At 75.2% G+C, this 115,343-nt stretch carries 54 protein-coding genes; 29 read left to right on the top strand and 25 right to left on the bottom strand.

Annotated features, from left to right (window positions below):
* Positions 1-231: 231 nt before the first annotated feature.
* Positions 232-891: a rhomboid-like protein gene (locus tag ACFQ6N_RS11125; protein WP_380648483.1), complete on the bottom strand. Its 660-nt coding sequence runs from the start codon at positions 889-891 to the stop codon at positions 232-234.
* Between the two features lie 437 nt (positions 892-1,328).
* On the opposite strand from ACFQ6N_RS11125, the gene ACFQ6N_RS11120 reads away from it, so the two are divergent.
* Together ACFQ6N_RS11120 and ACFQ6N_RS11115 are read left to right on the top strand one after the other, a co-directional pair.
* A complete protein-coding gene (locus ACFQ6N_RS11120; protein WP_380648482.1) occupies positions 1,329-2,054 on the top strand; it encodes a rhomboid-like protein in 726 nt (241 codons plus the stop codon).
* Between the two features lie 214 nt (positions 2,055-2,268).
* Positions 2,269-4,986 carry a glycosyl hydrolase gene (locus tag ACFQ6N_RS11115; protein ID WP_380648481.1) on the top strand — a complete coding sequence of 906 codons (2,718 nt, stop codon included), beginning with the start codon at positions 2,269-2,271 and terminating at the stop codon, positions 4,984-4,986.
* Between the two features lie 182 nt (positions 4,987-5,168).
* Here the strand turns inward: ACFQ6N_RS11115 and ACFQ6N_RS11110 are convergent, their stop codons facing one another.
* The 8 genes from ACFQ6N_RS11110 to ACFQ6N_RS11075 form a co-directional block, all read right to left on the bottom strand.
* Entirely contained in the window at positions 5,169-5,549 is a 381-nt protein-coding gene (locus ACFQ6N_RS11110; protein ID WP_380648480.1) for a VOC family protein, read from the bottom strand.
* A 101-nt stretch (positions 5,550-5,650) separates the two neighbouring features.
* Entirely contained in the window at positions 5,651-6,811 is a 1,161-nt protein-coding gene (locus ACFQ6N_RS11105) for a methyltransferase (protein ID WP_380648479.1), read from the bottom strand.
* Between the two features lie 285 nt (positions 6,812-7,096).
* A complete protein-coding gene (locus ACFQ6N_RS11100; RefSeq protein ID WP_380648478.1) occupies positions 7,097-8,044 on the bottom strand; it encodes an STM4011 family radical SAM protein in 948 nt (315 codons plus the stop codon).
* Positions 8,045-8,055: 11 nt separating this feature from the next.
* Positions 8,056-9,390 (bottom strand): STM4012 family radical SAM protein, encoded by a 1,335-nt coding sequence (locus ACFQ6N_RS11095; RefSeq protein WP_380648477.1) that lies wholly within the window; start codon positions 9,388-9,390, stop codon positions 8,056-8,058.
* On the bottom strand, positions 9,387-10,229 hold the full coding sequence (locus ACFQ6N_RS11090; protein WP_380648545.1) for an STM4013/SEN3800 family hydrolase: 843 nt from the start codon (positions 10,227-10,229) through the stop codon (positions 9,387-9,389). Before ACFQ6N_RS11090 ends, ACFQ6N_RS11095 begins: the two co-directional genes overlap by 4 nt.
* Before the next feature lie 59 nt (positions 10,230-10,288).
* Positions 10,289-11,413: an STM4014 family protein gene (locus ACFQ6N_RS11085; RefSeq protein WP_380648475.1), complete on the bottom strand. Its 1,125-nt coding sequence runs from the start codon at positions 11,411-11,413 to the stop codon at positions 10,289-10,291.
* Between the two features lie 15 nt (positions 11,414-11,428).
* Complete coding sequence (locus ACFQ6N_RS11080; RefSeq protein WP_380648474.1) at positions 11,429-12,364, bottom strand: STM4015 family protein; 936 nt, start codon at positions 12,362-12,364, stop codon at positions 11,429-11,431.
* Positions 12,365-12,447: 83 nt separating this feature from the next.
* Positions 12,448-13,428 carry an STM4015 family protein gene (locus tag ACFQ6N_RS11075; protein WP_380648473.1) on the bottom strand — a complete coding sequence of 327 codons (981 nt, stop codon included), beginning with the start codon at positions 13,426-13,428 and terminating at the stop codon, positions 12,448-12,450.
* 202 nt (positions 13,429-13,630) lie between these two features.
* On the opposite strand from ACFQ6N_RS11075, the gene ACFQ6N_RS11070 reads away from it, so the two are divergent.
* Positions 13,631-13,957, top strand: a complete 327-nt coding sequence (locus tag ACFQ6N_RS11070) for a hypothetical protein (protein WP_380648472.1) — start codon at positions 13,631-13,633, stop codon at positions 13,955-13,957.
* 146 nt (positions 13,958-14,103) lie between these two features.
* Complete coding sequence (locus ACFQ6N_RS11065) at positions 14,104-15,207, top strand: DUF6745 domain-containing protein (protein WP_380648471.1); 1,104 nt, start codon at positions 14,104-14,106, stop codon at positions 15,205-15,207.
* A 75-nt stretch (positions 15,208-15,282) separates the two neighbouring features.
* On the opposite strand, the gene ACFQ6N_RS11060 is transcribed toward ACFQ6N_RS11065, so the two are convergent.
* Positions 15,283-16,077, bottom strand: coding sequence for a class I SAM-dependent methyltransferase (locus tag ACFQ6N_RS11060; RefSeq protein ID WP_380648470.1), 795 nt, complete (start codon positions 16,075-16,077; stop codon positions 15,283-15,285).
* A 117-nt stretch (positions 16,078-16,194) separates the two neighbouring features.
* Between ACFQ6N_RS11060 and ACFQ6N_RS11055 the strand changes: the two genes are divergently transcribed.
* Entirely contained in the window at positions 16,195-16,968 is a 774-nt protein-coding gene (locus tag ACFQ6N_RS11055; RefSeq protein WP_380648469.1) for a methyltransferase domain-containing protein, read from the top strand.
* A gap of 123 nt (positions 16,969-17,091) precedes the next feature.
* Here the strand turns inward: ACFQ6N_RS11055 and ACFQ6N_RS11050 are convergent, their stop codons facing one another.
* Together ACFQ6N_RS11050 and ACFQ6N_RS11045 are read right to left on the bottom strand one after the other, a co-directional pair.
* On the bottom strand, positions 17,092-18,693 hold the full coding sequence (locus ACFQ6N_RS11050; protein ID WP_380648468.1) for an ABC-F family ATP-binding cassette domain-containing protein: 1,602 nt from the start codon (positions 18,691-18,693) through the stop codon (positions 17,092-17,094).
* A gap of 165 nt (positions 18,694-18,858) precedes the next feature.
* Positions 18,859-20,193 carry an FAD-dependent monooxygenase gene (locus ACFQ6N_RS11045; RefSeq protein WP_380648467.1) on the bottom strand — a complete coding sequence of 445 codons (1,335 nt, stop codon included), beginning with the start codon at positions 20,191-20,193 and terminating at the stop codon, positions 18,859-18,861.
* A gap of 572 nt (positions 20,194-20,765) precedes the next feature.
* On the opposite strand from ACFQ6N_RS11045, the gene ACFQ6N_RS11040 reads away from it, so the two are divergent.
* The 3 genes from ACFQ6N_RS11040 (at position 20,766) to ACFQ6N_RS11030 (ending at position 25,188) form a co-directional block, all read left to right on the top strand.
* The gene (locus tag ACFQ6N_RS11040; RefSeq protein ID WP_380648465.1) at positions 20,766-21,929 is read left to right on the top strand and encodes a magnesium and cobalt transport protein CorA; all 1,164 of its coding nucleotides are present in this window, start codon (positions 20,766-20,768) and stop codon (positions 21,927-21,929) included.
* Between the two features lie 423 nt (positions 21,930-22,352).
* Positions 22,353-23,264 (top strand): SDR family NAD(P)-dependent oxidoreductase, encoded by a 912-nt coding sequence (locus ACFQ6N_RS11035; protein WP_380648464.1) that lies wholly within the window; start codon positions 22,353-22,355, stop codon positions 23,262-23,264.
* A 358-nt stretch (positions 23,265-23,622) separates the two neighbouring features.
* The gene (locus tag ACFQ6N_RS11030) at positions 23,623-25,188 is read left to right on the top strand and encodes a hypothetical protein (RefSeq protein WP_380648463.1); all 1,566 of its coding nucleotides are present in this window, start codon (positions 23,623-23,625) and stop codon (positions 25,186-25,188) included.
* 100 nt (positions 25,189-25,288) lie between these two features.
* Here ACFQ6N_RS11030 and ACFQ6N_RS11025 read toward each other — a convergent pair whose 3' ends face one another.
* Positions 25,289-25,651, bottom strand: a complete 363-nt coding sequence (locus tag ACFQ6N_RS11025; RefSeq protein WP_380648462.1) for a hypothetical protein — start codon at positions 25,649-25,651, stop codon at positions 25,289-25,291.
* Positions 25,652-25,720: 69 nt separating this feature from the next.
* Between ACFQ6N_RS11025 and ACFQ6N_RS11020 the strand changes: the two genes are divergently transcribed.
* The 4 genes from ACFQ6N_RS11020 to ACFQ6N_RS11005 all read left to right on the top strand — a co-directional run bounded on the left by ACFQ6N_RS11020 (position 25,721) and on the right by ACFQ6N_RS11005 (position 28,550).
* Positions 25,721-26,317 carry a helix-turn-helix domain-containing protein gene (locus tag ACFQ6N_RS11020; protein WP_380648461.1) on the top strand — a complete coding sequence of 199 codons (597 nt, stop codon included), beginning with the start codon at positions 25,721-25,723 and terminating at the stop codon, positions 26,315-26,317.
* 64 nt (positions 26,318-26,381) lie between these two features.
* On the top strand, positions 26,382-27,344 hold the full coding sequence (gene lepB / locus ACFQ6N_RS11015) for a signal peptidase I (RefSeq protein ID WP_380648460.1): 963 nt from the start codon (positions 26,382-26,384) through the stop codon (positions 27,342-27,344).
* 124 nt (positions 27,345-27,468) lie between these two features.
* Positions 27,469-27,795 carry a hypothetical protein gene (locus ACFQ6N_RS11010; RefSeq protein ID WP_380648459.1) on the top strand — a complete coding sequence of 109 codons (327 nt, stop codon included), beginning with the start codon at positions 27,469-27,471 and terminating at the stop codon, positions 27,793-27,795.
* Between the two features lie 95 nt (positions 27,796-27,890).
* A complete protein-coding gene (locus ACFQ6N_RS11005; protein ID WP_380648458.1) occupies positions 27,891-28,550 on the top strand; it encodes a zinc ribbon domain-containing protein in 660 nt (219 codons plus the stop codon).
* Positions 28,551-28,707: 157 nt separating this feature from the next.
* On the opposite strand, the gene ACFQ6N_RS11000 is transcribed toward ACFQ6N_RS11005, so the two are convergent.
* Positions 28,708-30,180: an LCP family protein gene (locus ACFQ6N_RS11000; RefSeq protein ID WP_380648457.1), complete on the bottom strand. Its 1,473-nt coding sequence runs from the start codon at positions 30,178-30,180 to the stop codon at positions 28,708-28,710.
* 464 nt (positions 30,181-30,644) lie between these two features.
* Here ACFQ6N_RS11000 and ACFQ6N_RS10995 point away from each other — a divergent pair, with 464 nt between their 5' ends.
* Both ACFQ6N_RS10995 and ACFQ6N_RS10990 read left to right on the top strand, forming a co-directional pair.
* Positions 30,645-31,031, top strand: a complete 387-nt coding sequence (locus ACFQ6N_RS10995; RefSeq protein ID WP_380648456.1) for a hypothetical protein — start codon at positions 30,645-30,647, stop codon at positions 31,029-31,031.
* Between the two features lie 124 nt (positions 31,032-31,155).
* Positions 31,156-32,358, top strand: a complete 1,203-nt coding sequence (locus tag ACFQ6N_RS10990) for a trans-sulfuration enzyme family protein (protein ID WP_380648455.1) — start codon at positions 31,156-31,158, stop codon at positions 32,356-32,358.
* A 107-nt stretch (positions 32,359-32,465) separates the two neighbouring features.
* On the opposite strand, the gene ACFQ6N_RS10985 is transcribed toward ACFQ6N_RS10990, so the two are convergent.
* Positions 32,466-34,211: a SpoIIE family protein phosphatase gene (locus ACFQ6N_RS10985; protein ID WP_380648453.1), complete on the bottom strand. Its 1,746-nt coding sequence runs from the start codon at positions 34,209-34,211 to the stop codon at positions 32,466-32,468.
* A 453-nt stretch (positions 34,212-34,664) separates the two neighbouring features.
* On the opposite strand from ACFQ6N_RS10985, the gene ACFQ6N_RS10980 reads away from it, so the two are divergent.
* Entirely contained in the window at positions 34,665-35,918 is a 1,254-nt protein-coding gene (locus ACFQ6N_RS10980) for an ROK family protein (RefSeq protein WP_380648452.1), read from the top strand.
* Positions 35,919-35,999: 81 nt separating this feature from the next.
* On the opposite strand, the gene ACFQ6N_RS10975 is transcribed toward ACFQ6N_RS10980, so the two are convergent.
* Together ACFQ6N_RS10975 and ACFQ6N_RS10970 are read right to left on the bottom strand one after the other, a co-directional pair.
* Positions 36,000-37,175 (bottom strand): S1 family peptidase, encoded by a 1,176-nt coding sequence (locus tag ACFQ6N_RS10975; protein ID WP_380648451.1) that lies wholly within the window; start codon positions 37,173-37,175, stop codon positions 36,000-36,002.
* A 383-nt stretch (positions 37,176-37,558) separates the two neighbouring features.
* Positions 37,559-38,218, bottom strand: coding sequence for a transcriptional regulator (locus ACFQ6N_RS10970; protein ID WP_380648450.1), 660 nt, complete (start codon positions 38,216-38,218; stop codon positions 37,559-37,561).
* A 370-nt stretch (positions 38,219-38,588) separates the two neighbouring features.
* Between ACFQ6N_RS10970 and ACFQ6N_RS10965 the strand changes: the two genes are divergently transcribed.
* The 9 genes from ACFQ6N_RS10965 to ACFQ6N_RS10925 all read left to right on the top strand — a co-directional run bounded on the left by ACFQ6N_RS10965 (position 38,589) and on the right by ACFQ6N_RS10925 (position 100,230).
* Entirely contained in the window at positions 38,589-53,078 is a 14,490-nt protein-coding gene (locus ACFQ6N_RS10965) for a type I polyketide synthase (RefSeq protein WP_380648544.1), read from the top strand.
* Between the two features lie 16 nt (positions 53,079-53,094).
* Positions 53,095-68,121, top strand: coding sequence for a type I polyketide synthase (locus tag ACFQ6N_RS10960; RefSeq protein WP_380648449.1), 15,027 nt, complete (start codon positions 53,095-53,097; stop codon positions 68,119-68,121).
* A 37-nt stretch (positions 68,122-68,158) separates the two neighbouring features.
* Positions 68,159-79,963 carry an SDR family NAD(P)-dependent oxidoreductase gene (locus ACFQ6N_RS10955; protein WP_380648448.1) on the top strand — a complete coding sequence of 3,935 codons (11,805 nt, stop codon included), beginning with the start codon at positions 68,159-68,161 and terminating at the stop codon, positions 79,961-79,963.
* 85 nt (positions 79,964-80,048) lie between these two features.
* Positions 80,049-90,284, top strand: coding sequence for a type I polyketide synthase (locus tag ACFQ6N_RS10950; RefSeq protein WP_380648446.1), 10,236 nt, complete (start codon positions 80,049-80,051; stop codon positions 90,282-90,284).
* A 31-nt stretch (positions 90,285-90,315) separates the two neighbouring features.
* Complete coding sequence (locus tag ACFQ6N_RS10945) at positions 90,316-96,738, top strand: type I polyketide synthase (protein WP_380648445.1); 6,423 nt, start codon at positions 90,316-90,318, stop codon at positions 96,736-96,738.
* A gap of 17 nt (positions 96,739-96,755) precedes the next feature.
* Positions 96,756-97,625 carry a 3-hydroxyacyl-CoA dehydrogenase family protein gene (locus ACFQ6N_RS10940; RefSeq protein WP_380648444.1) on the top strand — a complete coding sequence of 290 codons (870 nt, stop codon included), beginning with the start codon at positions 96,756-96,758 and terminating at the stop codon, positions 97,623-97,625.
* A gap of 79 nt (positions 97,626-97,704) precedes the next feature.
* Positions 97,705-97,986: an acyl carrier protein gene (locus tag ACFQ6N_RS10935; protein WP_380648443.1), complete on the top strand. Its 282-nt coding sequence runs from the start codon at positions 97,705-97,707 to the stop codon at positions 97,984-97,986.
* Positions 97,979-99,094 (top strand): acyl-CoA dehydrogenase family protein, encoded by a 1,116-nt coding sequence (locus ACFQ6N_RS10930; RefSeq protein WP_380648442.1) that lies wholly within the window; start codon positions 97,979-97,981, stop codon positions 99,092-99,094. The genes ACFQ6N_RS10935 and ACFQ6N_RS10930 overlap by 8 nt, the downstream gene beginning before the upstream one ends.
* Positions 99,095-99,129: 35 nt before the next feature.
* Entirely contained in the window at positions 99,130-100,230 is a 1,101-nt protein-coding gene (locus ACFQ6N_RS10925; RefSeq protein ID WP_380648441.1) for an HAD-IIIC family phosphatase, read from the top strand.
* Positions 100,231-100,274: 44 nt separating this feature from the next.
* Here ACFQ6N_RS10925 and ACFQ6N_RS10920 read toward each other — a convergent pair whose 3' ends face one another.
* Positions 100,275-100,937, bottom strand: coding sequence for a class I SAM-dependent methyltransferase (locus ACFQ6N_RS10920; protein ID WP_380648440.1), 663 nt, complete (start codon positions 100,935-100,937; stop codon positions 100,275-100,277).
* A gap of 132 nt (positions 100,938-101,069) precedes the next feature.
* Positions 101,070-102,953, bottom strand: a complete 1,884-nt coding sequence (locus ACFQ6N_RS10915; protein ID WP_380648439.1) for a BTAD domain-containing putative transcriptional regulator — start codon at positions 102,951-102,953, stop codon at positions 101,070-101,072.
* Positions 102,954-103,498: 545 nt separating this feature from the next.
* Between ACFQ6N_RS10915 and ACFQ6N_RS10910 the strand changes: the two genes are divergently transcribed.
* The gene (locus ACFQ6N_RS10910; RefSeq protein ID WP_380648438.1) at positions 103,499-104,260 is read left to right on the top strand and encodes a thioesterase II family protein; all 762 of its coding nucleotides are present in this window, start codon (positions 103,499-103,501) and stop codon (positions 104,258-104,260) included.
* A 161-nt stretch (positions 104,261-104,421) separates the two neighbouring features.
* Positions 104,422-104,643, top strand: a complete 222-nt coding sequence (locus ACFQ6N_RS10905; RefSeq protein ID WP_380648437.1) for a hypothetical protein — start codon at positions 104,422-104,424, stop codon at positions 104,641-104,643.
* Between the two features lie 200 nt (positions 104,644-104,843).
* Here the strand turns inward: ACFQ6N_RS10905 and ACFQ6N_RS10900 are convergent, their stop codons facing one another.
* From ACFQ6N_RS10900 to ACFQ6N_RS10875, 6 genes are all read right to left on the bottom strand, one after another.
* On the bottom strand, positions 104,844-105,272 hold the full coding sequence (locus ACFQ6N_RS10900; protein ID WP_380648436.1) for a VOC family protein: 429 nt from the start codon (positions 105,270-105,272) through the stop codon (positions 104,844-104,846).
* Between the two features lie 167 nt (positions 105,273-105,439).
* Positions 105,440-106,624: a macrolide family glycosyltransferase gene (locus ACFQ6N_RS10895; RefSeq protein WP_380648434.1), complete on the bottom strand. Its 1,185-nt coding sequence runs from the start codon at positions 106,622-106,624 to the stop codon at positions 105,440-105,442.
* A gap of 99 nt (positions 106,625-106,723) precedes the next feature.
* Positions 106,724-108,043 carry a hypothetical protein gene (locus ACFQ6N_RS10890; protein ID WP_380648433.1) on the bottom strand — a complete coding sequence of 440 codons (1,320 nt, stop codon included), beginning with the start codon at positions 108,041-108,043 and terminating at the stop codon, positions 106,724-106,726.
* A 713-nt stretch (positions 108,044-108,756) separates the two neighbouring features.
* On the bottom strand, positions 108,757-109,158 hold the full coding sequence (locus tag ACFQ6N_RS10885) for a hypothetical protein (protein ID WP_380648431.1): 402 nt from the start codon (positions 109,156-109,158) through the stop codon (positions 108,757-108,759).
* A 181-nt stretch (positions 109,159-109,339) separates the two neighbouring features.
* Positions 109,340-110,305: a ketopantoate reductase family protein gene (locus tag ACFQ6N_RS10880; RefSeq protein ID WP_380648430.1), complete on the bottom strand. Its 966-nt coding sequence runs from the start codon at positions 110,303-110,305 to the stop codon at positions 109,340-109,342.
* 35 nt (positions 110,306-110,340) lie between these two features.
* The gene (locus tag ACFQ6N_RS10875) at positions 110,341-111,207 is read right to left on the bottom strand and encodes a hypothetical protein (protein ID WP_380648429.1); all 867 of its coding nucleotides are present in this window, start codon (positions 111,205-111,207) and stop codon (positions 110,341-110,343) included.
* Between the two features lie 213 nt (positions 111,208-111,420).
* On the opposite strand from ACFQ6N_RS10875, the gene ACFQ6N_RS10870 reads away from it, so the two are divergent.
* The 3 genes from ACFQ6N_RS10870 (at position 111,421) to ACFQ6N_RS10860 (ending at position 115,059) form a co-directional block, all read left to right on the top strand.
* A complete protein-coding gene (locus ACFQ6N_RS10870) occupies positions 111,421-112,185 on the top strand; it encodes an ABC transporter ATP-binding protein (protein ID WP_380648543.1) in 765 nt (254 codons plus the stop codon).
* Positions 112,186-112,190: 5 nt separating this feature from the next.
* Positions 112,191-113,582, top strand: coding sequence for an FtsX-like permease family protein (locus ACFQ6N_RS10865; RefSeq protein WP_380648428.1), 1,392 nt, complete (start codon positions 112,191-112,193; stop codon positions 113,580-113,582).
* A 253-nt stretch (positions 113,583-113,835) separates the two neighbouring features.
* A complete protein-coding gene (locus tag ACFQ6N_RS10860; RefSeq protein WP_380648427.1) occupies positions 113,836-115,059 on the top strand; it encodes a sensor histidine kinase in 1,224 nt (407 codons plus the stop codon).
* The last annotated feature ends 284 nt before the right edge of the window (positions 115,060-115,343 follow it).

The raw sequence follows: 115,343 nt of genomic DNA, 5'->3' as shown, positions 1-115,343 counted from the left end.
TGCCCGAACTCTGGCATAGATTTGCAGAGTAATGCAAGGGCATGCGATCGCCCGGGCTGCGGAGAACGCTCGCCACGCCCGCTCCGGCCTCGGGTCGACCTGGTCAACGCGCTTCCCCCGTAGCCCTGTTGGGGTCGGCGGGCGGCGGGCGGCGGGCGGCGGGCGGCGGGCGGCGGGCGGCGGGCGGCGGGCGGCGGGCGGGTGCGGGTGCGGGGTGGGGCCCGGGTCGTCTCAGCGCGGTACGGGCGCGGCCCGGGTGCGCAGCCAGGCCGTCCGGGAGACGAGCACGCCCAGGCCGAGCGCGACCAGGTGCCCGGCGTCGGCCAGCTGCTGGTCCGCCGCCCAGGCGGTGGCCAGGGCCAGGGCGAGCGCCGGGAGGCCGTAGCGGCGCAGTGGGGCCGGGCCCAGGGCGAGCAGGCACGCGCCGGTGGCGACCAGACCGTAGCTGATGCCCACGTCCCTGGCCCGGGAGAGCGCGCCGGGGATGTGGGCGGTCAGCATCACCCACATGGCGCCCTCGGTGAGCAGAGTGGCTCCCACGTGTCCGAAGGCGAAGGCGGCGATGGCCCTGGCTGGGCCCCAGCGCCACTCGGCCAGGCCCAGCACGACGGCGACCGCCGCGATGCCCGCCCAGGCGGGCACCCCGTCGACCACCAGGCCGCTGGTGAAGATCGTCCACCACTTGCCCACTTCCATGTGGTGGACGTTGCTGCTGTTGTGCCGGACGAACCTGGCGCGCCCGGCGTGGCCCTGGCTCGCCAGCCAGGCGGCGGTCGCGGTCAGCAGCAGGACGTAGACCGTGGTGAGCCGCAGGCGGGCGGCCACTCTCGCTGCGGAGCGCCGGGGCGTGGCGGAGTCGGCCGGTGTCCTCGTGTCGAGGCGATCGCTCATCGAGCCTGGTGCCCTTGCTCTGCGGTTCCCGGTGCCGGCACGCCCGGTGCGTGGCCGACGAGGTCGTGGCCGGGAGGGTCGGATCGCCAGCGTACGTCAGCGGGTGGTGATCGTCGGGCGCCGTCATCGGCCGGTTGACGGAGCCCGCCGTCGGCGGCCGGGCCGTCGGGCTTCGCGGGGTGGGCTCCGGGGTGGCGGCGCGGGGTGACGTGGTGGCCGGTGGGGGCGGGTCACCCGTACGGGCCGCCACGGCGGCGGGTGGCTGCCGGGCGGGGGCAGGGTGGGGGAAGGGCGGAGGAGAGACGGGGGGAAGGGCGGGGGAGAGGCCGGTGAAGGACGGGTGAGATCGGCAAGGAGAGGGCGGCGAGCGGGCGGGGAGCAGCGGGGGAGGGCGGCAGGGCGACAAGGGGGTGACGAGTGGCGACAAGGAGGCGGCGATGGCCGGCAGCACCGTCCGGGGCTCCGAGGAGCACCGGCGGCCCTGGTGGGCGCGCACCGCCCGTGCGGTCCGGGCCTACGTCCGGCGCGCCCCGGGCACCTACATCTGGCTGGCGATCCTGCTGGTCACCACCCAGGTGATCCGGCACGTGGAGCCGGCGACCGCGGACCGCATCCTGGAGCGGCGCTCGACCAATCTGCACCATCTCCAGGTCTCACCGGTCCGCGTCCTGGTGACCAGCGCCCTGTGGATCGCGGGCGGCGGGTGGCTGTCCTACTTCCTCCTCTACAACCTCTTCCACGTGCCCGCCGAGCGCTGGCTCGGCACAATGCGCTGGCTCTCGGTGGCGCTGCTCGCGCACGTGGGCGCGACCTACCTCAGCGAGGGGGCGCTCGGGTGGGCGATCCACCGCGGGATCGCCTCCCCGAGTGCCGTCTACACCCTCGACTACGGCGTCAGCTACGCGCTCGCCGGTGTGGTCGCGGTGCTCACCTACCTGCTCGTGCGGCCCTGGCGGTACCTGTACGCGGCGGGTGTGCTGATCGTCTACGGCCTGGGCGTGCAGCAGAGCCGGGACTACACGAGCCTCGGCCACTTCAGTGCGGCGCTGATCGGCTTCGCCTGCTACCCGCTGACCCGCGACCGCCCGGGATCCTTCGACCCGGTCGCCTCCGCGCGGACGCTCCGGCAGCGGGTGCGCGGACACCGGGCGCGCGGGCGCTGACCGGCTGCTCGCCGGGGGCGGGCCACCGTCGCCGCCGTCCCACTCCGCCTGACGGTCATTCATATTCGGTGAATGCCAACTGTTCGAAACCGTAAGGCCATTACCGTCTTCTTACCGTACAGCCCTTCCCCCGGCAGGAGCGGCCCAGCAGGCTTCCCCTGTTTCCGCCGAGTCCGCGCGACCGCGCGACCGGCCGCAGGGGAGGACCGCGACCGTGCCCACCAGGCAACGACGACGGCTGCTGTTGAGCGCCGTCACGCTCACCGTGTTCGGATTGACCACCACCCAGGCGCTCGCCGCGCCGCCCGTGCCCCCGGAGCCGCAACCGTGGCAGGTCCGGCACCAGGCGGACATCGGGAAGCAGCACGCCCAGCGGGTCCGGAACGCCGCCGGTACGACGAGCGCCGCCCCGGGCCTCAGCCCGCGGGCCGAGACGGAGGGCGGGGACGGCGGTGGCGAGGCGGAGAACTCCGCCGAGGGCACCGCGCAGTACACCGAGGCCCGGACCGCGCCCGGCGTGATCGCGCCGGGCGCCTACGGCGCGGCCTGGGCCCAGTTGCAGTCCATGCCGCGCACCGGCGGCAGCTGGGACCACGTCACGGACAAGCCGTACGACTCGGACGACCCGCGCTACCGCGACGTCAACTCCAACTCCAGCGGCGGCGCGGGGCTGGTGACCGGCCGGATCACCGGCCTCGCGGCCGACAACGGCGGCTACGTCTACGCGGGCGGCGCCAACGGCGGGGTGTTCCGCTCGCGCACCGGCGGCGGGCACTGGGAACCGATCGCCGACAAGCTGCCCACGCTGTCCACCGGCACCCTGAACCTGGACGACGGCGGCCGGCTCTGGTACGCCACCGGGGAGTCCAACACCGGCGCGACCTCGTACGTCGGCACCGGCGTGTACGTGCTCGCCGACCCCCGGCACGGCGAGTTCCAGCCCGGCAGCCGGGTCGGCGGGGCCGAGCTGGAGTCGACCATCATCCACGCGCTGCGCTTCGGCGGCGGCAAGGTGTGGGCGGCCACCAGCCGGGGGGTGTGGAGCCACTCGACCACGACCCTGTCGGGCCCGTGGTCGCTGGAGTTCGCGCCCAACCCGGAGTACCTGCCCGGCGGTCCGAAGGCCGCGGACCCGGCCGCGCCGTACAAGAACATCGCCAACGACATCGCGATCGACCCCAAGGACCCGAGCAAGGTCGTCCTGGCGGTGGGCTGGCGCGGCGGCGACACCTACAACGGCTTCTACGGCAAGGCGGCGGACGGCACTTGGCAGCGGGTCGGCTCGCTCGGCGACCTGCCGTCCGACGCGGCGAACGTCGGCAACGTGACCTTCGCGCGGTCGGCGGACGGCTCGCGCTACTACGCGATCGACCAGTCCCCGGCCGTCATGGCGAGCGACCCGGACACCGGGCTCAAGGGTGTCTACGTCTCGAAGTCGGGCTCCCCGTCCGGCCCGTGGACGCTGATCGCGGACAAGGACAAGCTGAAGAACTCCGGCTCCGCGCTCCAGGACGCCGGCTACCAGCCCGGCATCCAGGCCTGGTACAACCAGTTCCTCCAGGTCGACCCGGCGAACCCGGACCACGTGTACGCGGGACTGGAGGAGGTCTTCGAGACCACCGACGGCGGCACCAGGTGGGCCACCGTCGGGCCCTACTGGAACAACCCGTTCCCGTGCTGGAGCATCGACCCGGCCAAGCAGACCGGTGACTGCTCGCAGACCACCCACGCCGACCAGCACGCCGTCGCCTTCGGCAGCTACCAGGGCAAGGCGAACGTCTACGTCGGCGACGACGGCGGTGTCTACCGGCGCCCGGCCGACGGGAAGCTGGACGCCTACGGCCACGCCAAGGACTGGACGCCGCTCAACGACGGCACCATGGACACCCTGCAGTACTACTCGGTCGGCGTCGGCAAGGACCCGGCGGACCGCTCCGGCCGGGGCGTGATCGTCAGCGGCGGCCTCCAGGACAACGGCCAGTCGATCCTGCGCGCCCACGACAAGGTGATGGGCTCCAACTTCGGCGGCGACGGTGCGGACACCCTCGTCGACCCGGCCGACGGCTGCAACATCGCCCAGGAGTACGTCTACCTCGACATGTGGGTCACCCAGAACTGCGCGGTCAACGACGGCAGCTGGACGAAGGACCCGAGCAAGGCCACCTCCTACGAGGTCGCCCCGCCGGACAAGGACCTCGGCGGTGCCGGCGCCCGCTTCATCGCGCCGATCACCAGCGACCCGAAGGACGGCAACACCTGGATCGCCGGCGGCCGGCACGTCTGGGTGCAGCACAAGGGCTACGCGATCCGCAGCGGCAGCGAGTGGACCTCGGCCTACGACCTCGGCGAGGGCCACGTCGCGACGGCCGTCGCCACCGTCGACGGCACGGTGTACGCCGGCTGGTGCGGCCCGTGCAACAACGTGGGCTTCAGCCGCGGCATCGCGGTGGGCAAGACGGACGGCACCGGCTGGCACCAGCTGAACCTGCCGGTCGACGGCGCCTTGCCGAACCGCTACATCTCCTCCTTCGCGGTGGACGAGAGCGACGCCCGGCACGTCCTCGTCGCCTTCAACGGCTTCTCACGGACCTGGACCGAGGGCCCCGGCGCGGGCATCGGCCACCTCTTCGAGACCCACGACGGCGGCGCCACCTGGAGCGACGTCTCGGGCAACCTGCCGGACGTCCCCGCCACCTCGGCCAAGATCCTGCCGAACGGCGGGCTGGCCCTCGGCACCGACCTCGCCGCGTTCTACCGTGCGCCGGGCACCACCGACTGGCGGATCCTCGGCCGCAACCTGCCCACCACCGCCGTGCAGCAGTTGAAGACCGGCCCGGACGGCAAGCTCTACGCCGCCACCTTCGGCCGCGGCATCTGGTCCTTCGACCTGCGCCGCCTCGGCCACGGCCGCTACGACGAGACGGACGGCTGACCGCTCGACCCGCTCGACCGCTTGACGGTCAGGGCCGCATGACCGGCCAGCCGGCCGGCCCGTCCCGGCCGGTGCGCGTTGCCTGTTTGCCGCTGCCCGGCCCGCTCCTCACGAGCGGGCCGGGCAGCGGCCTGGTTTCCGGGCGGGCCGGGCAGCCCGCGCGGTGGGCGCCCACCGGTCGGCTACTGGCCGACGCGCTGGGCCACACAGAGGATGTTGCCCTCGCTGTCCTTGAACCAGGCAGCGCGCATACCCTCTCCCTCGGCGACGCCGTCGACGGTCTTCAGACCGGGGAAGTCGTACTCCTCGAAGGCGATGCCGCGGTCGCGGAGACCGGCCATCTCACCGTCGAGGTCGGCGACCTTGAAGCTGGCGAGGGTGTGGGCGGCCTGTCCACCACTGGGTGTGCGGTAGACGGTGAACTGGGTGCCGCCGCAGTCGCAGGCGAACTCCTCCTCACCCTCATCGGTGAGCTTGAGGCCGAGGGTGTCGGTGTAGAAGGACTTGGCGCGGGCGAGATCGGTGGCGGGGATGACTGCTTGCAGCGGTGCGTCTCCAAGCATGGTGTTTCGCCTCCTCCCTGGTACCAGGCTAGGGAGCCGGGAGACCTGCCGCCCGGTGGGCGGGGACCCGCTTCGGGGTGTGTGCGCGGGGTCGCCAGGAGTCATGCGGGGGACAGCCTCCAGAGCGAGGTGACCTCCGCGGCGCGGGCGGCGTGGAGCAGGTCGACCGCGCCGGTGACAGTGGCCCTCGGGTGGCGGGGGACGGTGTCCAGCCGGCCGGTGACGTGCAGGCCGGCCCTGGCGACGGCGGCGAGCAGCTTGGCACGGGAGCGCAGGCCGAGGTGTTCGGCCAGGTCGGAGAGGACGAGCCAGCCCTCGCCGCCGGGCAGCAGACGGCGGGCCAGGCCGTCGAGGAACCCGTGGAGCATCCCGCTGTCCTGGTCGAAGACACCTCGGTCGAGGGCGGAAGCCGGCCGGCCAGGGAGCCACGGGGGATTGCAGACGACCAGGGCGGACCGGCCGTCGCCGGGCGGGTAGAGGCGGGTGCCCGCCGCCTCGATGCGGTCGGCGAGGCCGAGGCGGTGGGCGTTGTCGCGAGCGCAGACGAGCGCGCGCGGATCGGCGTCGGTGACGAGGACCCGGTGAAGGCCGCGCCGGGCGAGGACAGCGGCGAGCACCCCCGTACCGGTGCCCAGGTCCTCGGCGGTGGGGCTGTCCGAGGCGGCCGCCGGCAACGGCGCCCGGGCGACGAGATCGACGTACTCGTTGCGGACCGGCGAGAAGACCCCGTAGTGCGGGTGGATGCGGGCACCGAGTGCGGGGACCTCGACGCCCCTGGTCCGCCACTCATGGGCGCCGATCACGCCGAGGAGCTCGCGCAGGGACACGATTCTGTTGTCAAGGAGCGGTCCGTAGGCGGCCAGGCAGGCCGCTCGGACATCGGGTGCCCGGTCGAGCCGGACCCTGTGGTCCGAGGCCAGCGGCACCAGCAACATGCCGAGGACGCGCGCGAGGCGGGCGCGTTCCAGGCGATGCTGCCGGAAGGCCTCGGCCGGGGAGTCGGGTGCGGATCGGGATCGGGACCGGCGCCGCTCGGCGCGGCGGCGCATGGCCTGTAGGAGACGGAGCGCGCCGGGGTAGTCGCCCTGCCAGAGCAGGGCGGTGCCCTCGCAGGCGAGCCGGTAGGCGGCCTCGGCGCGCAGGGTGTCGTCGGCGGCGATCAGGCGACGCGGCGGGGGCGTGCCGTTCTCGCTGTGCCAGGTTGCGGGCAGCGTGGAGAAGGTGGGCGGGGGGACGATGCCGGGCCGGTGGGTTTCGTGCACCGGGACTCCTCGTGGTCGAACGTGCAAGGGGGCACGAAGGAGCACTTCGACGAGGAGGTGAGCAGCAGGTGCGCCGGGCGGTGCCGCGCCGGAGTGGCAGGGGCGGGCGTCAGGCCGGGTGCGGCTCACGCGTCGAAGCGCGAGCCGGGAGATCACCGAGCACGAGGCCCGGCACAGCTGCGGGTGGTATGCCGCTGATCATGGCGGGCCTCCTTCCTGAACACGTCGTCCGTGACCGGTTGTTCATACGCTTTCACGCGGTGTGGTCGGTTCGCAACCGATTTATCATCCGCCCTGTGGCCAACCGTCCGGCACGCGCTCCAGGACGCCCGCTCCGAACAGCTCGTACAGCGGCAGGGTCTCCAGGTGGACGTAGCCGATGTGGCAGTCGCAGACCGGCAACGGGCAGGGCCGAGGCCCGAGTCGGGCACGGTAGCTGCCGTCGTAGAGGTTGCCGAGGACGTCCCGGACGAAGTGGCAGCGGCGGACGGTGCCGTCGCCGTCCACCGACAGCACGGACTCACCGGTGCGGCAGGGCAGCCCGGCGCTCGGGTGGGCGTGCCGGCTGTAGCCGAAGTGCGGGTCGAGGCCGGCCCACCGGGCCGCCTCCTCGTCGGTGTAGTGGTGCCCCTCGGCGGCGTTGATCCACAGGTAGACGCCCTCGGCGAGTTCCGCGCGCAGCCGGCGGGCCTCGTCGAGGTGCTCGGGCAGACCGACCACGCCGACGCTGTAGCGGACGCCGAGCGCGTCCAACTCGCGGCACTTGGCGAGGAAGCGGTCGCGGGTCACCTGGCCGGGGTGGTACGTCACCCAGAGGGCGAGGGCGTCGAGGTCCGCCTCGGCAAGCCAGTCGGTGCGGCAGCTCAGATTGGTCTGGATCACGACCCGCCGGACGTGCGGGAGGCGGCTCAGCTCGACCAGGGCGCGGCGGTACCAGGAACGGACCAGGCCCTCGCCCCAGGGGGTGAACAGCAGCGACAGGGTGTCGCCGGTGCCCCCGTGCCCGGCCGCCCAGCCGGTGAAGCGCTCCAACGCGGCCCGGTCGGCGCGCAGTTGCTCCGGAGCGTCGCGGCGCTTGGCGAACGGGCAGTAGGGGCAGTCGTAGTCGCAGGAGGCCAGCGGTCCGCGGTAGAGCAGGGTGAGCTGCCGGGCGCCGTCCTCGGGGCCGGCCGCCGGGGACGGCGAAACGGCGGGGGAGGGGGAAGAACCGGGAGCGGGGGCGGTGGCGGGCATGCCGAGGAAGGTCATTTCGCCTCGTACGCCGCCATCCGGGCCCGGACCTCGGGCGAGAACAGCATCGGACCGGCCGCGTCCGAGTGCGCCAGACCCTCCGGGGAGAGCCGCAGGCGCTCGGGGTCGCCGACCGCGAGCCAGCCGCGCTCGGCGAAGTCGGCCAGCTCGGCCGGGAAGTGCTCGGCGGGGGAACCGCCGAACCGGGCACGGTAGTCGGCGAGCGGCATGCCCTCGGCCTGGAGCAGCGACTGCACCAGGTGGCGCCGGCGCGGCTCCCCGTCACCCATCCAGTGGCCCACCTCGGCGCGGTGGAAGTCCTCGGTCGCGACGTACGCGTCGATGATGCCGCGCACCTCGGTGGCGTTCACCGCGTAGTCGAAGGAGTAGTGCAGCCGCGAGGTGTAGGAACGGGCGCCGCAGCCCAGGCCGACCATCCCGTCGGTCTGGCAGGCGTACTCGCTCGACCCCGCCTGCGGGGAGGCCGCGCGGCGGAACATCCGCATCGACACCTGCTGGTAGCCGCAGGCCAGCAGGTGGTCGCGGCCGGCGCGGTAGAGCGCCAGCCGGCGGGCGTCCCAGGCGGCCTCGCCCTCCTGCTCGCCGCGCCGGGCCAGGCCGGTCAGCGGACGGACGTACAGCGGGTAGAGGTACAACTCCTCGGGCTGCCAGACGAGCGCGGTGTCCAGCGAACGGAGCCAGCTCGCCTCCGTCTGGCCGTCTATGCCGTAGATGAGGTCGATGTTGAGCACCGGGAACCCGGCGTCGCGGATCCGGCCGAGGGCCGCTTCCACCTCGGCCCGCTTCTGCGGCCGGACGGCGGAACGGGCCTCGGCGTCGTCGAAGGACTGCACGCCCAGGCTCAGCCGGGTGGTGCCCCGGGCGGCCAGCACCTCCAGCCGGTCGGCGGTCGCGGTGGCGGGCGAGGCCTCCACCGAGAGCGGCACCGCCCGCAGGTCGGCGCCCATCCGCTGCTCGGCGATGTCGCACAGCCGCTCCAGCTCACCGGCCGTCAGGTAGGTGGGCGTGCCGCCGCCGAACGCGGCCAGCGCGAACCGGGCGCCGTCCTCCAGCGCCTCGCGCACGGCCGAGGCCTGGCGCTCCAGGGCGTCCAGGTAGGCCGTGGTCAGGCCCTCGGGGCTGCCGATCCGGGTGAACAGGTTGCAGAAGCCGCAGCGGACCTCGCAGAAGGGGACGTGCAGATAGAGCGACAGCGCGTGCTGCGGCTCCCCGGCCCACAGCTCGCGCAGCGACGGGCGCTCGGCCAACGGTCGGTAGGCCGTCTTGTGCGGGTAGGCGTAGACGTACGACTGGTACGGCGACTCGGGGCGCGGGGGTGCGGTGGTCATGCGCGCTCCTCGGGGGCGGCGGGGGCGTCCGCCGCGCGGGCGGGGACGGTGAAGTGGGCGTACGGGACCGTCCAGACGACCTCGTGGCCGATCCGGTGGCCGGTGTGGCCGTCCTCGCCGTACGCCGTGCCGTGGTCGGAGCAGACGATCGCGAAGCAGGGCCGGCGGGCACTCATCGCGGCGAAGAGCCGGCCGATGTGGGCGTCCACGTACTCCAGGGCGGCCGCGTGGCTGTCCCGCGAGTCGCCGTGGTCACGCGTCGCGCCGGGCAGGTGGAACCAGTTCGGCTGGTGCAGCGCGGAGACGTTCAGGAAGAGGAACAGCGGCTGTCCGGCGGGCTGTTCGGCGGCGACCTGTTCGGCCCGGGCGACCTGCTCCTCGAAGGACGTCGGCGACGCCACGCCCATGCCGGGTGACCAGTGGCTCTCCTGGAAGAGGCCGGGGAGCACCGAGCCGAGCGGGCCCTGCTTGTTGAAGAAGCCGACACCGCCGACGCACACCGTGCGGTACCCGGCCGCGCCCAGGGCCGTCGGGAGGTCCGGGGCGTCGAAGACCCAGGTACGGGTGGCGGTGCTCTCCGAGCCGGCGAAGCGGGCCGCGAACAGGCGGGGGTGCGGGCCGTCGGGGGAGACCGGGGTCGGCAGGAAGCCGGCGAAGATCGCCTGGTGGGAGGCGTAGGTGAAGCTGCCGGGCGCGTGCCGGCGCTCCCACCGGCCCTCCGGGAGGAAGGCGGCGAGGTTCGGGATCCGGCCGGCGGCGGCCAACTCCTCGGCGACGTCGAAGCGGAGCGTGTCGAGGGTGACGAGCAGCAGGTCGTGGGTGCCCACGACCGCGTTCATGTCGGGTGCGGGTGCGGGTGCGGGTGCGGGTGCGGGTGCGGGTGCGGTGGTCGGGTGGGTCATCGAGCGGGTTCCGTGATCTGCTGGTCCGTCGCCCCGAGCGGCGAGCGGGAGGGTGCGGAGAGGACGGCGAGCTGGGCGCCGTAGGTGTCGAGGCCCTCGGCGGGGCCGCCCGGCAGGCCGGTGAGGTTGGGGAGCAGGTCGCCGAAGGCGTTCACCTCGCCGACCAGGGCGCGCCGCCAGCCCGTGGTCGGCAGTACGTCGACGCCGACCATGGGGGAGGCGGGGAAGCAGGCGGCGGCGCGCTCGGCCGTCTCCAACAGGGCCGGCCAGGCGGCGCCGGCGGCCTCCCGGGCCTGGTCGAGACTGCCCCGGGCACCGCCGAGGTGCAGGTTGGTCATGGGCCGGGCGCTGGTGCGCACCACGACATGGGTGGCCCGGCCCGCCACCACCACGACCCGCAGGTCCGCCGAACGGCCGGACTGCGAGGCCTTGGGGATCCACTGTTCGACGTGCAGCCCGTCCGGGGCCAGACGGTCGACGATCTCGGCGACCTCCCGTTCGCCGCGGTAGCGGCGCACGCGCAGCGAGTTGTGCAACTGCCCGTCGGCCAGCTCGACCGAGGTGGTGGCCTGCACCTGCCCGCGCGGCCCGAACTCCAGGGCCGTCACCCCGGAGGCGGAGGAGCCGTGCGCGGGCTTGACGAAGACCCGGTGCAGACCGGCCTCGGTCAGGCGCCCGCGCAACTGCTCCCAGCCGGTGACCTCCCCGCCCAGCGCCCGGGGCACCGGGACCCCGGCCGCGGCGAGCAGCGCGTGTGCCCGGCGCTTGTCGAACATCACGGCGATCTCCTCCGGATCGCCCAGGAGCCGGGCGCCCGGCCGTGTGGCCAGCCCGCGCAGCGCCGCCATCACCCCCGCGTACCAGGCGGCGGTGCCCTCGACCCTGGTCGGCGCGTAGCCGGGGCCGAGCGAGGGGCCGCGCAGCAACCGGTCGACCTCCGGCTCCTCGCCGGGCGACTCGACGCGCAGCAGACCGCCCTCGGGCAGCCGGTACCGGCCGCGCAGGACGTCCAGCCAGGGCAGGACGGCCGGTTCGGGGAGGCCGGCGGCCCGGGCGGCGTCGGCGAACAGTGTCACCCGCCGGTGGCCCGGATTGCCGAGGACGGTCAGCTGCGGCGTCATCGTCGTGTCACCCTCCTACTCGGCGACCGAGACGTAGCGGTCCTCGTCCTCGTCCGGGTCGTCGCCCTCGGGCTCGCTGAGGTCGACGGCGACGCCGGGCAGGGCCTGGCGCAGGCGCTGCTGCATCTCGTCACTGAGGAAGTGGTGGTGCAGGTCGAGGGAGCGCAGGTGGGTCAGCGGCTGGCCCTCCAGCAGGGCGGCGGCCCCCTCGTCGGTCAGCACTCCCATGGAGAGGTCGAGCGACTCCAGTCGGGCGACCACCGGCGCGTGCGCGAGCGAGGCGGCGATCTCGTCCTGGGCCTCGCTGTTGGCCAGCCCGAGGTGGCGCAGCTTCGGGAAGCGGGAGCCGTCCAGGAAGGGCGCGAGGTCCTCCGATGTCGTGTCGCCGCCGTACTCGTCCACGCCCAACCAGAGCTCCAGGCGCTCCAGTGCGGGCAGTTCGGAACCGGACACGGCCCGCACCACGGTGGCCGGCAGGCCGCCGGACTCGAACCGCAGGCTGGTCAGCCGGTCGTGCCGGACCGGCTCCAGGACGAGGCCCGTGCCGCCGCGCACGGTCAGCGTCCGCAGCCCGGGGAAGGCGGTCAGCAGCGGGGTGACATCGCCCATCTCCATCCAGGAGATCTCGCACTCGTCGTACGTCACCTCGCCCAGGAAGAGCGCCTCCAGGGCGGGCAGCCGCCCGGCCTCGGCCGCGATGGCCTCGACCGTGGCGCGCACCGGCCCGTAGCCGTCCTGCCACCAGGCGCCGATCACCACGGCGCGGACTCGGGCCGGGTCGACGGTCCGGAGGAACGACTGCCAGAGCCGGCCGAAGTCCTCCTTGGCGCCGTACTCGAGGGAGAGGCGCCAGGCGACGGACTCGGCGGCGGGCCGGGGCCCGGAGGCGTCGGGGGTGAACTCGTGGATCGGCAGCTCGTGGAAGCGCTCGATGTGGTGCGAGACGGCCATGTCGGATCCTGGTGGGTCGGTGGGTCGGTGGGTCGGTCGGTGGTGGGACGGTCGGTCGGTCGGGCGGCTGCGGTGGCCGACGGCTACTCGGCCACCGCGACGTACCGCCAGCGGTCGTCGGGCTTGCCGGGCTCGCTGAGGTCGACCTCGACGCCGGGCAGGGCCTGGCGCAGGCGCTGCTGCATCTCGTCGGTGAGGAAGTGGTGGTGCAGGTCGAGGGAGCGCAGGTGGGTCAGCGGCTGGCCCTCCAGCAGGGCGGTGGCGCCCTGGTCGGTCAGCACGCCCATGGCGAGGCTGAGCGACTCCAGCCGGGCGACCACCGGGGCGTGCGCCACGGCGGCGGCGATGTCGTCCTCGAACTCGCTGTTCTGCAGCCCGAGGTGGCGCAGGGCCGGGAATCGCGTGCCGTCCAGGAACGGCGCGAGGTCGGCCATCGTGCTGGTGCCGCCGTAGTTTTCCACCCCCAGCCAGAGCTCCAGCCGCTCCAGGGCCGGGAAGTCGCAGCCGGCCACCGAGCGCACCACCGAACCGGGCAGCCCGCCGGCCTCGAAGCGCAGGGCCTTCAGCGCCTCGTGCCGCAGCGGCTTCAGGGCCAGGCCGCCGCCCTTGTCGTCCCAGTCCTCCGAGGCGCCGCGCACCACCAGCTCGGTGAGCTGTGGGAACGCCGTCAGCAGCGGTGTGATGTCGCACTGCTGGATCCAGGAGATCTCGCACTGCTCGAAGGTGATGTCACCGACGAACAGGGCACGCAGGGCGGGCAGTCGCCCGGCGGCGGCGACGACCGCCTCCATCGGCTCGCGGAAGCTGTCCGGCTCGTCCGGCGCCCACTGGCCGATCACGACGGCCGTCACCCGCTCGGTGTCGACGGTGTCGAGGAACTGCTGCCAGCGCTCGGCGAACGTCGACTCGGAGTCGTAGTCGAGGTTGATCCGCCAGGCCGCGGCGGCCGCGTCGGGCAGCCCGAGCGCGGCGGGACCGTCCTGCCCGCCGGCCTCTTCCAGGGCCCCGACGAAGTCGAAGACGGGGAGACCGTGGAACTGCTCGATGTGGTCGTTGACAGTCATGCGCTACTCCTCCGGAGGTCTGGGCCGAACAACTGTCTACCAGTCGGGACTGACAATCCGGCGGCCGGGTCGCCGTCCGGGCGCGTTGTCAGACCCTTGCTCTATGTTCCGGTCATGGCTCCGGAGAGTGACCGCGGGAGACGCGGCGGAGCCGTGGGCCCGGGCGTCCGCCGGGGCCCGGCCGTACGGTGAGGGAGGACTGATGTACCGCCAGGGCGATGTGCTGATCGTGCCGGTCGAGGAGGACGCGGTGCCGGCGAGGGTGGCCGAGCTGTCCGTGCAGCCCCGGAACACCCGGGGCCGGATGGTGCTGGCACTCGGCGAGGTCACCGGCCACGCCCACGCCGTGGTCGGCCCCGGCGAACTGCGCCGGGAGTCCGGGCCGTTCGGCGCGGGGTGGCTGCACCTGCCGGAGGGCGGCCGGGTGGTCCACGAGGAGCACGCGGCGATACCGCTGCCCAAGGGCTGGTACCGGGTGGTGCGCCAGCGCGAGTACCTCCCCGGTGCCGTGCGGATGGTCGCGGACTGACGCGGCTTCGTCCGCCGCACGGCTCGGCGGGCGGCCGGGGAGCGGCGGCGGATGGCGTGGGGTGCGGGCAGGCCCCGTGGAACGGATCGGCAACGGAACGGGAACGGACGGTCGGGCGGGGAGCCCGGCCGGGAACGGAGCAGGCGATGGAAACGGTGACCCAGGACGACCCGACGGGTGCGGGGACGGCGGCCGGGCCCGCCGAGGTGACGGCCCGCTGGCGGGCGGCAGCGGCGGCCACCGGGCCGGGCGACCGGGCGGCGGCCGAGCGTGCCGTCCGGGCCGCCTACCGGGCGGCCGGGCTGCCCGGGCCCGCGGCGATCCGCTGGTTCGACTCACCGCTCGCCGCGACCGAGGCGGCGCTGGAATTGAGGGCCGCTGGTGCGGACAGCGTGCGCGAGGCGGTGCGGACCGGGCCGTGGGAGCAGGCGCGGCGCGGTGCCGTCGAGCAGGTCGGCCCGGCCGGCTGGTCCGCGCACTGGGCGCTGACCGGCGGTGAGCTCGGCCCCGTCACTGTCCCGCTCGCCGACCGGGTGCGCGATGCCGTGCTCGACCGGCTCGCCCCCGAGGCCGACCGGGAGGCGGACGTCGACGTGGCCGTCGCCGCGCGGGCCCGCCGCACCACCGTCCGACTCGCGCTGCTGGACGCCGTCCGGGGGCAGCACGACGCGCCCTGGTTCGCCGCGTTCGAGGCCGGGCCCGGAGCCGTCCCGGTCGCACCGCTCGCGGAACTGGCCCGGGAGGCCGGCTGGTGGTGGCCCTACCGGGACGTCGCCCTGCTCAGCGAGCGGCCGACCGAGCTGCACCGCGACGAGGCCGGCCGGCTCGACCGCGCGGACGGGCCCGCCCTGGAGTACGCCGACGGCTTCGCCCTGCACGCCTGGCGCGGCATGCCCGTCCCGCCGGAGTTCCTGGCGGGGCTGGCCGACGTGAGCGTCGAGCGGATCGGTGCCGAGGAGAACGCCGAACTGCGCCGCGTCCTGCTGGAGCACTACGGGTACGAGCGCTACCTGGCCGACTCCGGCGCCGAGCCCGTTCACCGCGACGAGACGGGCGTGCTCTGGCGGATCGTCCTGCCCGACGACGAACCGGTGGTGATGGTGGAGGTGGTCAACTCCACCGCCGAGCCGGACGGCACCTACCGCACCTACTGGCTGCGCGTCCCGCCGAGCACCCGTACCGCCCGGGCCGGGGTCGCCTGGACCTTCGGCATACCCGAGAGCGCCTACCGGCCGCAGCGCGAGACCTGACCGGGTCGCGGGCCCCGGCCGGGGGCGGTGCCGACGAGGGGGCCGGGCGGTGCCGGACCTCAAGGCCTCGGGGCCTCACGGTGCCGGGGCGCGGGGTGCCGGTGACCGGGCGATCAGGACGGGCTGGAAGAAGCCGGTGTCGGCGGGCGGCTCCCAGCCGGTCCCGGTGAAGCCCGCCTCCTCGGCGAAGGCGGTCAACTGCCCCTGGGTGAGCGCCCAGTAGGTGGACCGGCGAACGTCGACGCGCCACTGCCCGGCGTCGTCGGGCCGCAGCTGGAACAGCTCCAGGTCGTACCGCTCTCCGTCCTCATGCCAGTGCCAGAGCTGGAAGGCGACGGACCGCTGCCCCGCCGGTTCGGAGGTCTGCGGGGTGGTGGACGACGGCCGGGTGCGGCGCAGTTCGTCGTACGGGCGGGTGGTCAGCAGCAGAAGGCCGCCCGGGCGCAGGACGCGGTGCATCTCGCCGAGCGCGGCGAGGACGTCCTCGGCGGTGAGCAGATGGGGCAGCGCGTTGTCGGCGCAGACGACGACGTCGAAGCGGTCGTCAGGAAAAGGGAGCCGTCGCATGTCGGCGGCGGCGGTGGGGAGGTCGAGTCCACGCCGGGCGGCCTCGGTGGCGGCGCGGCCGGCGGCCACCGGGCTGATGTCCGTACCGGTGACGCGGTGGCCGTGTCCGGCGAGGCCGACCGCCTGGGTGCCGATGCCGCAGGCGCAGTCCAGGACCTCGGCGGCGCGGTCGCCGAGGCAGCGGCGGATCAGGGCGTCCAGGGCGGTGCCCTGACGGGCGACGGCGGCCTCCCAGTCGGCGTACAGGAGGTGGTAGTCGGCCGCGAAGCCGTCATAGAAACGGGCGATCGGGGAACTGGTCATGGCGCCATCCTCACAACGCGCGGCGGTGCGCAGTACCGGTTTTCGCTGGCTCCCGGGCCCGTACGGGCGGGGCGGAATCCGGTGGCCGGGTGGCGTCCCCGCCGGGATGATGCGGGCATGCGCACCTTCGAGGAACTGATCGCCGAGGCCGAGGCCGCCTCCGTGGACGGCTGGGACTTCTCCTGGCTGGACGGCCGGGCCACCGAGGAGCGCCCCTCCTGGGGCTACCAGCGGCTGCTCTCCGAGCGGCTGGGCGCGGCGACGGCGGCCCTGGACATCCAGACCGGCGGCGGTGAGGTGCTGGCCGGCGCCCTGCGGCCGGCCGAGCCGCACGGTCGGCGTCCGACCGTCCTCGCGGCCACCGAGTCCTGGCCGCCGAACCTGGCCCGCGCCACCCGGCTGCTGCACCCGCTGGGCGTGGTGGTCGTCGAAGACCGGGACGAGCCGCCGCTGCCCTTCGCCGACGAGGCCTTCGACCTGGTCAGTAGTCGGCACCCGGTACGGGCCTGGTGGACGGAGATCGCCCGGGTGCTGCGGCCCGGTGGCGGCTACTTCGCGCAGCACGTGGGTCCGGCGTCGGTCTTCGAGCTGGTCGAGTACTTCCTCGGGCCGCAGCCGGAGGCACGCGAGGGCCGCCGGCCCGAGGTCGAGAGCGAGGAGGCCCGGGAGGCCGGGTTGGAGGTGGTGGACCTGCGGTCCGAACGGCTGCGGACGGAGTTCCGCGACATCGGCGCGGTGGTGTACTTCCTGCGCAAGGTGGTGTGGATGGTCCCGGGGTTCACGGTCGCCGCCCACCGTGACCGGCTGCGCGAACTGGACGCGAGGATCCGCGCCGAGGGGCCGTTCGTCGCCCACTCGGCGCGGTTCCTGATCGAGGCACGGAAGCCGTGACGGCCGGGGCCGCGACGGTCTGAGCCCCGGCCGCCCCGACCACCCCGCCCCGCCCGTCGGGCTCCGACCCGGCCCCGGCCCCGACCCGGCCCCCGACCCGCCCCGCCGCGACGCGGCGGACGCCTATGCCTGGGTGACCAGGTCCAGGTAGGAGTCGTGCCAGAGGTCCTCGTCGCCGTCCGGCAGGAGCAGGACGCGGTCCGGCCGGAGGGCTTCGATGGCGCCCGGGTCGTGGGTGACCATCACGATCGCGCCCGGGTAGGCGCCGACCGCGCCGAGGACCTCGGTGCGGGAGGCCGGGTCCAGGTTGTTGGTGGGTTCGTCCAGGAGCAGGACGTTGGCGCCGGAGTGGACCAGGGCGGCCAGGGCCAGCCGGGTCTTCTCGCCGCCGGAGAGGACGTCGGCGGGCTTGTCGGCGTCGTCGCCGCGGAAGAGGAACGCGCCGAGCACGTGCCGGAGTTCGCCGTCGTCGAGGGCGGGTGCGGCGTGGGCGAGGTTGTCGCGCACGCTGCGGGCCGGGTCGAGGGTGTCGTGCTCCTGGGCGAAGTAGCCCAGCCGCAGTCCGGGGCCGGGGACGACCCGGCCGGAGTCCGGTGCCTCGTGCCCGGCCAGGATCCGCAGCAGGGTGGTCTTGCCGGCGCCGTTGAGGCCGAGCACGACGATTCGGCTGCCCCGGTCGACGGCCAGGTCGAGGCCGGTCAGGACCGGCCGGTCCCGGTAGGACTTGGCGAGGCTGATCGTACCGAGCGGGATCCGGCCGCAGGGGGCGGGTTCGGGCAGCCGGATCCGGGCGGTGCGTTCGGCCTGCCGTACGGGTTCGAGTCCGGCGAGCATCCGGTCGGCGCGGCGGGCCATGCTGCGGGCGGTGGTGGCGGTGGCGACGTTGGCCCGCATCCGGTCGGCTTGGGAGTGCAGTGCGGCGGCCTTGCGTTCGGCGTTGGCCCGCTCCCGGGTGCGACGGCGTTCGTCGGCGGCGCGCTGGGCGAGGTACGCCTGCCAGCCGGTGTTGTGGACGTCGATCGTGGCGCGCTGCGGGTCCAGGTGGAAGACCCGGTTGACGGTCTCCTCCAGCAGGTCGGGGTCGTGGCTGATCAGCACGAGTCCGCCCGGGTGGGTGGCGAGGAAGCCGCGCAGCCAGGCGACGGAGTCGGCGTCGAGGTGGTTGGTCGGCTCGTCGAGCAGCAGGGTGCCGTGGTCGGCGAACAGGATGCGGGCCAGTTCGACCCGGCGGCGCTGGCCGCCGGAGAGCGTGCCGACGGGGGACTCCATCACGCGGGCGGGCAGGCCGAGTCCGGCCGCGACCCGGGCGGCCTCGGCCTCGGCCGCGTAGCCGCCCCGGGACTGGAAGGCGGCGTCGGCACGGGTGTAGGCGTCCATCGCCCGGCGCTCCTCGGCCGGGGACCCGGCCAGGGCCATGGCCTGCTCGGCGGCGCGCAGTGCGCGGACGGCGGTGTCCAGGCCTCGGGCGGCGAGGATGCGGTCGGTGACGCTGACGGCCGGGTCGGCGGCGCGGGAGTCCTGCGCGAGGTAGCCGACGGCGCCGGTGCGGGTGACCGACCCGGCGGCGGGGGCCAGCAGGCCCGCGAGGGTGGCGAGCAGGGTGCTCTTGCCGGCGCCGTTGCGGCCGACGAGGCCGATCCGGTCACCGGGGGCGACGTGCAGGGTGACGTCGGACAGCAGCAGACGGGCGCCGACGCGCACGTCGACACCACGGGTGGTGATCATGGGGTAACGCTCCGAAACAACTGGCGGGCAGACGGGTGGCGTGGAAGCGGGTCTGCCGGCTAGGAGATTCGGGGCGTGGACATGCGGGCCAGGCTAACGGGCGGCCGGTCGGGACGCATCCGAATTGTTCCGGACGCGCCCGACCCCCGACCCCGGCGCGGAGGGTCAGCTCCGCAGGACGGCGCCGAGCACCGCCGGGCGGAACAGCAGCGTCGGCGGCTCCACCAGGGACATCACCTCGTGGAAGGCCGCGGTGACCAGCGGGTTGCGGGTGGCGCCGCTCAGCACCTTGTCCAGGAACCGGTGCTGGATCTTGAGCAGCGCCCCGGAGGGCGCGCCGGTGGTGGTGTCGAACCGGGCGTCCTCGGCGCAGGACATCACCCACGGGTTCTTGGACGACGTGGCGATGGCGCTTCGCGCGTCCCGGGCCGCGGCGTGGCCGATGCCGCCGTGCCGCAGCGCGGTCCGGCGCAGTGCCTGGGCGCAGAACAGCGCGACGGTGACCCCCTGGCCGTACACGGGGTTGAAGGTGCTCGCGGCGTCGCCGACCGCGACCAGGCCGTCCGGGCCGCCGCGTTCGTAGTGCCGCCGCACGCCCGGGCCGGGGAGGAAGCCGCGGACCTCGCCCGCGGGTTCGGCGGTGTGCAGCGCCTCGCGGAGCAGCGGGTCGCGCAGCTGCTCCAGGTGCCTGGTGAAGCCCTCCTCGCCGGGGTCGGGTTCGGCGCCGCGCATCCCGGCGAGGCTGACGATCCAGCGGTCGCCCTCGACCGGGAGCAGGACGCCCATCCTCGGCGCCTCCGGGGCCTTGGTCTGGAGGTAGACGGCCTGGCCGCCGAAGTCGACGCCGGCCGGGCGGTGGAAGAGCCGGGAGGAGTAGGCGACGCCCGCGTCCACCCGCTCCTCGGCGACCGGGCGGCAGCCCAGTTCCGTCAGCCACTTCGGCACCGAGGTCGAGCGGCCGGCCGCGTCGACCACCAGCTCGGCGGGGATCTCGCGGACCTCGCCGCGCTCCGGGCCGCGTTCGCGGACCTTCACCCCGGTCACCGCGCCCGCCGTCCCGAGCAGGCCGACCACGTCGGTCCCCTCCAGGAACTCGATCGAGGAGTCGGTGCGGACCCGGTCCAGGACGAGCTTGTCCAGCACCGGACGGGTGCAGGAGAGGAAGGACATCTGCGCCGGGTACTCGGCCATCCACCCGGCGGAGCTCAGCCACTTGACCTCCGAGGCGAGCACCCGGAGCGCGCCCGCGGCCAGCAGTTCCTGCTTGATCCCGGGCATCATCTCGTCCAGGGCCCGGTGCCCGGCCTCCAGGATCAGGTGCGCGTGCCGCCCCTGCGGCACTCCGGCCCGGAACGCCGCCTCCGCCGGGTAGTGGTCCCGCTCCACCACGACGATCCGCTCGGCGTGACCGCGCAGCGCCCACGCGGCCACCGTCCCGGCCAGTCCGCCGCCGATCACCACCGCCGTGCCCCGCCCGGGGCGCTTCTCCGAAGAACTCATGACACGTAGCGTAGTGGCGCGGTCAGTGCTCCGTCACGGCTTCGCCTGGAGGAACGTGCCTGCGCACGGCGCCTGTTGACGCCCGGTCGGGAGGTGTGGGAGGTGCGTGAGGTGCGGCCGGAACGGGTGGTGGCCGCGCACCGGACGTGACCGGCTCCGCCGGGCGGTCCGGGCCCGGAGCGGCAGACCGACCCGCGCGGCGGGCGACGGCACCGGCGGCAGGACCCAGCACCCGGATCCGGAGAACGGACCCGGTGGCAGGTCCGGGTCGTACGGGTACTACAATCGACCGGGTTGTGTCGGTCGCCTCTCGCGGTGCGCAGACGCGCGGAGCCGAGGAGGTGAGAGCCGTGGAGTGCAGTAGTACGGGTCGAAGTCGGCCCCGCCCCCGGTTGTCCCGCACCACTCCCGGCACCCGGCACTCCTCCTCCCGTACGGCTCCCGTGCGCCGCTGACCCGCCCGTTCCGGCGGGGCGCCGCCGGTCGCGCCGTGCGCGTGGCGGTCGGCCGGGTGTCTCCGGCCCGCCCCGTTCCGGTACGGCGGCCGGGCACCCACCGTGGAGGTCTCCGCCATGTCCGACTGGCGTGTGCGCGCCGTGCGCGCGAGCAAGCGTCCGTTCTCCCGTTCCGTGATCCGGCCCGCGGACACGCAGCCCGCGCCCGAGCACTCGATGGACCCGCGCCCCGACCAGCCCGTCGAGCCGGTGACGCTGGAACGTTCCGTCGTGGAGGCGGCGGTCTACCGGGACGGCCGTCGGACGGACGCGCCCTCCGACCTCGCCGACATCTACCGCACCCTGCCCGGCCGGCCCGGCACGATGGCCTGGATCGGCCTGTTCCGCCCCGCCGAGGCGCAGCTGCTGGAGGCCGCGGACCGGTTCAACCTGCACGAACTGGCCGTCGAGGACGCCATCGTCGCCCATCAGCGCCCGAAGCTGGAGCGCTACGGCGACACGCTGTTCGTGGTGCTGCGCGCCGCCCGCTACCTGGACGAGGCGGAGGAGGTCGACTTCGGGGAGATCCACCTCTTCGTCGGGCCCGACTTCGTGCTCACCGTCCGCCACTCCCAGGCCCCGGACCTGTCGGCGGTGCGCCGCCGGCTGGAGGCCGATCCGGAGCTGCTGGCACTCGGCCCGGAAGCGGTGCTGTACGCGGTGCTGGACGCCGTGGTGGACGGCTACGCGCCGGTGATCGCCGGGCTCCAGCACGACATCGACGAGATCGAGACCGAGGTGTTCGGCGGCGACCCGCAGGTCTCCCGGCGCATCTACGAGCTGTCCCGCGAGGTGATCGAGCTGCAGCGGGCCACCCGTCCGCTGCTGGAGATCATGCGGAGCCTGGAGGCGGGCTTCGGCAAGTACGGCACCGACGACGAGCTGCAGCGCTACCTGCGCGACGTCGCCGACCACGCCACCTACGCCGCCGAGCGGGTGGACGGCTTCCGGCAGATGCTGCAGAACATCCTGACGGTCAACGCGACGCTGGTCTCGCAGCGCCAGAACGAGGAGATGAAGCAGCTCGCCGAGGCGGGGCACGCCCAGAACGACGAGATCAAGAAGATCTCCTCCTGGGCCGCGATCCTCTTCGCGCCGACCCTGATCGGCACCGTGTACGGGATGAACTTCGATGACATGCCGGAGCTCAAGTGGGCCTTCGGCTACCCCTTCGCGATCGGGCTGATGGCGCTGGTGTGCACCGGGCTCTACCTGGTCTTCAAGCGCCGCAACTGGCTCTGACGGGGTCGGGGCCGCAGGGGGCCGGTCCGGCCGGGGCGCGGGGGAGAGGGACCCGGCCGGGGTGCGGGGAGAGGGCCCCGGACGGGCGGCGTCAGGGATTCGTCAGGGCGTCGGCGCGGTGCTTGCCGGGGGTGGCGGGCGCCGGTTTGATGGAGCACATGAACCGCCCGGTACGCCATCACGACCGCCCGCCGCATCCGCGGCCGCCGGTCCGCGCTGCCGTGGCCGTCATCGCCGTGCGCTGATCCGAGCCTCCCCGCCGGAGGGCACGGCACGTGCCGCGCCCCGTCCCGCCGCCACCGCGGCGCGGGCGGGGGCGGGCGCGTGAGGTCCGCATTCCCGTGACGCCGTCGCGTCACGTCTCCTGAGCCCGCACTCCGGCCCCGAGCAGGGCCGGTGGTGCCTCACACCCTGGGAACGGTCATGTCCGACTCCGCCCTGTCCACCCCCGTCTCCGCCCTCACCTCCGTCGCCGCCCCCGGCAGCGCCCCCTCGGCCGCCGCCGCCGCCGTCCCGTCCGGGCAGGTGCTGTCCGGCCGCACCGCGCTGGTGACCGGCGCCTCCTCCGGGATCGGCTGGGAGAGCGCCCGGCTGCTCGCCGGGCTCGGCGCCACCGTGCTGGTGCACGCCCGGACCGCGGCCGAGGCCGAGGCGGCCGTCGCCCGGCTGGTCGCCGCCGGTGCCCGGCGGGACCAACTGGTCGAGCTGGCCGCGGACTTCACGCACCTCACGGAGGTCGCGGTGCTGGCCGGTACGGTCGTCAAGCACTACCCGGCGCTGGATCTGCTGGTGAACAACGCCGCCGCGATGGCGCCCGAGCGCTGCACGCTGACCGATGACGGCAACGAGGTCTCGCTGCAGGTCAACTTCCTGGCCGCGCACCTGCTGGCGAAGCTGCTGCGGGCCCCGCTGGCGGCGGCCGGCGACGCCCGGATCGTCAACGTCTCCTCCTCGCTGCACCTGACCGCCTCGATGAACTGGTCGGACCCGCACCGGGTGAAGAGGTACTCGCGGGTCGCCGCGTACGCGCAGTCGCAGCTCGCCCTCACCATGGCGACCGCCGACATGGCCCCGGCCGGTTCCGGTGTGACCGCCGTGAGCCTCAACCCGGGCCAGTGCGCCACCGCGCTGCTGCCGCTGTACGGACGGACCGGCGCGCCGGCGGCGGAGGGCGCGGCGGCCGTGGTCCGGCTCTGCCTGCCGTCCGTCGCGGTGGCCAACGGTGCCTACTACGACGGTGGTTCGGTCGCGCGGACGGCGCCGGCCGCGCAGGAGGAGCGTTCGCTGAAGCGGCTGGCCAAGCTCGCCGACCAGTTGGTCGGCCAGGCGGCCTGAACCACCCGAACCGAAGGACCGGAGGAACCACGATGTCCAAGCGCGCCCGGAAGAAGAGGGCCCGGCGGAAGAAGAACGCCAACCGCGGCGGCCGGGCCGGTCAGGGCTGACCCGGGCCCCGGCCGTCCGTCGCCGGACGGCGGTGGCCGCCGGGTGCCGGGGCGGACGCTAAGGAAGCGTCAAGAACGGTGCCCGGCGACATCAAGGAGGCGTCAGGGCGGGCCCTGCGGCGGTCGGCGCGGCACTAGCGTCGCGCGGCGGAAGCGAGAGCGGAAAGAGTGAAACGGTTCTGCGTTCGGGGCGTCGGATATCTCCGGGACCCGGCAGGCCGTGCCACGGGGGAAAGGGACGTGCGGTCATGACGACCTCCACAGCACACGGGTCGACCACCACGAAGGAGGGCCACTCACCGGGCCGCTCACCGAGCCACTCACCGGGCCACTCGCCGGAGGCGGCGCGGCCCGCCCGGGCGGGCACCCCGGCGGGCACCCCGGCCCGCCTCCGCCGCCGGCTCCGGACGATCGGCAGCCGGGCCCACTGGACCACCCCGCGCCTGGTGCGCGGCCTCACCGCGCTGAGCCTGGCCACCCTGCTCGGCCTCGGCGCCACCGCCACCGCCGTACTCGCCGGGGCCCGCGACGGCACCGACACCATCGGCCACCGGGCCGCCCCGCAGGCCACCCGCGCCGCCGACCTCTACTTCGCGCTCAGCGACATGGACGCCCAGGCCGCCAACCTGCTGCTGGTCGGCGCCGACCCCGACTACACGGCACTGCGCAAGCAGACCCTGGACACCTACGAGCAGCGCCGCGCCCAGGCCGACGACGACCTCCAGCAGGCCGCCCAGGCGGCGGCCGACGACCCGGCCGGACAGCGGGCCGTCCAGCTGGTGCTCGGCAGGCTCGGCAGCTACGAGGCCCTGGTGGCCCGGGCGCAGCTGCTGGAGGAACAGGCCAAGTCCCCGGCGGGGGAGCCCTCGCCCGCCGCACTGGAGACCTACCGGCAGGCCACGGACCTGCTGCGTCAGCAGCTGCTCCCCGCCGCCGACCAGGTCACCGTCGCCGGGGACGCCACCGTCGAGCACGTCTACCGGCAGCAGCGCGACTCCCTGGGCAGCGGCTGGTGGTGGCTGCTCGGCGTCGGCCTGGCGGCCGTCGCCGCGCAGCTCGGGCTCCAGCGCGCCCTCGCCGTGCGCTACCGCCGGGTGGTCAACCCGGCCCTGGCCGCCGTCACCCTGCTGACCGGCACGGCGCTGGTGGTCGGCCTCGACCTGGCGGGCCGCGCGGAGGACCACCTGGTCACCGCCAAGAGCAACGCCTACGACTCGGTGATCGCGCTCAGCCGGGCCCGCGCCCTCGCGTACGACATGAACGCCGACGAGAGCCGCTACCTGATCGACCCGACCCGCGCCGCCGTGTACGAGCAGGCCTTCGTCGAGCAGACCCAGGCGATCGCCCGGATCGACGGCGCCACCCTGGCGGACTACAACGCCCGGCTGGCCGACGCCGCCGCCCGGCACCGCGCCGACCATGCCGTGGTCCCCTTCGGCGGCCACCTCGGCAGCGAGCTGCACAACATCACCTTCCCCGGCGAGCAGGACGCCGCCGAGCGGGTGCTGGACACCTTCCGGCAGTACCAGACGACCGACCGCAAGATCCGCGAGCTGCGCACCGAGGGGAAGCTCAAGGAGGCGGTCACGCTCAACACCGGGCTCTCCAAGGGGCAGTCCAACTTCGACTTCGAGCAGCTGGCCCGGGCGATCGGGGACACCGTCACGATCAACGCCACCGCGATGGACCGGGCGATCGCCGACACCGACGGCGACCTCGACGGCACCACGGCGGCCCTCGCGGCGGTGGTGCTGGCGGCGGCGCTCGGCCTCACGGCGGTCGGCGTGCGGCCCCGGCTGCGCGAGTACCGGTAGCGTCCTGCGGTCCTGCGGTCCTGCGGTCCTGCGGTCCTGCGGTCCTGCGGTCCTGCGTTCCTGCGTTCCTGCGTTCCTGCGGTGCCCGGGACCGGACGCGCTACCGGGCGGGGCGGGCGAGCAGTTCGTACTCGGCGTCCGGGTCCCGCTGGCGCCGGTACTCGACGTGCAGTCGGACGGCGGCGCCCGGTTCGGCCGCTCCGGCGAGCGGCTCCCGGCCGGCCGGGAGCAGGCGGGGCCCCGGCCACTGCTGGGCCAGGACGGCCAGCGGGCTGCCGTCGGCGTCGCGCACCACCCAGGTGGCGCGTCCGCCGCCGATCAGCGGCAGCCGGGGGCGGGGGAGTCCGAGGGCGGTGAGGGCGGCCGGGAGGTCGAGGCCGTCGGGGAGGTCGACCGTCGCGCCGTGCGGGGCGTCGGCGTCGTCACCGGCGGCGACGCTGTCCCGGGTGAGGAGGATGCGCATGACGCGAGGATAGGCCTCACCCGTGTGCCGGATTGACAATCACCCTTGCCGTACCGGCACATGGCAGGCATGGTCGACGAAGAGTTCGAGAACGTCCTCACCACGGTGGGTCCGCGACTGCGGGCCCTGCGCCGGGAGCGCGGCACCACGCTCGCCAAGCTGGCCGCGGCGACCGGCATCTCGCTCAGCACCCTGTCCCGGCTGGAGTCGGGGCAGCGCAAGCCGACCCTGGAGCTGCTGCTGCCGCTGGCCAGGGAGTACCGGGTGCCGCTGGACGAGCTGGTCGGCGCCCCGGCCACCGGCGACCCGCGGATCCACCCGCGCCCGGTGACCAGGAACGGCCAGACGATCGTCCCGCTCACCCGACACCTGGGCGGGATGCACGCGTTCAAGCACATCGTCCCGCCGGGCCGGAACGCCGGCCCGGAGCTGGAGCTGAAGGTGCACGAGGGCTACGAGTGGCTGTACGTGCTCTCCGGCCGGCTGCGGCTGGTGCTCGGGTCGCGGGACCTGGTGCTGACGGCCGGTGAGGCGGCCGAGTTCGACACCCGCACCCCGCACGCGTTCGGCAACGCGGGAACGCTGCCGGTGGAGTTCCTCAGCCTGTTCGGTCCGCAGGGCGAGCGCATGCACGTCCGGGCGCGCCCGGGAACCTCTGTTCGGTAGGTTCGTTCCTGACAGGGGGTCTTTCTTGCGGCTCCCGTCAGGCCGTCCGGGAGGGGCCGAGGAGATGAGTGTGCAGCAGAGCGCGGAATCCGGCGAGAGCGGCGGAGCCGGGGAGCGCGGCGCGGCCGGGCACGCCCGGTCGGGGACAGGGGAGCAGCCGGGCGCACGACCGGGTGAGGGGCCCGGCGAGGGGCCCGGTGCGGAGGAGAAGCGCCCGCGGAAGAAGCGCCCGTTCTGGCAGGAGCTGCCGATCCTGCTGGTGATCGCCCTGCTGCTCTCGCTCGGCATCAAGACCTTCTTCGTTCAGGCCTTCTCCATCCCCTCAGGGTCGATGGAGCAGACCCTGGCGATCGGCGACCGGGTGCTGGTCGACAAGCTCACCCCGTGGTTCGGCGCGAAGCCCGAGCGCGGGGAGGTGGTGGTCTTCCGCGATCCGGGCGGCTGGCTGGAGGGCACGCCGACGACCCCGGACAACGGGGTCATGGGGACCGTCCAGAAGGCGCTGAGCACCGTCGGCCTGATGCCCTCGGCGGACGAGAAGGACCTGATCAAGCGGGTGATCGCGGTCGGCGGGGACACCGTCCAGTGCGAGGCGGGCGGTCCGCTGAAGGTGAACGGCCAGGCGCTGGACGAGCCGTACCTGTTCCCCGGCGCGACGCCCTGTGACAACGACCCGGTGGGCACCGTCACCGTGCCCAAGGGCAAGCTCTGGGTGATGGGCGACCACCGCAACAACTCGCGGGACTCCCGCTGGCACCACAACGAGACCGGCGACGGCTTCGTGCCGGTGGACAACGTGGTCGGCCGGGCCTTCGTGGTGGCGTGGCCGCTGTCGAACTGGTCGACCCTGCCGGTGCCGGACACCTTCGACAAGGTGCCGGCCGGGGCGGCCGGTGCGGCCGGCACGTCGTTCGAGGCGCCCCCGGCGTCGGATGCGCTCGCGCTGGCCGGGGTCGTGCCGGTGGCGCTGTGGCTGCGGCGGCGGTCGGTGCGCAAGGACCGCGGAGCGCGGTCCGACCGGGCCTGACCCGGTCCGGCCCGGTCGGGCGGTCCGACCCGACCGACCCGGCCGGATCGGGTCGACGGATCGGGTCGGCCGGCTTCGACGGAACCCCTCCCGCTGTTCTCTACACGCCTGTAGAGTCCAGGAGGTGAGCTGCACCCCCGGCCGCGCGGCCGACCCGATCAGGGCCGCCGTCGCGGCCGAGGCCGGGTCGGGAGGCGGAGCCGTGATGGAGAGTCAGTGCGGGCCCCGGGGCGTCGCGGAACCGGCGGACCGCGAGGTCCGGTGGGTCCACCAGCCGGTCGAGGTGGACCTCGGCGACGGCACCTGGGCGCTCGGCCGGATCAGCGGCTGGTGGCAGGACGGGTCCGGCCGGTCCTGGTGCCGACTGCGGGTCACCCGCAGCGGGCAGCCCCCGAACTGGGAGCGGTACGACCCGGAGAGGGTGCTGCTGCTCCCCGTATCCGGTCTCTGAGCAGGCAGGTCGCAAATGTTTGGCGGAACCGTTCGGCGAGCCCTATCGTCCCTGGGAGCGACCGCCGACATGCCACTTCAGCGACCGGGGACGACGTGACTTCGGAGATCTACTTCAGCAACAACTACCGCGACCTGTGCGAGCAGTACGGCACCGGCGCGGGCTTCCAGTTCGAGTTCTCCTGCTACCGGTGCTCGGATACCTGGCGTTCGCCGTTCGAGGCGTTCCGAACCGGGCAGATGGCCGGCTGGATAGGCAAGGGCGTCAGCGCGGCCTGGAACCTGATCGGCGGCAACGCCAACACCATCAGCAACGCCGCCGACGGTCTGGCCGGCCAGACCTGGGGCACCTCGCGGGACGCTGCCTTCCAGCGCGCGATCACCACCGCCCAGACGAACTTCAACCGCTGCGGCCGGTGCACCCACTACGTGTGCGGCCGCTGCTTCGACCCGGCCCAGGGGCTGTGCTTCACCTGCGCCCCGGACACCGCGGCCGAGGCGCTGGCGGCGCAGCGGCGCGGCCTCAATGACATGGTCTCCGAGCGCGCCTACAAGTCGGGGCAGCAGTCCGGGGCCGAGTTCGACGTCAACACGCCGCGCCAGCTGGTCTGTCCGCAGTGCCACACCGAGACGCACGGCACGCCGTTCTGCCAGGGCTGCGGCTTCCGGCTGGCGACGCCCGTCCAGTGCGGCAGCTGCCAGAAGGACGTCCCGGACGGTTCCGCGTTCTGCCCGTCCTGCGGGACGAGGCGCTGACACCCCCCCCCGCACGCACGACGGCGGGGCGCTCCCGGGACGGCGGTCCGGGGGCGCCCCGCCGTCGTGCGTGCGGTGCGTGCGGTGCGTGTGCTGTGCGCCGTGTGCGGTGCCTCGCGTGCGGCTCGGGTGACCGGGTCGCACGCGAGGCCGTGCCTCAGCCGTACGAGACGTTGGCGCAGGGGTCGTCGTCCGCCGAGCGGGCGGTGCCGCTGACGCTGGACGGCAGCGGTGCCGGGGTGCCGGCCGCGCCGGGGGCGGAGCCGGCGGTCGCCGGGTTGGCGGCCGCGAAGTCGTGGCCGAGGACGACGCTGATGCCGCGGGCTCCGGGCTGGACGGTGGCGCCTGGGAACAGCTTGGCGACCGCCTCGGCGGAGCCGCGCTCGCCCGCGCCGTACTCGACGACGGTGCTGGTGCGGGCCTTCCCGGCCGCGTTGCCGACGGTGGTGACGGTGTAGCCGGCGCCCTTGACCGTCTCCGCGGCCTTGCTGCCGAGCCCGGTCTCGCCGGTGCTGTTGAGCACGGAGACCTTGACCTCGGCGGCCTTGGGGTCCGGGGCGGCGGTGGGGGTGGGCGTGGCTTCGGCCGCGGGGGTGGTGGGGGCGGCGGAGGGGTCGACCGGTGCGCTCGCGTCCTGGCCGTCGATGGTGCGGTCGGCCTTGAGCGCGGCCCAGAGCTGGTCCACGTCCGGGTGGACCAGGGCGACCCGCGGGCCCTCGTAGCGCCAGGGCGCGGTCAGGAACTTGACGTCGTGCAGGTTCACGTCCTTGAGGGACATGGTGAAGTCGAGCAGCTTGGCGGCCGAGCCGAGGTCGGGGTCGACGGTCAGCGACTTGGTGGCCGCGTCGGCGAGCGGCAGCAGGGTGGTCGGGTCCATGCCGCGGGACTTGACCTCCTTGATGAGGGAGGACAGGAAGGCCTGCTGGCGCTTGGTGCGGCCGATGTCGGAGCCGTCGCCGATGCCGTGGCGGACCCGGACGTAGTCGAGCGCGGCCTGGCCCTCGACCTTCTGCTTGCCCTTGGCGAACAGCAGCTTGCCCTTGTGGCCCAGGTTGGGGTTGAGGTCGCCCTCGTGGATGTCGTTCGGCAGGCAGACCTCGACGCCGCCGACGGCCTTGGTCATCGAGGCGAAGCCGTTGAAGTCCACCACGATGGTGTGGTCGACGCGCAGGTTCGTCAGCTTCTCGACGGCGTTCTGGGTGCAGGCCGGGTTGCCCTGTTCGGTGTCGCCCACGGAGAACGCGCTGTTGAACATCGCGTTGGTCTGCTCCTTGGTCCACTTGCCGTTGGGCAGTTTGCAGGACGGGACGGTGACCAGGGAGTCGCGGGGGATGGAGATGCCGACGGCGTGCTTGTGGTCGGCGTAGACGTGCAGCAGGATCGCGGTGTCCGAGCGGGCGCCGCCGTCCCCGCCGCCGCCGAGGTCGTTGTTGCCGTTGCCGCGGCTGTCCGAGCCGATCAGCAGGACGTTGACCGGGGTGCGGCCCTGGGAGTCCGGGGCCGCGGCCTCCGGGCGGTCCTTGCTGACGGCGTCCCGGTCGAAGGTGGTGAGGTTGCTGTTGAGGCGGTAGTAGAGGGCGCCGCCGCCGAGGACCACGAGCGCGGTGCAGCCGGCGGTCACCCAGAGCACCTTCTCCTTGGTGCTGCGTTTGGGCTTCTTCTTGGCCCGGCCCGCCGAACGGCCGCCCGGTATGCCCGTGGAGTCCTTTTCGGGGCTTTCCGCCTTTTCGGCCCCTTCGGACCTTTCGCCCCGGTCGGGAGCGGTTTTCCGTCCCGCCGCCCGACGTCCGCCTGCCCGGTGCGGCGAATTTCCGGGATCGGGGGAACCCTTGCGGCCAGACACGTCGTCATCCTCCACAGTTGCCACGGTGTGCCCGTCGAAGCGGTGGGTTCGCGTGGTCCGGGGCCGGAGCCGATCCGGGCGAGGCCCGTCGCTAAACTTTTACACCGCTGTAGAACTTCAGTGGAGCATACTAGGCGCAGATGAGAAAACCGGCTGGTCAGACCATGAGAATTGGTCGGCCCGGCCGGGTTCGTCCGCACCGCCTCCGCATCACCTCCGCATCACCCCGCACCCCCCGTACGAGGAGCACGATGACTCACCGGATCGCACGTTCGATAGCCGGCGCCCTGGTGGCACTGCTGGCCGCCGTCGGCCTCACCGCCGCGGCGTCGAGCGCGACGGCGGTGGCCGCACCACGAAGCGTCGCGGCCGTCGGGGCCACCGGGGCCACCGCGGCCGTCGGGGCCACCGGGCCGTCGGGGGCCTCCGCGGCCTCCGCGCCGCTCGCCTCGTCCGCCGGCTCGACGAGCGCCGAGGCCTCGCACCTCGCGGCCAAGGACGAGAAGAAGAAAAAGGGCTTCTTCGCCAAGCTCGGCAAGTTCCTGTTGGTCGTGGTCATCCTGATCATCCTCTTCTTCGTCCTGCTGATCATCGGGATCATCTACCTGGTGAAGCGGATCTTCAGCCGCCGCCGCTGACCGGGCGGGCCCGCCGCCGACCGGCCCCGCCCTGACGGCGCGGGCGCGGGCCCGGGCCGGGGCGGGCCACCCTGGCACGATTGGCCCTGGCCAGGGCGGCGCGGGCCGCCCGAGGATGGGCGGCATGAGCGACTTCCACGTGAACCCCGAGGCGCTGCGCCCCGAGAGCCGGACCGTCCACCCGCCACTCGCCGAGACCACCGGCAGCCGCCCGATGGGCGTCCCCCTGCACCAGGGCCACCTGTTCGCCTTCGAGACCGCCGACGCGCTGGTCCAGGCCCACGAAGGACCGGACGGCGCGTTCTTCTACAACCGCTACGGCAACCCGACCGTCCGCTCGCTGGAGGGCGCCGTCGCCGACCTCGAAGGCGGCACCGGCGCCCTGGCCACCGCCTCCGGCATGGGCGCGATCACCACCGTGCTGCTCGCCCTGCTGCGCACCGGCGACCACGTGGTCGCCCAACGGAGCCTGTACGGCGGCACCTTCGCCCTGCTGGCCGACCTCGCCGAGCGCCGGGGCGTCACGGTGACCCTGGTGGGCGGGGACGACCCGGCGGAGGTCGAGGCCGCCCTGCGGCCCGAGACCCGGGTGCTGTACCTGGAGACCGTCTCCAACCCGACCACCCGGGTCACCGACCTGCCCGGGCTGATCGGCGTGGCGAAGCGGGCGGGGGTGCCGAGCGTGGTCGACAACACCTTCGCCACCCCGCTGCTGTGCCGCCCGATCGAGCACGGCGCGGACATCGTGGTCCACTCCGCGACCAAGTACCTGGGCGGGCACTCGGACGTCCTCGCCGGGATCGCGGTCTTCGCCGACCCGGACCTGCACCGCAGGGTCTGGCAGCAGTCCCTCGAACTCGGCGCCACCGTCGACCCGTTCGCCGCCTGGCTGACCCTGCGCGGCATGCAGACCCTCGCCCTGCGGGTCCGCCGGCACTGCGACACCGCGCTCGACCTGGCGGGGCGCCTCAGCGGCCACCCCGCCGTCGCCGCCGTCCACTACCCGGGCCTGCCCGCCCACCCGGACCACGAGCTGGCCCGGCGGCTGCTGCCCGACGGCCACGGCGGTGTCCTCGCCTTCGACCTCGCCGGCGGCCGGGAGGCGGCCCGGGCCTTCACCGAGTCCGTACGGCTCGCTTCGCTCGCACCGTCGCTGGGCGGGGTGCACAGCCTGGTCCTGCATCCGGCGAGCACGTCCCACCGGCAGCTGTCGGACGAGGAGTTGGCGGCGGCGGGAGTCGGGGCCGGGCTGGTCCGGATGTCGGTGGGCATCGAGCACCCGGAGGACATCTGGGCGGACGTGGAGCAGGCGCTGGCGAAGGTGTGAGCCCGGCGGGTGGCGGCGGGGCGGACGGGTCCCGCCGCCGGTGCCGGTGCCGGTGCCGGTGCCGGTGCGAGGCCGGGGGCGCGGCGGCTCGCGCCGGGGCGGAGCCGTCAGCGCGGTCTGGCCCGGGCGGCGAGGAGGGCGATGTCGTCCTCGGCCGCGGGGGACGGCGGCGGGACGAGGGAGTGCAGGACGGCGTCCAGCAGGTCGTCGAGCTCGCCGGTGGCGGGCAGCCGCAGGGCGGCGAGGCGGGCGAGGGATTCGTCGATGTCCTCGCCGCGGCGTTCGACCAGGCCGTCGGTGTAGAGGAGCAGGGTCTGGCCGGGGACGAGCGGATGGGTGGCCTGCTCGTAGCCGCCGAGGCCGGTGCCCAGCGGCGGGCCGGTGGGCAGGCGCAGCAGCTCGGTGGGCCGGCCGGGGGCGACCAGGGCGGGCGGCAGGTGGCCGGCGCTGGAGAGGGTCCAGCGCCTGCGGCCCGGGTCGGCGAGGGCCAGCAGGCAGGTCGCGGGGCGGGCGGAGTCGTCGGCGGAGATGACGGTGTCGAGCTGGCGCAGGATCCGGTGCGGGGGCAGGTCCATGCCGGCGATGTCGCGCAGGGCCGAGCGGTAGTGGCTCATGTCGACGGCGGCCTCGACGCCGTGTCCCATCACGTCGCCCATCGCCAGCAGGGTGCGGCCGAACGGCAGCCGGACCGTCTCGTACCAGTCGCCGCCGACCACCGAGCTGCTGCCGGAGGGCAGGTAGCGGGAGGCGAGCGCGAGGTTCTGGTGCGGGTTGCCGGGTTCGCTGAGCAGGGCCCGCTGGAGCTCCAGGGCGATGCCCTGGGAGCGGCTGTAGCGGCGGGCGTTGTCGATGGCGGTGGCGGCCCGTGCGGCGAGGTCGCCGAGCAGGGCGGCCTCGTCGGCGGTGAACGGCGGGGTGGCGGCGGCTCGGCCGAGGGTGAGCACCCCGACCAGGCGGCCGCGGGCGGCGAGCGGCAGGACGAGCAGCGAGGCCGTCCCGGCGGGGCAGGCGTCCTCGGACCCGGGCTCGGTGAGTACGGCGATGCCGCCGGTGAGGCTGCGGACCGCGGCCGAGCCCTCCCGGTGGCGAATCGATTCCCCGGGCCGGGGGAGGTCGGCGAGGCCGGCGGTCAGCGCGGGGACGGCCCGGACGGCGGCGCGGTGCAGACGCTGGGACGTGCGGTGGCCGGCCCGGGCGGGTTCGGCCTCGGGTGGCAGGACGTCGACCGCGGCCAGGTCGGCCAGGCCGGGCACGGCGAAGGCGGCGAGCTCGGCGCAGGTGGTGCCGATGTCGAGGGTGGTGCCGATCCGTTCGGCGGCGGCGTCGAGCAGCGTGTGCCGGGCGCGGGCCTGTTCGAGCTCGCGCAGCTGCTCGCGGGCCGGGTCGGGGTCGTCCAGGACGACCACGATCACGCCGGTGGTCCGTCCGGCCCGCCGCAGCGGCCGGTAGCGCACCCGGAGGCCGGGCGGCACCGGGTGGCCCGCGCCGTCGGGACCGCCGGTGGCGTGCTCGCGGTCGTGTCCGTCGGCGAGCACGCGGCGCAGCGTGGCGGCGGCGCCGGCGAAGGCGGTGGCCTCGGCGGGGCGGCCGAGCACGTCGGCGCGGCGCAGGCCGGTGGCGGTGGTGAAGGCGGGGTTCAGGTACTGCCAGCGCAGCCGCTCGTCGAGCACGGCGACGCCGACCGGCGCGGCGGCGAGGACCGCGCGCAGCAGGTCGGGATCGTCGTCCTCCTGGTCACTGCCGGTGATCGCGCCGAGCTTCGCGGCGAGGGCCGCCGCCGTCGCCGCCAGGGACCGGGTGCCCGGTGTCGCGGACGGGGGGTCCTCTGCTCGGTTGCCGTGCCGGAAGTGCATACGCCCATGATCACGCGCCCGGGCGCGGCACGCCCACAACTGGAGGAAACCTTGACTGGGCGGAGACGGTGTTGTAGCGGACTGGTTGCCCGGAGTGGGTGGACGCCCGTTCGACCGGGGGTGCGGGGGCGTCCGGTCGGTGGGTCGGTCGGGGGGTGCGGGGACGGGCACCGGGTCGTCGGGTGCCGGGTCCGGGTGTCCTCTCGGGGAACGGGCGGTGTGCGGCCGGCGGGCGCCCGGTGGACGTCCGGTGGAGCGGGAGGGGTCCGGCGGGCGAACGCCGGATGATCACCGGTCATACTTGGGCGGCGGCGCCCGACACCGGACGCCGCGGGCAGTGCCGGGTCGGCGTCGGGCCCGTGCCGGACGAGCGCCGGACAGGTCCCGGGCAGCTCCCCGACGAGCGCCGGGCCCGGGCCAGAGACGACCGCGACCGCCAGACCGGAGGAACCGATGAGTCCCCACCAGCCGACCAGTCGCCAGGCGGCCGGGGCCCCCGCGGTGCCCTGGAACCGGCAGCGGCTGCGCAGCAACAACGAGTGGCTGCTGCTGGAGCTGCTGCGCACCGGTGGCGGATCCTCGCGTGCCCAGCTGGCCCGGGATACCGGCCTGTCCAAGCCGACCGTCTCGGCCGCGCTGGCCGCCCTGGAGCAGGCCGGGCTGGTCCGCGAGGCCGGGCGGCTCGCCCCCGAGCGCGGCCGTACCGCCGTGCTGTACGAGGTCGACCCGACGGCCGGGTACGTGCTCGGCGTGGACATCGGCCGGGCCCGGCTGCGGGTGGCCGTCGCGGACCTCGCCGGGACGGTCGTGGCCCGCCGGGACGTGGCCAACCGCGGCCGGTCGGCGAACGCCGTCGCGGACGCCGTGATCGCGGCCGCGCGGGAGGCGATCGCCGAGGCGGAGCTGGCCGGCGACGACATCGTGCACGCGGTCATCGGCACGCCGGGCGTGTGGGACGAGGAGCGGCGGGGGGTGCGGTACGCCTCCAGCCTGCCCGGCTGGGGCCGGCCGGGGCTGTTCGACCGGATAGGGGAGGGGCTGGGGACGGCGGTCTCGGTGGCCAACGACGCCAACCTGGCCGCGCTCGGCGAGTACACCCTGGGCGCCGGGCGGGGCAGTCGGATGTTCGCCTACCTGCTGGTCGGCACCGGCCTCGGGCTGGGCGTGGTGAAGGACGGCGAGCTGCTGCTCGGGGCGCACGGCGCGCTGGGCGAGATCGGCCTGGTGCCGCTGCCGGCCCGTGCGGGCGAGCCGACCGGGACCATCGAGGAGGTGGCCGCCGCGGACGCCGTGGTGCGCTCCGCCCGGGACCTCGGGCTGGACGGGGACGGCGGCGGGAGCCAGGCGGCGGAAAAGCCTTCAGCGGCGAAGCAGCTGACGGCGAAGCAGGTGTTCGAGCGGGCCCGGGCCGGGGAGGCCGCCGCGGTCCGGGCGGTGGAGCGGGAGGCCGAGCAGCTCGCGTACGCGGTGGCGGTGCTGTCCGCCGTGCTGGATCCGGACCTGGTGGTGCTCGGCGGCGGCATCGGCAGCAGTGCGGACCTGCTCCTGGCACCGCTGGAGCAGGCCCTGCACCGGCTCGCCCCGATGCGTCCGACGCTCGCGCCCAGCCTCCTGGGGGAGGAGGCGGTGCTCCTCGGGGCGGTCTCCACGGCGTTGGAGACCGCGCGTCCCGAGGTGTTCGAGCGCCGGACGGCGGGGCTGCGCTGACGGCTGCCGGCGCCTGCCGGTGGCCGGGGGGGGGTGGCCTTCAGCCGGTGACCGGGCTCGGCCTTCGGCCGGTCGCCGGGGTCAGCCGGTGGCCAGGGTCAGGCCGTAGGTGCCGAGGATCGGGTTGACCGGCTGGAAGTAGGTCTCCCCGCCCGAGGTGCAGTCGCCGGAGCCGCCCGAGGTCACGCCCTGGGCCTGGTTGCCGGAGATGAAGGACCCGCCGGAGTCGCCGGGTTCGGCGCACACGGTGGTGCGGGTGAGGCCGTAGACGCTGCCCTCCTGGTAGTTGACGGTGGCGTTCAGTTCCTGGACGGTGCCGCAGTGCCAGCCGGTGGTGGAGCCGGAGCGGCAGACCGAGCCGCCGACGGACTGCTCGGCGGAGCCGGACACCGTCACCGCGCCGCCCGCGTAGTCGTTCACCTGCGGCTGGGCGGACCAGCCCGGGCCGGCCGCCACCCAGGAGTAGTCGTTGCCGGGGAAGGTGGAGCCCTGGAAGGTGCCGATCGAACTGCCGTCGGCGGCGGTCGCGTTGGAGCCGGGCTGGCCGCAGTGGCCGGCGCTGACGAAGCCGGGCTGCCCGCCCTGGGTGACCGGGAAGCCGATCGAACAGCGGGCGGCGTTGTCGATGTAGTAGGCGTCCCCGCCGCGCAGGTCGGCGAGCGGGCGGGGTGCGGCGGTGGAGCGTTCGACCCGGACCAGCGTGCGGTCCACGCCGGACTGCCGCAGGAACGCGTCGGTCCGGGCGGCGTCGGCGGAGCGCACCACGACGGTGTTGGCCCGGACGTCCACGTACCAGAGCGGGGTGGCGTCGGGCGCGGCGGCGGAGGACGCCCGGTCGAGCGCGGACCTGGCGCCGTCCAGGGCGGCCAGGGAGTGGCGGACGACGGTGGCCCGGCCGCCGTGGGCGGTGACGGTCCGGGCGGCGGAGGCGTCGGTGGTGGCCACGACGAGGGTCGCGTCGGGGCCGTCGACCCAGGCGCCGGCCCAGCGGTCGCCGAGCGCCCGGGCGAGTGCCGTCCGGACTCCGGCGGCCCGGCCCTCGTGGGCGAGGCGGTCGGCGGCGGCCTGCGGGGAGAGCCCGAGGTCCCGCTGGAGCGCGTGGAGCAGTGCGGGCGGGGCGGCGGCCGGCCGGGCGGGGGCGGTGGCCAGGGCGGCGGCTATGGACGGGTCGTCGGTGGGCGCGCCGACGGCGGGGGCCGCGGTGAGGGCGCCGCTCGCCAGGGCGGCGGCCACCGCCAGGGCACGGATGCGGAGCATGGGGGATCTCCTCGATCGGTGTGGGGGTTGCCGGAACCGTAGGCGGACGACCGGGGTGATCGGAACATGTCATCTACCCCCGCGCTCCGGCGCTATATACCGGCCGAAAGCGGGGGGTGGGGCGGGGAAGGCGGCGACGCTCGGTCGTCGTCGGATCTCGATCTGCCAACGAGCGGGAAACCGTGCCGGCGGTGCCGGGTGCGAGATCCGGTCGAACTCCGGCAACCGCTACGGGGGCCGGGCAGTTCTGCCGCGACGCCGACCTCGGGAAGAGCACGCACGAGGCCGGCGGCCGGGTGACCTACCGCCGGATGGTCAGCGGCAAGCCGCACGGGCAGGCCTGACCGGGTCGAACGGACGGGCCTCTCGGGCTCGGGCCGGGCTCAGGGGTTGAGCACGCCCAGGGTGTCCCAGAACAGGTGCTCGTAGGACTGGAGCAGCAGCCCGTACTCGCGGGCGGCGGCCAGGGTCGGCTCGTCCAGCCGGTCCGGTCCGAGCGCGTCGGCGGCCTGCTGCTCCAGCTCGGGCGCGGGCTGGGCGAAGAAGTCGAAGAACGCGCAGGCCTCGTCCGAGAAGCCGTAGTGGCGGCGCAGCGCCTGCGCGACAGCGGCACAGTAGCCGCCCCAGGCGGCGAAGTTGGCGACCATGGCGGCGGCCGCGGCGGCGGGGCGGCCGTTCAGGGCGAGCCAGGCCAGGTAGCCGGGGTAGGCCTGGCAGCCGGGCAGCGGCGGCCGGGCCTCCAGCGCGGCCCGGTCGAGCCCGCAGGCGGCGGCGAGGGCGGGCAGGGTGCGCAGCGCGGCGCTCTCGCCCTCGGCCAGGGTGGCGAACCAGGCGCCGACCGGCCGGTCCGCGCAACGGGTGGCGAGCACCAGCAGGCTGCGCCGGTCGGAGCGGATGATCCGGTGCTGCTGGGCCGCGAGTTCGGCCAGGGCCGAGCGCGGGGCGGTGCCGACGGTGAGCGCGGTGACCAGCGCCGGTGCGGCGTCGCCGGGCGCCAACTCGGCGCGCAGCCGCTGGATCTGGTCGAGGATCGGGTGGGTCACCGGTGCCTCCGGGGTGCGGTTCGGTCCGGTGCCATTACTACCGCCTGGCGGCCCCCCGGCGGTGGCGACAGGCCGGGGTGCCGGGGGTGGCGCGGGCGGATCAGGTAGGCGGTGTTCGATCCGCCCCACGGGTGCGCGCGCGGGCCTCCCGCGGCTCCGCGACCCGCCCGCTCCCCGCGTCCACGTCGTGTCGCGGCCTGCGCTATCGAGCCGCTATGCGACTTGGGCAAGATCGGCGTCGCAGGTCCGGTGGCGGTACACGCCGGGCATGACGAAGGCGTCCCGGTCGGCGCGCGACCCGTGGGAGCGGGCCCCCGCCACGGTCCGGCGACTGGTGGTCCTGCTCGCCGTGAAGGAGTCCGAAGACACGATGGCGCACCCCGACGGTACGGAAGCACCGCTGCTGTGGACACTGGCAGGCAGCGGCAAGGAGTCGCTGGCGGCCGGCGCGCGCGGCCTGCACGCGTACCTGGCCGGTCGTGACGACTGGAGCCCCCAGGACATCGCGTTCACCCTCGCGCGCACCGCTTCCGAGGGGAGCCGGCGGGCGGCACTGGTGGCGGACGGCCGCGACGGGTTCCTGCGGCGGCTGGACGCGCTCGCCGACGGCAGGAGCATGCCCGGCCTGGTGGAGGGCGCCGCAGGGGCGGACCGCCGGGTCGCCTTCGTGTTTCCCGGACAGGGCGCGCAGTGGCCCCGGATGGCGGTGGACCTGCTGGACACCTCCACGGTGTTCCGCGACCGGATGGACGCGTGCGCGCAGGCCCTGGAACCGTTCGTCGACTGGTCGCCGATCGACGTGCTCCGCGACCCGGACGCGCCGGGCGCACCCGCCGGGGACCGGGCCGACGTGGTGCAGCCCCTGCTGTTCGCCGTGACGGTGTCGCTCGCCGCGCTGTGGCGCTCCCACGGTGTGGAACCGGCCGCCGTGCTCGGGCACAGCGTCGGCGAGGTCACCGCCGCCGCCGTCAGCGGCGCGCTGTCCCTGGACGACTGCGCGCGGGTGGTGGCCCTGTGGAGCCAGGCCCAGGCGACCCTGGCCGGGAAGGGGGACATGATCTCCGTCATGGCCCCGGCGGGCGAGGTCGAGCCGCGGCTGCGCCGCTGGGACGGCCGCCTCGTCGTCGCCGCGCACAACGGGCCGCGGTCCGTGATCGTCTCCGGTGACCGCGACGCCGCGGCCGAACTCCTCGCCGACCTGGCCTCGGACGCGGTGCACGCACGGCGGATCGCGGTGGGCCTGGCGGCCCATTCGCCGCACATCGACGCGATCATCCCCCGGATGCGCGCCGACCTCGCACCGATCCGGCCCCGCACACCGGATCTGCCCTACTACTCCGGGCTGACCGGGGGACGGCTGGACGTCCCGGTACTGGACGCCGACTACTGGTGCCGTAACCTGCGCAACCCGGTCAGGTTCCACCAGGCGACCGGGGCCCTGCTGCGGGACGGGCACGGCGTCCTGCTGGAGGTCAGCCCGCACACCGTGCTGACCTCCGCCCTCACGGACTGCGCGGAGGAACACGGCGCACGGGCCGCCGTCCTCGGGACGCTGCGCCGGGACCAGGGCGGTCCGGGCCGGTTCCTGACCTCGCTCGGTGACCTGTACGTGCGCGGTGTCACCCCGGACCGGGAAGCGCTGTTCGCCGGGCAGCACGCCCGGGTGCGGGAACTGCCGGCGGCCGCCCTGGCGGCGCTCGCGGAGCCCGGCCCGGCGGACCCGGCAGGGCCCGGCGGCGCGGGCGGCGACCGGGACGCCGGCACCGCGTTCCGCGCGGAGCTGGCCGCATCGGACCTACCGGAGCGGCGTGCCGCGCTGGCACGGCTGGTCGGCGAGGAGATCGCCGCGCTGACCGGGCGGTCCGATCCGGTCCCCGCCGACCTGGCCTTCCTCGACCTGGGATTCGACTCCGTCACCGCCGTGGAGCTGCGCAACCGGCTGAGCGCGGCGACGGCGCTGCGCATCCCGGCGACGGTCGTCTTCGACTGCCCGACCCCGGCGGCCCTGGTCGCGTACCTCTGCGCCGAGATCGGCGGCGACCGGCCCGACAGGGACATGGGCGCGGACGAGCCGGTGCGGCGGGCCGAGGACGACGACCCCGTGGTGATCGTCGGCATGGGCTGCCGCTACCCCGGCGGTGTCGGCAGCCCCGACGAACTCTGGGAGCTGGTGTCGGCAGGTGCCGACGCCGTCTCCGCGCTGCCCGACGACCGCGGTTGGGACACCGCCGGACGGTACGACCCCGTGCCGGGGACGCCGGGCCGGTACTACCAGCGGGAGGCGGGTTCGCTCGCCGGTGCGGCCGGGTTCGACGCGGAGTTCTTCGGCATCTCGCCGCGCGAGGCGGCCGCGATGGACCCGCAGCAGCGGCTGCTGCTGGAGACGACCTGGGAGGTGCTGGAGCGGGCCGGGATCGACCCGGCCACCCTGCGGCGGACCCCGACGGGCGTCTACGTCGGGGCGATGACCATGGACTACGGGCCCCCTCTCGAACAGGGCGCCGACGAGGGCGGCCACCTGCTGACCGGCAACACCGGAAGCGTCGCGTCCGGCCGACTGGCCTACACGCTCGGCCTGGAGGGCGCGGCGGTCACCGTGGACACCGCGTGCTCGTCCTCGCTGGTGGCCCTGCACCTCGCGGTGCGGGCGCTGCGGGCGGGCGAGTGCTCGCTGGCGCTGGCCGGCGGCGCGACCGTGATGTCCACCGTCGGCATGCTCGTGGAGTTCAGCCGACAGGGCGGTCTGGCCCCGGACGGCCGCTGCAAGGCCTTCGCGGCGGCCGCCGACGGTTTCGGCCTGGCCGAGGGCGTGGGGATGCTGCTGGTGGAGCGGCTGTCGGACGCCCGGCGCAACGGGCATCCGGTGCTGGCCGTCATCCGGGGTTCGGCCACGAACCAGGACGGTGCGAGCAATGGTCTGACGGCGCCGAACGGTCCGTCGCAGCAGCGGGTGATCCGGGCGGCGCTCGCGGACGCGGGCCTGACGGCGTCCGAGGTGGACGTGGTGGAGGCGCACGGCACGGGGACGCGACTGGGTGACCCGATCGAGGCGCAGGCCCTGCTGGCCACGTACGGACAGGACCGTCCGGCGGACCGTCCGGTGTGGATCGGCTCGCTGAAGTCCAACATCGGCCATTCCCAGGCCGCGGCGGGCGTGGGCGGCGTCATCAAGTCGGTGCTGGCGATGCGGCACGGCGTGATGCCGAAGACGCTGCACGTGGACGGGCCGACGCCCGAGGTGGACTGGTCCACAGGGGCCGGCCGGTTGCTGACGGAGGCCCGGGCGTGGGACGACACGGGCCGTCCGCGCCGGGCCGGCGTGTCCTCCTTCGGCATCAGCGGGACCAACGCCCACGTGATCCTGGAGGCCGCGCCGGCCGAGGAGACGGCCGGGGCGGTGGAGGGTGCCCGGCGTCCTCGGACGGTGGTGTGGCCGGTGTCGGCGCGCAGTGCGGAGGCCCTGCGGGCGCAGGCGGGGGCGTTGGCGGCACGGGTGGTGGCGGAGCCCGGGCTTGATCCGGCGGACGTGGGCTATTCGCTGGCGGTGGGGCGGGCGTCCTTCGAGCACCGTGCGGTGGTGGTGGGCGGGGACCGGAGCGAGCTGCTCGGTGGGCTGAAGGCGCTGGCGGAGGGGCGTTCGGCCCCGGGGTCGGTGGCCGGCGGCGGGTTGGTTTCCGGCCGTTCGGCGCTGGTGTTCCCGGGTCAGGGTTCGCAGTGGGTGGGGATGGCCGCGGAGTTGCTGGCCGAATCGGCGGTGTTCGCCGGGCGGATGGCGGAGTGCGAGCGTGCTCTGGCGCCTTACGTCGACTGGTCGTTGGCGGAGGCGCTGGGTTCGGAGGCCCTGCTGGCGCGCGTTGACGTGGTGCAGCCGGTGCTGTGGGCCGTGATGGTGTCGCTGGCGGAGGTGTGGGGCTCGTTCGGTGTCGTGCCGGACGCGGTGGTCGGCCACTCGCAGGGCGAGGTCGCGGCCGCCTGCGTGGCGGGCGGTCTGAGCCTGGAGGACGGGGCGCGGGTGGTCGCGCTGCGTTCCCGTGCGGTGGGTGCGTTGGCCGGTCGTGGCGGGATGGCGTCGGTGCCCCTGCCGGTGGAGGCGGTGCGGGAGCGGATCGCCTCGTGGGTGGGCCGGTTGTCGGTGGCGGCGGTGAACGGTCCGTCGTCGACGGTGGTGTCGGGTGACGCGGACGCGGTGGCGGCGCTGGTCGACGTGCTGGTGGGGGAGGGGGTGCGGGCGCGGCTGATCGAGGTCGACTACGCGTCGCACTCCGTGCACGTGGAGGAGGTCCGGGAGCAGCTGCTGGCGGATCTGGACGGGATCACTCCTCTTGCTGGTTCGGTGCCGTTCTTCTCGACGGTGACGGGCGGCTGGCTGGACACGAAGTCCCTGGACGCCGAGTACTGGTACCGCAATCTGCGGGAGACGGTGGAGTTCGGGAAGGCCACGGCGGCGTTGCTGGGGGAGGGCTTCCGGTTCTTCGTGGAGTCCAGTCCGCACCCGGTGCTGGGCGTGGCGGTGGGGGAGTCGGTGGAGGCCGCCGGTGTGGATGCCGCGGTGCTGGGGACCTTGCGTCGCGGGGAGGGCGGCCCGGCGCAGGTGCTGCTCGCGGTCGGCCGTGCCTGGGAGCGCGGGCTGGGAGTGGACTTCGCGGGCGCGTTCCCCGAGGGCCGGCGGGTGGACCTGCCGACGTATGCCTTCCAGCGGCGGCGCTACTGGCTGACGGCCCCGGCCGCCGTCCCGGCCGCCCCCGCCGAAGACCACTGGGACGACCTGGAACGTCAGGACCCCGCCCGGCTCGCCGAGACCCTCGGGGTCGACCGTGGAGCCCTGGACGAAGTCCTGCCCGCCCTGGCGACCTGGCGCTCCGTCAGGAGCCGTGAGCGGAGGGCGGAGTCCTGGCGCTACCACGTCGCCTGGGCACCCCTGTCGGTCGCGCCGGCGGACGGCCTCCCCGGTCGCTGGCTCGCCCTGCGTCCCGAGGGCGACGACGCGGCGGCCGTCCTGCGCACTCTCGGCGAGGCCGGAGCCGACCTCCTCCCGTGCGTCGTCGCCGATCCGGGCACGACCCGCGAACAGATGGCCGCTCTGCTCACGAAGACCGCCGGGGAGCAGCCGATCGCCGGCGTGCTGTCCCTGCTGTCCTGGGAGGAGCGCCCCCATCCCGAACACCCCGACCTGCCCGGTGGCCCGGCGCTGACCCTCGCCCTGGCCCAGGCGCTGGAGGACGCGGGAATCCACGCCCGGCTCTGGACGCTGACGAAGGGAACGGCGGTCCTGGGCGGTGCGGAACGGCCCGGACACGTGGGCCAGGCCGCGTCCGCTGCCCTGGGCCGGACGCTGGCGCTGGAGCACCCGCATCGCCGGGGCGGTCTGATCGACCTGCCCGAGGTGCTGGACGTACGGGCCGCGCGCCGCCTGTGCGCGGTGCTCGCGGGAGCCGTGGCCGACGAGGAACAGGTGGCCGTGCGCTCCACCGGGGTCCACGGACGCCGTCTGCGGCCCGCGTCGTCGGCGTTGCCGAAGGCCCGTACGGGGGCCACGGACGACGCGGCCGTCCGGGCGCGGACGCGACCGCGATGGCAGGGAACGGTCCTCGTCACCGGTGGCACCGGTGGCGTCGGCTCGCACACGGCGCGCTGGCTCGCGGGCCAGGGCGCGGAGCGGCTGCTGCTGGTCAGCCGGCGCGGTGCCGGCGCACCCGGTACGGACGCGCTGCGGGAGGAACTGACGGCGCTGGGCGCCGAAGTGGCCTTTGCTGCCTGCGACGTCGCCGACCCGGCCGCACTGGCGGCGCTGCTCGCCGACATCCCGGCGCGGTACCCGCTGTCCGCCGTCATCCACGCGGCGGGCGTCCTCGACGACGGTGTGCTCGACGCGCTGGACCCCGCGCGGCTCGCCGTGGTGCTGCGCGCCAAGCTGACCGCCGCACGGAACCTGCACGAGGCCACCGAGGGTCTCGACCTGTCGGCCTTCGTGGTGTTCTCGTCGGTGATGGGCGTCGTGGGCAACGCCGGGCAGGGCAACTACGCGGCCGCCAACGCGGCCGTCGACGCACTCGTCGCCGCCCGCCGGGCCGCCGGGCTGCCCGGCACCTCCGTGGCCTGGGGCGCCTGGGCCGGGCCGGGCATGCTGGCGGACGAGGTCGCCGCACGGCTGCGGGACTCCGGCATGCCGGTGATGGAGCCCGAAACGGCCGTCACCGCGATCGGCCGGGCACTCGCGGAGGACGACGAACTGGTCCTGGTCGCCGATGTCGACTGGCGGCGCTTCACCGCGGGCAGCGGCCCGTGGACCGCCGCCCTCCTCCACGGGATACCGGACCCGGCCGCCGCGAGGCCCGCCCAGGACACCACCGCACCGTCGGCGGCCCGGGAAGGCGGCGACTCCGCCGACACCCTGCGGCAGCGGATCGCCGAACTGCCGCGTCACGAGGACCGGGTCAGGACCCTCACCGAACTGGTACGCACCCACGCGGCGACCGTCCTGCGCCACCCCGACGTCGACACGGTCCAGCCCGGAAAGGCGTTCTCCGCGCTCGGCTTCGACTCGCTGACGGCGGTGGAGCTGCGCAACCGGCTCGCCGCCGTCACCGGACTGGCCCTGCCCGCCACCGTCCTGTTCGACCACCCCACACCGTCGGCACTGGCCGACCGGGTGCTCGCGGACCTGGACCTGCCGGACGCCGCGAGCGGCACCGCCGGGCCCGCCGGCTCCGTCGACGCCGGGGCGGGCCCGGCGGCGGCACCCGACGGCAACGAGCCGATCGCGATCGTCGGCATGGGCTGCCGCCTCCCCGGCGGGGTCGCGGGGCCGGAGGACTTCTGGCAGCTGCTCTCGAAGGGCACCGACGCCGTCGGCGACTGGCCGTCGAACCGGGGCTGGGACACCGAGGGGCTGTACGACCCCGACCCCGACCACGCCGGCACGACGTACAGCATGCAGGGCGGCTTCCTGCACGACGCCCCCGACTTCGACGCGGAGTTCTTCGGCATCTCGCCGCGCGAGGCCCTGGCCATGGACCCGCAGCAGCGGCTGCTCCTGGAGACCGCCTGGGAGGCGGTCGAGGGCTCCGGGCAGGACCCGACCGCGCTGAAGGACCGGCAGGTCGGCGTCTACATCGGTACCAACGGCCAGGACTACTCCGCGCTGCTGCAGGGCGCCGAGGGCGTGTCCGAGGGCCACCTGCTGACCGGGAACACGGCCAGCGTGCTGTCCGGGCGGCTGTCCTACGTCCTCGGCCTCCAGGGGCCCTCGCTCACCGTCGACACCGCGTGCTCCTCGTCGCTGGTGGCGCTCCACCTGGCCGTGCAGGCACTGCGGCGCGGCGACTGCGAGCAGGCCCTCGCGGGCGGCGTGACGGTGATGAGCACCCCGCGGCTCTTCGTGGAGTTCAGCCGTCAGCGCGGGCTCGCCGCCGACGGCCGGTGCAAGGCGTTCTCGGCGGAGGCGGACGGCACGGGCTGGGGCGAGGGCGCCGGAGTGCTGCTGCTGGAGCGCCACAGCGACGCCCTGCGCCACGGCCACCCCGTACTCGCGCTGGTCAGCGGCACCGCCGTGAACCAGGACGGCGCCAGCAACGGGCTCACCGCCCCCAACGGCCCGTCCCAGCAGCAGGTCATCCGCGCCGCGCTGGCCGACGCCGCGCTGCGCGCCGACCAGATCGACGCGATCGAGGCCCACGGCACCGGGACGAAGCTCGGCGACCCCATCGAAGCGCAGGCGCTCCAGGCCGTCCACGGGTCGGCGCGCCCGGCGGACCGGCCGCTGTGGCTCGGCTCCGTGAAGTCGAACATCGGGCACACCCAGGCGGCGGCCGGGGTGGCCGGAGTGATGAAGATGGTGCTGGCCATCCGCCACGGCGAACTGCCGGGGACCCTGCACGCCGGGACGCCGAACCCGCACGTCGACTGGTCCGACGGTGCCATCCGCCTGCTCACCGCGCACACCCCGTGGCCGGAGACCGGGCACCCGCGCCGGGCAGGCGTGTCGTCGTTCGGCATCAGCGGCACCAACGTGCACGCGATCATCGAGCAGGCACCGGCCGTCGCGGTCGCGCCCGCCCCGGAGCGGACCGACACCCCGGCCGAGCCCGCCCCGGACACCGCCACGACGGCCACCGCCGCCCCGGACACCGCGCGCCGGGCCGCCCCGCCCGTGCCGCTGCTGCTCTCGGCCGGCACACCGGAGGCCCTGCGGGCACAGGCCGGCCGGCTGGTGAGCCGGCTCGACGCCGACCCGGACGCCGAACTGGCGGACGTCGCCTACTCGCTCGCCACCGGACGGGCCCCGCTCGAACACCGGGCCGCCGTCCTGGGACGGGACCGGGCATCCGTCCGACGCTCGCTCACCGCACTCGCGCGCGGCACGGCAGCGGGCCGGCTGCTCACCGGAGGCGCCGTACGCTCCGGCCGGACCGCCTTCCTCTTCCCGGGGCAGGGCAGCCAGCGGGCCGGAGCCGGCGCGGAGCTCTACCGCGACGACCCGGTGTTCGCCGACGCCCTCGACGAGGTGCTGACCGGCCTGGACCCGCACCTCGACCTGCCCCTGCGCGACGTCCTGTTCGCCGAGCCCGGAACCCCCGGTGCGGCGCTGCTCGACCGCACCCGGTACACCCAGCCCGCGTTGTTCGCCCTGGAGACGGCGCTGTTCCGGCTCGTACGGCACTGGGGTGTGCGGCCCGACCTGCTGATGGGGCACTCCATCGGCGAACTCGCCGCCGCCCACGCGGCGGGCGTGCTGGACCTGTCCGATGCCTGCGCGCTGGTGGCGGCCCGGGGCCGGCTGATGGACGAACTGCCCGAGGGCGGGGCGATGGTGGCGGTGGAGGCCACCGAGGAGGAAGTGCGCCAGGCCCTGCTGGACGACCGCACCGGGCACCCCCTCCCGGAGGCGGAGACGGACGCGGAGGCGGGGACGGACGCGGACCGCGAGCCGGGCCGGGACGCGGTGGACATCGCCGCCGTCAACGGGCCCACCTCCGTGGTCCTGTCCGGTGACGCGGACGCGGTGCTGCGCCTGGCCGGGGCGTTCCGCTCCCGGGGACGGCGCACCCGCCGGCTGAGCGTGAGCCACGCGTTCCACTCCGCCCGGATGGACGGGATGCTCGACGCGTTCCGGGACGTGGCCGAGTCGCTGACCTACCACGCGCCCGGCATCGAGATCGTCTCCAACCTGACCGGGCGCACGGCCACGGCCGCGGAACTCCGGTCCCCCGAACACTGGGTGCGCCACGTCCGGGGCACCGTGCGCTTCCTGGAAGGGGCCCGCCGGCTGCGGGCCGAGGGCGCGACGACGTACCTCGAACTCGGACCGGGCGGCGTGCTGTCCGGCATGCTCCACGCCTGCCTTCCCGACGCCACCCCCACCCCCGGCAGTTCCGGCGGCCCCGGCGGCCCCGGGACGGTGCCGCTGCTGCGCGACGGCCGAGGCGAGCCGGACGCGGTCCGCACCGCACTCGCCTCGCTGCACCTGCGCGGCGTGGCGGTGGACTGGTCGGCGGGCTGGAGCGGCACCGACGTGCGGCGGGTCGACCTGCCCACCTACGCCTTCCAGCGCAGGCGCTTCTGGCCGGTGGCCGCGCCGGACCCGGCCCCCGCCGCCCGGCGCTCCCGCCGGGAGACCGAGGCACCCGCCGGCCCCCGCCGCTACCGCATCGCGTGGGAGCCGCTCACCGCGCCCGCCGAGCCCCGCCTCTCCGGCCGCTGGCTGCTCGTCACCCCGGACGGACCCGGTGCCGAGGAGACCGCACTCGCCTGCGAGCAGGCGCTCGCCGGACACGGCGCCGAGGTGGCCGTGATCCGGGTCGGGGCCGCCGCCGAACGCGCCGAACTGGCCTCGCTGCTACCGGAGTTCGGCTCACTGGAGGGCGTCCTGTCGCTGCTGGCCCTGGACCGGGGCCCCCGCCCGGGCCTGCCGACGCTCGACGCCTGCCTGACCGGGACCCTGCTGCTGCTCCAGGCCCTCGGAGACGCAGGCATCGACGCGCCCCTGTGGTGCGCCACCCGAGGCGCGGTGGCAGCCGACGGCACGGAGGAGGTCCGCCCCGAGCAGGCCCAGGTCTGGGGCCTGGGCCGGGTGGCCGCACTGGAGCACCCGCTGCGCTGGGGCGGCCTGGTCGACCTGCCGGACCTGCTGGACGGGCCCGCGCTGGACGGGCTGTGCGCGGTGCTGGCCGGACGGGACGGCGAGGACCAGGTGGCCGTACGGGCGCCGGCACCGCTGGGCCGTCGACTCGTCCCCGCGCCGGAGCCCGCGACACCCGCGCCCGCACCGTGGACGCCGCGCGGCACGGTCCTCGTCACCGGCGGCACCGGAGGCCTCGGCGCCCAGGTGGCGCGCTGGCTCGCCGAGCGCGGCGCGGAACACCTCGTCCTCCTCGGCCGGCGGGGCCCCGAGGCCCCCGGAGCCGACGCGCTGGTCGACGCCCTGGCGGCGCTCGGCGCCCGGAGCACCGTGCTGGCCTGCGACGTCGCCGACCGCGCCGCGCTGGAGCGGGTCCTGGGGCGGCTGAGCGACGAGGGCGACACCGTACGGGCCGTGGTGCACACCGCCGGACTCACCTCGGACACCGCGCTGATGGACTGCACGCCGGAAGAACTGGCCCGGCTGACGGCGGCCAAGACGCGCGGCGCGGCCCACCTCGACGCCCTGTTCGAGGACCGCCCGCTGGACGCCTTCGTGCTGTTCTCCTCGATCTCGGGCACCTGGGGCAGCGGCGGCCAGGGCGCCTACGCGGCAGCCAACGCCTACCTGGACGGCCTCGCCGCGGCGCGGCGCGGCCGGGGCCTGACGGCGACCTCGGTGGCCTGGGGCCCCTGGGCCGGCGCGGGCATGGCCGAGGGCGCGGTCGGCGACGGCCTGCGCCGCCTCGGGCTGGTGCCGATGGACCCGGCGGCGGCGCTCTCCGCGCTCGGCCTGGCGCTGACCCTGGACGAGGGCGAACCGGTCGTCGCCGAGCTGGACTGGAGCCGCTTCGCGCCGATCTTCGGCTCGGCCAGGGACAGCGCGCTGCTGCGCGGCCTGTCGGCCGCCCCGGAGCCCCTGGCGGCGGACGGCGACCCGGCGGACGCGGACGCCCCCGCAGGGTCCGGGCCGGGCACGGGCGGAGACCCGTCGTGGCCGCACCGGCTGCGCCGACTGTCCGAGCCCGAGGGCCGCAAACTGCTGACGGAACTGGTGCGGACCGAAGCGGCCGCCGTGCTGGGCCACGAGTCGGCCGCCGGCCTCACGGTCGACCGCCCGTTCCGCGAGCTGGGCTTCGACTCGCTCACCGCCGTCGAACTCCGCCACCGGCTGGTCGCGGCCACCGCCCTGCCGCTCGCGTTCACCACCGTCTTCGACCACCCGACGGCAGCCGCCCTCGCCGATTACCTCCTCGCCGAGCTGAGGGGCACCGGACCGGACGCCGACGGCACGACCGGCACGACCGGCAAGGCCGCGACGGACTCCGCGGCCGCCGCCGGCGGCGCGGCCGGGCCCGCGGCGGCCGACGAACCCCTGGCGATCGTCTCGATGGCCTGCCGGTTCCCGGGCGGTGTCCGCTCGCCCGAGGACCTGTGGCAGCTGGTGGCCGACGGCGTGGACGCGGTCGCCGCGCTGCCCGCCGACCGCGGCTGGCCGCTGGACACCCTCTACGATCCGGACCCCCTGCACCCGGGCACCTTCTACACCACCGGCGGCGGATTCCTGGACGGCGCGGCCGAGTTCGACGCGGAGTTCTTCGGCATCTCCCCGCGCGAAGCCCTGGCCATGGACCCGCAGCAGCGGCTGCTCCTGGAAACCAGCTGGGAGGCACTGGAGCGGGCCGGACTCGACCCCTCGTCGGTCCGCGGCAGCGAGGGCGGCGTCTACGTCGGCGTCGCCGCCCAGGGCTACGGCACCGGCCCGCAGAACCCGTCCGACGAGATCGAGGGGCACCTCCTCAGCGGCACGGTCACCAGCGTCGCCTCCGGCCGCGTCGCCTACACCCTCGGACTCGGCGGCCCCGCCGTGACCGTGGAGACGGCCTGCTCGTCCTCGTTGGTGGCACTGCACCTGGCCGGCCAGGCACTGCGCGCCGGCGACTGCTCGTTCGCCCTGGTCGGCGGCGCCGCGGTGATGGCGAGCCCGGACGTCTTCGTCGAGTTCAGCCGTCAGCAGGGCCTGTCGCCCGACGGCCGCTGCCGCTCCTACGCCGAAGGGGCGAACGGCACGGGCTGGGGCGAAGGGGTGGGCGTCCTGCTCGTGGAACGCCTCTCCGACGCGCGCCGCCTCGGACATCCGGTCCTCGCCCTCGTACGGGGCACCGCCGTGAACCAGGACGGTGCCAGCAACGGCCTCACCGCTCCGAGCGGCCCCGCGCAGCAGCGGGTGATCAGGACCGCGCTGGCCGCGGCCGGACTGTCCGGCGCCGATGTCGACCTGGTCGAGGGACACGGCACCGGCACCGTGCTCGGCGACCCCATCGAGGCGCAGGCCCTGCTGGCCACCTACGGCCAGGACCGGCCCGCCGACCGGCCGCTGTGGCTGGGATCGCTGAAGTCCAACATCGGGCACACCCAGGCCGCCGCCGGGGTCGCCGGGGTCATCAAGACGGTGCTCGCACTGCGCAACGGCGTGCTCCCCGGCACCCTGCACGCACAGGAGGCGTCCAGCCGGGTGGACTGGTCGGCCGGCGCGGTCCGGCTGCTCGCGGACGCCCGCCCCTGGGACGCCCCGGACGGGGACCGGCCGCGCCGGGCCGGCGTCTCCGCGTTCGGCATGAGCGGCACCAACGCCCACGCCGTCCTGGAGGAAGCACCCGCCGCCGACGCCGGCCCGCTGCCCGACGGAACGGGAGGCACGGGCGGCACGGGCGGAACGGGCGGCACGGACGCCGAACCCTCCGAGGACACCGGGACCACCGTTCCCTGGCTGCTCTCCGCCATGACGCCCGCGGCCCTGCGCCGACAGGCGCGCCGACTGGGCGAGCACCTGCGGGCCCGCCCCGACGGGGGCGCCGCCGCCCCGGCCCGCGCGCTCGCCGGCACCCGCCCCGCCCTGCCCTTCCGGGCGGCAGCCGTCGGCCGCGACCGCGACGCGCTCCTCGGCTGGCTGGACGCCCTCGCGGCGGGAGAACCCGCGCCCGACGCCGTGCGGGACCGGGCGCGCGGCGGCCGTACGGCCTTCGTCTTCCCCGGCCAGGGCTCGCAGTGGGCCGGCATGGCCGCGGCGGCGCTCGACGCCTCCGCGCCGTTCGCCGCCGCCATCGCCGACTGCGAACGGGCGCTCGCCCCGCACACCGACTGGTCCCTGACCGAGGTGCTGCGCGGCGCGCCCGGCGCACCGACGCTCGACCGCGTGGACGTCGTCCAGCCGGTGCTCTTCGCCGTGATGGTCGCGCTGGCCGCGCACTGGCGCGACACCGGCGTCACCCCGGACGCGGTCGTCGGACACAGCCAGGGCGAGATCGCCGCCGCCCACGTCGCCGGAGCGCTGTCGCTCGACGACGCGGCCCTCGTGGTGGCGCTGCGCAGCCGGGCGCTGCTGAGGCTGGCGGGACGCGGCGGCATGGTGTCGGTCGCCGCCTCCGCCGAGCGGACCACGAGCCTGCTGCCCGTCGGCGGAGGCGTGTGCGTGGCCGCGGTGAACGGCCCCGACGCCGTGGTCGTCGCCGGGGAGCCCGAGGAACTGGCTGCCCTGCTCGCGGCCTGCGACCGGGAAGGCGTACGGGCCAGGGCGATCCCGGTGGACTACGCGGCCCACTCGGCCCAGGTCGCCGAGATCGAGGACGAACTGCGCGAAGCCCTCACCGGGATACGCCCCCGCGCCTCGGCCGTCCCGCTCTACTCGACGGTGACCGGCGAACCCGTCGCCGGAGAATCGCTCGACGCCGCCTACTGGTACCGCAACCTGCGCGAGCCGGTCGACTTCGTCGGAGCGACCCGCGCCCTGCTCGACGCGGGCCACACCCTGCTCGTCGAGGTCAGCCCGCACCCGGTGCTGCTCGCCGGGATCGAGGCGGTGGCCGCGGAGGCCGGCCGGGAGGTGTCGGCGGTCGGCACGCTGCGACGCGGCGACGGCGGCCGGGACCGGCTGCTGGCCTCACTGACCGAGGCGTGGGCGGCCGGCGGCGGTCCGGTGGACTGGACGCCGTGGACGGGGGCCCCCGGGCCGGGCGGCCCGGCACCCGTCCCGCTGCCGACGTACCCCTTCCAGCGCGACCGGTACTGGCTGCCCACACCGGGCCGGACGGCCGCCGCGGCCACCATCGCGGCCACCGCCTCGGCCACCGCCTCGGCCACCATCGCGGTGCCGGCCGAGGACACTCCGGAGGCCGCGGGCGACGACGACGCCACCCCCGCCGTACGACTGGCCGCCCGGCTGGCCCAGCTGGACCGGCAGGCACGCCGCCAAGCGGTGCTCGACCTGGTCATCCGGCACGCGGCAGCCGTCCTCGGCCATCCCGGAACCGGTCCGGTGCGCCCGGAACGCGCCTTCTCCGAGATCGGCTTCGACTCGATGCTCGCGATGCGGTACAGGAACGCGCTGTGCGAGGCCACCGGGCTGGCCGTCCCGCCGACGGTCGTCTTCGACCACCCGACGCCGGAGGCGCTCGCCACCTACCTGGACGCGGAGCTGTCCGCCGCGCCCGAACCGCCCTCGCCACTGCTGGCCGAGCTGGACCGGCTGGCCGCGCTCCTCGCGGCCGTCCCGCCCGGAGCGGCCGACACCGACGGGGTCGGCCGACGACTGGACGAACTGCTGCGCGGCTGGGGCCGGCGCGCCGGCGCACCGGGCGGCGAGGCACCACCGCCAGGACCGGTGGACGACACCGCGACGGCGACGGAAACGGCGACAGCGGACGAGCTGTTCGCCCTGCTCGACAACGACTTCGGGAACGCCTGAAAGAGAGCTGGCACTGATGTCCGACGACAAGAAGCTGCTCGACTACCTCAGGCGCGCCACCGCGGAACTCGGTGACGCCCGGAGGCAGCTGCGCGAGGCCGAGCAGGCCCGCCACGAACCGATCGCCATCGTCTCCATGGCCTGCCGCTATCCCGGCGGCGCCGACACGCCGGAACTGCTGTGGGACCTGGTCTCCCGGGGTGCCGACGCGGTCTCCACCTGGCCGGTCAACCGCGGCTGGGACCTGGAGGGCCTCTACGACCCGGACCCGGAGCGGCCCGGCACCTCCTACACCCGGCACGGCGGCTTCCTCCACGACGCCGCCGAGTTCGACGCGGAGTTCTTCGGCATCTCGCCGCGCGAGGCCCTGGCCACGGACCCCCAGCAGCGGCTGGCACTGGAGACCGCCTGGGAGGCGGTCGAGCGGGCCGCGATCGACCCCCGCACGCTGCGGCGCACCGGCACGGGTGTCTTCCTCGGGGCGATCGGCAACGGCTACGGCGCGGGTTCGCGCCACCTCCCCGAGGTCCAGGGCCTGCTGGACACCGGGACCGCGAGCAGCGTGGTCTCCGGCCGGATCGCCTACACCCTGGGCCTGGAAGGGCCCGCGGTGACCGTGGACACGGCCTGCTCCTCCTCGCTGGTCGCCCTGCACCTGGCGATCCGGGCCCTGCGGGCCGGCGACTGCACGCTGGCCCTGGCCGGCGGGGTGTCGGTGATGGCGACCCCCGACGCGTTCGTGGCGTTCAGCCGCCAGCGCGCGCTGTCGGCCGACGGCCGCTGCAAGGCGTTCGGGGCCGACGCGGACGGAACCGGCTGGTCCGAGGGCGCCGGCGTCCTGCTGCTGGAACGGCTGTCCGACGCCCGGCGCAACGGGCACCCGGTGCTGGCCGTCATCCGGGGTTCGGCCACGAACCAGGACGGCGCGAGCAACGGACTGACGGCGCCGAACGGCCCGGCACAGCAGCGGGTGATCCGGGCGGCGCTCGCGGACGCGGGCCTGTCGGCGTCCGAGGTGGACGTGGTGGAGGCGCACGGCACCGGCACCACCCTCGGCGACCCGATCGAGGCGCAGGCCCTGCTGGCCACCTACGGCCGGCGGCGGCCCGCCGAACAGCCCTTGTGGCTGGGCTCGTTGAAGTCGAACATCGGCCACACCTCGGCGGCGGCCGGAGTGGGCGGCGTCATCAAGATGGTGCTGGCGATCGAGCACGGCGAAATGCCCAGGACCCTGCACGCGGACCGGCCGACGCCCATGGTGGACTGGTCGTCGGGAGCCGTGGAAGTCCTCTCCGAGGCCCGCGCCTGGGACGACACGGGACGCCCGCGCCGGGCGGGCGTGTCCGCCTTCGGCGTCAGCGGCACCAACGCCCACCTGATCCTGGAACAGGCCCCGGCGGAGGAAGCCGAACCGGTGGCCGACACCGCGGCCGGCGGCGACGCCTACCCGCTGCCCTGGGTGCTGTCGGGGCGCACCGACGAGGCGCTGCGCGACCAGGCGGCCCGGCTGCTGGCACACCTGAGCGCCGACCCCGCACCCCTGCGGGCCGCCGACACCGGCCGCGCCCTCGCCCTCACGCGGACCGCCTTCGAACGGCGCGCCGTGGTGGTGGGCACCGACCCGGACCGACTGCTCGACGGCGTGAAGGCGCTGGCGGAGGGCCGCTCGGTGCCCGGGCTGGTGCGGGGCGACGGCGTGTCCTCGGGTCGTTCGGTGCTGGTGTTCCCGGGTCAGGGTTCCCAGTGGGTGGGGATGGCCTCGGAGCTGCTGGCCGAGTCGGCGGTGTTCGCGGGGCGGATGGCGGAGTGTGAGCGGGCTCTGGCGCCTTATGTGGACTGGTCGTTGGCGGAGGCGCTGGGTTCGGAGGCGCTGCTGGCGCGGGTCGATGTGGTGCAGCCGGTGCTGTGGGCGGTGATGGTGTCGCTGGCGGAGGTGTGGCGCTCGTTCGGTGTGGTTCCGGACGCGGTGGTGGGCCACTCCCAGGGCGAGGTCGCGGCTGCGGTGGTGGCGGGTGGTCTGAGTCTGGAGGACGGGGCGCGGGTGGTCGCGTTGCGTTCCCGTGCGGTGGGTGCGTTGGCGGGTCGTGGCGGTATGGCGTCGGTGCCTCTGCCGGTGGAGGCGGTGCGGGAGCGGATCGCGGGCGGGTTGTCGGTGGCGGCGGTGAACGGTCCGTCGTCGACGGTGGTGTCGGGTGACGCGGACGCGGTGGCGGCACTGGTCGACGCGCTGGTCGGTGAGGATGTGCGGGCGCGGCTGATCGAGGTCGACTACGCGTCGCACTCCGCGCACGTCGAGGAGGTCCGTGAGCGGCTGCTCTCCGACCTGGACGGGATCACCCCTCTCGCGGGTTCGGTGCCGTTCTTCTCGACGGTGACGGGTGGTTGGCTGGACACGAAGTCCCTGGACGCCGAGTACTGGTACCGCAATCTCCGGGAGACCGTCGAGTTCGGGCAGGCCACGGCGGCGCTGCTGGCGGAGGGCTTCCGGTTCTTCGTCGAGGCCGGCCCGCACCCCGTGCTCACCTTCGGCGTCCAGCAGACCGCCGACGCGGCCGACACCGCCGACTCCGCGCAGGGCCCCGCCGTGGTCGTGGGCACCCTGCGGCGCGGCGAGGGCGGCCTCGACCGCTTCCTGACGTCCCTGGGAGAGGCCCACGCGGGCGGCCTGTCGCCCGACTGGGACCTGGTGTTCGCCGGACACCGTCCGGACGGCATCTCGCTGCCCACCTACCCCTTCCAGCGTCGCCCGTACTGGCTGGAGGACACCGGCCCGGCGGCGGGCGGTCCGTCCGGGACGTCCTCGGACGGCGACGACTTCTGGGAGGCCCTGGGCGGCGGCGACCTGGACCGGTTCACCACGACCCTGGGGGTGACGCCCGAGGACCCGCTGAACGTGGTGCTCCCCGCGCTCGCCACCTGGCGCACCGAGCGCACCGAGCGTTCGGTGGTCGACTCCTGGCGCTACCGGGTGGCCTGGCGAGCCCTGCCCGAGGGGCCCCCGGTCGCACTGGACGGCACCTGGCTCGTGCTGTCCTCGGACGGTCCGCCCGAGGACGGGGTGCCCGAGGACGGGGCGCGCCGATCGGAGACGACCGTCCGGGTCATGGAGCAGGCCGGGGCTTCGGTGGTCCACCTCCGCATCGCCGAGGCGGAGGCCGACCGTGCCGTGCTGGCCGACCGGGTTCGGGCGTCCCTCGACGCGCTGCCCGGCCCGGTGACGGGAGTGCTGTCGCTGCTGGGCCTCGACGAGCGCCCGCACTCGGCGTACCCCTCCGTCCCGCTGGGCGCCGCGCTCAACCTGGCCCTGCTGCAGGCCCTCGGAGACGCCGGGATCGACGCGCCCCTGTGGTGGGCGACCCGGGGCGCGGTGTCGGTCGGCGGCACGGACACCGGGAGCGCGGTCAGCGCCGCGCAGAACCTGCTCTGGGGTCTGGGCCGGGTCGCCGCGCTGGAGTTCCCGCAGCGCTGGGGCGGCCTGATCGACCTCCCGGAGGTCCTGGACACGGACACCGCCGTGCGGCTGTGCCGGGTGCTGGCCGGCGGCGCCGGGGACGAGGACCAGGTCGCCGTACGGGCCACCGGCTGCCACGGCCGACGGCTGGTCCGGTCCGCCCTGGGCGACACCGCGCCGCGGCGCAGCTGGCGGCCCGGGGGCACCGTGCTGATCACCGGCGGCACCGGTGGGATCGGCGCGCAGATCGCGCGCTGGCTGGCCCGGCGGGGAGCCGGGCACCTGGTGCTGGTCAGCCGGCGCGGCGCGGACGCGCCGGGTGCGCCGGAGCTCTCCGAGGAACTGGCCGCGCTCGGCACCCGGGTCACCCTGGCCGCGTGCGACGTCGCCGACCTGGAGGCCCTGCGCGAGCTCAAGGACGGCCTCGAACAGGACGGCCACCCGATCAGCACCGTCTTCCACGCCGCAGGGGCCGGGCTGCTGGTGCCACTGCCCGACACCGACGCGGACGAGTTCGCCGACACCTTCCACGCCAAGGTCGGCGGGGCCAGGAACCTGGACCTGCTCTTCGACCGGGACACGCTCGACGCGTTCGTGCTGTTCTCCTCCATCTCCGGGGTGTGGGGCAGCGCCGTCCACGGCGCCTACGCCGCCGCCAACGCCTACCTCGACGGCCTCGCCGAGGACCGCAGGAGCCGAGGCCTCGCCGCGACCTCCGTGGTGTGGGGCATCTGGAGCCCCGAGGGCGGGGCCGGCGGGATGGCGGCCGAACTGGCGGAGGACACCCTGCGCGGCCACGGCGTGCTCTTCATGCCGCCCGCGGTCGCGATCACCGGGCTCCAGCAGGTCCTGGACCACGACGAGACGGTCGTCGTGGTCGCCGACATCGACTGGGACCGCTTCGCGACGGTCTTCACCTCGGCCCGCCCCAGCCCGCTGATCGGGGAACTCCCCGAGGTGCGCACCGCGCTGGCCGCCGAGCCGGAGACCGGCGGGACCGGGGCCCAGGGAACGCCCTCGGCGCTGCGCGACCGGCTGGAGCCGCTCCCGGCGGCCGAGCGGACCCGGGTGCTGGTCGACCTGGTCCGCACCCACGCGGCCGCCGTCCTCGGCCACGACTCGCCGGACGCGGTCGCCCCCGGCCGTGCCTTCCGCGACCTGGGCTTCGACTCCCTGACCGCCGTGGACATGCGCAACCGGCTCAACACCGCCACCGGCCTGCGGCTCCCGGTCACCGTCGTCTTCGACTACTCGTCGGCGACCGCGCTCGCCCGGCGCGTGGAGACCGGACTGCTCGGCGACGCCGAGGAGCCCGCCACCGTCCGGCCGCTCCCGTCGGCGGCACCCGCCGCGGACGACGACCCCATCGTGATCGTCTCCATGAGCTGCCGCTACCCCGGCGGCGTCCGCACCCCCGAGGACCTGTGGCACCTGGTCGCCGACGGGCGCGACGCCGTCTCCGGGCTGCCGTCCGACCGGGGCTGGGACCTCGACGCGCTGTACGACGCGGACCCCGACCGGCCCGGCCGGAGCTACGCCGCCGCGGGCGGGTTCGTCACGGACGCGGACCGGTTCGACCCCGGGTTCTTCGGGATTTCGCCGCGCGAGGCCCTGGCCATGGACCCGCAGCAGCGACTGCTGCTCGAAACCTCCTGGGAGGCGATCGAGCGCGCCGGCATCGACCCGGCGACCCTGCACGGCACCCCGACCGGCGTCTTCACCGGCGCCTCCTACCAGGGCTACGGCGGCACCCTGCGCGACGTCCCCGAGGAACTGGAGGGCCTGTTCATCGCGGGCATCTCCACCAGCGTCCTGTCCGGGCGGGTCGCCTACCAACTCGGCCTCCAGGGGCCCGCCGTGACCGTGGACACGGCCTGCTCCTCGTCCCTGGTGGCGGTCCACCTCGCCGCCCAGTCGCTGCGCTCGGGCGAATGCGCGCTGGCCCTGGCGGGCGGCGTCACCGTGATGGGTACCCCGCTGTCGTTCACCGGCTTCAGCCGGCAGCGCGGGCTCGCCGAGGACGGGCGCTGCAAGTCCTTCGCCGCCTCGGCGGACGGCTTCGGCATGGCCGAGGGCGTGGGCCTGCTGCTCCTGGAACGGCTCTCGGACGCCCGGCGCAACGGCCACCCGGTGCTCGCGGTGCTGCGCGGCTCGGCGATCAACCAGGACGGCGCGAGCAACGGGCTGACCGCGCCCAGCGGCCTGGCCCAGCAGCGGGTGATCCGCGACGCGCTGGCGAACGCCCGACTGACGGCCGCCGACGTGGACGCCGTCGAGGCGCACGGCACCGGCACCCGGCTGGGCGACCCGATCGAGGCCGACGCGCTGCTGGCCACCTACGGCCAGGACCGGCCGGCCGACCGGCCGGTGTGGCTCGGGTCGCTGAAGTCGAACATCGGGCACACCCAGGCCGCCGCCGGAGTCGGCGGCATCATCAAGATGGTGCTGGCGATGGGGCACGGCGAGCTGCCGCGGACCCTGCACATCGACCGGCCGTCCCCGAACGTCGACTGGACGGCGGGCGCCGTCGCCCTGCTGACCGAGGCCGCCCCCTGGCCGGAGACGGGCCGGCCGCGCCGGGCCGGCGTGTCCTCGTTCGGCCTGAGCGGCACCAACGCCCACGTCGTCATCGAGCAGCCGCCCGCCGAGTCCGAGCCCGCGCCCGTACCCGCTCCCGCGCCCGTACCCGCTTCCGTACCCGGGGCGTCCGTCGTCCCGTGGGTCCTGTCCGGGCGGACCGCCGAGGCGGTGAAGGCCCAGGCGGAGCGGCTGCACGCGTACCTGACGGAGCACCCGGAGCTGTCCTCCGTCGACGTCGGCCACTCCCTGGCCACCACCAGGACCGCCTTCGAGCACCGCGCGGCCGTCGTCGGCGACGACCGCGCGACCCTGCTGGGCGGCCTGGCCGCGCTGGCCGCGGGAGAGCGCGCACCCGGCCTGGTCGAAGGCACCGTCGCCCGGTCGGCCAGGACCGTCTTCGTCTTCCCCGGCCAGGGATCCCAGTGGGCCGGCATGGCCCGGGAACTGCTGGACCACGCCCCGGTCTTCGCCGACCGGATCGCGGCCTGCGAACGCGCCCTCGCCCCGCACCTGGACTGGTCGCTGCTCGCCGTCCTGCGGGACGAGCCCGACGCGCCCCCGCTGGACCGGGTGGACGTGGTGCAGCCGGTGCTGTTCGCCGTGATGGTGTCGCTGGCCGAGCTGTGGCGGGCGCACGGGGTCGTCCCCGACGCCGTGGTCGGCCACTCCCAGGGGGAGATCGCCGCCGCCTGCGTGGCCGGCGCGCTCTCGCTGGACGACGCGGCCCGGATCGTCGCCCTGCGCAGCCGGGCCCTGACGGCCCTGACCGGACGCGGCGGCATGCTGTTCGTGCCGCAGCCGGTCGAGGCCGTCCGCGAAGCACTGTCCGCCTACGACGGGGAACTCGACGTCGCCGCGGTCAACGGGCCGACGTCGGTGACGGTCTCCGGCGACCCGGCGGCGCTGGAACGGCTGCGCGAGCAGTACTCCGAAGCGGGCGTCCTGGCCTGGCCGGTCCCCGGCGTGGACTTCGCCGGGCACTCGCCCCAGGTGGAGGAGCTCCGGGAGGAACTGCTCACCCTTCTCGGCGGCACCGCACCGCGGACGTCCGACATCCCGTTCTACTCCACGGTCAGCGGCGGCCCCCTGGACACTGCGGGCCTGGACGCCGCGTACTGGTACGAGAACCTGCGCCGGCCGGTGGAGTTCGGACGGGCGGTCGACGCGCTCATCGCCGACGGGCACCACACCTTCGTCGAGTGCAGCACCCACCCCGCGCTGACCGTCTGGCTCCAGCAGGCCGTCGAAGCGGCCGGGGCCGGCGACGGAGCCGTCGTCGGTACCCTGCGCCGCGCCGAGGGCGGCCCCGGCCGCTTCCTCGCCGCGCTCACCGAACTCCAGGTGCGCGGACTGCCGGTGGACTGGGGCACGGTGTTCGCCGGAACCGGCGCGCGCAAGCGACCGCTGCCCACCTACGCCTTCCAGCAGCAGCGCTACTGGCTGGACACCACCCCCGACCGGGCCGCCGACGCCGTGACCGGCACCGACGCCGTGACCGGCACCGGCCCGGCCGACTCCGGCTTCTGGGAGGCGGTCGACCACGGGGACCTGGACGCCCTCGCCACCACCCTGCGGGTCGAGGACGGCGAACTGAGGGCCTCCCTCGCCTCCCTGGTGCCCACCCTCGCCGAGTGGGCGCGCGGCCGGGCCGGCGACCGGACCGCCGACGGCTGGCGCTACCGGGTCGCCTGGAAGCCCCTGCCGGCACCCGAGCGGCCCCGGCTCACCGGCAGCTGGCTCGTCGTCGCCCCGGCCGGCGCCGCCGACGACCCGGCCGTCGCGTTCGCGGCGGACTCCCTGCGCCGGCACGGCGCCACGCCCGTCCTGGTCGAGGCGGGCCCCGACGCGACCGACCGGGCACGGTTCGCCGCACTGCTCCGCGACGCCGACGAGCACACCGACGGGCCGGCCGCCGGAATCCTGTCGCTGCTCGCCCTGGCCGAGGAACCACACGGCGACGGATCGGCGCTTCCCCGCGGCCTCACCCTGACGGTCGCCCTCCTCCAGGCCCTGGGCGACCTCGGCACCGGCGCCCCGCTCTGGTGCGCCACCCGGGGCGCGGTGTCGGTCGGCCGCTCCGACCGGATCGACAGCACCCTCCAGGCCCTGGTCTGGGGCCTCGGCGGGGTCGCCGGCGTCGAGTACCCGCAGCGGTGGGCCGGCCTGGTCGACCTGCCGCGACGGCTCGACGACCGGGCCGCGACCCGGCTCGCCGAAGCGCTGACGGGCTCCGACGGCGAGGACCAGCTGGCGGTACGCGCCACCGGCCTCTACGGCCGCAGGGTCGTCCACGCCGGACTCGGTGACACCGCCCCCGTCCGCGACTGGACGCCCGAGGGCACCGTCCTGATCACCGGCGGCACCGGCGGCCTCGGCGCCCAGATCGCCCGATGGCTCGCCCGCACCGGCAGCGCGCACCTGCTGCTCACCAGCCGGCGCGGCGCGCAGGCCCCGGGGGCCGACGCCCTGCTGGCCGAACTGCGCGGACTCGGCGCCGCCGCCACCGCGGTGGCCTGCGACGTCGCGGACCGCGACGCGCTGGCGGACCTGCTCGCCGGCATTCCGGCCGAGCGCCCGCTGCGCGCCGTCCTGCACACCGCGGGCGTCCTCGACGACGGGGTGATCGACTCGATCACCCCCGAACGCGCGGCCGGCGTCCTGCGCCCCAAGCTCGACGGCGCACGCAACCTCGACGAGCTCACCCGTGGACTCGACCTGACCGCCTTCGTGCTGTTCTCCTCGCTCGCCGGCACGCTCGGCGGCACCGGCCAGGGCAGCTACGCCGCCGCCAACGCCTACCTCGACGCCCTGGCCCGGCAGCGCCGCGACCTCGGCCTGACCGGCACCTCGGTGGCCTGGGGCCTGTGGGGCGGCGACAGCCTCGCCTCCGGAGCGGTCGCCGAACGGCTGATCCGGGACGGCCTGCCCGCCATGGACCCCGCCGCGGCCACGATCGCGCTGCGCCGGGCCCTCGACCACGACGACACGGCCGTCCTCGTCGCCGACTTCGCCTGGGACCGCTTCACCCGGGCGTTCACCGCGCTGCGGCCCAGTGCCGCCCTCGGGGACCTGCCCGAGGTACGGGACGTCCTCGCCGCCGCGGCCGGGCCCCGGAGCACGGCCGACGGTGCCGAGCCGCCGGCCCTGCGGCTGGCCGCACTGCCCCCGGCGGACCGGGACCGGGCCCTGCTGGACCTGGTCCGCAGCGAGGTCGCCGCCGTGCTCGGCCACCCCGGGCCCGAGGCGGTGGGGCCCGACCAGGCGTTCAAGGAGATCGGCTTCGACTCGCTGATCGCCGTCGAACTGCGCAACCGGCTCGCCGCGGCCACCGGCCTGCGCCTGTCGGTGACCCTGGCCTTCGACTACCCCACGGCCACGGCCCTGGCCGGACACCTGCGCACCGAACTGCCGGGGGCGCCCGCCACGCAGACGCCCGACGCTCCCGGGCAGCTGCCCGCGGCCGCCGCGGTGCCCGAGGACGAGGCGATCGCCGTGGTCGCCATGAGCTGCCGCTACCCCGGCGGCGTCACCACCCCCGAGGAGCTGTGGGAGCTCGTCGCGGGCGGACAGGACGCGATCACCGGCTTCCCCACCGGGCGGGGCTGGGACCTGGACGGCCTCTACGACCCGGACCCGGACCGGGTCGGCAGCACCTACGCGCGGGAGGGCGGCTTCCTCCACGACGCCGACCGCTTCGACCCGGCCTTCTTCGGGATCTCCCCGCGCGAGGCGCTGACCATCGACCCGCAGCAGCGGCTGCTGCTCGAACTCTCCTGGGAGGCGTTCGAGCGGGCCGGCATCGACCCGCTGTCACTCAAGGGCAGCGCGAGCGGCGTCTTCGTCGGATGCAGCCACCACGACTACGGGTCGCGCGTCACCGAACCCTCCGAAGAGCTCGAGGGCTACCTCGGCATCGGCAGCGCGGGCAGCGTGGCGTCCGGGCGGATCTCCTACAGCCTCGGCCTCGAAGGGCCCGCGGTGACCATCGACACGGCGTGCTCCTCGTCGCTGGTCGCGGTCCACCTCGCGGCCCGGTCGCTGCGGGCCGGCGAATGCTCGCTGGCGCTCGCCGGCGGGGTGACCGTGATGTCGACACCGGGCGCGTTCGTGGAGTTCAGCCGGCAACGGGTGCTCGCCGAGGACGGCCGCTGCAAGCCGTTCGCCGCTGCCGCCGACGGCACCTCCTGGGCCGAGGGCGCCGGACTGCTCGTCCTGGAACGCCTCTCGGACGCCCGGCGCAACGGCCACCCGGTGCTCGCCCTCGTCCGCGGCTCCGCCGTCAACCAGGACGGCGCCAGCAACGGCCTGACCGCCCCCAACGGCCCCTCCCAGCAGCGGGTGATCCGGGCGGCCCTCGCCGACGCCGGACTGACCGCCTCCGAGGTCGACGCGGTGGAGGCGCACGGCACCGGGACCCGGCTGGGCGACCCGATCGAGGCCCAGGCGCTCCTGGCCACGTACGGCCGGGAACGCGGCGCCCAGCAGCCGCTGCTGCTGGGGTCGCTGAAGTCGAACATCGGACACAGCCAGGCCGCCGCCGGCGTCGCCGGCATCATCAAGATGGTGCAGGCCATGCGGCACGGGGCGCTGCCGCGCACCCTGCACGTCGACGCGCCGACACCCCACGTCGACTGGTCGGCCGGCGCGGTCCGGCTGCTCACCGAGGACACCCCGTGGCCGGAGACCGGCCGCCCCCGGCGGGCCGCGGTGTCGTCGTTCGGAGTCAGCGGCACCAACGCCCACACCATCCTCGAACAGCCCACCGAACCGACCCCGGCGACCGCCCCCGTCGCCCCCGCCGAGCCCGCCCTGCCCTGGCTGCTCTCCGCCCGTGGCGCGGACGCGCTGCGGGAGCAGGCCGCCCGGCTGCTCCGGCACGTGGAGCAGGCCCCGACCCTCGCCGTCGCGGACCTGGGCCGCGCCCTGGCGCTGAACCGCAGCGCCTTCGAGCACCGGGCCGCCCTCACCGGCACGGACCGGCAGACCCTGATCCAGGCGCTCACCGCCCTCGCCGCCGGCGAGCCGTCGGCGGACCTGGTGAGCGGTGTCACCGGACAGGCCGCGAAGACCGCCTTCCTGTTCCCCGGCCAGGGCAGCCAGCGCACCGGCATGGGCGCCGAACTGTACGCGCGGTTCCCGGTCTTCGCCGACGCCTTCGACGCGGTCTGCGCGGAACTCGACCCGCTGCTCGACCACCCGCTGCGGGAGGTGATCGACGCGGCCCCCGGCGACCCCGGCCACGGCCTGCTGGACCGCACCGAGTACACCCAGCCCGCCCTGTTCGCCCTCGGCGTCGCACTCTTCCGCCTCGTCGAGCACTGGGGCGTGCGTCCCGACCGGCTGCTCGGCCACTCCGTGGGCGAGCTGGCCGCCGCCCACGTCGCCGGGGTGTTCACCCTGCCCGACGCCGCGGCACTGGTGGTCGCGCGGGGACGGCTGATGCAGGCCCTCCCGGCGGGCGGCGCGATGGTCGCCCTCGCCGCCGGGGAGGAGGAGGTGCTGCCGCTGCTCGCGGGCCGCGAGAGCGACGCCGGCCTCGCCGCGGTCAACGGCCCGGCCTCGACCGTGATCTCCGGCGACGCGGCGGTGGTGGACGAGATCGCCGCGGTGCTCGCCGCGCGCGGCCGCAAGACCCGACGGCTGCCGGTCTCCCACGCCTTCCACTCGCCCCTCATGGAGCCGATGCTCGCCGAGTTCCGCGAGGTCGTGGCACGGATCGTCCCGGGGGAGGCCACCGTCCCCGTCATCTCCGACCTGACGGGCGAGCCGGCCACCGCCGAGCAGCTCGGCTCACCGGACTACTGGGTGGAGCACGTGCGCGGCACCGTCCGCTTCCAGGACGGCATACGCCACCTGGAACGCGACGGCGTCACCGCGTTCCTCGAACTCGGAGCCGACGGCGCGCTCACCGCCATGGGCCAGGACTGCCTGACCGGCGCCACCGGCAGCCCCGTGCTGGTGCCCCTGCTGCGCAAGGACCGGCCCGAAGCACCGGCGGCGACGGCCGCCCTGGCCCGGCTGCACGTCGTGGGCGTCCCCGTGGACTGGAACGCCGTCCACTCCGGCGGCCCGTCCCGCTCCGCCGTCGACCTGCCGACCTACGCCTTCCAGCGCGGCAGCTACTGGCTGGAGGCCGGCCCGGCCACGGCCGACCTGCCCGCGGCCGGACTGCTGGCGGTCGACCACCCGCTGCTCGGCGCCGGAACGGAACTCGCGGACTCCGACGGGTTCCTCTTCACCGGCAGGTTCTCGGTCCGCAGCCACCCCTGGCTGGCCGACCACGGCGTCTACGAGGGCGTGCTGTTCCCCGCCACCGCGTTCCTGGAACTCGCGGTCCGCGCGGGCGACCAGGTCGGCTGCGACCAGGTCGAGGAACTGACCCTGGAGGCACCGCTGGTGCTCCCGGCGGGCGGAGCCGTCGCGTTCCAGCTCACCGTCGGAAGCCCGGACGCCTCCGGCACCCGACCGCTGAGCGTCCACGCCCGGGCCGCCGACGCCGGCCCCGACGCCCCCTGGACCCGGCACGCCAGCGGCCTGCTCACCTCCGCCGCGGCGCCCGAACCGGCGGACCCGGCGGACCCCGAGGCCTGGCCGCCGCCCGGAGCCGTCCCCCTCGACACGGAAGGCCTGTACGACCGCTTCGCGGGCGGCGGATTCGCCTACGGCCCCGCGTTCCAGGGCCTGCGCGCGGCCTGGCGGCTCGGCGACGAGGTGTACGCCGTCGCGAGCCTGCCGGAGGAGCAGCGGCCGGACGCCGGCGCGTTCGGCCTGCACCCGGCCCTGCTGGACGCCGCCCTGCACGCGCTGGTGTTCGACGTCCTGGAGGGGCCGGCGCAGGGCTGGCTGCCGTTCTCCTGGAACGGGGTGCGCCTGCACGCCTCCGGCGCCACCGAACTCCGGCTGCGGCTGACCCCCACCGGCCGCGACGCCGTCGCCGTACGGGCGACCGACGCCACCGGCCGGCCGGTGGTCTCGGCCCGCTCCCTCGTCCTGCGACCCGTCTCGGCCGACCGCTTCAAGGCCACCCGCGCCGGACACCACGAGGAACTGTTCCGCCCCGAGTGGCAGGCCCTGCCCGAGGGCGCCGCGACGGGCACCGACCCCGGCCCGGAGTCCTGGACCGTGCTCGGCACCGCGACGCCCCTGCCCTCCGGCGCCGCGCCGCTCCCCGGCCGTACGGTCACCGACCTCGCCGCGCTGTCCGCACTGCTCGACGCGGGCGCCCCGGTGCCCCGGCTGGTCCTGGCCGCCTGCCCGCCCGCCCCGGCCCCGTCCGCGCCGCCCGGCACCCTCCGCGACGCGGTCCACGACGGCCTCGGCACGGTCCTCGCCCTGCTGCGCGACTGGCTGGCCGAGGAGCGCCTGACCGGCTCCAAGCTGGTCCTGGTCACCGCGGGCGCGGTCCCGGTGACCGGCGACCGCGACGCACCGGACCCGGCGCTGGCCGCGCTCTGGGGCATGGTCCGCTCGGCGCAGACCGAGAACCCCGACCGCTTCGTCCTGCTGGACCTGGACGCCCACGAGACCCCGCCCGCCGTCCTCGCCGAAGCCCTCGCCTCCGGGGAACCCCAGCTCGCGATCCGGGCCGGGACCGTCCACGTCGCCCGGCTGGCCCGCGTACCGCTGTCCGCCGCCGGGCGCACACCCGGCTGGGGCGGCGACGGAACCGTCCTGATCACCGGCGGCACCGGCGCCATCGGCGCCCACGTCGCCCGCCACCTGGCCGCCGAACACGGCGTCCGGCACCTGCTGCTGACCAGCCGCAGCGGCCCCGCCGCCGACGGCGCGGCGGACCTCCTCGCCGAACTCGCCGCCCTGGGCGCGCACGCCGAGATCGCCGCCTGCGACGCCGCCGACCGCGACGCCCTCGCGGCCCTGCTGGCCGCCCTGCCCGCCGCACACCCGCTGACCGGGGTGGTGCACGCCGCCGGCGTCCTGGCCGACGGCGTCGTCGCCACCATGACGCCCGAGCAACTGGACCTCGTCCTGCGCCCCAAGGTGGACGCGGCGGTCAACCTGCACGAGCTCACCGCCGGCCTGGACCTGTCCGAGTTCGTGCTGTTCTCGTCCATCGCCGGAGTCTTCGGCGGCATGGGCCAGGGCAACTACGCCGCCGCCAACGCCTTCCTGGACGCACTGGCCCACCGGCGCCGCGCCGACGGGCTGCCCGGCCGCTCCATCGCCTGGGGCCTGTGGGCCAACAGCACCGGGATGACCGGCGGGCTCACCGAGGCCGACCTGCGACGGATCGCCCGGGGCGGGATCGTCGCCTTCGACCCGGCCGAGGGACTGGCACTGTTCGACACGGCCGGCACCCTCGACGAGCCGGTCGTCCTCCCGCTGCGGCTCGACACCGCGGCCGTCCGCGCCCAGGCCGGCACCGGCGGCGTCCCCGCCCTGCTGCGCGGCCTGGTGCGCCCCGGCGCCCGGCGCGGCGCCGCCGGCCCCGCCGCCGGCACCGGCACCGACGGGCCCGAAGCCCTGAAGCAGCGCCTCGGCTCCCTCAACGAAACCCAGCGCGGCCGGGTGCTCCTCGACCTGGTCCGCTCCCACGCCGCCCTGGTGCTCGGCCACAGCGGCCCGGCCGCCGTCGAGCCCGGACGCGGCCTGCTGGAGGTCGGCTTCGACTCGCTGACCGCGGTGGAACTGCGCAACCGGCTGCGCGCCGCCACCGGCCACCCCCTGCCGGCCACCCTGCTCTTCGACCACCCCACCCCGGCCGCGATCGCCGGACACCTCGTCGCCGAACTCGTCCCCGACGCCGGGCCCGGCCCGGTCCCCGGCCTGGCCGAACTCGACCGCCTGGAAGGCGCCCTCGACGGCGGCGTCGACGACCCGGCGGGCCGCGAACGGCTCGCCGACCGGCTCCGGGAACTCCTGGGCCGCCTCGACCAGGCGGCCACCGCGGCCGACGGCGACGGCACGGCAGCCGACTCCATCGAGGACCGCATGGACGGCGCCAGCGACGACGAACTCTTCGACCTCATCGACAACGAACTCGGCCTGTCATGACACCGACCCGACACGCGAACCAGGACGGCGACTCCCGATGGTGAACGACGACAAGCTGAGGGACTACCTCAAGCGCGTGACGGCGGATCTGCACCACACCCGCCGGCGCCTGACCGAGGCCGAGGAAGCGGGCCGCGAACCGATCGCGATCGTCGCGATGAGCTGCCGCTACCCCGGCGGCGTACGGTCCCCCGAGGACCTGTGGCGCCTGGTCACCGACGGCACCGACGCCATCACCGGCTTCCCCCGCGACCGGGGCTGGGACCTGGACCACCTGGACGACCCGGAGCAGCTGCGCGAGGGCACCAGCCACACCGCCCTGGGCGGATTCCTCGACGACGTCGGGCACTTCGACCCCGGATTCTTCGGGATCTCCCCGCGCGAGGCGCTCGCGATGGACCCGCAGCAGCGCCTCCTCCTGGAGACCACCTGGGAGGCGTTCGAACGGGCCGGCATCGACCCCGCGACCCTGCGGGGCAGCAAGACCGGCGTCTTCGCCGGGGTGATGTACCAGGACTACGCGGTACGGCTGCGCCAGGTCCCCGACGACGTGGCCGGCTACGTCGGCAGCGGCAGCTCCGACAGCGTCGCCTCGGGCCGCGTCGCCTACACCTTCGGTCTGGAGGGCCCGGCGGTCAGCATCGACACCGCCTGCTCCTCCTCACTGGTCGCCATCCACCTCGCCGCCCAGGCCCTGCGGTCCGGCGACTGCACCCTGGCCCTGGCCGGCGGCGCGATGGTCATGTCGACACCCGTCCCGTTCGTGGAGATGAGCCGCCAGGGCGGCCTGGCCCGGGACGGCCGCTGCAAGTCCTTCGCCGCCTCCGCCGACGGCACCGGCTGGGGCGAGGGCGTCGGCATGCTCCTGCTGGAGCGCCTCTCCGACGCCCGGCGCAACGGCCACCCGGTCCTCGCCGTGGTCCGCGGCACCGCCGTCAACCAGGACGGCGCCAGCAGCAGGCTCACCGCCCCCAACGGCCCCGCCCAGCAGCGCGTCATCCGCCACGCCCTGGCCAACGCCGGACTCACCCCCGCCGACGTGGACGTGGTCGAGGCGCACGGCACCGGCACCCCGCTGGGCGACCCGATCGAGGCCCAGGCCCTGCTGGCCACCTACGGGCAGGACCGCGCGGACGGGCAGCCGCTGCTGCTCGGCTCCCTGAAGTCCAACATCGGGCACACCCAGGCGGCGGCCGGCGTCGGCGGCGTCATCAAGACCGTCCTCGCCATGCGGCACGGCACCGTCCCTCCCACGCTGCACGCGCAGGACCCGTCCCCGCAGATCGACTGGACGGCGGGCGCGGTACGCCTGGTCACCGCGAACACCCCCTGGCCCGAGACCGGACGGCCGCGCCGGGCCGCGGTGTCCTCCTTCGGCGTCAGCGGCACCAACGGACACGTCGTCCTGGAACAGGCGGACGAACCCGTCCCGGAACAGGCCGACGAACCCGCCGCCCCCGCCGCCCCCGGTGTCCTCCCGTGGGTGCTCTCCGGCCGCACCGCCGAAGCGCTGCGCGCCCAGGCCGCACGGCTCCGCGACCACCTCGACGCCCACCCCGGACCCGGCCCGGCCGAGGTCGGCCACGCCCTCGCGACGACCCGCGCCGCGCACGAGCACCGGGCGGTCCTGATCGGCGCCCACCCCGACGAGTTCCGGGCCGGCCTCGACGCCCTGGCGGCCGGCCGCACCGTCCCCGGCCTGGTCCTCGGCACCGCCGGAACCGGCGGCGAAGTCGCCCTGGTGTTCCCCGGACAGGGCTCCCAATGGGCCGGCATGGCCGTCGGACTCCTCGACTCCGCCCCCGCCTTCGCCGCCCGCATCGCGGACTGCGAACGCGCCCTGGCCCCCTACGTCGACTGGTCCCTGGAAGCCGTCCTGCGCGGCGCCCCCGGCACCCCGCCGGCCGAACGCGTCGACGTGGTGCAGCCGGCGCTGTGGGCCGTCATGGTCTCCCTGGCCGAACTGTGGCGCTCCCACGGCATCACCCCCGGCGCCGTCATCGGCCACTCCCAAGGCGAGATCGCCGCCGCCGTGGTGGCGGGAGCGCTGAGCCTGGAGGACGGGGCGAAGGTCGTCGCCCTGCGCAGCCGCGCCATCCGCGCGCTGTCCGGCCGCGGCGGCATGGCCTCGGTGGCCCTGCCCGCCGAACAGGTCGCCGAACACCTCGCATCCTGGGACGGCCGGCTCTCCGTCGCCGCCGTCAACGGACCCGCCTCCACCGTGGTCTCCGGCGACACCGACGCGCTCGACGCGTTCCTCGACCGGACGACGGCCCTGGACATCCGCAGCCGGCGCATCCCCGTCGACTACGCCTCGCACAGCGCCCACGTCGAGGACATCCGCACCGAACTGCTCGCCCGGCTCGACGGACTGACCCCCCGCCCGTCCGCCGTCCCGTTCTACTCCACCCTCAGCGGCGGCTTGCTGGAGGACACCACCGCCCTGGACGCCGACTACTGGTACCGCAACCTGCGCGGGACCGTCCGCTTCGAACAGGCGACCCGCGCCCTGCTCGCCGACGGCTACCAGGTCCTCCTGGAGAGCAGCCCGCACCCCGTCCTCACCGTCGGTGTCCTGGAGACCGCCGAGGACGCGGGCGCCGACGCCACCGCCGTGGGCACCCTGCGCCGCGACGACGGCGGCCCGCGCCGGTTCACCGAGTCCCTGGCCGAACTCCACCTGCGCGGAGTCTCCCCGGACTGGGACACCGTCTTCGCCGACCGCCGCCCCGGACGGGTGGAACTGCCCACCTACGCCTTCCAGCGTGACCCGTACTGGCTGGAGGACGGCGCCGCGCCCGTCGGCGACGTCACCTCCGCCGGCCTGACCCCCGCCGACCATCCGCTGCTGGGCGCCGTCGTGGTCCTCGCGGACAGCGACGGCCTGCTCCTCACCGGCCGCCTGTCGGCCCGCACCCACCCGTGGCTCGCCGACCACGCCGTCGGCGGCCGGGCACTGCTCCCGGGCACCGCCTTCCTGGAACTCGCGCTCCAGGCCGGAGCCCGCGTCGGCTGCCCCCGGGTCGAGGAGTTCACCCTCGAGGCCCCCCTGGTGCTGCCCGAACACGGCGGCACCGTGCTGCGCCTCACCGTGGGCGCCCCCGACTCCCGGGGCCACCGCCCGCTCAGCCTGCACTCCCGGCCGGACACACCCGTCGACGGCGACCCCGACGGCGCCCTCGACGACGGTTGGACCAGGCACGCCGAAGGCGTCCTGGCCCAGGACGGCGCGGATGGCACCGAGGCCGCCGGGCCGCTGCCCTGGCCGCCGCCCGGCGCCGAACCCCTCGACCTCGACGGACTGTACGACCGCTTCGCGGCGGGCGGATTCGCCTACGGCCCGGCCTTCCAGGGCCTGAGCGCGGTCTGGCGGCGCGGCGACGAGCTGTTCGCGGAGGCCGTCCTGCCCGCCGGGCCCGCACCCGACGCCGCCCGCTTCGGCCTGCACCCGGCCCTGCTGGACGCGGCCCTGCACGCCACCGGTGTGCCCGGCACCCCCGGCGCGCAGGCCCACCCCGAGGGACGGCTGCCGTTCTCCTGGAACGGCGTGACCCTGCACGCCACCGGCGCCGGCGCGATCCGCGTCCGGCTCGCCCCGGCCGGGCCCGACGCCGTGACGCTCGCCGTCGCCGACGCGACCGGCGCCCCCGTGGCGACCGTGGACGCACTGGTCCTGCGGCCCGCGGGCACCGTCGGCCTCGGCGCCGACCGCGCCCCCCAGGGCCGCCGCCACCAGGACCTCTACGCGACGGAGTGGGTCACCGCACCCCCGCGCGGCAGCGGCGCACCCGTCCACCGCACCGTGGACCTGGCCACGCTGTCGGCCGCCGTCGACGCCGGAACCCCGGTACCCGAAACGGTCCTGCTCGCCTGCGCGGAGCCCACGGACGCGGCCGGACCGGCCGCGGCCGTCCGCGCGGTCGTCCACCAGGCCCTCGGCGACGTCCGGACCTGGCTCGCCGACGACCGCTTCGCCGGCTCCCGCCTGGTGTTCGCCACCCGGGGCGCCGTCGCCACAGGGGAGGGGGAGGACGTCCGCAACCCCGCGCACAGCGCGCTCTGGGGCCTGGTCCGCTCGGCCCAATCCGAACACCCCGGGCGCTTCGCCCTGCTCGACCTCGACGCCGACGACGAGCACGGCACCTCCGCGGGCATCGACGCGGCCCTCGCCTCGGGAGAACCGCAGTCCGCCGTCCGCGGCGACGACGTCCGCGTACCCCGGCTGGCCCGGGTCCTCAGGAACGACCCGGACCTCCCGGACGACGCGGCAGGGCCCCTCCGGGCCTTCGACCCGGACGGCACGGTCCTCATCACCGGCGGCACCGGCCTGCTCGGCTCCCACGTCGCCCGCCGCCTGGTCACCGGGCACGGCGTCCGGCACCTGCTGCTGCTCTCCCGCGGCGGCCCGGCCGCCGCCGGAGCCGACGAACTGCGGGCCGAACTCGCCGCGCTGGGAGCCGAGACCGCCGTCGTCGCCTGCGACGCCGCCGACCGGGCCGCCCTGGCCGCCGTACTCGCTGACCTGCCGCCCGCGCACCCGCTGACCGCCGTGGTCCACACCGCGGGCACCCTCGACGACGGCGTCGTCACCTCGCTCACCCCCGAACGGGTGGACGCCGTGCTGCGCCCCAAGGTCGACGCCGCCCTCCACCTGCACGAACTGACCCGCGACCTCGACCTGACGCACTTCGTGCTCTTCTCCTCGGCCGCGGGCACCTTCGGCGGCCCCGGACAGGCCAACTACGCCGCCGCCAACGCCTTCCTCGACGCCCTGGCCGTCCGGCGCCGGGCGGCGGGCCTGGCCGGCCAGTCCCTGGCCTGGACCCTGTGGGAGCAGCCCAGCGCCCTCACCGGACACCTGGACGAGGACGACGTACGACGCCTCGCCCGGTCCGGGATGCCGCCGCTCTCCACCGAGCGGGGACTCGCGCTCTTCGACACCGCCCTCACCGTGGACCGGGCCGCCCTGGTCCCGATGCGCCTCGACACCGCGGCCCTGCGGTCCGCGGCGGCGGACGGCACCCTGCCGCCGCTGCTGCGCGGCCTGGTGCGCACACCGCCGCGCCGGGCGGCCACGGCCGCGCAGGCGACGGCCGACGACAACGCCCTGCGCCGGCGCCTCGCGGCCCTCGACGGCACCGGACGGACCCGGCTGCTCGTCGAACTCGTCCGCACCCACGCGGCCGCCGTCCTCGGCCACGCCTCCCCGGACGCCCTCGACCCCGGACGGGCCTTCCGCGAACTGGGCTTCGACTCCCTGGCCTCGGTGGAACTGCGCAACCGCCTGAACGCCGCCACCGGCCTGCGGCTCCCCGCCAGCCTGGTGTTCGACCACCCGACCCCGGCCGCGCTCGCGGACTTCCTGGGCGCCGGACTCACGGACACGGAAGCGACCAGGGCCGCCCTGCCCGCCGTACCCGCAGGGCCGGCCGGCCGGGACCGGGACGCGGACGACGACCTGATCGCGATCGTCTCCGCGGCCTGCCGCCTCCCCGGCGACGTCCGCTCACCCGAGGACCTGTGGCGGATGCTCGCCGAGGGCCGCGACGGCGTCTCCGGGTTCCCCACCGACCGGGGCTGGAGCCTGGACACGCTCTACGACCCCGACCCCGACCGCATCGGCACCTCCGTCACCCGCGACGGCGGCTTCCTCCACGACGCCGCCGACTTCGACGCGGAGTTCTTCGGCATCTCGCCGCGCGAGGCGGCGGCCATGGACCCGCAGCAGCGGCTGCTCCTGGAGACCACCTGGGAACTCTTCGAGCGCGCGGCCATCGACCCGTCCACCCTGCGCGGCGCCCCCGTCGGCACGTACGTCGGCCTGATGCAGCAGGACTACGCGGCCCGGTTGTTGCCCTACATCCCCGAGGACGTCGAAGGATTCCTCGGCACCGGCAACTCGGGCAGCGTCGTCTCCGGACGCCTGGCCTACTTCTTCGGCCTGGAGGGCCCTGCCGTCACCGTGGACACGGCGTGCTCGTCCTCGCTGGTGGCCCTGCACCTCGCGGTACGGGCGCTGCGATCCGGCGAATGCTCGCTGGCCCTGGCCGGCGGCGTCAACGTGATGTGCAGCCCCGAACTGTTCGTCGAGTTCAGCCGACAGGGCGGACTCGCCCCGGACGGCCGCTGCAAGTCCTTCGCCGCGGCGGCCGACGGCACCGCCTTCGGCGAAGGCACGGGCATGCTGCTGGTGGAGCGCCTGTCGGACGCGCGGCGCAACGGGCATCCGGTGCTGGCGGTGATCCGTGGTTCGGCGGTGAACCAGGACGGTGCGAGCAACGGGCTGACGGCGCCGAACGGTCCGTCGCAGCAGCGGGTGATCCGTGCGGCGCTGGCGGACGCGGGGCTGACGGTGTCGGACGTGGACGTGGTGGAGGCGCACGGCACGGGCACGCGGCTGGGTGACCCGATCGAGGCCCAGGCGCTGCTGGCCACGTACGGGCAGGACCGTCCGGCGGACCGTCCGGTGTGGATCGGCTCGCTGAAGTCCAACATCGGCCACGCCTCGGCCGCCGCCGGTGTGGCGGGGGTCATCAAGTCGGTGCTCGCCCTGCGGCACGGCGTGATGCCCAAGACATTGCACGTGGACGGGCCGACGCCCGAGGTGGACTGGTCGGCGGGAGCCGGCCGGTTGCTGACGGAGGCCCGTACGTGGGACGACACGGGCCGTCCGCGCCGGGCCGGGGTGTCCTCCTTCGGCGTCAGCGGCACCAACGCCCACGTCATCCTCGAACAGGCCCCGGCCGACCCGACAGCCCCCGCGGACGGGCCCGTCGACGGGCCCGGGACACCGGAGGCCGTACCCGCCGCCGTCCCCCTGCTCCTCTCGGCGCGCACTCCGGAGGCGCTGTGCGCCCAGGCCGCGGCGCTGTCGGCCCGGATCGGAGACGGCTCGGGCGTCCGCGCCGTGGACGTGGCCTTCTCCCTGGCCACGGGCCGCAGCGCGCTGGGACACCGCGCGGTGCTGGTGGGCACGGAGGAAAACCTCGCCGAGCACCTGGCCGCGCTGTCACAGGGTGCTGCGGCGGGTTCCGGCGGGTTGGTTTCCGGCCGTTCGGTGCTGGTGTTCCCGGGGCAGGGTTCGCAGTGGGTGGGGATGGCCTCGGAGTTGCTGGCCGAATCGGCGGTGTTCGCGGGGCGGATGGCGGAGTGTGAGCGGGCTCTGGCGCCTTATGTGGACTGGTCGTTGGCGGAGGCGCTGGGTTCGGAGTCCCTGCTGGCGCGGGTCGATGTGGTGCAGCCGGTGCTGTGGGCGGTGATGGTGTCGCTGGCGGAGGTGTGGCGTTCGTTCGGTGTGGTTCCGGACGCGGTGGTGGGCCACTCCCAGGGCGAGGTCGCCGCTGCGGTGGTGGCGGGCGGCCTGAGCATCGACGACGGGGCGCGGGTGGTCGCGCTGCGTTCCCGTGCGGTGGGTGCGTTGGCGGGCCGTGGCGGGATGGCGTCGGTGCCTCTGCCGGTGGAGGCGGTGCGGGAGCGGATCGCGGGCGGGTTGTCGGTGGCGGCGGTGAACGGTCCGTCGTCGACGGTGGTGTCGGGTGACGCGGACGCGGTGGCGTCGCTGGTCGACGCGCTGGTGGCGGAGGGGGTGCGGGCTAGGCTGATCGAGGTCGATTACGCGTCGCACTCCGCGCATGTCGAGGAGGTCCGGGAGCGGCTGCTCTCCGACCTCGACGGCATCGTGCCCCTGTCCGGCAGGGTGCCGTTCTTCTCGACGGTGACGGGCGGTTGGCTGGACACGGAGGTCCTGGACGCCGAGTACTGGTACCGAAACCTGCGGGAGACGGTGGAGTTCGGGCAGGCCACGGCGGCGCTGCTGGGGGAGGGCTTCCGGTTCTTCGTCGAGGCCGGCCCGCACCCCGTGCTGTCGGTCGCGGTGGGGGAGTCGGTGGAGGCCGCCGGCGTGGACGCCGCCGTGCTGGGGACGTTGCGGCGTGACGAAGGCGGCCTGGCCCAGGTGCTGCGTGCGGTGGGCCGTGCGTGGGAGCGTGGGTTGGAGGTGGACTTCTCGGGTGCGTTCCCGGGGGCGCGGCGGGTGGACCTGCCGACGTACGCCTTCCAGCGCAGCCGCTACTGGCTGGACGTTCCGACCACGAGCTGGGACGTCGCCTCGGCGGGTCTCACCACGACCGGGCACCCGCTGCTCGGTGCGGCGACGCAGGTCGCGGACTCCGACGAGCTGCTGCTCAGCGGCCGGATCTCGCTGCGTACCCACCCCTGGCTCGCCGACCACGCGGTGTCGGGCGTCGTCCTCTTCCCCGGCACGGCGTTCCTCGAACTCGCGCTGCGCGCCGGGGCCGAGGCGGGCTGCCCGGTCGTCGAGGAACTCACCCTCGGATCGGCGCTCGTGCTCCCGGAGGAGGGAGCCGTCCACCTCCAGCTCCGGGTCGCCGCACCCGACGGTGACGGCCGGCGCAGGCTCGGCCTGTTCGCCCGTACGGCACGGGACGCCGACGCGCCCTGGACCGAGCACGCCACCGGCACTCTGGCACCCCGGCCCGCCGGGGACCCGGCCGCAGCCTCGGCCGGTCTGCTGAGCTGGCCGCCGTCCGGTGCCGAACCCGTGGACACCGGCGACCTCTACGAGCGCTTCGCCGAGGCCGGCTACCACTACGGCCCCGCCTTCCGCGGCATCCGTGCCGCGTGGCTGCGCGGCGGCGAGGTGTTCGCCGAGGTGGTGCTGCCGGAGCCGCAGCACGCCGACGCCGCCGGATGCGTACTGCACCCCGCGCTGCTGGACGCGGCCCTCCAGACCGCCGCACTGCTGCCCGACCAGGACGGCCTGGCCCGGCTGCCCTTCAGCTGGAACGGCGTGGCCGGCGGGATCACCGGGGCCACCACGCTGCGCGTGCGGCTCGCCGGCGACACGCCGGACACCGTGACCCTGCACGCCCACGACCTGTCCGGACGGCAGGTGCTCGGCGTGGAGGCCCTGCTGCTGCGGCCCGCGGCCGCCGGCGGGCCGCTCTCCGCGACCGCCCACGCCGACCTGCTGTACCGCCTCGACTGGACCCCGGCCACCGACCCGGCCGACAGCGCCGTGCCCACCTGGGCGGCCCTCGGCGGTGCCGTCCCCGGCGCGGTGTCATGGCAGGACATCGACGCCCTGGGGGCCGCCCTCGAAGCGGGCGCCGCCCTCCCCGAGGTGATCGTGGCGGCCGTCGCCACCGCCGACCTGCCCGACCCCGCCGACCGGGTCCGGGCCACCGCACACCAGGGCCTCGCCCTCGTGCAGCGGTGGCTGGCCGACGAGCGGTTCGCCGCGGCCAGGCTGGCCCTGCTCACCAGGGACGCGGTCCGTACCGGACCGGTCGACCGTCCCGTCGATCCCGCCCAGGCCGCCCTGTGGGGCCTGGTGCGCAGCGCGCGGGCCGAGCACCCCGGGCGCTTCGTCCTCATCGACGCGGCCGGGACCGGCGAGCCGGCGGACGCCGTGCCCGCGGCGCTCGCCGCCGGGGAACCCGAGCTGGCGCTGCGGACCGGCCCGCCGCTGCTGCCGCGGCTGGTCCGCGGCGGCCGGCCGGACGGCACGCTGTCCCTGCCGGACGGCGCCGCCTGGCGGCTCACCACCGACGGCCGGGGCTCCATCGAGGACATCGCGGCGGAGCCCGCTCCGGCGGCCCTCGCCCCGCTGGGCAAGGGTGAGGTACGGATCGCGGTGCGCGCCGCCGGGCTGAACTTCCACGACGTCATCGCCGCGCTCGGACTGGACCCCGACCCCGAACAGCAGGGCCTGGGCAGCGAGGGCGCCGGAACCGTCATCGAGGTGGGCCCTGGTGTGGACGACCTGGCACCCGGGGACCGGGTGATGGGGATCTTCGGGGGCGCGTTCGGCCCGACCGCCGTCGCCGACCGCCGTACCGTCGCCCGGATACCGGAGGACTGGTCCTTCGCCCGCGCCGCATCCGTGCCGGTGGTGTTCCTCACCGCCTACTACGGTCTGTTCGATCTCGGCGGACTGCGGCGCGGGGAATCGGTACTGGTCCACGCCGCGGCCGGCGGTGTCGGTATGGCGGCGGTGCAACTCGCCCGGCACGCCGGCGCGCGGGTGTTCGCGACCGCCTCCCCCGCCAAGTGGGACGTCCTGCGGGCCGGCGGACTGGACGACGCGCACATCGCCTCGACCCGTACCACCGACTTCGCCGAGACGTTCCTGACGGCCACCGGCGGGCGGGGCGTCGACGTCGTACTCGACAGCCTGGCGCGGGAGTTCGTCGACGCCGGTCTGCGGCTGCTGCCGAACGGCGGCCGGTTCGTGGAGATGGGCAAGACCGACGTCCGCGACCCCGAGACGGTCGCCCGGCAGCACCCCGGGGTGCGCTACCGGGCGTTCGACCTGATGGAGGCCGGTCCGGAACGCATCGGCGAGATGCTCGCCGAGGTCCTGGACCTGTTCCGGCAGGGAGTGCTGCGTCCTCTGCCCGTCACCGGCTGGGACGTCCGGCAGGCCCCGGCCGCCCTGCGCTCGCTCAGCCAGGCCCGGGGCGTCGGCAAGAACGTCCTGCTGCTGCCCGCTCCGCCGGACCCCGAAGGGACCGTCCTGGTCACCGGGGCCACCGGCACCCTGGGACGGCTCCTGGCCCGGCACCTGGTCGTCGCGCACGGCACCCGGCACCTGCTGCTGGCGGGCCGCCGGGGCGGATCCGCCGACGGAATGCCGGAGCTGGTACGGGAACTGACCGGGCTCGGGGCGTCGGTGACCGTCGCGGCCTGCGACGTCGCCGACCGCGCCGCGCTCGCCGCCCTGCTCGGGTCGGTGCCCGCCGCGCACCCGCTCACCGCCGTCGTCCACGCGGCCGGTGTCCTGGACGACGCCACGATCGCGGGGCTGACACCGGAGCGGCTCGACCGCGTCCTGCGGCCCAAGGCGGACGCGGCGCTGGCCCTGCACGAACTCACCCGGGACCTCGACCTCGCGGCGCTGGTCCTGTTCTCCTCGGGCGCCGCCCAGTTCGGCGCGGCCGGGCAGGCGAATTACGCCGCCGCCAACGCGGTCCTCGACGCCCTCGCCGCCGAGCGCCGGGCCGAGGGGCTGCCCGGCCTGTCCATCGGCTGGGGCCTGTGGGAGGAGCGCAGCGAGATGACCGCCGCCGTCACCGCGGGCCGGGGCGCCGGGGCGGGCGCGCTGACCTCGGCGGAGGGCCTCGCCCTGTTCGACGCGGCACTGCACTCCCCGTACGCCTACCGGCTCGCGGCCAGGATCGCCCCGTCCGTGCTGCGGGCGGACGACCGGCTGCCCGCCGTGCTCCGCGGCCTGGTCCGCCCCGCCCGTAGCGGTGCCGCCTCGGTCGCGGCGCCGGCCCGCTCGATGGCGCTGCAGCTCGCCGAGCTGCCCGAGGCCGAGCTGTACCGGACCCTGCTCGACCTGGTGCGCGGCAACGCCGCGGCGGTGCTCGGCCACAGTTCGCCGAACCGGATCCGCCCGGCCCGCCCGTTCAAGGACGTCGGCTTCGACTCCCTCACCGGGGTCGAACTGCGCAACCGGCTGGTGTCCTCGACCGGGCTGCGGCTGCCGGCCGCGCTCGTCTTCGACCACCCCACCCCGGAGGCACTGGCACGCCACCTCGCCGAGCGGGCCACCGCCGCCCGCCCGACGGGCGACGAGGCGGTCCGGGCCGGGCTCGACACCCTGGAGGCCCTGCTCGACGCCCTGCCGCCGGACGGCGTCAGCGACGAACTCGCCGCCCGGATACGGGACGTGCTGTCCCGCCCGCTGCCCGGCGGGACACCGGCCGCCACCGCCCGCCCCACGGCCGACGCGGACGACCTGGCCCCCGACCTGATCGAGGCGGCCAGCGACGACGAGATGTTCGACTACATCGACCGGCAGTTGGGATCCGCATGACCGGGGCACCGGTCCGCGCACCCCGCGGGCCCCGCGCAGCCCGAGACGAGACCCGAGCAGCCCGAGACGAAAGCAGCGGTGTCCAGTGAGCGACCAGAGGATGCGCGACTACCTCAACCGGGTGACCATCGACCTGCGGGACACCCGGCAGCGGCTCCGGGAGGCCGAGGCCCGCACGAGCGAGCCGATCGCGATCGTGGCGATGAGCTGCCGCTTCCCCGGCGGCGTCCGCACCCCCGAGGACCTGTGGGAACTGCTCGCCGAAGGCCGCGACACCATCGGGCCCGTCCCCGGCGACCGGGGCTGGGAGCGCGCCTGGCCGTCCGGCGGCACGGTCCCCGGGCGGGGGGCGTTCCTGGACGGCGCGGCGGACTTCGACCCGGAGTTCTTCGGCATCTCGCCCCGCGAGGCGGTCGCGATGGACCCGCAGCAGCGGCTGCTGCTGATGGCGTCCTGGGAGGCCGTCGAGCAGGCCGGCATCGACCCGCTCACCCTGCGCGGCAGCCGCACCGGGGTGTACGCCGCCGCCATCGACCAGGGGTACGCGACGCTGGGCCCCGGCGCGGCCGAAGCCGTCCAGGGGTTCCTGATGACGGGGAACTCGATGAGCGTGATGTCCGGGCGGGTGTCCTACGCGCTCGGTCTCGAAGGCCCGGCCGTCACCGTGGACACCGCCTGTTCGGCCTCGCTGGTGGCGCTGCACCTCGCGGCGCGCGCGCTGCGGGCCGGCGAGTGCTCGCTCGCGCTCGCCGGCGGGGTCAGCGTGATGGCGCTGCCGGCGGTGTTCGTCGAGTTCAGCCGGCAGGGCGCGATGTCCGCCGACGGCCGCTGCAAGCCGTTCGCGGCGGCCGCGGACGGCACCGGCTGGGGCGAGGGCGTGGGGATGCTGCTGCTGGAGCGGCTGTCGGACGCGCGCCGCAACGGCCGTACGGTGCTGGCCGTGCTGCGCGGTTCGGCGATCAACCAGGACGGCGCCAGCAACGGCCTGACCGCCCCCAACGGCCCCTCCCAGCAGCGGGTCATCCGGGCGGCGCTCGCCGACGCCGGGCTGACGACGTCCGACGTGGACGCGGTGGAGGCGCACGGCACCGGCACCACCCTCGGCGACCCGATCGAGGCCGACGCGCTGCTGGCCACCTACGGCCGGGACCGGCCCGCCGGGCGTCCGCTGTGGCTGGGGTCGCTGAAGTCGAACATCGGGCACACCCAGGCCGCCGCCGGGGTCGCTGGGGTCATCAAGACGGTGCTCGCGCTGCGGCACGCCGTCCTGCCCCGCACCCTGCACGTGGACGCGCCCACCCCGCACGCCGACTGGTCCTCGGGCGCCGTCGAACTCCTCACCGAGGCCCGCGACTGGCCCGCCGTCGACCGGCCGCGCCGGGCCGGGGTGTCCTCGTTCGGCATGAGCGGCACCAACGCGCACATCGTCCTCGAACAGGCACCGGAGCCGGAACAGGCCGAGGCCCCGGGAGCGGCGACCGACGGCCCGGACACGGCGACCGACGGACCGGAAACGGCGACCGACGGCCTGGACACCGCGGCCGGGGCGGGCGCGCCCGGGGCCGTGCTGCCCTGGGTGCTGTCCGGCCGCACCGCGTCCGCGCTCGGGGACCAGGCGGCCCGGCTGCGCGCCCGGCTCGCCACGGACGCGCCCGCACGGCCGGCCGACATCGGGTTCTCGCTGGCGACCACCCGGTCCGCCTTCGAACACCGGGCCGTGGTGATCGGCGACGGGAGCCCCGCGCTGCTGGACGGCCTCGCCGCCCTGTCCGGGCCGGGCACGGACCTCTCCACCGCCCCGGCCACGCCAGCCGACGTCGTCGTCGGCACCGGCCGGGTCGTCGAGGGCCGGACGGCCCTGGTGTTCCCCGGCCAGGGCTCCCAGTGGGCCGGCATGGCACAGGACCTGCTCGCCACCAGCCCTGCCTTCCGGGACCGCCTCGCCGCCTGCGACGCCGCCCTCTCCGCTCACGTCGACTGGCGGCTGCCCGCCGTCCTGGAGGGCGCGCCCGGGGCACCCTCCCTGGAACGGGTGGACGTGGTGCAGCCGGTGCTGTGGGCGGTGATGGTGTCACTGGCCGCGCACTGGGAGTCCTGGGGCGTCCGGCCCGACGCCGTGGTCGGGCACAGCCAGGGCGAGATCGCCGCCGCCGTGGTGGCGGGAGCGCTGAGCCTGGAGGACGGGGCGAAGGTCGTCGCCCTGCGCAGCCGGGCCATCCGGGCGCTGGCCGGACTCGGCGGCATGGTCGCGGTGTCCCTGCCCGAGGACCGGGTCCGCGCCGAGATCGCCCCCTGGGCCGAGAAGCTGTCGGTGGCCGCCGTCAACGGGCCCGCCGCCGTGGTGGTCTCGGGCGAGACCCAGGCCCTGGCCGAACTGCTCGCCCACTGCACCGCACAGGGCGTACGGGCCCGGTCCGTACCCGTGGACTACGCCTCGCACTCGGCCCAGGTCGAAGGGATCAGGTCCGAGGTGCTGGCCGCGCTGGCCGGCGTACGCCCGCTCCCGGCCCGGATCCCGCTGTTCTCCACCGTCACCGGCGACCGGCTCGACACCACGGCCATGGACGCCGACTACTGGTACCGCAACCTCCGCGGGACCGTCCGCTTCGACGCCGCCGTCCGCTCCCTGATCGAACAGGGCCACGAAGTCTTCGTCGAGGTGTCGCCGCACCCGGTGCTGACCATGGCCCTCCAGGACACCGCCGAGGCCACCGGCGCCGAGGAGCCGCCCGTGGTCGTCGGCACCCTGCGCCGCGACGAGGGCGGACCGCGCCGGGCCCTGCGCTCGGCCGCCGAACTGTGGGTGGCCGGCGCGGCCGTCGACTGGTCCGCGGTGTACGCCGGCACCGGCGCCCGCCCGACCGCCCTGCCCGGATACCCCTTCCAGCTGCGGCGCTACTGGCTGGAGCCGGAGGCGGCGCCCGGCACCGGAGCCGCCGCCGACCCGCACGACACGGCCTTCTGGCACATGGTCGACCACGACGCCCCGGCCGAGATCGCCGCCCACCTCGCCGTCGACGAGGACGCCCTCGCCCCCGTCCTGCCCGCCCTGCGAGGCTGGCGCAAACAGCGGCGCGACGAGAGCGTCATCGACTCCTGGCGCTACCGCATCGGCTGGCAGCCCCTGCCCGACCCGCCGGCCGCCACCCCCGCCGCCGGCACCTGGCTCGTCGTCCTGCCCGCCGGACACGACGACGACGCACGGGTACGCGGCCCGCTGCTCGCCCTCACCGAAGCGGGCGCCACCGTCGTCACGGCCGAACTCACCGCCGACGCCGTCAACCGCACGGACCTCGCGGACACGCTCGCCACCGCCCTCGGCGACCGCGTCCCGACGGGCGTCCTGTCGCTGCTGGCCGCCGACGACCGGCCCCACCCCGACCACCCGGCCCTGCCCACCGGGACGGCGCTCACCGTCGCCCTGGTGCAGGCCCTGGGCGACCTCGCCCTCACCGCACCCCTGTGGTGCGCCACCTCCGGGGCCGTGTCCACGGGCCAGGACGACCCGGTCACCCACCCCCGCCAGGCACTGGTCTGGGGCACCGGACTGGTGGCCGCCCTGGAACTGTCCGCCCGCTGGGGCGGACTCGTCGACCTGCCGCCGGACCTCGACGCCCGCGCCAGGACCCGCCTCGCCGCCGTCCTGACGGCCCCCGGCACCGGCCCGGACGGCCTCGGCCGCGAGGACCAGCTCGCCCTGCGCCCCACCGGCCTGCTGGCTCGCCGCCTCCGGCGCGCCCCCCGGAACGACAGCCCCACGAAGCACTGGAAGCCCCGCGGCACCGTCCTGCTGACCGGCGGCACCGGAGCCGTCGGCCCGCACCTCGTCCGCTGGCTGGCCCGCGGCGGCGCCACCCACCTCGTCCTGCCCGGCCGGCGTGGCCCCCAGGCACCCGGCGCGGCCGAACTCGCCGCGGAACTGGCCGCCCTCGGCGTACGACTGACCCTGCCCGTCTGCGACCTGGCGGACCGCCAGGCCGTCGCGGACCTGCTCACCGGCCTGGACACGGCGGGCGACCCGGTCACCGCGGTCGTCCACGCGGCCGCGTTCGTCGCGCTCGCCCCCCTCGACGGCACACCGATGTCCGCGTTCGAACAGATCGTCGCCGCCAAGGCCGCCGGCGCCGAACACCTCGACGCCCTGCTCGACCGCGAACTCGACGCCTTCGTCCTGTTCTCCTCGATCGCCGGAGTCTGGGGCAGCGGCGACCACGGCGCCTACGCCGCGGCCAACGCCTACCTCGACGCCCTGGCCCAGCACCGCCGGGCCCGCGGCCTCACCGCCACCACCGTCGACTGGGGCATCTGGCAGGCCGAGAACCCCTTCCAGGAGCGCACCGCCGGATCGGACGCCGACCTGTTCAACCTGGAGCAGCACGGCCTGCCCCGGATCGCCCCCGACCTCGCCGTCCACGCCCTGCAACAGGCACTCGACGACGACGAGACCGTACTCGCCGTCGCCGACGTCGACTGGGAGCAGTTCGCCGCCGTCTTCACCTCCACCCGCCGCAGCCCGCTGCTCACCGGCGTCCCCGAAGCCCGCCGCGCCCTGGAAGCCCCGACCGGCGACACGGAGGCACCCGCCGCCGCACTGCTGCGCCAACGGCTCGCCGCCCTCGCCGAATCCGAACAGCACCGCCTGCTGCTCGACCTGGTCCGCACCCACGCGGCAGCCGTCCTCGGCCATCCCTCGGTGGACGCGATCCGGCCCGGCACGGCGTTCCAGGACATGGGCTTCGCCTCCCTCACCGCGGTCGAACTCCGCAACCGGCTCAACACCGCCACCGGACTGCGGCTGCCGTCCACGCTGATCTTCGACCACCCGTCGTCCACCGCGCTCGCCCGGGAGATCCGCGCCGAACTGCTCGGCCGGCAGGCCACCGACCCGGACCCGGCCGCCCCGGACGCCGCCGCGCACCGGCCCGCGCCCGACGACGAGCCGATCGCGATCGTCTCCATGGCCTGCCGCTTCCCCGGCGGCGTCGGCACCCCCGAAGAGCTGTGGCGCCTGCTCGCCGACGGCGGCGACGCCGTCTCGGACTTCCCCACCGACCGAGGCTGGGACCTCGAAGCCCTCTACGACCCCGACCCCGACCGCCCCGGCACCTCGACCACCCGGCGAGGCGGCTTCCTGCACGACGCCGCCGACTTCGACGCGGAGTTCTTCGGCATCTCGCCGCGCGAGGCCCTGGCCATGGACCCCCAGCAGCGGCTGCTCCTGGAAACCACCTGGGAGGCGATCGAACGCGCCGCCATCGACCCGGCCGCCCTGCGCGGCAGCCGCACCGGAGTGTTCACCGGCGTCAACTACGCCGACTACGCGGCCGTCGTCGCCCAGTCGGAGGAAGGAGAGGGCCACCTGCTCACCGGCAGCGCACCCAGCGTCGTATCCGGCCGGGTCGCCTACACCCTGGGCCTCGAAGGCCCCGCCGTGACCATCGACACGGCCTGCTCCTCCTCGCTCGTCGCCATGCACTACGCCGGCCGGGCCCTGCGCGGCGGCGACTGCTCGCTCGCCCTGGTCGGCGGCGTCGCCCTGATGGCGACCCCCGGCTCCCTGATCAGCTTCTCCCGGCAACGGGGACTCGCCGAGGACGGCCGCTGCAAGGCCTTCTCGGACGACGCGGACGGCATGGGCATGGGCGAAGGCGTCGGCGTCCTGCTGCTGGAGCGGCTGTCGGACGCCCGCCGCAACGGACACCCGGTACTGGCGGTGGTACGCGGCTCCGCCGTCAACCAGGACGGCGCCAGCAACGGACTCTCCGCCCCCAACGGTCCGTCGCAGCAGCGGGTGATCCGGGCGGCGCTCGCGGACGCGGGCCTGACGGCGTCCGAGGTGGACGTGGTGGAGGCGCACGGCACCGGCACCACCCTCGGCGACCCCATCGAGGCGCAGGCCCTGCTGGCCACCTACGGCCAGGACCGGCCCGCCGGACGGCCCCTGCTGGTCGGCTCCCTCAAGTCCAACCTCGGCCACGCCCAGGCGGCATCGGGCGTGGCGGGGGTCATCAAGACGGTGCTGGCCATGCGGCACGGGCAGGTGCCCCGCACCCTGCACGTCAGCAGGCCCTCCGGCCACGTCGACTGGACGCGCGGAGCGCTGGCCCTCGCGATCGAGCAGCAGCCCTGGCCGTCCCACGGCCGCCCCTTCCGGGCCGGAGTGTCCTCCTTCGGCCTGAGCGGCACCAACGTTCACACCATCCTCGAACACACCCCCCTGGAGGACGACGGCCCGCCGGCCGAGCGCACCCCCCTGCCGGCGGTGCCCTGGCTGCTGTCGGCGAAGAGCCCGCAGGCACTGCGCCTCCAGGCCGACCGGCTGCGCCGCCACCTGGACGGCAACCCCGGGGCCGACCCGCGCGACATCGGATCCGCCCTGCACACGCGCACCGCCTTCGAGTACCGGAAGGCACTGGTCGGGGACCGGGACCAACTCCACACCCTGCTGGGCCGGATGGCCGACGAGGACTCGGGGGCGTGGGACGGCGGTCGACCGGTCGACGGTCGTTCGGTGCTGGTGTTCCCGGGTCAGGGTTCGCAGTGGGTGGGGATGGCCGCGGAGTTGCTGGCCGAATCGGCGGTGTTCGCGGAACGGATGGCGGAGTGTGAGCGGGCTCTGGCGCCTTACGTGGACTGGTCGTTGGCGGAGGCGCTGGGTTCGGAGGCCCTGCTGGCGCGCGTCGATGTGGTGCAGCCGGTGCTGTGGGCGGTGATGGTGTCGCTGGCGGAGGTGTGGGGCTCGTTCGGTGTCGTGCCGGACGCGGTGGTGGGCCACTCGCAGGGCGAGGTCGCGGCTGCGGTGGTGGCGGGTGGTCTGAGCCTGGAGGACGGGGCGCGGGTGGTCGCGTTGCGTTCCCGTGCGGTGGGTGCGTTGGCGGGCCGTGGCGGGATGGCGTCGGTGCCCCTGCCGGTGGAGGCGGTGCGGGAGCGGATCGCCTCGTGGGTGGGCCGGTTGTCGGTGGCGGCGGTGAACGGTCCGTCGTCGACGGTGGTGTCGGGTGACGCGGACGCGGTGGCGTCGCTGGTCGACGTGCTGGTGGGGGAGGGTGTGCGGGCGCGTGTGATCGAGGTCGACTACGCGTCGCACTCCGCGCACGTCGAGGAGGTCCGGGACCAGCTGCTGGCGGACCTGGACGGGATCACTCCTCTCGCAGGTTCGGTGCCGTTCTTCTCGACGGTGACGGGCGGCTGGCTGGACACCAAGTCCCTGGACGCCGAGTACTGGTACCGCAATCTCCGGGAGACCGTCGAGTTCGGCCAGGCCACGGCGGCGCTGCTGGGGGAGGGCTTCCGGTTCTTCGTGGAGTCCAGTCCGCACCCGGTGTTGGCCGTGGCGGTGGGGGAGTCGGTGGAGGCCGCCGACGTGGACGCCGCCGTGCTGGGGACGTTGCGGCGTGACGAAGGCGGCCTGGCCCAGGTGCTGCTCGCGGTCGGCCGTGCCTGGGAGCGCGGACTGGGGGCGGACTTCACGGGTGCGTTCCCGGAGGCGCGGCGTGTCGAGCTGCCGACCTACGCCTTCCAGCGCAGCCGCTACTGGCCCGAGCCGGCGCGCACCGCAGCGGCCGATGTGGGCGCCGCCGGGCTCGATCCGGCCGACCACCCCGTCCTCGGAGCGGCCGTCGAACTGGCCGACACGGGTGAACTGCTGCTCACGGGCCGGATCTCGCTGCGTACCCACCCCTGGCTCGCCGACCACGCGGTGGCCGGCACGGTCCTGCTGCCCGGTGCGGCCTTCGTGGAACTCGCGGTACGCGCGGCGGACGAGGCCGGCTGCCGCACGGTGGAGGAACTCACGCTCCAGTCACCGCTGTTGATACCCGCCGACACCGCCGTCCGCCTACAGGTCCGGGTCGGCGCCGCGGACGCGCACGGCAGCCGCTCACTGGACCTGTTCTCCTGCCGCGAGGACGCGGCGACCCCGCACTGGACCGCGCACGCGACCGGCAGGCTCACCGCCGACGCCACGACCCGCGAGCCGTCGCCCTCGGCCGTACCGGACGAGGCCGGCTCCTGGCCCCCGCCCGGCGCCGTCCCGATCCCCGTCGACGACCTGTACGAGCGGTTCGGTGCCTCCGGTTACGGCTACGGACCCGCCTTCCGCGGGCTCACCGCCGCCTGGCGCCGGGGTGACGAGATCTTCACCGAGGTCCGTCTGCCCGAGGACCAGCACCGGTCCGCCTCCGCCTTCGGCGTGCACCCCGCCCTCCTGGACGCCGCCATCCAGGGGCTGTTCCTGCGGGCTCGGCCGGACACCGGACCGGGCGAGGACCGGCCGTCCGCCGGACTGCCGTTCTCCTGGAGCGGAGTCGGGCTGCACGCCTCCGGAGCCACCGCGCTCAGGGTACGGCTCGGCTTCCGGCCGGACGGATCGGTGTCGATCGACGCGACCGACCCGAACGGCCTCCCGGTCGCGTCGGTCGAGGCGCTCGCCGTCCGCCCGGTCGACCTCGACACCCTCCGCCCGGGCGGCGGCCCGGAATCCCTCTACCGGGTGCAGTGGTCGGCGGCGCCCGCCACCGCACCCGCCGACCCCCTCGGACACTGGGCCGTCCTCGGCGGCGGGGAACTCTTCCCGGACAGTCACCCGGACCTGGCCGCGCTCGGTGCCGCGCTGGACGGGGGAGCGCCGTCGCCCGCCGCCGTGCTGGCCTGGTGCGACCACACCACCCCGGACCTCTCGTCCCCGCCCGACGCCGCATCCGTGCACACCGCACTGGACGACGCCCTGCGGCTCGTCCAGGACTGGCTGGCCGACCCGCGGTGGGACGACGGCACCCGGCTCGTGCTCGTCACCCGGGGCGCGGTCTCCACGGCAGCCGGCGAGGAGGTCACCGACCTCACCGGCGCCGCGGTCCGCGGCCTCGTCCGCTCCGCCCAGTCCGAGCACCCGGACCGCTTCCTGCTGATCGACACCGACGACCCGGCTGCCGTGGCCGGCCTGCTGCCCCGGGCACTGGCCGGAACGGAACCCCAGCTGGCGATACGCGGCGGAGAGCTCCTCGCCGCCCGCCTCACCAGGGCCACCGTCGCCACGGCCACGGACCCGGACCCGGACACACCGTCCGGTATCGCCGCGGCCGGGGGAACCGTCCTCGTCACCGGGGCCGGCGGCGCGCTCGGCGGCCTGGTGGCACAGCACCTCGTGACCGCGCACGGCGTACGGAACCTGCTGCTCGTCGGCAGGCGCGGCCCGGACGCCCGGGGCCTGGCCGACCTCGCCGCCGAACTGCGCGGCCTCGGCGCCCGGGTGGACGTGGAGGCCTGTGACGTCGCCGACCGGGACGCGCTCGCCGCGCTGCTCGCCGGCATCCCCGCCGACCGCCCGCTGAGCGCGGTCGTCCACGCGGCCGGCGTCCTGGACGACGGCACGATCGAGTCGCTGACCCCCGAGCGGATGCGCCACGTCCTGCGGCCCAAGGTCGACGCGGCCCTCAACCTGCACGACCTCACCCGTGACCTCGCGCTGTCGGCCTTCGTCCTGTTCTCCTCCGCGTCCGCCACGGTCGGCAACGCCGGGCAGGGCAACTACGCGGCCGCCAACGCCTTCCTCGACGCGCTCGCCCAGCACCGCCGTGCCCTGAAGCTGCCCGCCCAGTCGCTCGCCTGGGGCCTGTGGGCGCGCCGCAGCACCATGACCGGCACGCTCACCGCCGCCGACCTGCGGCGGATGTCCCGGGGAGGCACCGCGGCCATCGGCAGCGAAGAGGGCCTGGCCCTGTTCGACGCGGCGCTCACCCTGGACGAACCACTGCTCGTCCCGGTCAAGATCGACCTCGGCCGGCTCCGGACGGCGGCCCGGACCGGACCCGTCCCGGCCCTGCTCACCGCCCTGGTCCCCGGCACCGCACGCCGCCCCGCCTCCGGGGCGGACGCCGCCGAAGCGGACTCGCTGCGCCGCCGGCTGGCCGGCCTCACCCCGGAGGAACGCGTCGCCACCCTGCTCGACCTGGTACGGAGCCGGGTCGCCGACATCCTCGGCCACGGCGGGCCCGAGGCCGTCGACCCGGACCAGGCGTTCAAGGACCTCGGCTTCGACTCGCTCACCTCCGTCGAGCTCCGCAACCGGCTCGCCGCCGCCAGCGGCCGCCGGCTGCCCGCCACCCTGGTCTTCGACCACCCCACCCCGGCCGCCGTCGCCGCCTACCTCAGCGGGCGCCTGGTACCCGACGGGCCGGGCGGCCCGGCCGGCACCGGGAAGGCCGCCGGGGCGTACCCCGCCGACCGGCCGCAGACACCGGACACGCCGGCTCCCGCCGCCGACATCAACGCCATGGCCGTCGACGACCTCGTCCGGATGGCCCTGGGTGGCGAACGTGACTGACCGACAGCCGCAGAAGGAGAAGCCCGACCCCATGCCCACCGACACGGACCAGGTGGTCGCCGCCCTGCGCGCCTCGCTGGTGGACAACCAGCGCCTGCGGCAGGAGAACCGACGGCTCCGCGACGACTCCGCCGAGCCCATCGCCATCGTGGCGATGAGCTGCCGCTACCCCGGCGGCGTACGCACCCCGGAAGACCTGTGGGAGCTGCTGGTCAAGGAACGCGACGCGGTCTCGCCGTTCCCCACCGACCGCGGCTGGGACGTCGAGGGCGGCTTCGACGCCGACCCCGACGCCCCCGGCACCTTCTACGTCCGGGAAGGCGGCTTCCTCCACGACGCGACCGGCTTCGACCCCGGCTTCTTCGGTATCTCGCCGCGCGAGGCCCTGGCCATGGACCCGCAGCAACGGCTGCTGCTGGAAGCGTCCTGGGAAGCGGTGGAACGCGCGGGCATCGACCCGGCGACCCTGCGCGGCAGCCGCACCGGCGTCTACACCGGGGTGATCTACAGCGAGTACGGGTCCCGGCTCGGCCGGGTGCCCGACGAAGTGGAGGGCTTCCTCGGCACCGGCACCATCCCCAGCGTCGCCTCGGGCCGGATCGCCTACACCCTGGGCCTGGAAGGCCCGGCGGTCACCCTGGACACCGCCTGCTCGTCCTCCCTGGTCGCCGTCCACCTCGCCTGCCAGGGGCTGCGCTCCGGCGACACCACCCTCGCCCTGGCCGGCGGGGTGACCGTGATGTCCACCCCCGGCCTGTACGTCGGGTTCAGCCGCCAGCGCGGCCTGGCACCCGACGGGCGCAGCAAGTCCTTCTCGTCCGCGGCGGACGGAGCCGGGTTCGGGGAGGGCCTGGGCCTGCTCCTGCTGGAACGGCTTTCGGACGCCCGGCGCGCGGGGCACCCCGTCCTGGCCGTCATCCGCGGCTCGGCCGTCAACCAGGACGGCGCCAGCAACGGGCTGACCGCGCCGAACGGGCCCGCGCAGCAGCGCGTCATCAACGGGGCGCTCGCCCGTGCCGGACTCGACCCGTCCGAGGTCGACATGGTGGAGGCGCACGGCACCGGCACCGTCCTCGGCGACCCCATCGAGGCGCAGGCGCTCATGGCCACGTACGGTCAGGACCGGCCCGCCGGGCGGCCGTTGCGGCTGGGCTCGCTGAAGTCCAACCTGACCCACACCCAGGCCGCCGCGGGTGTCGGCGGAGTGATCAAGTCGGTGCTCGCGCTGCGGCACGGCGTGATGCCGCGCACCCTGCACGTCGACCGTCCCTCGCCCCAGATCGACTGGACCGAGGGAGCCGTCTCCCTGCTCACCGAGGCCGCCCCCTGGCCGGAGACGGGACGTCCGCGCCGGGCCGGGGTGTCCTCCTTCGGCGCCAGCGGCACCAACGCCCACGTCATCCTCGAACAGGCCCCGGCCGACCCGGCGGCTCCCGAGGGGCCCGCCACGCCGGAACCGGTGCCCGCCGCCGTCCCCTGGATCCTGTCGGCGCGTACTCCGGACGCGCTGCGCGCCCAGGCGACGGCGCTGTACGAGCGGGTGGTGGCGGAACCGGGCCTGAGCGTGACGGACGTCGGCCATTCGCTGGCGGCGGGGCGTTCGCGGTTCGCGGAGCGCGCGGTGGTGGTGGGGGCGGACCGGGACGAACTGCTGGCCGGTGTCGCCGCCCTGTCGCGGGGCGCGCGAGCGGCGGGCGTGACGGTCGGCAACGGGCTGCCCCCGGGCCGTTCGGTGCTGGTGTTCCCGGGTCAGGGATCGCAGTGGGTGGGGATGGCCGCGGAGCTGCTGGCCGAATCGGCGGTGTTCGCGGAACGGATGGCCGAGTGCGGGCGGGCGCTGGCGCCCTACGTCGACTGGTCGTTGGCGGAGGCGCTGGGTTCGGAGGCGCTGCTGGCGCGGGTCGACGTGGTGCAGCCGGTGCTGTGGTCGGTGATGGTGTCGCTGGCGGAGGTGTGGCGCTCGTTCGGCGTCGTACCGGACGCGGTGGTCGGCCACTCCCAGGGCGAGATCGCCGCCGCCGTGGTGGCGGGCGGCCTGAGCCTGGAGGACGGGGCCCGGGTGGTCGCGCTGCGTTCCCGCGCGGTGGGGGCGTTGGCGGGCCGTGGCGGGATGGCCTCGGTGCCCCTGCCGGTGGACGTGGCCCGGGAGCGCCTCGCCCCGTGGGCGGGCCGGCTCTCGGTGGCGGCGGTGAACGGCCCGTCATCGGTGGCGGTGTCGGGCGACGCCGACGCGGTCACGGCCCTGGTGGAGGAACTCCTGGAGGAAGGGGTGTGGGCGACCCGCATCGAAACCGACTTCGCGTCGCACTCCTCGCACGTGGAGCGGATCCGCGAGCGCCTGCTCGCCGACCTGGACGGGATCACCCCCCTCGCGGGTACGGTGCCCTACTACTCCAGCGTGACCGGCGGCCTGCTGGACACGACGTCCCTGGGCCCCGAGTACTGGTACCGCAACATCCGGCAGACCGTCGAGTTCGAGCGGGCGACCCGCTCGCTCCTCGCAGCCGGGCACCGCGTCCTCATCGAGGCCGGCCCCCAGCCCGCCCTGATGTACGCGATCGAGGACACCGCCGCCGACGCGGGCGCCCCGGAGACGCTGGTGCTCGACACCCTGCGGCGCGGGGCCGGAGGGCTCCGCCGACTCCAGCTCGCGCTCGCTGAGGCACACGTCCGGGGCCTGCGCGTCGACTGGGAGCGGCTGTTCGCGGGAACCGGCGCCCAGCGGGTGGACCTGCCCACCTACGCCTTCCAACGACGCCGCTACTGGCTCGACGCCCTGCCGGCCGAGCGGGACCAGGCGGCCGCCGGCCAGTCCGCCGCGGACCACCCGCTGCTCGGCGCGGCGGTCGACCTGCCCGACGACGCGGGCACCCTCTTCACCGGCCGGCTCTCCCTGGCCACCCACCCCTGGCTCGCCGACCACGCCGTGGCCGGAACCGTGATCCTGCCCGGCGCGGCCCTCGTGGAGCTGGCCGCGCACGTGGGCCGCAGCCTCGGCTGCGCCCTCGTGGAGGAACTGACCCTCGCCGCCCCGCTGCTGCTGCCCGACGACCAGGCCGTGCAACTGCGCGTACGGGTGGGCGCCGAAGACGGCACGGGACGGCGCCCGGTGGAGTTCCACTCCCGGCCCGAGGCCGCCCCCGGCTCCGCCGACCGGCCCTGGACCCGGCACGCGACCGGCGCGGTCGGCCCCCTGGACCCCTCGGCCGACCCGGACCCCTCAGTCGACCTGGACCCTTCGGCCGACCGGGACGACACGACCGAACCGGCCGGCACCTGGCCCCCGCCCGACGCCGTCCCCCTCGACGTGGACGAACTGTACGGGCTGCTCGAAACCCGGGGCGTCGCCTACGGCCCGGCGTTCCGGGGCCTGCGCGCCGCATGGCGCACCGCGGACGCGATCCACGCCGAAGTAGCCCTGCCCGACGGCCTCCCCGCCGGCGGAGCGGGCGGCTTCGGCGTGCACCCGGCGCTCCTGGACGCGGCCCTCCAGACGACCGGTCTGCGCGAAGGCGCCGCGACGGCGGAGCCCGCCGACGGCGTCCCCCTGCCGTTCTCCTGGCAGCGCGTCGCGATCGAGACCTCCGACGCGCCGGTCCTGCGCGTCCGGCTGCGCCCCGACGGCCCGGACGCCGTCACCGCGCGCATCACCGATCCCTCGGGGCGCACGGTGGCGACGGTCGGCTCGCTCACCCTGCGCACGGCGTCCACCGCCGCACTGCGGGCTTCCTCCGACTCCGTTTTCCACGTCGGCTGGACGCCGGTCACTGCCGGGCCCGGCCCGCGCCCGGTGACCCGCTGGGGCCTCCTCGGCCCGCAGGACGAGCGGCTGCTGCCGGCCGCCTTGCCCACCGAACCCCCGTCCGCGACACCCGACGCGATGCTGCTGACCTGCCCCCCGTCCGCCGACACCGTGACCACGGACGGCGTGACCGCAGACGGCGCGTCCGCCGACACCGTGGCCGCGGACGCCTCCGCCCGGGACGCGGACCCGGCGGCGGTGCACGCGGTCGCGTCCGGGGTCCTGGAGCGCCTCCAGGCCCACCTGGCCGACGACACCACCGCCCGTACGCCCCTGGTGGTGCTCACCCGGGGCGCGACCGGCCCGCTCGGCGCGCGGCCGCAGCCGACGGACCTCGGTGCGGCGGCTGTCTGGGGCATGCTCCGAGCCGCCCAGCTCGAACACCCCGACCGGTTCGTGCTGCTGGACACCGAAGGGCCGGACCCGGACGGTCTCGGCGACGCGCTCGCCGAGCTCCTCGCCACGGGCGAGCCGCAGGCGGCCCTGCGCGGTGGCGTCCTGTACGCGCCCCGACTGGTACGCCCGCCGGCCATCACCGCCACGGCCACCAGGGCCACCGCCACAGACACCGCCACCACCGCCACGGCCACCGAGACCCGGCCGGCCGGCCCGTTCGGGCCGTCCGAAGGGACGGTACTGGTGAGCGGGGGCGGCGCCCTCGCGGCCGTCCTGGCGCGCCACCTGGTCGCCGCGCACGGGGTACGCCACCTCCTCGTGCTGAGCCGCCGCGGCGCCGATGCCCCCGGCATGCCGGAGCTGACGGCGGAGCTGGCCGAGGCCGGAGCCGAACTGGCCGCCGTCAGCTGTGATGTGTCCGACCGTCAGGCCCTGGCCGCCGCCCTGGCGGCCATCCCCGAACGCCATCCGCTGTGCGCCGTGGTCCACACCGCCGGAGTGCTCGACGACGGTCTGCTGGACGGGCTGACGGGGGAGCGGATGACCGCCGTCCTGCGGCCCAAGTTCGACGCCGCTCGGCACCTCGACCAGCTGACGCGGGGAGCGGACCTGTCCGCGTTCGTCGTCTTCTCCTCCGCCGCGGGCGTGCTGGGCAGCCCCGGCCAGGCGTCCTACTCGGCCGCCAACGCCGCCCTCGACGCCCTCGTCGCGGAACGCCGACGGCTCGGGCTCCCCGGCCTGTCCCTGGCCTGGGGCCCCTGGGAGCGGGCGAGCGGGATGACGGCGGAGCTCGGCGACGCCGACCGGCGGCGCATCGACCGGCGCGGCGCCCGCGGCCTCTCCGACGAGGAGGCCATGGCCCTGCTGGACACGGTGTGCGCCCCGGACGCCGCCCCGCCGGGGGACGGGAGCCCCGTCGTCCTGGCCCACCTCGACCTCACCGTGCGCGGCGACGGCCCGGTGCACCCGATGCTGCGCTCGCTGGTCCGGCGCGGCCCGAGCGCGACGACCGGAGCGAAGGGGACGCCGACCGCCGCTGCGGCGCTGCGGCAACGGCTCGACGCCGCCGCCGACGCCCAGGAACGCGGGCTGGTCCTGCTCGACATCGTCCTCGCCCAGGCCGCCGAAGTCCTCGGCCACACCGACTCCGGGGCGCTGTCCGCGACGGTGCCCTTCCTCTCCGTCGGATTCGACTCGTTGACCGCGGTCGAGCTCCGCAACCGGCTGGCCGCCGCCACCGGACTGCGGTTGCGGCCCTCCGCCGTCTTCGACAGCGGCACCCCCGCCGTGCTCGCGGAGCGCCTCGCCGCCGAGGCCCGGACGGACGACACCCCCCGGCCCGACACGGCACCCGCAACCGGAACCGCCGCAACCGGAGCCGCCGCGACCGGAACCGACGGCGCCGACACCGACCCGGTGAGCGTGCTGTTCCGCCGGGCCTGCGAACTCGGCCGGATCGACGACGGCATCGCCCTGCTCAAGCACGCCTCCGCCCTGCGCCCGGCCTTCCCCAGCGGCAGCGACCTCGCGGCCGCCGGCGCCGGGCCGCGGCTGCTGCGCCTGAACGAGCGCGCCGACGCCCCCGTACTCGTCTGCTTCGGCTCCATCGTCGCCCTCGGCGGTGCCCACCAGTACGCCCGCTTCGCCGCCCGCTTCCGGGACCGCTACGCCGTCGCGGCCCTGGACGCCCCCGGATTCGCCCCCGAGGAGGAACTGCCCGCCGACATGGCGGCCCTGCTGGACTTCCAGGCGACGACACTGCTCCGGGAACTGCCCGGACGGACGCTCGTCCTGGCCGGCTCCTCCTCCGGCGGCACGCTCGCCCACGGAGTGGCCGCCGCGCTGGAGCAGCGCGGCGAGGGCCCGGCGGCCGTGGTGCTGCTGGACACCTACCTCTCCGACAACCAGGGCATCACCCAGTTCAACGACGTCCTGCTGGGCGGCATGTTCGACCGCGAGGACCGGGCGGCCCCGATGGACGGGACCAGGCTGACCGCGATGGGCGGCTACTTCCGTCTGCTCGACGACTGGAAACCCCCGGCGGTCCGCGCCCCGCTGCTGCTGGTCCGCGCCTCCACCCCGCTCGGCCGCCCGTCCGCCGACGCCGGTGACTGGCGCTCGACCTGGGCCGGCGCCGACACCGTCGTCGACGTTCCCGGAGACCACTTCTCGCTCATGGAACAGCATGTCGCGACCACCGGCGACGCCGTCGCCGACTGGCTCGCCACCACCCTCCGCACCCCCGAAGACCTGTGAAACCGAAGGAGATCCCGTTGACCACGGCCCCGTACGACGATTCCCCCCCGCGCCACGCCCTCACCGTGCTGGGAGCCGGGGTGATGGGCGTCGGCATCACCGTCCTCGCCCTCGGACACGGCCTGCCGGTCCACCTGGTCGACATCGACCGGGAACGGCTCGACCGGGCCACGGACCTGATCCACAGCGACCTCCGGCTGGCCGAGCTGATGGGCGCCCTGCCCGCCGGGACGCCCCTCGGCGCCCTGGCCACCGGCACCTCGCTCAAGGCCGCCGCCGAAGCCACCGCCGTCGTCGAGGCGGTCACCGAGAACGCCGCGATCAAGGCCGCCGTCCTGTCCGAGGTCTCCGGACTGGTCCGGCCCGGAACCCTGCTGATCACCAACACCTCCTCGATCCCCGTCGACGAACTGGCCGGGGCGGTGGAGCGCCCGGAGGACCTGGTCGGCACCCACTTCATGAACCCGCCCTACCTGATCGGCACCGCCGAAGTGGTCCGCGGCGCCAAGACCGGGGACCCGGCGATGGCCGCCGTGGCGGCCCTGCTCACGGCGCTGCGGCGGCGGGCGGTGGTCGTCCGGGACGCACCCGGCTTCGTGACCAGCCGCATCCTGCACCCGATGATCAACGACGCGGCCCGGGTCGTGGAGGAGGGCACGGCGACCGCGGAAGACGTCGACGCCCTGATGCAGGGCTGCCTGGGACACCCCACCGGCCCGCTGCGCACCGCGGACCTGATCGGCATCGACAACCTCGTCGACTCCCTCACCGTGCTCCACGAACGCACCGGCGACGACGGCTGCCGCCCCGCCGAACTGCTGCTCCGGCTGGTCCGCGAGGGCCGGCTGGGCCGCAAGTCCGGGCGCGGCTTCTACGACTACACCTGACCACCCCGACCACACCTGACCACCCCGACCACACCTGACCACCCCGACCACACCTGATCACCCCGACGAGGAGACGGCCATGACCACAGCGAACACGCCCGACACCCACGACCTGGAGAAGGAACTGCTGGGATTCCTGGAGGGACACACCGGAACCGCCTGGGACGCCGACACCGACCTGTTCGAGGCCGGCGGCCTGTCGTCCCTGTTCGCCATGCAGGTGGTGGTGCACCTGGAGAAGACCTACGCCATCGCCGTCCGCGGCGCGGACCTGCGGCTGGACAACTTCCGCACCGTACGCCGGATGGCGGAGCTGGTGGGCCGGCTCCGGGTGCCCGCCGCCGGGGGCCGGAATGGGTGAGGACCTGAACAGCGCCATGACCTCCGTCGCCCTGCGGGTCGGCGACCAGGCGGGGGAGTGGGACCGGACCGGCCTCATCCCGCTGGACCTGCTCCGCGAACTGGGCGCGGAGGGCCGGCTGTGCGCCGAAGTCCCGGAGCAGTACGGCGGCTGGGGGCTCAGCAGCACGCGCAGCGGTGCGTACACCGCCCACGTGGGCGGCCTGTGCAGCTCGCTGCGCAGCGTGATGACCTCCCAGGGCATGGCGGCATGGACCATCCAGCGCCTCGGCACCGCCGAGCAGTCGGCCGCCTTCCTCCCCCGGCTGACCGGTGGCGGACTGGCGGCGGTCGGCTTCAGCGAGCCCGGCGCCGGCAGCGACCTCTCGGCGATGACGACAACCGTCCGCCGCGACGGCGACGCGGTCGTCGTCGACGGGCACAAGAAGTGGGTGACCGCCGCCCACTACGCCGACCTGCTGGTCATCGTCGGCCGCTACGAGGACGGCGCGGTGGCCGTCGTGGTGCCCGCCGACACACCCGGCGTCCGGATCGAGCGGATCGCCGACCCGCTCGGCTGCCGGGCGGCCGGACACGCGGACGTCCACCTCGACGGGGTGCGGCTGCCGGCCGACAGCGTCCTGGGCGGTCACGGACTGCCGCCCGCCCTGCTGGTGACGACCGCGCTGGCCTACGGGCGGATGTCCGTCGCCTGGGGGTGCGTGGGCATCCTGCGGGCCTGTCTGGCGGCGGCCACCGCGCACGCCTCGGGGCGGCAGCAGTTCGGCAGGCCGCTCGCGGAGCACCAGCTCGTCGCCGGGCACCTCGCCGACCTCTACACGGCCGAGCAGGTGGCCTCGCGGGTCTGCGAGCACGCCAGCCGCTGCTGGGACGAAGGGTCGCCGGACCAGGTGGTGTCGACCGTCCTGGCCAAGCACGTCAGCGCGACGCAGGCCGCCCGGGGCGCGGCGACGGCCGTCCAGGTACTGGCCTCGGCCGGGTCCCGGGACGGGCACGCGGTGGCCCGGGCGTACCGGGACGCCAAGTTGATGGAGATCATCGAGGGCAGCAACGAGTTGTGCCGGCTGATGCTGGCACAGCACGCCCTCTCCGCTCCGGGGGCACGGTGAGCGGGCCCACGGCCGAGGAGACGAGGAAGGACGGCATGGCCGAGATTGTGAAGTGCCTGGTCTGGGACCTGGACGACACCCTCTGGCAGGGCACCCTGCTGGAGGACGGCGAGGTGCACCTGCCGGACGAGGTGCGCAAGGTGGTGATCGAGCTCGACTCGCGCGGCATCCTCCAGTCCGTCGCCAGCCGCAACGACCACGAGCACGCCTGGGCCCGGCTGGAGGCGTTCGGGCTGGCCGAGTACTTCGTCCTGCCGGAGATCGGGTGGGGCAGCAAGTCCGATTCGGTGCGCCGGATCGCGGACCGGCTGAACTTCGCGCTCTCGACCATCGCCTTCGTCGACGACCGGCCCGCCGAACGCGCCGAAGTGGCCTTCCACCTGCCCGACGTACGGTGCTACCCGGCCGAGCAGGTCCTCGCCCTCCCCGAACTCGCCGAGTTCACCCCCGCGGCCAGCACCGTCGACTCCCGGCGCCGCCGCCAGATGTACCAGGCCGGCTTCCGCCGCGAGGCCGAGCGGGCGGCCGCCCCCGGCCCCGACGAGGAGTTCCTGCGCTCCCTGGACCTGCGGATGCGCATCGGCCGGGCCACCGGCGAGGAGCTGTCCCGGGTCGAGGAACTCACCCTGCGCACCAGCCAGATGAACGCGACCGGGGTCCACTACCCGGACGCGGTGCTGCGCGGCCTGATCACCGACCCCCGGCACGAGGTCCTGGTGGTCGCCCTCACCGACCGGTTCGGCCCGCACGGCGCGGTCGGCGTCCTGCTGCTCGAACGGCACCCGGGCCTGTGGCACCTCAAGCTGCTCGCCACCTCCTGCCGGGTCGTCGCCTACGGCGCCGGCGCGACCCTGCTGAACTGGCTGGCCGACGCCGCCGCCCGGTCCGGAGTCCACCTGGTCGCGGACTTCCGGGCGACCGAACGCAACCGGATGATGGAGATCGCCTACCGGTTCGCGGGCTTCGAGGGCCTGGACGAAGCCCCGTGCCCGTGTGCCGCCGTCCTCCCGCCGGCCGCGGAGGACAGCGGACTCCAGCGCCTCCACCTGGTCCCCGGCCCGCGCGTGGTGTCCACCGTCATCAGCGTGGACGCACCCGACCTGAACGTGCCGGAAGGGGGCCCGGGAACGTCGTGACCGCGGCGGCGGCGGTCGGCGCTCCCGGGCCCCGGCCCGCCGCCTCAGCGCTTGCGGACGAGTGTGATCCCGTCGGCCATCACCAGCAGCGACAGCTCCACCCGGGGGTCCTCGTGCAGCAGCCGGTTCAAGGCCCGGACCCCGACGGTGTCCGGGTCCACGGCGGCCGGATCGGCGACCCGGCCGAAGAAGAGGGTGTTGTCGACCACGATCAGACCGCCGGCGCGCAGCAGCGCCAGCGAAGTCTCGTAGTAGCGGACGTAGTTGCTCTTGTCCGCGTCGATGAACACCAGGTCGAAGCTCTCCGGCCCGCGCTCCGACAGCAGCGCGTCCAGGGTCGCGGTGGCATCGCCGATCCGCAGGTCGATCCGCGAGTCGACCCCGTCCCGCTTCCAGAAGTCGGCGCCGATGGCCGGCCACCGGTCGTCGATGTCGCAGGACACCAGCACCCCGTCGGCCGGGAGCGCGCGGGCCATGCACAGGGTGCTGTAGCCGGTGAAGGTGCCGATCTCCAGCACCGCCCGGGCCCCCGTCAACCCGACCAGCAGGGAGAGCAGTTGGCCCTCCTCCGCCATCACCTGCATGGCGGTCCCGCCGGGCAGGTCCGCGGTGGCCTCCCGCAGCTCCCTGAGCAGATCGTCGTCACGGAGGGAGACCTCCCGGACGTAGGCGAGCAGGTCGTGGGTGGCTTCCGTCTGGTGGGCCATGGCGTAGGGGTCCTCTCGAAGGAGATCGGGTCCGAGGAGATCGGGTCCGAGGAAATCGGGTCTGAGGAGAGCAGGTCTGAGGAGATCGGGTCGAAAAGCATCAGGGGAAGGGGGAGCGGGCCGCCGGGACGGTCAGCCGGCGCGCATGTACGGGTGGTCGTGCTGCCGTACGGCGACCGCCTGCGCCCGCTCGCGGGCGTACGCCCGCAGCAGCGCGTCCAGCCGATAGCGGCCCCCCGCCGGCTCACCCAGCAGATGCGCCTCGACCAGGGCGTCCAGGGCCTCCTCGGCCTGCGCCTCGGAGCAGCCGAACATCACCGCGACCCTGCTGCTGGAGACCGAACGCGAGCCGGCGGCCCCCAGCGCGGCGAACACCTCGGCCGGGTCGACCCCGGCCGGAGCCGTCCGCCGGAGCCCGGCGTGGTCGGCGTCGAGGCAGGGCCGGACACCGAGGTCGCCCGCGCACAGTTCGTCCAGCGGCCGCGGGGCGTCCGTGAGCCGCCGGGCGAAGTGCCCGATGGTCCAGTGCGGGCGCTCCAGCAGCCGGGTCCCCGCGATCCGGATCGCCAGCGGCAGGCCCGCGCAGACCGTCAGCACCGAACGGGCCGACCGCGGTTCGGCACCGACCCTGGCCGGGCCGATGATGCTGCCCAGCAGCTCCAGCGACCCGGCCTCGTCCAGCGGGCCGAGCACCAGGGGGGACGCCCCCTCCAGATCGGCCAGCCGCCGTCGGCTGGTCACCAGCAGCCTGCTGCCCCCGCTGCCCGGTATCAGCGGCCGCACCTGCGCGGTGCCGGAGGCGTTGTCGAGTACCACCAGCAGACGGCGGCCCGCGGTGAGCGAGCGGTAGAGGCTCTCCCGTTCCGACTCCTCCTCGGGTATCTCGTCCCGGGGCACACCGAGGTCCGCCAGGAACCGCGGCAGCACCGCCCGGGCGGTCAGCGGCCGCGCGGCTCCGCCGAGGTCCGCGTAGAGCTGGCCGTGCACCGAGGAACCGCGCACGGCGTGCGCCGCGTGCAGGGCCAGCGCGCTCTTGCCGACCCCGCCCCGGCCGGTCACCACCGCCGTCGGCACCATGCCCGCGGGGACCGTGCCGGTCGTGAGGAAGTGCTGCAGCCGCGCCAGCGCACCGGAGCGGGCCGACAGCGGCAGCGGCACCGAGGGCAGCTGCGCCGGGCTCGGCCGGCAGGGTCGTTCCCAGGCGGCGGCCGGTGCCGACGCGACGGCCGCCTCCGGGGCCTTCGCGTGCTGCTCCGGCGGCTCGGGCGCACGCGGCCGGTCATGGGCCGAGAGGATGTGCCGGTGGACCTCGCGCAGATCGGTGCTCGGCTCGGCGCCGAGCTGCTCGACGAGCAGCGCCCGGGTCCGCTGGTAGAGGTCCAGGGCCTCCGACTGCCGTCCGGAGCGGCCCAGCGCCAGCATCAGCTTGCCCACCAGGGCCTCGCGTAAGGGGTGTTTCCGCACCAGCCGTACCAGCTCCGGCACGACCTCGGCGTGCCGCAGCAGCGCCAGCTCCGCGTCGAACCGCATCTCCATGGTCTGCAGGCGAAGCTCCTGGAGGTAGCGGCCCTCCACATCGCGCAGCGTCTGCGACGGGATGTCCGCCAGCGGCTCCTCGCGCCACAGGGCGAGCGCCTGGGCCAGCTCGGCGGAGGAACCCTCCAGGTCTCCGCGCTCGGCCAGCTCCGCCGCGCGCCGGCGGTGGGCCGTGAACTGCCCGAGATCGCTCTCGTGCTCGCCGAGTTCGAGGAGGTAGCCGGGCGCCCGGGTGAGGATCCGGGCGGAGGCGTGCTCGCCCAGCGACTGCCGCAGGCGCATCACATAGGTGCGGACGGTCGCGGCGGCACTCGGCGGCGGGGCGCCGTCCCAGACGTACTCGGCGATCCGGTCGACCGAGATCACCCGGTTGGCGTTGAGGAGGAGGGCTGCCAGGACCACGCGTTGCCTCGGCGCCGACACGTGCACCTCACGCGCGTTCGACCGGACGGAAAGCGGGCCCAGCAACAGGAAGTTCAAGGGGGAGTCCTCATCATCGCACGACCGGTGGGCAAGACTGCCTCCAGCGTCTTGGGTGGCCATGAGCGGGTCAACGCGGTCCTGTCGTATCTAGAGGTATTCCTAGAGCACAGGTCTTGCGCGCATGCCGGGTTTACGCTGCGCGGCACCGTCACGGTGGTCAGGACCGGGCCGCCCACGCGGTGCCGGCCGGGACCCGTCAGCGCTACTCGCCGGACGGCCGGGGCCGGCTCGCCCACGGCGGTCGCTGACGGCGTACAACCTCGGATTGCTCCGCACGGCAACGTTCTTACCATTCGCCGAAAAAACGGCCGGTTTTGAACCCGGACATGAGTGCCGGATGCGCTCCGATGCATACTTGCTGACATTCCCGGGGGCATGGCAGGCTGTCATATGCGGCGCCCGTGACCCGCCGATCGTCGTCGATCGGGGATCCCGTATTAGTACGTACCAGCCGGTCCACCGGTGCGGCGGGTGTCCGACGTGATCACCACGCCCCGTCCGCCGGCACCGCGCGGATTTCGCGAAAGGAATGAAGGGCCGACATGACCTCCCTCTCTTTGGACAGCGACCTGTGGTGCCGTCGCTTCCATCCCTCGCCGACGGCCACGCGCCGACTGGTCTGCTTTCCGCACGCCGGCGGCTCGGCGAGTTTCTACTTCCCGGTATCCGCCGCGCTGCGCGGTCCGGTGGACGTCCTGGCCGTGCAGTACCCCGGCCGGCAGGACCGCCGGGAGGAGCCCGGCGTCCAGGACCTGCACCGGTTGGCCGACGAGGTGTCCGAAGCGCTGCGCCGCTGGGACGACCTCCCCCTGACCTTCTTCGGGCACAGCATGGGCGCGCTCGTCGCCTTCGAGGTGGCCCGGCGGATCGAGCGCGCGGGCGGTCGGATCGACCACCTCTTCGTCTCCGGCCGCAAGGGGCCGTCCGCGGACCGGCCCGGGCCCTCCCACCCGCACGACGACGCGGGCATCGTGTCCGAGGTCAGGGCCATGAGTGGCACCGACGCCCGGCTCCTGGAGGACGAGGAACTGCTGGCGATGGTGATGCCCGTGCTGCGCGGCGACTACCAGGCCCTGGGGGCCTACCGGACCGACCGTGACGCCGGGGTCACCTGCCCGGTCACCGCCGTGGTGGGGGACCAGGACACCTGGACACCGGTCGCCGAGGCCGGGCACTGGCGCGACCGCACGACGGCCGCGTTCGACCTCAAGGTCTTCCCCGGCGGGCACTTCTACCTCAGCAGCCGGGCGGACGAGGTGACCGGCATGCTCCGCGACCACCTCGCCGGTACGCCGCGCGCCTGAGACCGCGGACGACAGGGAAGGGGGACCGAGGAGTGACACCGTCAGCGACCTCTGAGGAGATCAAGCCCGCGCGGCGGCCGCCGCGGTCCGGGCCCGCCGGCGACGCCCGTCCGGCGGCCGGGGGCCCTGCCGGCGGCGCGGGCGTCCGTCGGCTGACCGCCGTGGACGCCCGCATCCTGGAAGGCGTCGCGGTCGGCACCCCGACCGTCCGGCTGGCCGCATCGCTCTATCTGAGCCCGCAGGGCATCGAGTACCGCATCGGGCTGATGATGCGCCGTTTCCAGGCCGCGAACCGGCCGGCTCTGGTCTCCCGGGCGCACTCGCTCGGTGTGCTGAGCGTCGGAGCATGGCCACCCCGCGTCCTCCCGGAATTCCTCGAGTAAATACTTTCCGAAAGCGGAAAATTCACTCCGCCGGCATGCTGCCGGATATTCTCCCAGACCCGGATATCGTATCGATATCGCGCCGCGAGACGGGTTCCCGGGTGTCCGGTCGGACGCCGGATTCTGCGGCATTCCGCGGTCGGGCCCACTGCTGCCGCACCGCGCTCGGAAATATCGGCGCGGCACGTCCTGGCCTCTCCTCAGTCGATGCAGAACTCGTTGCCCTCGATGTCCAGCATCGGGATGCACGCGTCGTTGCCGTCGTACAGCGTCCGCACGTGCACCGCGCCGAGCGGGACCAGCCGTGCGCATTCGGCCTCGAGCGCGGCCAGCCGCTCCTCGCCCACCAGCCCGGTACCGACCCGCACGTCGAGATGCAGCCGGTTCTTGGCCGCCCTGCCCTCGGGGACGCGCTGGAAGTACAACCGCGGCCCCACACCTGACGGATCGACACAGGCGAACCACGCGTCCCGCCGCTCGGCCGGCTGCGCGCTCCTGTAGTCCTCCCACGTGGCGAACCCCTCCGGTGGCGGCGGCACGACGTACCCGAGCACCTCGCACCAGAAACGGGCGAGGCGCTCGGGTTCCGCGCAGTCGAAGGCGACCTGGAACTGCTTGATCGATGACATCGGCCCACCGTAGTGGCGCGCACCGCCGACCGGGACTCCCGGGCGGCCGTCGGTCGTTCCGCTTCCCGTCGGGCCCGCCGTTCCCGTCGGGGACGCCGTTCCCGTCGGGGACGCCGTTCCCGTCGGGCCCGACGTTCCCGTCGGGGACGCCGGGCCCTGTGGTGGGATCAGGCCGTGCGCTTCAGGTAGGCCTCGATCTCGTCGGCGGCGCGGGTGGCACCGCCCGCTTCCCGGGTGAGCCGCTGCGCCTCGGTGCCCCGCTCCCGCACGGCCGCGTCTGTGGCCACCTCGGTGATCGCGGCCCGCAGCAGGCTCACGTCGACCTCCTCCGGCCGCAGTACCCGGCCGAGGCCCAGCTCGGCCACCCGAGCGGTGTTGGCCGCGACGTCCGGCCAGGACGGCACTCCGAGCAGCGGAACGCCGGCGTCCAGGGACTCCAGCACGCCGCCCATGCCGCCGTGGGTGACCACCAGCCGGGCGTGCCGGAGCACCGCCAGGTGCGAGACCCACCGGTGGACCTCGACGTTGTCCGGCAGTGGACCGAGGTCGGCCGGGTCCATCCCCCTGCCGACCGAGACGACGGCGTGCCAGGGCAGCTCGGCGAAGGCGTCCACGCACAGCCGGAAGAACTCCGGGTGCTTGTTGTGCACGGTCCCCATCGAGACCAGCGCCACCGGCAGGCCGCTCGCCGGGGGCTGCCAGTCCCCCAGGAAGGAGCGGTCCGTGAGGCACGGCCCGACGAAGGCGAAGCGCTCGTCGAAGCTCTCGCCGTGCGGCTGGAAGAACCGCGGCACGTGGACGACGTTGAGGCCCTCGGTGCGCATCATGAACTCCTGCACCGGCTCGTCGACGCCGTGCGAGGCCAGCAACTCGGTCATCCGGACGCCGAATTCGACCAGCACCTCCTGGGTGAGCGGGACCGCGCCGTCCGCCTCCATCATCTGCTGCACGAAGGAGTAGGTGTCGTTGGAGGCGAAGAACGGCGTCGACTGGACGGCCGGGACCCCCCAGGCGTGGGCCAGTATCCGGCCGGCCTGGAAGGCCACGGCGTCGTAGACCACCGCGTCGGGCCTGGCGTCGCCGAACCGCTCCTGGACGGCGCGCAGGATGGCGAGGTTCTCGTCCAGGAAGATCAGCGGGGCGCGCCCGTTCTCGGGACCGCCCACGCTGTCCAGCGGCTGGGTGGAGTCGTAGCGCAGGTGTTCGGCGCCGACCTCGGCCAGGGCCTCGGCGAATTCGTCGACGGCCGCGTAGGTGACCCGGTGCCCGCGGCGTACCAGTTCACCGACGACTGCCAGAGTGGGGAAGACATGGCCGTGGGCCGGGATGTTGACCATCAGGATGTGGCTCACTGCTACTCCGTCGGTGTCGGTGTCGGTGTCGGGAAGAGGAACGAGGGAAGCAAGAGGCGCGATCCGGGACGGGAGAAGGGGCGTGGCAGGCCGCGCGGCTCAGCTGTGGTCCTGGTCCGGGCCGGCCCCGGGGTGCTGCTCTGCCTGCTGCCCGGCCTGCTGTTCGGCAGCCTGCTGTTCGGCGGCCCGCCGGGCGCCCGCGATCTCCTCGGCGCTCATCGGCCGGCGCGGGATCCAGGCGGGGAGGGTCCCCTCCTCGTTGCGGCCCTTGTCGAGGACCGCCAGGTTGTGGTAGAAGTGCGCGCCGGCCAGCGTCCGGTCGGTCCCGCTCGGGCGGTGCGTGGTCGGCGGCTCGTGTTCCGCGTGGTTGAGGCCGTCGAGCAGCTGCTTGAGGAAGCCCATGCTGGTGGTCGGGTCGCTGAGCTGCTCCGAACTGCCGCCGTAGCCCGGCCAGTAGGAGGTCTGCAGGTCCTCGATCACGTAGAGCCCGCCCGGGACCACGTGCGGGAAGAGCGCGCCGAAGGCGGCGATGACGTCCGGGCAGTAGTGGCTGCCGTCGTCGATGACGATGTCGATCGGCCCGATCCGCTCGGCCAGCGCGGTGAGGAAGGCCGGGTCCGCCTGGTCGCCCTGGACGGTGTGGATCCGCTGCTCGCGCAGCGCCGTCTTGTCGTAGACGTCGACCCCGTAGACGAGGCCCCGCCGGAAGAAGCGCTTCCACATCTGCAGCGAGCCACCGCCCGCCGCCGGGTCGGCGTAGCCGCCGATCCCCAGCTCCAGGATGGTGAGCGGCCGGTCCCGCAGCGGGGTGAAGTGCCGGGCGTAGTGGTCGGTGTAGTAGTGCAGCCCCCACTTGTCCGAACCGTGGCGCAGCGACAACTCGGCCAGGTCGAGCGGCTGTTCCGCCAAGCCGCGGAGCAGCTGCTGGACGACCGGGAAGGCCGCCAGGGCGGTCATCAGCCGAGCCGGGTCCTCGATGCCGTGCCAGGTGATCCCGGGCGTGCGGTGGCCTGCGGTGTGCCGGGCGCCGAAGACGGCGCGGGCCAGGTCGAGCAGGTCCAGCGCGACGGTGGCGCCGGGCTCGTCGGCCGGCCCGGCGCGGTGCTCGGCCTTGGGGCCGGTCAGCAGGTGGTGCCGGAGCACCCGGCCGTCGAAGGCGAGGTCGAACTGCACCACCACCGCCGCGGCGGCGAGTTGCTCGCTCAGGTCGGCCCGGCTGAGCAGTTCGTCCACCAGGTCGGCGGCCGTCTGCTCGGCGCCCGCCGACCTGATCACCGCCGCGAGCTGCTCCTCGGGCCCGTCCGCCGCCAGGATCAGGGCGCGGATCCGGCGCAGGTCGGTCTCGTGCGGGTCCGAGTCGTGCTCCGACGGGCTGTTCACGTGCCGGCCGTTCTCATGCTGTCCGGTGAGGGCGGTCATGCGTGAGCCTTTCCACGAGGGAGTCGAGAGGACGGGGAATGGATCGGGGCCACTTCCAGGCCGGGGTGACGCCGTCGGTCATCGCCGGCGGCGGGCATCTCCACCCGACCGGGGAAGAGAGCGTTCGGCCACCACGATCGGACCGCCGGGCACCGAGTGCACGGCGGGACGCCGTGGCCACTCTCAGCTACTGGATCGACACGTCGTGAATCTAGGTGCGCATCCCTCCCGCCACAAGCACCACCCGGTGCCACGGGACGCCGAGTGCGGGAAACGAGCCAGAATCGGTGCACCGCTGTTCCGCGTGTTTGGACCCGTCACCCCGGTGTCGTTCGTGGCAGCGGCGCAGTCGGTGGTCGTCGGGCGACCGGGCCCCGGCCCCGGATCCACCGGCCCCCGCGGCCGGCCCCGGGCGGGACCGCCCCGCCTGCCGGGTCGGCTCGCGAGGACACGAGGGGCGGTTCCACCCCCATGACCAGTGACCGAGCCGCCCGGGTCCGGCCCGGCCCCGGGGTCGGAGCGCCGCGGGTTCGGCTCCCGAGTCCGCACTGTGGATCGTGGCCGAGTACGACGCCCCCGGGAACGAGAAGGGAGCCGGTGCGGCGTCGCCGGTGGCGGTGGTGGCGCTGGTGCTCCCGGGCCCGGCCGGGTGTCAGGGCCGGTCCGGGCCGGGAGCGGTCGGCTTCCGACGGTGGTGTCGCAGTGCGGATCCGTCAGGAGTCGGCGCAGGCCTTGGTCACGTCTCCGGCCGCGCCGGTGATCGCGCCGAAATCGGGCTGGTTGCCGTGCGAGACCTTGTCGATCGCATCGTTGACGGCCTTGGAGAGCTTGTCGGCGGCCGAGCCGATCTTGCTCCCCCCGTCCTGGCGGATCTTCTTGGCATCATCGATGATCTTCTTCAAGGCGTCGACGGTGTGTTTGCGGCGCTCCTGGTCGGTGATCTGGCCGACGTTGAGCGCCGAGTCCGCGAGGTCCTGGACATCTCCGGTGAGGCTGATCGCCTTCTTCCCGCAGTCGATGGCCTGGTCGGCGTTCTTGCAAGCGGTGAACAACGGGGCCGCGACGAGCAGTGCGAGCACGGTGGCGGCCAGACGGTACGGCTTCTTCCTTGTCATGTCTCTATCCCTCCCGTGATGAGAACGCCATTTTGCCGTAGGGAGGTTCCGGTGTGACGGGTGAACGGATGGCAAAGGCTCTTCCTGCCACGGAATGTGATATTCCGTCAGGTCGGCTCGGGCCGGCTCGGGTCCGCCTGGGCCAGTTCAGGTCGGTTCGATCGGATCAGGTCGGGTCAGGTCAGGTCAGGTCGGGTCGCGGGTCTCCTGCCGGGCGGCCCCCTGCCAGTTCACCGACCAGGCGGGCGACGGTCGGTACGGCCACCCCGTGGGCGTCGGCCGCCCGCAGGACGGCCCCGCCGATGGCGTCGAGCTCGGTCGGCCGGCCGGCCTCCACGTCCCGCTGCATCGAGGACTTCATCGTCCCGGGGATCCGGTCGAATGCCGCCAACAGGGCCGGTGCGTCGGCCGGTGCGCCGACCGCCCGGGTGACGGCGGTGATCTCGTCCAGTATGGCGAGGAGTTCGGGCCGGTGCTCGGTGCGCACGGCGCCGATGCCGCTCGCGTGGCGGGTCGTGAGCAGCGCGAAGGGGGCGAGGAAGGAGAGCTTGCTCCACAGCATCGCCGTCTCGTCCTCGCGCAGTTCGACGCCCAGGTCGGCCTGCCGCAGCCGCGCGGCGAACTCCTCGATGGAGGGGGAGGGTTCGACGGGGGAACCGGGTGCGGCGGACGCGCCGGATCCGGCGGGCGCGCCGAGTTCGACGGCGGCGAACGGGCTGGTGTGCTCGATCCGCCCGGGCGCCGTACGGGCGGCCTCGACCCTGATCGTGCCCGCCACGACCCGGGCGGCCGGGTAACGCGCGCGCAGCACCGCCATGTGGTCCAGGCCGTTGAGCAGCGGCACCACGATCGCGGCGCCGAGCACCTGCGGGGGCATCCGGTCGAGCGCGTCCGCCAGTGCCGTCTCCTTGACGGTCACGAAGACCGCGTCGACCGGCTCCCGCAGCTCGGTGGCGGCCTCGACAGTGGCCGTGAACTCGCCGAACTGCCCGCTGCGGACGTGCAGTCCGTCCCGGCCGAGGACGGCGGCGGTCTCCCCGCCGGCCAGGCAGACGACGCGGTGACCGGCGCGGGCGAGCAGCCCGCCGATCAGTCCGCCGACGCCACCCGGGCCGAGGATCGCGACGGTCAGGGGGGTGCTGGTCATGGTGGCTCCCGAGAGTGAGGAGGGGGTGGGCGCGGTCACGGGATGTCCCAGCAGAAGCGGCCCTCCAGGCCGTCCGGGCTGAGGAAGGCGGCGCCGACGCCGTAACCGAAGTCGAGGAAGTACGGATCGCCCTCGTCCGGGGCGTCCTGGAGGGCGAAGAAGAACCGCCACGGCGCGGGGACCCCGGCCACGCCGCTCGGGAAGGACGGCAGACCGCCGACGTGGTCGTACACGTGGCCGCCGTCCGGGAACGGGACCTCCGGGCCCTCGCCGCGCAGGTACCGCTGGAAGGCTGCCCGGTCGTCCATCGACCGGTCGACGTCGGCCGGGACCGGCAGCAGGTCGAGGTGGAACTCGACCGGGGTCCCGGCGCCGTCGGGGCCGTCGGGGCCGCGGCGACGGAGCGTGCGGCCGCGGGTACCGGGCGGGCCGATCACGGCGAACGACGGGATCCGCCCGCCCGGTTGGACGAGCAGCAGGGCGTCCCCTGCCTCCGGGTCGATGCCGCCGGTGATCTCGCCCTCCTCCAGGAACAGGTAGGCCAGCCGAAGTTCCGCGCCGGGCACGGCGAACTGTCCCACGAACAGCAGCGGTTCACCGGTGGCGGGCGAGACCGGCCAGACCGGGTCGGCCAGCCAGCAGGGCTCGCCGCCCAGCTTGGGCACGGGCGCGGTGATCGGCCGCTCGGGCTCCCGCCGGGCGAACCGCAGGCGGGGCAGGAAGGCGGCGTCGTGCGGACCGGTGGCGGTGGTGGTGGGCGCGGGTGCGGTGGCGGGTGCGGTGGTGGTGGGTGCGGGGGCGGGTGTGGCCGGCCGTCGGCCGGCGCACGCCTCGGGCCGCGGCGGGGGCAGGAGGGCGCCGTGGCCGGGCAGCGGGTCGGCGGTCACCGGGTCGATGGTCACCAGGCCATGATTCCCCCCGGCGCGGTCGCAGGGGAGGCCGGGGGTGGAACGCGGAGGACCCGACCGGGCCCGCGCGCCCGGTCCCGGCGGTGCCGGAACGGGCCCGGGGGAGGTGGCACCACCTGCGGGGTTCGGTTTTCCGAACCCCGGATCGGGGTGCCAGCACAATCGATCTCCCGGCCCCGGGCGCCCACGATGGAGGGCATGAACGGGATGACGACAGCCGCGGCTCCGGCGGCGTATGACGGGGTGACGGGCGCGGCCCTGAGCGGGACGGGGCTGCACCGCGAGTACGGGCGCGGCACGGCGTCCGTCCGGGCGCTGCGCGGCGTGGACGTGGCCTTCGCGCCTGGCACGTTCACGGCGGTGATGGGGCCCTCGGGTTCCGGCAAGACCACGCTGCTGCACTGCCTGGCCGGGATGGACCGGCCGACCAGGGGCACCGTCCACTGGGGCGACACCGAGGTGTCCCGGCTGCCCGAGCGGCGGCTGGCGCAGCTGCGCCGCACCCGGATGGGGTTCGTGTTCCAGGCGTTCAACCTGATGCCGGCGATGACGGTCGCCCAGAACGTCGAACTGCCCGGCCGGTTGGCCGGGCGGCCACCGGAGCGGGCCCGGGTCCGGGAGGCACTGGCCCGGGTCGGGCTGGCCGGGCGCGAGCGGCACCGGCCCGGGCAGCTGTCCGGCGGTCAGCAGCAGCGGGTGGCGATCGCCCGGGCCCTGGTGGCCCGGCCGGAGGTGCTCTTCGCCGACGAGCCGACCGGCGCGCTCGACCGGACGACCGGCCATGAGGTCCTCCGGCTGCTGCGCGCGGGCGTCGACGTCGACGGACAGACCTGTGTGATGGTCACCCACGACCCGGTGGCCGCCGGGTACGCGGACCGGGTGCTGCTGCTCGCGGACGGGCTGCTGGTGGACGAACTGTTCGGGCCGACCGCCGCGCAGGTCGGCGAGCGGCTGAGCCGGTTGGGCGGGTGAGCACCATGAGCAGTCCCGTACTCGTCCTGTCCGTCGGGCAGATCCGCCGGCGGCCCGCGGCCTTCGCCGGGCTGGGGGCGGCGCTGTTCCTCGCGATCGCGGCGGTGACGCTGTTCGGTTCGCTGGTCGCCGCGCAGCTGACGGCCCCCGAGGCGGTGGCACGGGAGCCGGTGGCCGGGCCGGGCCTGCTGGTGATCGCCGGGGCGTTCGGTGAGATCGCCGTGCTGGTCGCGCTGTTCGTCGTGGCCAACGCGCTCGGCTTCACCCTTCGCCAGCAGCACCGTGACCTGGCCCTGCTGCGCACCGTCGCGGCGACGCCCCGCCAGGTGCGGCGGGTGGTCCGCGCCCAGGTCCTGGCGACGGTCCTGTCCGCGGCCGTCCCCGGGTGGGCGGTGGGCCTGCTCGCCGCCCGGGCTTTCCTCGACGCGCTGCAGCGGCGCGGGATGGCCGCGCCCGGCCTGCACATACCCGGATCTCCGGTGCCGATGCTGGTCGCGCTCGGGGTGGCGCTGCTGGTCGGCCTGGCGGCCACCGCCGCCTCTGCCCGGCGGATCACCCGGCCCGCACCGGCCGTCGCCCTGACCGAGGGCGCGGGCGGGCCGCGCGGGACGGGCCTGCTGCGGTCGGCGGCCGGGGTGGCGGTCCTGGCGGGCGGCGTGCTGTTGCTGCGGCTGGCCGCGACCAGGCCCACCGGGGAGCTGGACAAGGCGGGGCAGGCGTCCCTGCTCGGATCGCTGGTGCTGCTGATCGCGGTCGCCCTGCTCGGGCCGTTGGCGGCACGGGTGCCGGCCGTCGTGCTCGGCGCCCCGGTCCGGGCGCTCGTCCCCCGCGCCGGCTGGCTGGCCGACGCCAACCTGCGCGGGTACGCGGCCCGGCTCTCCTCGGCGGTGGTACCGGTCGCGCTGTTGGTCGGGCTCTCCGGCACGATGCTGATCATGACCAGCACCGCCGACCAGGTGGCCCGGGCGACCGGCGCGGTGACCAGCGTGACCAAGGCCACCGATGTGTGGCTGCGACAGGCGGAGCTCGGCCTGCTGGTCTGCTTCGCGGCGGTCTCCACCGTCAACACGCTGGTCGCGCTGACCGCCGACCGGCGCCGGGAGTTCGCTCTGCTGCGGCTGGTCGGGGCGACGCGGGGGCAGCTGCTGCGGATGCTGTCCGTGGAGGCGGCCCTGGTCGCGGCCGTCGGTGTGCTGCTGGGCGCGGGGGTGGCGGCAGCGGCCTCGGGCGCGTTCAGCTGGGCGGTGCGCGGATCCGTGGTGCCGGTGGTGCCCGGCTCGGGGTGCGCCTGGTTGGTGCTGGGCGCGGTGGTCCTGACGGTACCGGGGATCGTGGGCACCGGGGCGTGGGCCACGGGCGGGGCGGCGGTGCAGGCGGTGGGCGGCGGAGCGGGGTGAGGTGACGGGGTCGGTGCGGCCGGCGTCGCCAGTGTTTCCGATGTGATGAGTGCGGCCAGTGCGTCTGGTGCGTCTGGTGCGTCTGGTGCGTCTGGTGCTGCTGGTGCTGCTGGTGCTGCTGGTGCAGCTGGTGTTGTGGGTGTGACCGGTGCGGCCGGTGTGCCGGCAGCGGTCAGGTCCGGGCGGGTGCGGTCGTTGTGCGGCGCGTGGTGGATGCTGGGGCCGGTCGGCGGTTGAGCGGTGAGGTGGACAAGTGACGGAACGACGGCGGTTCCTTGACGTACGGGGCCGCGAGGTGGCGTTCGCCGTCCTCGGCTTGCCGCTCGGGGTGCTCGGCGGGGGCTACGCCGTCGCCGTCCTCTACGCGGGGGCGTTGCTCTCGCTCACCGTGCTGGGCCTGCCCTTCGTCGTGGCCGCGCTGCTCGGCGCGCGGAGCATCGGACGGCTGCACCGGTGGCTGGTCGGCCGGCTGCTGGGCGAGCCGGTGCCCGAACCGGCGCCGGTGCCGCGTCCGCCCGGGCTGTTCGCCCGGGGCCGGGCGGTGCTGACCGACCCGGTGGCCTGGCGGGTGCTGCTCTACCTGCTCCTGCGGCTGCCGGTGGGGGCGCTCGGCTTCCTGGCCGTGATCGGGCTGCCGCTCGCCTCCGGCTGGCTGGTCGGCTTCCCGCTCTGGGTCCGGCTGATCGAACCGGGCCCGCGAACGGTGGGCTGGTCGGACCTGGCGGCGATCCCGGCGGGCCTCGCGCTGCTCGCCGTCGTACCCGCCGTCCTGCGGGCGCTCAGCCGGGCGAACCGGGTACTCGCCCGGACACTGCTCGGCCCGGTGCGCTCGCAGCAACGGGTGCGCGAGCTGGAGAGCGCCCGGGCCACCCTGCTGGCCGAGAACAGCGATCGGCTGCGACGACTGGAACGCGACCTGCACGACGGCACCCAGGCACAGCTGGTCGCGCTCGCCATCACCTTGTCCCTGGCCGACGACGCCCTCACCGACCCGGCCGAACCCGACCTCGGGCGGCTGCGCAGCCTGGTCGACCGGGCCCGTGGACAGACCGACGACACCATCGTGGGCCTGCGCCGGTTGACGCGGGGCATCCACCCGGTGGCGCTGGACGGAGGCCTGGCGGAGGCACTGCCCGGGCTCACCGCGACCTCGCCGGTGCCGGTCACGGTGCGGCTGGACCTGCGGGAGAGGCCCGAGGAAGTGATCGAGCGGGCCGTCTACTTCTGCGCGGCCGAACTGCTGACCAATGTGGCCAAGCACAGCGGCGCGAGGTCGGCGGAGCTGGCCGTGACCGCGGCCGACGGGAAGGTCCGGCTGACCGTGCGCGACGACGGGTGCGGCGGTGCCGCGGTCGGCGCGGGCACCGGATTGGCCGGGCTGGCGGAGCGGCTCGCGGCGGTGGACGGGGCACTGCTGGTGGACAGCCCGCCGGGCGGGCCGACGGCGGTCAGCGCGGTGCTGCCCGGCAGGCTGTGACGGGCGGTCGGGCGGTCGGGCGGTCGGGCGGTCGGGCGCTCGGGCAGTCGGGTAGCCGGGCGGTCGGGCAGTCGGGCGCTCGGGTAGTCGGGGGAGGCGGTCGGTGGCGGGGCATGAGAGAGGCTCATGGGTGGGTTATGAGCTTCTCTCATGGGCCAGGACCGGCCTGCCATGAGCGGCGCGCAAATGGGGGCGGCGGCCGGCGGGCGCAGGCACTGGCGCGCAACCCCGGGGAGTGGTGAACGGCCATGAACCCCCGGGTGTGGGGGTGGGTGTGTTATAAA

The organism is Kitasatospora sp. NPDC056446 (assembly GCF_042796115.1).
Taxonomy (GTDB): domain Bacteria; phylum Actinomycetota; class Actinomycetes; order Streptomycetales; family Streptomycetaceae; genus Kitasatospora.
Note: the sequence above shows the minus strand (reverse complement) of the source record. Positions and strands in the feature narration are given on the sequence as shown.

Excerpts from the sequence above, each read along its gene's own strand:
- ACFQ6N_RS10965 (WP_380648544.1), top strand. The coding sequence starts at position 38,589 with ATGGCGCACCCCGACGGTACGGAAGCACCGCTGCTGTGGACACTGGCA.
- ACFQ6N_RS11120 (WP_380648482.1), top strand. The coding sequence starts at position 1,329 with ATGGCCGGCAGCACCGTCCGGGGCTCCGAGGAGCACCGGCGGCCCTGG.
- ACFQ6N_RS10870 (WP_380648543.1), top strand. The coding sequence starts at position 111,421 with ATGACGACAGCCGCGGCTCCGGCGGCGTATGACGGGGTGACGGGCGCG.
- ACFQ6N_RS11055 (WP_380648469.1), top strand. The coding sequence starts at position 16,195 with ATGCGCACCTTCGAGGAACTGATCGCCGAGGCCGAGGCCGCCTCCGTG.
- ACFQ6N_RS11035 (WP_380648464.1), top strand. The coding sequence starts at position 22,353 with ATGTCCGACTCCGCCCTGTCCACCCCCGTCTCCGCCCTCACCTCCGTC.
- ACFQ6N_RS10930 (WP_380648442.1), top strand. The coding sequence starts at position 97,979 with ATGGGTGAGGACCTGAACAGCGCCATGACCTCCGTCGCCCTGCGGGTC.
- ACFQ6N_RS10975 (WP_380648451.1), bottom strand. The coding sequence starts at position 37,175 with ATGCTCCGCATCCGTGCCCTGGCGGTGGCCGCCGCCCTGGCGAGCGGC.
- ACFQ6N_RS10990 (WP_380648455.1), top strand. The coding sequence starts at position 31,156 with ATGAGCGACTTCCACGTGAACCCCGAGGCGCTGCGCCCCGAGAGCCGG.
- ACFQ6N_RS10885 (WP_380648431.1), bottom strand. The coding sequence starts at position 109,158 with ATGACAAGGAAGAAGCCGTACCGTCTGGCCGCCACCGTGCTCGCACTG.
- ACFQ6N_RS11065 (WP_380648471.1), top strand. The coding sequence starts at position 14,104 with ATGGAAACGGTGACCCAGGACGACCCGACGGGTGCGGGGACGGCGGCC.
- ACFQ6N_RS11100 (WP_380648478.1), bottom strand. The coding sequence starts at position 8,044 with ATGCCCGCCACCGCCCCCGCTCCCGGTTCTTCCCCCTCCCCCGCCGTT.
- ACFQ6N_RS11095 (WP_380648477.1), bottom strand. The coding sequence starts at position 9,390 with ATGACCACCGCACCCCCGCGCCCCGAGTCGCCGTACCAGTCGTACGTC.
- ACFQ6N_RS10985 (WP_380648453.1), bottom strand. The coding sequence starts at position 34,211 with ATGCACTTCCGGCACGGCAACCGAGCAGAGGACCCCCCGTCCGCGACA.
- ACFQ6N_RS11075 (WP_380648473.1), bottom strand. The coding sequence starts at position 13,428 with ATGACTGTCAACGACCACATCGAGCAGTTCCACGGTCTCCCCGTCTTC.
- ACFQ6N_RS10865 (WP_380648428.1), top strand. The coding sequence starts at position 112,191 with ATGAGCAGTCCCGTACTCGTCCTGTCCGTCGGGCAGATCCGCCGGCGG.
- ACFQ6N_RS11060 (WP_380648470.1), bottom strand. The coding sequence starts at position 16,077 with ATGACCAGTTCCCCGATCGCCCGTTTCTATGACGGCTTCGCGGCCGAC.
- ACFQ6N_RS10995 (WP_380648456.1), top strand. The coding sequence starts at position 30,645 with ATGACTCACCGGATCGCACGTTCGATAGCCGGCGCCCTGGTGGCACTG.
- ACFQ6N_RS10900 (WP_380648436.1), bottom strand. The coding sequence starts at position 105,272 with ATGTCATCGATCAAGCAGTTCCAGGTCGCCTTCGACTGCGCGGAACCC.
- ACFQ6N_RS10960 (WP_380648449.1), top strand. The coding sequence starts at position 53,095 with ATGTCCGACGACAAGAAGCTGCTCGACTACCTCAGGCGCGCCACCGCG.
- ACFQ6N_RS11080 (WP_380648474.1), bottom strand. The coding sequence starts at position 12,364 with ATGGCCGTCTCGCACCACATCGAGCGCTTCCACGAGCTGCCGATCCAC.
- lepB (WP_380648460.1), top strand. The coding sequence starts at position 26,382 with ATGAGTGTGCAGCAGAGCGCGGAATCCGGCGAGAGCGGCGGAGCCGGG.
- ACFQ6N_RS11125 (WP_380648483.1), bottom strand. The coding sequence starts at position 891 with ATGAGCGATCGCCTCGACACGAGGACACCGGCCGACTCCGCCACGCCC.
- ACFQ6N_RS10880 (WP_380648430.1), bottom strand. The coding sequence starts at position 110,305 with ATGACCAGCACCCCCCTGACCGTCGCGATCCTCGGCCCGGGTGGCGTC.
- ACFQ6N_RS11040 (WP_380648465.1), top strand. The coding sequence starts at position 20,766 with ATGTCCGACTGGCGTGTGCGCGCCGTGCGCGCGAGCAAGCGTCCGTTC.
- ACFQ6N_RS11020 (WP_380648461.1), top strand. The coding sequence starts at position 25,721 with ATGGTCGACGAAGAGTTCGAGAACGTCCTCACCACGGTGGGTCCGCGA.
- ACFQ6N_RS10935 (WP_380648443.1), top strand. The coding sequence starts at position 97,705 with ATGACCACAGCGAACACGCCCGACACCCACGACCTGGAGAAGGAACTG.
- ACFQ6N_RS10910 (WP_380648438.1), top strand. The coding sequence starts at position 103,499 with ATGACCTCCCTCTCTTTGGACAGCGACCTGTGGTGCCGTCGCTTCCAT.
- ACFQ6N_RS10920 (WP_380648440.1), bottom strand. The coding sequence starts at position 100,937 with ATGGCCCACCAGACGGAAGCCACCCACGACCTGCTCGCCTACGTCCGG.
- ACFQ6N_RS10890 (WP_380648433.1), bottom strand. The coding sequence starts at position 108,043 with ATGACCGCCCTCACCGGACAGCATGAGAACGGCCGGCACGTGAACAGC.
- ACFQ6N_RS10980 (WP_380648452.1), top strand. The coding sequence starts at position 34,665 with ATGAGTCCCCACCAGCCGACCAGTCGCCAGGCGGCCGGGGCCCCCGCG.
- ACFQ6N_RS11085 (WP_380648475.1), bottom strand. The coding sequence starts at position 11,413 with ATGACGCCGCAGCTGACCGTCCTCGGCAATCCGGGCCACCGGCGGGTG.
- ACFQ6N_RS11110 (WP_380648480.1), bottom strand. The coding sequence starts at position 5,549 with ATGCTTGGAGACGCACCGCTGCAAGCAGTCATCCCCGCCACCGATCTC.
- ACFQ6N_RS11070 (WP_380648472.1), top strand. The coding sequence starts at position 13,631 with ATGTACCGCCAGGGCGATGTGCTGATCGTGCCGGTCGAGGAGGACGCG.
- ACFQ6N_RS11025 (WP_380648462.1), bottom strand. The coding sequence starts at position 25,651 with ATGCGCATCCTCCTCACCCGGGACAGCGTCGCCGCCGGTGACGACGCC.
- ACFQ6N_RS10945 (WP_380648445.1), top strand. The coding sequence starts at position 90,316 with ATGCCCACCGACACGGACCAGGTGGTCGCCGCCCTGCGCGCCTCGCTG.
- ACFQ6N_RS11030 (WP_380648463.1), top strand. The coding sequence starts at position 23,623 with ATGACGACCTCCACAGCACACGGGTCGACCACCACGAAGGAGGGCCAC.
- ACFQ6N_RS11045 (WP_380648467.1), bottom strand. The coding sequence starts at position 20,193 with ATGAGTTCTTCGGAGAAGCGCCCCGGGCGGGGCACGGCGGTGGTGATC.
- ACFQ6N_RS11050 (WP_380648468.1), bottom strand. The coding sequence starts at position 18,693 with ATGATCACCACCCGTGGTGTCGACGTGCGCGTCGGCGCCCGTCTGCTG.
- ACFQ6N_RS10955 (WP_380648448.1), top strand. The coding sequence starts at position 68,159 with ATGGTGAACGACGACAAGCTGAGGGACTACCTCAAGCGCGTGACGGCG.
- ACFQ6N_RS11090 (WP_380648545.1), bottom strand. The coding sequence starts at position 10,229 with ATGAACGCGGTCGTGGGCACCCACGACCTGCTGCTCGTCACCCTCGAC.
- ACFQ6N_RS10925 (WP_380648441.1), top strand. The coding sequence starts at position 99,130 with ATGGCCGAGATTGTGAAGTGCCTGGTCTGGGACCTGGACGACACCCTC.